This is a genomic window from Pseudomonas salicis, from assembly GCF_057128705.1.
Window position 1 is genome coordinate 115,344 of record NZ_JBSKHU010000007.1, and the last position, 111,650, is coordinate 226,993.

Below are 111,650 nucleotides of genomic sequence, written 5' to 3' on the forward strand. Positions count from 1 at the left end.
GGGCCTGCGGGTAAAGCGTGCGCGCATCGTCGGTGACCTCGACGCCCCGTGGCAGACGTTGAAACAGCGTCGTCCCCAGCGCGTCTTCGAGCTGGCGAATGGTGACCGACAGCGTAGGCTGGCTGGTGAACAGACGCTGCGCCGCCGAGGTAATGTTGCGCTCTTCGAACACGGCGATGAACGCATTGAGTTGACGCATATCCATATCAGAAACCGATGTCAGCGAGAGGAATAAAGCATTTTTCGAGCGTCACGAGGGCTGAATATACTCGCTTTATCGCTTCTGCTATGACGTATCCATCGACACTTCTTATCGCTCCCTGCCATTCAAAAAGAAGAGAGGACTGCATGACTTACATTGCTGCCGAAAATCGCTACGAGCGCGTTCCGTATCGCCGCGTGGGCCGCAGCGGCCTGGTGCTCCCAGCGCTGTCCATGGGCCTCTGGCACAACTTTGGCGACAGCACGCCGATGGAAACCCAGCGCGCCATGCTGCGCACTGCGTTCGATCTGGGCATCAACCACTTTGACCTGGCGAACAACTACGGCCCGCCCTACGGCAGCGCCGAGGTCAACTTCGGTCGTTTGCTGCGCGAAGACTTCAAGCCATACCGCGACGAGCTGATTATCTCCACCAAAGCCGGTTGGGACATGTGGCCAGGCCCTTATGGCCAGGGCGGCGGTTCGCGAAAATACGTGCTGGCCAGCCTCGACCAGAGCCTGCAGCGCATGGGCCTCGATTATGTGGATATCTTTTATTCGCACCGCTTCGACCCTGACACCCCACTGGAAGAGACTGCCGGTGCGCTGGCCACGGCGGTTCAGCAAGGCAAGGCGCTGTACATCGGGATTTCGTCTTACTCGGGCGCCAAGACCCGAGAAATTGCGGGTTTGCTGAAAGAGTGGAAAGTGCCGCTGCTGATTCACCAACCGGCCTACAACCTGCTCAACCGTTGGGTGGAAAAGGACCTGCTGGACACGACAGACGAGCTGGGTTCGGGCGTCATCGCCTTTACAGCACTGGCCCAGGGGCTGCTGTCGGACAAATACCTGAACGGTATTCCGAAGGATGCGCGGGTCAATCGCCCAGGCGGTGGTTCGTTGCAGGCGTCGCACCTGTCCGAGAAGAACATCGAACACGTCCGTGCGTTGAATGAGATCGCCAAACGTCGCGGCCAAAGCCTGGCGCAAATGGCGCTGGCGTGGACCTTGCGCGACCCTCGCGTGACCTCCGCGCTGATTGGCGCGAGCCGTCCGGAGCAGATCATCGAGAACGTCGGCGCGCTGGACAACCTGGTGTTCAGCCAGGAAGAACTCGCCGAAATCGACCGGTTCGCGGTGGAAGGCGGGATCAACCTGTGGGAAAAGCCGTCGTCGGCTGAATAACGCACAGATCCGCTTGATTTGAAATGCGGACCCTGTAGGAGTGAGCTTGCTCGCGATGCGTTGGCTCAGTCACCTCGAAGGCGACTGACAGATCGCGAGCAAGCTCACTCCTACAATGGCAAGGTGTTCCCGATGATGAGGGCAGGGCTTAACCCTCATCCCCCTCATCATCATCCCCACCATCGATCTTCATTCCCAATTCCTTGATCTTGCGGGTCAAGGTATTGCGGCCCCAGCCCAGCAATACAGCAGCGTCGCGACGACGGCCTGCGGTGTGCTTGAGGGCGGTTTCGATCATGATGCGTTCGAACGTCGGCACGGCGCTGTCCAGCAGGCTGGACTGTCCGCGTGCCAGCGCTTGATCGGCCCATTGACGCAGCGCTTGTTCCCAGTTGGTCACAGGGGCGGCGTCTTGCGGCAGGCTCAGCAGCTCCGGCGGCAGATCGCTGATGTGCACTTCACGGCCCGAGGCCATGACTGTGATCCAGCGGCAGGTGTTTTCCAGCTGACGCACATTGCCCGGCCATGGCAGGTGCTTGAGGTATTCCTCGGTCTCGGCCTTCAACAGCTTCGGCTCGACCGCCAGCTCCTGCGCGGCGCGGCTCAGGAAGTGCCTGGCCAGGGTCGGAATGTCCTCGCGACGGTCGGACATGCGCGGAATGTGGATGCGAATCACGTTCAGACGGTGGAACAGGTCCTCACGGAATTTCCCGGCCTGAACCAGCGTTTCCAGATTCTGGTGAGTCGCCGCGATGATGCGCACGTCCACCTTGACCGGCACGTGGCCGCCCACGCGGTAGAACTCGCCATCGGCCAGTACGCGCAACAGGCGGGTCTGGGTGTCGGCGGGCATGTCGCCGATTTCGTCGAGGAACAGCGTGCCGCCGTCAGCCTGTTCGAAACGTCCGCGACGCAGGTTCGCAGCGCCGGTGAAAGCGCCTTTCTCGTGACCGAACAGCTCGGATTCCATCAGGTCTTTCGGGATCGCCGCCATGTTCAGCGCGATGAACGGCGAGGCCGAACGCGGGCTGTGGCGATGCAAGGCGTGAGCTACCAGTTCTTTACCGGTCCCCGATTCGCCGTTGATTAACACCGTGATGTTGGAATGGCTCAAACGCCCGATGGCGCGAAACACTTCCTGCATCGCCGGGGCTTCGCCGATGATTTCCGGGGTGCGGGTCAGGGTTGGCGCAACGTCCATGCCCTGTTGTTCCTGAGCGTGCTGATTGGCGCGCTTGACCAGCGAAACCGCTTCATCGACGTCGAAAGGCTTGGGCAGGTATTCGAAGGCGCCGCCTTGATACGAGGCCACGGCACTGTCCAGGTCCGAATGCGCGGTCATGATGATGACCGGCAGGCGCGGGTGCTGTTCGCGAATCCGCGCCAACAGGTCCAGCCCGCTGGCGCCGGGCATGCGGATGTCGGAAATGATCACGTCCGGCTGTTGGCGCGCAAGACGACTCATCACGCCATCGGCGCTGTCGAAGCTCTGCGTGGTCATGCCTTCTTGCTGCAAGGCCTTTTCCAGTACCCAGCGGATGGAACGGTCGTCGTCGACGATCCAGACAGTTTCACTACGGCTCATGTCGAAGCTGCTCCTTGTTCCAGCGGCAGGAAGATCGAGAAAGTGGTGTGGCCAGGATGGCTGTCACACTCGATCAGCCCCTGGTGCTGACTGATGATGTTCTGGGTGATGGCAAGGCCCAGCCCGGTACCGTCCGGACGGCCACTGACCATGGGGTAGAAAATCGTTTCCTGAAGTTCCGGGGGAATGCCGGGACCGTTATCGATGATTTCAATCTTGCTCACCAGCCGATGGCGCACATGGCCGATGGTGAATTGACGCATCGCACGGGTGCGCAGGCTGATCCGACCCAAGCGCAGTTCGTTCTGCCCGCTGATGGCCTGCATCGCGTTGCGCACAATATTAAGCACCGCCTGGACCATTTGATCCCGGTCGATCAACACGTCAGGGATACTTGGGTCATAGTCGCGCACCAACGTGATGCAACCCTGGCTTTCGGCCTCGACCAGGCTGCACACACGCTCCAGCACTTCGTGGACGTTGGTCATCGCCAGTGACGGCAGCTTGTTCGAGCCCAGCATCCGGTCGACCAGATTACGCAGGCGGTCGGCTTCTTCGATGATGACGTTGGTGTAGTCCTTAAGGCTCTCTTCCGGCAGCTCACGCGCCAACAACTGCGCGGCCCCACGAATTCCACCGAGGGGGTTCTTTATTTCATGCGCCAAGCCACGCACCAGCATTTTGGTGGTTTCCTGCTTGGATAGCTGGGCCTCTTCCTTGGTGATGCGCAACAGGCGATCACGGGGGTGAACCTCAAGCAGCAGCATGGTCTCGCCTTGCGACAAAATCGGCGTCACGGCGTAATCGACGGTCAGCGTTTGGCCGGTCAGCGCAGTCAGCATGGCTTCACGCTTGGTGAACGGGTGCGCCTGTTCCACCGCTTGGCGCAGTGAACTCAGAGCCTCGGCGGACTCGGTGAACAACTCACTGATGAACTGCCCGTGACTACGCTGGCCACTGATCGCCAGCAGCATTTCGGCAGCCGGGTTCATGTACTCCAGACGCAAGTCCGAGTTGAGCAAAATCGTGGCAGTGGTCAGGTTGTCGAGTAACAGTCGGTGCAACGTGTCGCTGATTGTCATGAATCTCGTTGACCTCTTTTGGCTCATTGCACAAGGGAATAGGCCCAGACGTGCAGGCGCTGATTGGTCTTCGCCAGCGGTGGAAGACGGCGGATGGCGCTAAAATTCCTGCTGATTGTGTGGAAAATGCAAAAACCAAACCAAGCTCCGAAAAGAAGCGTCGAATGGAGTGTTTCGGTCGTTTTTTGGACGGCAGGCGCGCAGATTGAGCAGCGGCTTGCGAATCGTGAACCAAAATGGGGTTTTAATCGGAGCGCCTGTTCAGGTTGTGCACCATTATGGAGCTTAGCCGCTTTAGGGAGGCGTTAGAAAAAAGGCAGGATGCTGCTCTCTTCAGGTGGCTTGTCCTTGATCGGACATTCTGGGCGCACGCCGTACTCCTCGTTCTTGCAAGGATTGGCGAGGCGCTTCTGTGCGAGTGAAATCCGCATCATGTGAAACGGCTGGTTGGGCGTGCGTTCGGCCACGCGACCATACTGATCCACGATCTCGATCGACAGCTGGTGCGTTCCGCGATCAATGTTGGTCAACGGAAACACCGGGCTGCGCCCCGCATCGCCATAAACCTTTCCGTCGAGCAGCAGCCGGTAGACGTGGCCGGGTTGCAGTTCAGGATCGTTGGTGACCGTCACGATCAGGTTGCCCTGGATGTCGCGAATCGTGCTGTCCGGCTCCGGCGCGAGAATGCGCAGCAACTGGTAGTGAAATAACGGTCCCGGTTTGGGCTTGGCGCTGGAGGCTTGGCTGGGCTTTTTAGGGGCTGACCTGATCTGGTTGCTCGGGGCAATATCGACCTTTTTCGCATTCTTGTGCGGCTGATCGGTGAAGACCCGATTCCCCTCTGCATCAATGTAGGTATAAACCTCGGCGACGGCAGAGTGGCCGATGAGCATCAGCACACAGATCAGCGCCCAATGCAGCCAGACGTGTTTAGGGTTTGCCGACATGAACTCGCTGCACGGTCAAGTTAATGGTCTGGCTCTGCTGAATGACCTGGGCGCCTTGCAGCACCTGAACGGACAGGCTGTGTTCGCCCCGGTCCAGGTCGGTGACCTGAATCCGCGGCACGTTGGTCGGTGCGCCGTAAGGTCTGCCGTCCACCAGCAATTGCAACTGATGCCCGGCTTGCAGACGTGGCTGAATCATCACACCGACCAGAAACGAGCCGTTATTGGCCCGCAAGGCTTCGTCGTTTGGCAGATCGGTCAGTTGCAGCGTCTGGTAAGACGCGCTGACCGGCTGCGCCTGATTCTGGACGGGTGATGAGCTCGCGGGTGGTGCGGTGGTCCCGACTCTGTTCAACGGAGGCAGGTCCACCGTCTGGACCTTCGCCCCGTCGGGCGGCTGGTTGGTGAAAGCCGTATTGCCGTTGGCGTCGGTGTATTTGTAGATCTGGGCAGCTGCGGGCAGTGCCAACAACAGCAGCACAAGGGCAAGGCTTTGACGCATGAAAACTCCGTTACCACGATCAGGAGAACGACAACTGGCGCAGCGCAGACGAGGCTGCCGGGCACAGGCGCCAGCATAGAGCAAAACCCGAAGGGCAGTGTCACCCGCTGAGTGTGTCGAAACGTTAATCCGTCAGGTTTTCGGCTGTGCCTTGCACAACCCGTCAGTCGCCTGTTCCAGTGCCTTGAGCATGACGGGATCGGTGGTCTGGCGCTGAATCTCGGCGAGCAGCCAGCTTGAGCAGGCGCTGTCGTTTCGACGCGGCACGAATGCAGCCAGGTTTTTCATCATCTGCGGTTGCAGCGCATCCAGTTGCGTCCGGATTCCCGCCATCTGACTGGCCGCCGGTTGCGCCGGTGCCCGCCCGGTTTCCTGCCACTGCGCAATCCGCCCGTACTGCACGACCTTGTTCGCTTCGATTTGCGCTTTCATGAATGCGCGGACATCGCCTGTGTCGAGGCGATAGGTGGCAGCCTGGGACTCGGCATTGGCGATCACCTGGCGCTCACGCTCAGAGTCCTGCACTGGCTTGCCGCTGTAGAACTTGCTCAGGGCTACGTCGTTGGCGATGTTGAGGCGTTGGGTGACGACTTCGATCAAGGACTGCAACTCTCGAGGTGCAGCTGTATCGGATGTCGAACTGGCGCAGCCTGCCATGAGGCCTGCCATTAGGGTGATTGCCAGCGTCTTGATCATTTTTGATTCCTTCCATAGTGGAGCGTCGTCGACGCTTATCGGGTCGAGGATTGTCCGGAATAAATGGAGGGAAACGCGATACCGGGATACCACCGACTGCTGCAATTATTGTGTTACGTGCGGAGCTGTATGGGGCGTGATGCGAGGAAGGCCAATCTGTCTCCCGCGGTTTCAATTGGCGAAACATGAGCTTGCAATCGCAGCGGGAAAAACGCTGCCGCCAAAAATAAGATGGCCCCGCTGAGCGGGGCCATGGATACGTACCTAGCGTCATCACCAGCATGACCAAGTGGTCTTCTGGGAGAGGAACATGCCTAGGGCTGCGTCGACAAATATATGAGCTTCAGCGGGGTTAATCAAATTTGAGTCAGCAACCTTTAGTGGCTGTCCTTGAGGATGCTTTTTCGAAACCGCGCTTTGCGCGGTACTCGCTCAATCCTCTTGGCGCGGAAGCTTCCTCTGCGTACATGCACAATCTGCTGCTTGCTGAGTCGATCATGCCGTGTCTGCATGTCTTGGAGATGGCATTGCGCAACGCCATCCATCGCCAGCTGACATCCAAATACGGACGGCCAGACTGGTGGGAAAGCGTCGGCACATTCAACGTGGATGATCAGAAAGTCATCGGCGCCGCAAAGCGCAAGATCGCATCCAAGTCGCACGTCATCACGCCTGATCGGCTGGTTTCGGAACTGAGTTTCGGGTTTTGGACGTCGCTCTTCAACGCCAGGCATGAGACGGAGCTGTGGAAAGCGCTTCGCCTGGCATTTCCTCGGTGTCCCAAGCATCTCAGGCGGAGAAATGAGGTTTCCAGAGCGTTGACCGTTGCCCGAAATCTTCGCAACCGGGCGGCGCACCATGATGCGCTTCTTTGGCTGCAACCCTCGATGTTGAGCGCTTACCACGTGTGCATCGAGATGGTGGGCTGGTTGGCGCCTCATCTCAAGCTGTGGCTCGCGGCATTCGACCGGTTTCCTCAAGCCTGGCGAGCGTGGATGGCGTGCTCCAATGACAACACTGCGGCCGAATGTACGGTTCCTTCGGCACCCGTCACAGCGTCGTGATTGGCTTGAACATCGGAGATGATCGGTAGCGACGCTAAAAACGCAGGCACAAAAAAGACCTCCCGAAGGAGGCCTCTTTTTTCAAGCCGCTGTCGCGACCCTCCGGGATCAGACGCTGTAGTACAGGTCGTATTCCAGTGGGTGTACGAAAGTGCGTACTTTGATTTCTTCTTCCGATTTCAGGTGGATGTACGCGTCGATGAAGTCATCGCTGAATACGCCGCCTTTGGTCAGGAACGCACGACCTTTGTCCAGCTCTTCCAGGGCTTCTTTCAGGCTGCCGCACACTTGTGGGATCTCTGCAGCCTCTTCAGGTGGCAGGTCATACAGGTTTTTGTCAGCTGCGTCGCCAGGGTGAATCTTGTTCTGGATACCGTCCAGACCGGCCATCAGCAAAGCTGCGAAGGCCAGGTACGGGTTGGCTGCCGGGTCCGGGAAACGTGCTTCGATACGACGGCCACGTGGGCTGGAGACGTAAGGAATACGGATCGAAGCGGAGCGGTTACGGGCCGAGTAGGCCAGCATGACTGGCGCTTCGAAGCCTGGGACCAGACGCTTGTACGAGTTGGTCGCCGGGTTGGTGAAGCCGTTCAGGGCCTTACCGTGCTTGATGATACCGCCGATGAAGAACAGCGCTGTTTCGGACAGGCCGGCATAGCCTTCGCCTGCGAAGGTGTTCTTGCCATCTTTGGCGATGGACATGTGGACGTGCATGCCCGAACCGTTGTCGCCGTACAGAGGCTTCGGCATGAAGGTCGCGGTGCGGCCGTAGGCGTCAGCAACGTTGTGGACAACGTATTTCAGGGTCTGGACTTCGTCAGCCTTTTTAACCAGCGTGTTGAATTTCACGCCGATTTCGTTCTGACCCGCAGTGGCCACTTCGTGGTGGTGCACTTCAACGATCTGGCCCATTTCTTCCAGAGCGTTGCACATTGCGGTACGGATTTCGTGGTCGTGGTCGACCGGTGGCACTGGGAAGTAGCCGCCTTTGACGCCTGGACGGTGGCCTTTGTTGCCGCCTTCTACGTCCTGGTCGGTCATCCACGAACCTTGTTCGGAGAAGATTTTGAACATGGAGCCGGAGATGTCGGACTTGAACTTGACCGAATCAAAGATGAAGAATTCTGGCTCTGGACCGACGAATACAGTGTCACCGATACCGGTGGACTTCAGGTATTCCTCAGCGCGGTGAGCGATGGCGCGCGGGTCGCGATCGTAGCCTTGCATGGTCGAAGGTTCGATGATGTCGCAAACCAGGATCAGGGTCGGCTCTTCGGTGAACGGGTCCAGGACGGCGGTTTCGTCGTCTGGCAGCAGGATCATGTCGGAAGCTTCGATGCCTTTCCAGCCTTCGATGGAGGAACCGTCGAACATCTTGCCGACTTCGAAGAAGTCATCATCCAGTGCGTCACGCGCTGGCATGGTGACGTGCTGCTGCTTGCCTTTGGTGTCAGTGAAGCGCAGATCAATCCATTTAACGTCATGATCTTTGATGAGTTGAACCGACTTCGACATGTTGTCCTCCGGGGTGGATTAGGGCCGGGTAGTTGTTAGCCCCTAAATATGGGTGATGCCGGGCGCGATAGTCGGCCAAGGCAACCTGCCTCACAAGGGAGCAATTTGCATGCCAGTGCCCCGTGTTGGGTTTTCATCGGAAAATGCCGGATTTTGGCGCGTTAAACGTCGCATTTGTGAAAAACAGCGCACCCTTATGGTGCTCTAGGATTGTATACAGTCCTATTTTGGTGCGCTGATGATCGGCTATACGATAACTGGTTAAACCTTGAGCAATTTCCGCTATAATCCGCGCCCCCCTTTTTCGACCGGCTCCTTGCGCGCTGTTTTCATGAAACTAATCGTTAAAGTTTTCCCGGAAATCACCATCAAAAGCCGGCCTGTGCGTAAGCGCTTCATCAAGCAGCTGGCCAAGAACATCCGTACCGTGCTCCGTGATCTGGACCCGGCGCTGGTGGTGGATGGCGTGTGGGACAACCTTGAGGTCGAAACCAAGGTCGAAGATGCGAAAGTCTTGCAGGAAATGACCGAGCGCCTAAGCTGCATGCCGGGCATCGCACATTTCCTGCAGGTCGATCAGTACCCGCTGGGCGACATGGATGACATCTACGAGAAGTGCAAACTGCACTTCGGTGACGCCTTGCCCGGCAAGATTTTTTCGGTGCGCTGCAAGCGCGCCGGTCACCATGACTTCAGTTCGATGGACGTCGAGAAGTACGTCGGCAGCAAGCTGCGTCGTGAATGTAATGCCGCCGGTATCTCGCTCAAGGCGCCCGAGGTCGAGGTCCGGATCGAGATTCGTGATCAGCGCCTGTTCGTGATCCACAGCCAGCACGACAGCATCGGCGGTTATCCGCTGGGCTCGCTTGAACAAACGCTGGTGCTGATGTCCGGTGGTTTCGATTCCACCGTGGCGGCCTACCAGATCATGCGTCGCGGCTTGATGAGCCATTTCTGCTTCTTCAATCTCGGCGGCAGGGCGCACGAGCTGGGCGTGATGGAAGTCGCGCACTTCCTCTGGAAGAAGTACGGCAGCTCGCAGCGGGTGCTGTTCGTCAGCGTACCGTTCGAGGAAGTTCTGGGAGAAATTCTCGGAAAAGTCGATAACAGTCATATGGGCGTAGTATTGAAGCGTATGATGTTGCGCGCTGCGACCAACATTGCCGACAGGCTGGAAATCGACGCGCTGGTGACCGGCGAAGCGATTTCCCAGGTGTCCAGCCAGACGCTGCCCAACCTGTCGGTCATCGATTGCGTGACGGAAAAGCTGGTCTTGCGCCCGCTGATCGCCAGTCACAAGCAGGACATCATCGACCAGGCCGATCAGATCGGCACCGGCGATTTTGCCCGGCACATGCCTGAATACTGCGGTGTGATCTCGGTCAATCCAAAGACTGCGGCCAAACGCCACCGCGTCGAGCATGAAGAAAAAGAGTTCGACATGGCCGTGCTTGAGCGTGCGCTCGAAAACGCCCGTCTGGTGCCCATCGATCGTGTGATCGAGGAATTGGGCCAGGACGTCCAGGTCGAAGAAGTCAGTCAGGCGCTGGCCGGGCAAGTGGTCATCGACATTCGGCATCCGGATGAAGCCGAGGATCGCCCGCTGGACCTGTCAGGCGTCGAAGTACAAACGTTGCCGTTCTTTGCATTGAACAGCCGTTTCAAGGAACTGGATGACACGCGCCAGTACCTGCTTTATTGCGACAAAGGCGTCATGAGTCGCCTGCATGCTCATCATCTGCTCAGTGAGGGGCATGCCAATGTGCGCGTTTATCGACCGAGCTAAGTGCCCGGGGCTGTTTGCCTGTGGCTTGCGTCACCGGCCCCCCGACACCAGTCGTCAGCCGTAACGGCTTTCGCCGGCTCCATTGTTCATAGCTGTCTAAGATTATTCAGCTGACCGAATCCTCTGATCGAGATACACAAGTGATCGAAAATCTACGCAACATCGCCATCATTGCTCACGTTGACCACGGTAAAACTACCCTCGTTGACAAGCTTCTGCGCCAGTCCGGCACCCTTGAGCGCAACGAGCTCAACGACGAACGCGTGATGGACTCCAACGACCAGGAGAAAGAGCGCGGTATTACCATTCTCGCGAAGAACACCGCGATCAACTGGAATGGCTACCACATCAACATCGTGGACACCCCGGGCCACGCCGACTTCGGCGGTGAAGTAGAGCGCGTGATGTCGATGGTTGACTCCGTTCTGCTGCTGGTCGACGCTCAAGACGGCCCTATGCCGCAAACCCGTTTCGTGACCAAGAAGGCGTTCGAAGCCGGCCTGCGTCCAATCGTGGTGATCAACAAGATCGACCGTCCGGGCGCGCGTCCGGATTGGGTTCTGGACCAGATTTTCGACCTGTTCGACAACCTGGGTGCGACCGAAGAACAACTGGACTTCCAGGTTGTTTACGCTTCGGCCATCAACGGCATCGCCGGTCTGGACCACACCGACATGGCCGAAGACATGACCCCGCTGTACCAGGCGGTCGTCGATCACGTGCCTGCTCCGAAAGTTGACCGTGATGGCGCTTTCCAGATGCAAATCTCGGCACTGGACTACAACAGCTTCCTGGGCGTCATCGGTGTTGGCCGTATCGCGCGTGGTCGCGTCAAGCCGAACACCCCGGTTGTGGCGATCAGCGCTGATGGCAAGCGTCGCAACGGTCGTATCCTGAAGCTGATGGGTCACCACGGTCTGCACCGCGTCGACGTCGAAGAAGCAGCGGCCGGCGACATCGTCTGCATCAGCGGCTTCGAAGAGCTGTTCATCTCCGACACCCTGTGCGACCCGACTGCCGTTGAAGCGATGAAGCCGTTGACCGTCGACGAGCCAACCGTTTCCATGACCTTCCAGGTCAACGACTCGCCATTCTGCGGTAAAGAAGGCAAGTTCGTGACGTCCCGTAACATCAAGGACCGTCTGGACAAAGAGCTGCTGTACAACGTTGCACTGCGCGTTGAAGAAGGCGACTCGGCTGACAAGTTCAAGGTTTCCGGCCGTGGTGAGCTGCACCTCTCGGTTCTGATCGAAACCATGCGTCGCGAAGGCTTCGAGCTGGCCCTGGGCCGTCCTGAAGTGATCATCCGTGAAATCGACGGCGTGAAGCAGGAACCGTTCGAAAACGTCACCATCGACATCCCTGAAGAATCCCAGGGCAAGGTCATGGAAGAAATGGGTCTGCGTAAAGGCGACCTGAGCAACATGGTGCCGGATGGCAAGGGCCGTGTTCGTCTGGAATACAACATCCCTGCTCGCGGTCTGATCGGTTTCCGTAACCAGTTCCTGACCCTGACCAACGGTGCTGGCATCCTGACCTCGATCTTCGACCGTTACGCTCCAGTGAAGTCGGGCCACATGTCCGGCCGTCAGAACGGCGTTCTGGTTTCGGTTGAAACCGGCAAGGCGCTGACCTACTCCCTGGAAACGCTGCAGGCTCGTGGCAAGCTGTTCGTAGAACACGGTCAAGAGATCTACAACGGTCAGATCGTCGGCCAGAACAGCCGCGACAACGACCTGGGTGTCAACCCTACCAAGGGCAAGAAGCTCGACAACATGCGTGCTTCGGGTAAAGACGAAACCATCGCTCTGGTCCCACCTGTTCGCTTCACCCTGGAACAGGCTCTGGAATACATCCAGGAAGACGAGCTGTGCGAAGTCACGCCGAAGTCCATCCGTCTTCGCAAGAAGATCCTGGACGAAAGCGAGCGTACCCGCGCTGCCAAGAAAGCCAAGGTGTAACTAGCCCCGGCTGAACGAAAACGCCCCCGGTCGAAAGGCCGGGGGCGTTTTTGTTTATGTACACGTTGAAATTGAAAACTCTAACTGTGGGAGCGAATTCATTCGCGAAGGGCCGCAACAGCCGACACATCTTCATTGGCTGTACGATTTTTCGCGAATGAATTCGCTCCCACAGGGGTTACCGGGCGCCTGTGGATTAGAACTTCAACGGCACCCGACCTGAGTTCGAGCTCAGCGTGCCGCTCTTTTCGCGCACGACTTCTTTCGGCTTGTACGCGCAATAACCAGGGCGCGGGCCGATGCGTGGATGATTGCGGCAAGTATCGGGACGCTTGTCGTAGATGGTGCACAGTCGGCTCTTGCGATCCAGATACAAGCAGTCGTTGTTGCTCATGCGCTGCAACGTGAAGATCCCCGACTTCTGGTTGAAGCGCTCGACAATGCCTTCCTTCTGCAAACGCTTGGCGATGTTCTTCGGGTTATCGCCCTGCTCGAACTCGTCCACGATGCCGATGCGGATCAGGTCCTTGATCTTCGCTTCCACAGGCAGGGTGCAGCAGCTGGACACACAGCCTCCGCACATGTGGCTGGAATATTTCTGCCAGGTTTCGAGACGGTCGATTTCGGCGGCGGCGATCAAAGTGGGCTTCATGAGCGTGGGGTTCCGGGTGTATCGGGCGCGCGATCATACCGGGCCGCGGGCATTTCCCCTATCGCAATTTGATCGGCGCGACTGTCGGCAAATCGCGCCGTTGCCACGACTCGGCAACACAGCGCGGGTAGCGTGGGTGGTCAAGCGAACGAGGCTGAATCGAGGAGGGCTCATGCAACAGGCACAGCACGTGGTCAACGAGGTCTTTGATCTGTACCTGCAACGGGGCAGCGACGATTACATCGGCGAACCGGTGTCGCAGATTGAGCACATGTCCCAATCTGCGCAACTGGCGCTGGGTGAGGGGTACGACGACGAAGTGGTGCTGGCGGCGTTCTTTCACGACATTGGCCACATCTGCGATCACGATCTGGACGCGTCGAGCATGGGCGGCTATGGCGTGGCGAGTCATGAGCGTGTTGGCGCCGATTACCTGCGCAAATGCGGGTTCAGCGAGCGCGTTGCCAAGCTGGTGGAATACCATGTTCAAGCCAAGCGCTACCTGACGTTGCGCCAACCCGGCTATTACGCGCAACTCAGCGAAGCGAGCCGCCGCACGCTGGAATACCAAGGTGGCGTGATGAGCGAGGCCGAGGCGACCGCCTTCGAACAAGACCCGTTGTGTGGTGTGAGCCTACGGATGCGGCAGTGGGACGAGAGGGCGAAAGAGATGAATGTGCCGGTGATCGATCTGAAAATTTTGAAGGAAAAGGCGCTGGCGCTGCTGGTTAATGCTTGAGTGAGTGACGCGGCTTTCTCTAGGAGCGAATTCATTCGCGATTGGCCGGTACATCCGCGAGATATGTATCGGATGTAAGATTTTTCGCGAATGAATTCGCTCCCACAGGGTTTCGGTGACGACAGGACCCCGTGCACCCGTTCTCAACAGGTTGGGTCAGCGAATTACTATTTCGGCTAGGCCTTCAACCTGCTCCTGCCGCTCCGCCTGATTCAGCTTCGCATGCGGATTCAGCGACGACCATTGCGGGTGCGCCCGTGCTTTGCGCAGCGCGTCTGGCAGTTTGCGTTCGCGCCAGGATTTGTCCTGCGGCGCATCCAGTCTGATGCTGTCCATCGCTGCGTGGCCCCGCGCCTCCAGCGCCAGCAGCAGTTGCCGTTGACGCAGGGCCAGCAGTCGCAGCACCGCGTCATCTACCGTCAATTCACGTTGGCCCTTCAGTTTGCCGAGCAAGCGCCCGCCATAACTGCGCGCCGTCTGCAGGGCGCCTCCGGCAATCGCTCCGACCAACGCCGCCGCACCCAGGGTGATGCCCCCGACCAGCAGGTCTACGCCTGCGCCCGCCGCTGCACCGGCCGCGATGCCACTGCCAACCCGCACGCCCAACAGCTTCAGGGTTTCCGGGTTGAACAGGTCATCGCCCCAGCGTCCGTCCAGCAACGGTAGATCGCTGGCCAACGCATCTTCGCGACGAAACGCATAAAGCTTCAGCAGCGCCTCGACACATCGTTGCTCGCGCTGGCGGACTGACTGGCGAAGGTCGTCAATGGCGGCCTGCACGTGATCGGCCTCTGTCGAGACGCTGCGCCGACAGGCCGCGCAGTCGATCAATAACTCGGCGATCAGACGTGCGGCGCTGTGGCGACGAAGCTCGCGTTGAGCCTGCTGATCAGTGATCAGCCGCTCCAGTTGTGGGCGCGAATTTTCCAGCAGCAGAGCCAGGCTTTCATACAGCCGCCGCTCGCCGTCTTCCGGGGGCGCCACGCTGTCGAAACGCACCAAAGCATGAAGGCCCAGCCGAGCAAGAGCTTCGCGCCAATCCAGCTCACGATGCTGCGAACTGCTGACGAAATTCAGCACCGGCAACAGCGGTTTGCCGCAACTGGCCAGGACTGCCAGTTCATCACGATACTTAGCGAGGACCGGTTCGCGAGCGTCGATCACGTAAAGCCCCGCGTCCGACGCCAGCAACTGGCGCAACACCTTGGCTTCCTGTTCGAAGCGCTGTCGGGCTTCGCTCCCTTCGAGAAATCGGGCCAATCGCGCAGGGCCGTCGAGGCGCTCGCCAGGACGATCCAGGCGCTCCAGAAAGTCGAGCAGGGCGATGGCGTCTTCCAGGCCAGGTGTGTCGTACAGTTCCAGCAACGCTTCGCCGTCCACCGACAAGCGCGCCCCTTCCACGTGCCGCGTCGTGCTGGGGCGGTGGGATACCTCGCCAAAGCCGACGTCGCGGGTCAGGGTCCGCAGCAGTGAAGTCTTGCCGACGTTGGTGTGCCCGACGACGGCCAGTTTCAGCGGGCGCGCTTTTGATCCTTCAGTCATGTCCGGTCTCCAGCCAATTCAGTGGCGCGCTGTCGGTCCACGTCAGCTCCAACGGTCCCAGCGCGACGTGCCAGTCGTCCAACCGGTCGGCGTCCAGCGCTTCACCGTCGGGCGGGGGCAGCAGCCAGACCCGCGTGGCTGTCGCGCAGCGTGCCATTTCGGCGATAAGCGCAAGACTGCCGCGATCAGGCGAGCGGCGGGGGTCGCAGGCAATCACGAGGCGTGCGGGCGGGTAGCGGGTCAGTTGGTCAAGCAGATTACGGCGGGATTCGCGGCTGTCGAGGATGCCTGCGTCGGCCACGTTTCCGGGCAGCGTCGGCGGCCAGACGCGTTGATCATCCAGCTCGATGGCGACCAGCAACGCGCCCTCGCTGTCAGTGACCGAAGGGCCGGGTTGCACCGAGTGCAACGAGGCGGGCGCGGCGTCGTTGATCCCCAGCCGCTCGCTGCTCGGCATCAAGCGTTCGCGTAGCTCGACGAAGCCAGGCTCGCTCAGGTCCAGCGCCAATTGCTTGCGGCCTGCACGCCAGCGGCCATAGCAGAACAGGGCCAGCAGTAGACGAGGGGCAATGCCGTACACGACGAGAACGCCCACCAGCCAAGCTGCCCAGGCCTGTCGGGCGTTCTCGATCATCAGCACGTTGTCGCCGCTGGCACGGATCATGTCTTCGGTCGGCACGCTGAAGCCCAGCAGCGACGGCAGCGTACCGAGACTTTGAGTGAGATTGACGAACGTATCGCTGCCGAGAATCGTGGTTTCCCAGACAAACCCGTAGCGCCGGGTGGCCATCAGCAACAGCAGCAAGGTGAGAGCGCTGAGCAGGGCCAGCAGCCAGAGCCCGTTGACACAGGCGCCAAGCAGCCAGCGATTCAGTCGTTTGCGTTGCAATAGCAGGATCAGGGCGGGGGCCAGTTGCGCTGCTTGAGCATCGCGGGCGAGTTTTTCGCTGAGCCACCACCACAGCCTTCCAAGGCTGGCCGCGCTTTCCCCGGCGAACAACAGGCCCAGCAGCCAGCTGATCAACAGAATCAGGTTCACGCCCAACAAACTGCCCAGGGCCCAGAACACGTTGACTGGGGCTTGGCCGTTGCCCAGCGCTGCGAACGCCAGGCCGGCCCCGCTGATCACCGCGAAAATGGCCAACACGATCAGCGACAGCCGCGCGCCCTGTTTCCAGTGGCGCAGCGCTGCGAGCATGCCGTCGCGCTCGGCCAGCCAGCGGGCTCGGTGTTTGATGCGGGTCAACAAGTCGCCCCCTGTCACGCGGGCGCGGCGATTGGCTTCGTCGTCATCAAGCGGGCCTGCGTGTTGCTCGCGCAGGCGCACCGCTTCGGTCAGCCAGAGTTCATCGAGTGGGGTCAGTGCAGTCACACGGCGTCTCGTTGGTGAAATCAGAAGTGAGCATAACCGCTGAGGCTGACTCGCGCAGTCAAGCAGTTGCAACTTAGGACAACCGCTGTCGCGAGCAAGCTCACTCCTACAACCGATCGCATCTTATGCATCCGTGCATACCTGCATGCGTGTGTGCATGGGTACTGCTATCCTCGCCGCCATGAAAAAACATCTCCCCCTCAGCCTGATTGCCGCCCTCGGTGAAAACCGGGTCATCGGCGTCGACAATTCCATGCCCTGGCATTTGCCGGGGGATTTCAAATATTTCAAGGCCACCACGCTGGGCAAGCCGATCATCATGGGGCGCAAGACCTGGGATTCGCTGGGCCGTCCGTTGCCAGGCCGGTTGAACATCGTGGTGACTCGCCAGGCGGACCTTCAATTGGAAGGCGCCGAAGTGTTTACCTCACTGGACGCCGCCGTTGAGCGTGCCGAAGCGTGGGCGACCGAGCAGGGTGTGAGCGAAGTCATGTTGATTGGCGGCGCGCAGCTGTATGAGCAAGGGCTGGCGCAGGCAGATCGTCTGTACCTGACTCGCGTGGCATTGAGCCCTGAAGGGGATGCGTGGTTCCCCGAGTTCGATCAGGCGCAGTGGCAGTTGGTTTCCAACACTGAGAACCCGGCGGTGGATGACATGCCTGCGTACAGCTTTGAGGTGTGGGAGCGAAGGTAGAACAAATCCTGCGCCTGCCCCTCATCCAAACTGTGGGAGCGAATTCATTCGCGAAAAATGGATCAGGCGACAAAGATGTGCCTACCTGCACGCCGATTCGCGAATGAATGAGCTCACAGGTTTACGTCGCCATTGCCACAGGCTTGTAACAAATATGTCGCTTTTGCGTCATCTGTCGTGATCGGCAATGAACATGACGCCATCAGAACGCGCACCGTCGCTGACGCATTAAAACAGTCATTACTTTTTGTTACGGTCCAGCCTCGAATTTATAAAGGGGAGGATACCGTTATGAAGCTCGCACCAAAATTGTTGGCCGTTGCGGTCTGTCTGGGCCTTGCCGGTCAGGCGTTTTCGACGGAATTGAAGCACTGGCCGGAGCCAGCGGCCAAACAGCTGGATGCCATGATCGCGGCGAATGCCAACAAGGGTAATTTCGCGGTGTTCGACATGGACAACACCAGCTACCGCTACGACCTGGAAGAGTCGCTGCTGCCGTATCTGGAAAACAAAGGTCTGCTGACCCGCGAAAAGCTCGACCCTTCCCTCAAGCTGATCCCGTTCAAGGACACCGCTGAACACAAGGAAAGCCTGTTCAGCTACTACTATCGCCTCTGCGAAATCGACGACATGGTCTGCTATCCATGGGTCGCGCAGGTGTTCTCCGGCTTCACGCTCAAAGAGCTCAAAGGCTACGTCGATGAGCTGATGGCCTCGGGCAAGCCGGTACCGAGCACCTATTACGAAGGCGATGTGGTCAAGACCATAGAAGTGCAGCCGCCGAAGGTCTTCACGGGCCAGGCCGAGCTGTACAACAAGCTGATGGAGAACGGCATCGAGGTCTACGTGATGACCGCTGCGTCCGAGGAACTGGTGCGCATGGTCGCGGCCGATCCGAAGTACGGCTATAACGTCAAACCGCAGAACGTCATCGGCGTGACCACGCTGCTGAAAAACCGCGAGACCGGCGAGCTGACCACCGCACGCAAGCAGATCACGGCAGGCAAGTACGACGAAAAGGCCAACCTCAATCTTGAGCTGACGCCTTATCTGTGGACCCCCGCGACCTGGATGGCGGGTAAGCAGGCGGCGATCCTGACCTACATCGATCAGTGGAAAAAACCGGTGCTGGTGGGCGGCGACACCCCGAGCAGCGACGGCTACATGCTGTTTCACAGCGTCGACGTGGCCAAGGGCGGCGTGCACTTGTGGGTCAACCGCAAGGACAAATACATGACCCAGCTCAACGGCATGATGAAGTCCAACGCCGAGGCACAGGCCAAGGAAGGGTTGCCCGTAACGGCGGACAAGAACTGGGTGATCGTCAAGCCGGATGAGATTCAGTAAGGCGATCGGCGTCGGTGACGCTGTAGGAGCGCGCTTGCCCGCGATGGCGTGGTGTCAGTAGGCACATTTGGTAGAGACAGACGGCAATCGCGGGCAAGCGCGCTCCTACGAAGCACCATACCCATAAAGCAAAAAACCCGGCATCGCTGCCGGGTTTTTTCATTCGCAACGTCAGCCGCCGATCACGGCACCAGCTTGTCCAGCAGCGCCTTGTCACGCACGGCGCCTTTGTCGGCACTGGTCGCCAGCAGGGCGTAGGCCTTGAGGGCGGTGGTCACTTTGCGCGGACGCGCTTCGACCGGTTTCCAGCCTTTCTTATCTTGCTCGGCACGACGGGACGCCATTTCTTCGTCGGAGATCAACAGATTGATCCCACGGTTCGGGATGTCGATCAGCACTTTGTCGCCATCACGCACCAGACCAATCGCGCCACCCGCCGCCGCTTCCGGCGAAGCGTGGCCGATGGACAGACCGGAAGTCCCGCCAGAGAAACGGCCGTCGGTCAGCAGTGCACAGGCTTTGCCCAGGCCTTTGGATTTCAGGTACGACGTCGGGTACAGCATTTCCTGCATGCCCGGGCCGCCTTTCGGGCCTTCGTAACGGATGATCACGATGTCGCCAGCCTTCACTTCGTCGGCGAGGATGCCGCGCACGGCGCTGTCCTGGCTTTCGAAAATCTTCGCGTTGCCTTCGAACACGTGGATCGACTCATCCACACCGGCGGTTTTCACCACGCAGCCGTCCAGCGCGATGTTGCCGTACAGCACAGCCAGGCCGCCTTCTTGCGAGTAGGCGTGCTCAACACTGCGGATGCAGCCGTTCTCGCGGTCGTCGTCCAGGGTTTCCCAGCGAGTGGACTGGCTGAACGCGGTTTGCGTCGGGATGCCAGCAGGACCGGCCTTGAAGAAGTGATGGACCGCTTCGTCGTCGGTCTGGGTGATGTCCCACTTGGCGATGGCTTCTTCCATCGACTTGGAGTGCACGGTCGGCAGGTCGGTGTGCAGCAGTCCGCCACGGGCCAGCGAACCCAGGATGCTGAAAATACCGCCAGCGCGATGCACGTCTTCCATGTGGTACTTCTGGATGTTCGGCGCCACTTTGCACAGTTGCGGCACTTTGCGCGACAGGCGATCGATGTCGCGCAGGTCGAAGGCGATTTCGGCTTCTTGAGCGGCGGCCAGCAAGTGCAGGATGGTGTTCGTCGAGCCCCCCATCGCGATGTCCAGCGTCATGGCGTTTTCGAACGCTTTGAAATTGGCGATGTTGCGCGGCAGTACCGAGTCATCGTTGTCGCGGTAGTAGGTTTTGCACAGCTCGACGATGGTGCGGCCAGCCTGCAGGAACAGCTGCTCGCGGTCGCTGTGAGTGGCCAGGGTCGAACCGTTGCCTGGCAGGGCGAGGCCTAGGGCTTCGGTCAGGCAGTTCATCGAGTTGGCGGTGAACATGCCGGAGCACGAACCGCAGGTCGGGCACGCACTGCGCTCGTATTCGGCGACTTTCTCGTCGGAGGCGCTGGAGTCGGCGGCGATGACCATCGCGTCAACCAGGTCCAGACCGTGGCTGGCGAGTTTGGTCTTGCCAGCTTCCATCGGGCCGCCGGACACGAAGATCACCGGGATATTCAGCCGCAGGGCAGCCATCAGCATGCCGGGGGTGATCTTGTCGCAGTTCGAGATGCAGACAATGGCGTCGGCGCAGTGGGCGTTGACCATGTACTCGACCGAGTCGGCGATGATCTCGCGGCTTGGCAGCGAATACAGCATGCCGTCGTGGCCCATGGCAATGCCGTCATCGACCGCGATGGTGTTGAATTCCTTGGCCACGCCGCCGGCTTTCTCGATCTCGCGGGCAACCAGTTGACCCAGGTCTTTCAGGTGCACGTGGCCCGGAACGAACTGGGTGAAGGAGTTGGCGATGGCGATGATCGGTTTCTTGAAGTCTTCGTCTTTCATCCCCGTCGCACGCCACAAGGCACGCGCGCCGGCCATGTTGCGGCCGTGGGTAGACGTTTTCGAGCGGTAATCAGGCATTGGAGCACTCCGGGCGGCTAATCAGGTTCAGTAAGGGAGTGAGCTTCTCTTGGTCCATTGCAACGGCGACAGGTCGCTGCCGTTACGGATGAGGTCGGCGACGTCACAGGATCACTGCGCGCTCGACCGGAGCTCATAAACCCGCCGGGGGATGATTGGCGATGAATAGGGCGATTCTACACCCCTGACCGCGGGATGGAATGGTTGGGATCGAAGCATCGTAAGCGTCCTGTGGTAACCCTGTAGGAGTGAGCTTGCTCGCGATGGCATTTCAACAGACACATTCTGACTTTCTAATATGGGAAGGGGTGACGTGCGCCTCCTAACCTGATTCATACGGTTTTGGATGAGGTAAAGGAATGTCGGATCTCCCACGTTATAAATCTCTACGCAATGGTCGATACTCCGAATCAGGAAGAATCTACCTCATCACCTCGGTCACTCAACACCGTAATCCTGTGTTCAACGATTGGCGTTTAGGACGGTTGGTTGTAAGCGAACTGCGCATGGCTCACGAATCCGGCGCCGCAAACTCATTGGCTTGGGTCGTAATGCCTGACCACATTCACTGGCTGTTTGAATTGAAAGACAGCCAGCTAACGTCGCTCGTTCAACGAATCAAGTCGTGCAGTGCTCGCGCGGTCAATCGCGCGAGGGGGGAGCATCAGCAGCTTTGGCAAAGAGGCTTTCATGACCGTGCCCTTCGACGAGACGACGATATTGTGAAGATGGCGAGGTACGTCGTCGCCAACCCACTGCGTGCCGGGCTGGTGAAAAAACTAGGCGATTATCCGCTTTGGGACGCTGTGTGGCTGTGACACCAGATCGCGAGCAAGCTCACTCCTACAGGTCTTACGCTAACCCGGTAGGAGTGAGCTTGCTCGCGATAGCGTCATGTCAGACGCCGCTTACTCAGCTGTTCGGCAACAACCGGCAGGTGATGCTCTTGATATACCGTGTTTCCGGGATCGCCGGGTGGACCGGGTGATCCGGGCCTTGGCCGCCGCGTTCCAGCAGCTGGATGTTGCGGTCAAGGTGGCGGGCGCTGGTCAGAAGGATGTTCTGCAGGTCGTCTTCCGGCAGGTGCATCGAACAGGAGGCGCTGACGAGGATGCCGTCTTTGCTGAGCAGGCGCATGGCCTGTTCGTTCAGGCGGCGGTAGGCGCCTTCGCCGTTTTTGAGGTCTTTCTTGCGTTTGATAAAGGCGGGCGGGTCGGCCACGATCACGTCGAAGCGCTCTTCAGCGTTTTTCAGCTCTTTAAGGGCTTCGAACACATCGCCTTCGATGCAGGTGACTTTCTCGGCAAAGCCGTTCAAGCCAGCGTTGCGCTCAACGCCATCGAGGGCGAAGCCCGACGCGTCGACGCAAAACACTTCGCTGGCGCCGAACGCACCCGCTTGCACGCCCCAGCCGCCGATGTAACTGAACAAATCCAGCACGCGCTTGCCTTTGACGTACGGCGCCAGGCGCGCGCGGTTCATGCGGTGGTCGTAGAACCAGCCGGTTTTCTGGCCTTCCATCACCGGCGCTTCGAATTTCACGCCGTTTTCTTCCAGCGCGACCCACTCCGGTACCAGCCCGAACGCCGTTTCTACATAGCGGTTCAGGCCTTCGGCGTCACGGGCGGCCGAATCGTTTTTCAGCAGAATGCCGCTCGGCTTGATCACTTGAATCAGCGCAGCCAGCACGTCGTCCTTGTGTTGCTCCATGGTGGCCGATGCCAATTGCACCACCAGAATGTCGCCGAAACGGTCAACCACCAAGCCTGGCAGCAGGTCGGAGTCGCCGTAGACCAAGCGATAGAACGGCTTGTCGAACAGGCGCTCGCGCAGGGACAGGCAGACGTTCAGGCGGTGCACCAGCAGGGATTTATCCAGTGGCAACTTGATATCGCGAGACAGCAGTCGCGCGCAGATCAGGTTGTTCGGGCTCATGGCCACGATGCCGAGCGGCTTGCCGCCTGCCGCCTCAAGAATGGCTTGAGCGCCTGGAGCGAAGCCATTGAGCGGGGTGGCGGCAACGTCGATTTCGTTGCTGTAAATCCACAAATGACCGGCGCGCAGGCGACGGTCGGCGTTGGGCTTGAGGCGCAAGCTAGGCAGGGACATGACGTCGCTCCGGGGAAAAAAGAGCGGGATTATACCGCTGCGCGCTCGCTCGGGTGAATTTACCTGTAGGCGGTCTGTCGGGACCGAAGAGTGTTTCAACGGTTGTCGAAGCATGGGCGGTAAGGGTTAGAATCGCCCCCTGACCTTGAGTGTGTACTTATGTCCCAAGAGCTTACTTCCGAGCAGATTCAGCAGGCGTTGCAAGGCATCAGCGTGCCGCCCCAGCCGCAAATCATGGTCGATTTGCAGATGGAGCAGTACATGCCCGACCCTGATCTGGGTGTGATCGCCCGGTTGATCGCACAGGACCCGGGGCTCTCCGGCGCCTTGCTAAAGATCGTCAACTCGCCTCACTACGGTCTCGCGAACAAAATCGCGTCGATTCAGCGTGCAGTGAACCTGCTGGGGAGCCGCTCGGTGATCAACCTGATCAACGCGCAGTCGATCAAGGGCGAGATGACCGACGAGACGATCGTGGTGCTCAATCGTTTCTGGGACACCGCCCAAGACGTCGCGATGACCAGTCTGACGCTGGCCAAGCGAATCGGCTCGCAAACTGTGGACGAATCCTACGCGCTCGGTCTGTTTCACGACTGCGGTGTGCCACTGATGCTCAAGCGCTTCCCCGAGTACATGAATGTGCTGGAAGAGGCTTACGCCAAGGCGGGGCCGGACCGGCGCGTGGTGGATACGGAAAATCACATTCTCAACACGAACCATGCGGTTGTCGGCTATTTCACGGCCAAATCCTGGCGTTTACCTGAACATGTGAGCAATGCCATCGCTAACCACCACAATGCATTGGCGATTTTCCAGGAAGAGTCGGGCCGTAACGCGCCGCTGAAGAACCTGCTGGCGATCCTGAAAATGGCCGAACACATTTGCTCATCGCATCGGGTGTTGGGTAATCAGGCGGTGGACCATGAGTGGAACAGCATTGGTCACCTGGTTCTGGATTACGTTGGCCTGTCCGACTACGACTTCGAAAACCTCAAAGAAAGTATCCGAGAACTGAGCGCACACTGAGTTTGCGCGCTCGCGTTTCACCCGCCATCGAGCCGCCCCATGCCTGAATTACCTGAAGTCGAAACCACTCGTCGGGGCATCGCGCCCCATCTCGAAGGCCAGCGCGTCAGCCGCGTGATCGTGCGTGATCGCCGCCTGCGCTGGCCGATTCCAGAAGACCTGGACGTACGGTTGTCTGGCCAGAAGATCGTGGTGGTCGAGCGACGCGCCAAATACCTGCTGATCCAGGCCGAAGTCGGCACGTTGATCAGCCATTTGGGCATGTCCGGGAATTTGCGGCTGGTCGAGGCGGGGTTGCCTGCCCTCAAGCATGAGCATGTGGACATCGAGCTGGAGTCGGGGCTGGCGCTGCGTTACACCGACCCGCGGCGTTTCGGCGCGATGCTGTGGAGCCTCGACCCACACAACCATGAGTTGTTGATTCGGCTGGGGCCTGAGCCGTTGACCGATCTGTTCGACGGGCTGCGGTTGTATGAGCTGTCGCGTGGCCGTTCGATGGCGGTCAAGCCGTTCATCATGGACAACGCCGTGGTGGTGGGCGTGGGGAATATCTATGCGACCGAAGCCTTATTTGCGGCGGGCATCGATCCGCGCCGTGAGGCCAAGAGTATTTCAAAGGCCCGCTATATAAAGCTGGCGATTGAGATCAAGCGCATTCTCGCGGCGGCCATCGAACGCGGCGGCACCACGTTGCGGGACTTCATTGGCGGCGATGGGCAGCCGGGGTATTTCCAGCAGGAGTTGTTCGCCTATGGCCGAGGCGAGGAGCCGTGCAAGGTCTGCGGGACGATCATGCGCGAGGTGAAGCTGGGGCAACGGGCGAGCGTGTTTTGCCCGAAATGTCAGAAGTAAAACGAGACGGAAATTGTGGGCAGGGTCTGCATGGCCCCCTTGCTTAACCCCAATCCCTGTTTATAGTGAGCAGCATCACTTTTCCGCTGTGCCTGAAGGATCACGCCATGAGCCCGTTTCGCATTCTCGCTGCCACCCTGGCCTTGTTTTTCGGCTTGCAGATGACCCCGGCGATGGCGCAGGTCGAAGCCTCAGGCAGCGGCGACCCCGTTTATGAAATCCAGAACCCACCGGCGTACGCCATGATCGGCGACCTGTTGATCGCCCGCCCGCTGCTGATCGTCGCCACGGTCGCGGGTGCGGCGCTGTTTGTCGTGGCCTCGCCATTCGCGGCGGCAGGCGGCAATTTGGGTGCCACCGGCAAGGCTCTCGTGGTCGATCCCGGCAAGGCCGCCTTCGTTCGCTGCCTCGGCTGCACCACCAGCGGCTACGGCAAACACGACTGATCCGCGCAGGTCCGCACCAGACTCAGCGGTGCATCGGGCCTGAAAATCGCTGAAATCCCTACGCCGCGAGGATCGCTCGCGGCTTCGACGTTGGCGCTGTTCTTGTGCCACAGCAGCACTTGCTGGTTACCGAAATCGCGCTTCGTTTCCCTGAGCTTGTAGCCTCGTTCGCGCAGGTCACTCAATTCTTCGGCGGTAAACGCCCCCGGCTCGTACTCCATCACATCCGGCATGTACTGATGGTGGTAACGCGGCGCCGACACCCATTGGGCCACTGGCCGGTCGTCCAGGTATTCCAGCATCGACAGCAGCACAATGCTCGGGATCCGGCTTCCTCCCGGAGTGCCGAAAGCGGTGAAGGTATGCGGGCTTTCGATGAAACTGGGGCTCATGCTCGACAGCGGCCGTTTGCCCGGTTCGATGATGTTGGCCTGACTGCCCACCAATCCGTACGTGTTGCTGCCTTTGGGATCGACAGCGAAATCGTCCATTTCGTCGTTGAGGATCACGCCGGTGCCGGGCACCGTAAACGTCGAGCCGAACGGAAGGTTCAGAGACAGCGTTGCCGCAACGGCATTGCCTTCGTCGTCGAGCACTGAGAAATGGCTGGTGTTGTCGCCTTCCCGCCAGCGGGGCGCCGGTGGCAACGCAGTGTTCGGCGTCGCCATGTGAGGGTCAACGCTAGTCGAGAGCTGGAGCAGATAATCAGGCGCCAGCACTTGGGCAATGGGATTGGGTACAAAGTCGGGGTCGCCAAACAACACCCGATCACGGTAAGCGCGGCGCAACACTTCGACGACGTAATGGGCGCGTTGCACCTTTTCGGATTCGCGCCACGGCAGCTGTTGCAGCATGTACAGGCTCTGCGCCAGCGCGATGCCGCCCGCCGATGGGGGCGGGGCGCTGATCAATTCGCGCTGATCCGCCAGTTGAAAGCGTAGCGGCGTGCGGGTGACGACGTCGTACTCTTCGAAGTCGTGGTAATTCCAGATTCCGCCTGCCGCCCGATTGCCATTGACCATCGATTGCGCCGTCAGACCGCTGTAGAAACCAGCGCGGCCTTTATCAGCCAGGCGGTCGAGAGTTTGGGCCAATTCCGGTTGCTTGATGACTTCGCCCAGGTCCGGCACATCGTTGTTGCGCAAGAACAACCGGGCGCTCTCTTTGTTGGCCCGCAACGCGAAGAGTCGCCAACTGGCGCGTTCACGATAGATCTCATCCACCTTGAACCCGCGATAGGCGATGCGAATGGCGGGTGCCATGGAAATGCTGAGGGGCAGTCGCCCATAACGTTCTGCGAGTTCGACCAGCGCGGCGGGCAAACCCGGAATGGCAGCCGCCAGCGGGCCGTTCAGGGACAAGTCCGGCTGCACGATGCCGTTGCGGGTGAACATCTTGAGTCTGGACTTCAAGGGCGCTTTTTCTCGCGCATCGAGAAACTGGTACTGCACCGGCTCTCCGGCCTGGCGGAGCAAAAAGAAACCGCCGCCCCCCAATCCAGAACCGTAAGGCTCAACCACGGCGAGGGTGGCGCTGATGGCAACGGCGGCGTCGAACGCGTTGCCGCCATCGACCAGGATTTCTCGGCCGGCGGCGGTGGCGATGGGGTGTGGGCTGGCAATGGCGGCCTGCCGGGGATGGTCAGGGCTGCCGTGAGCCGAGAGGGCGCACAGAAAAAGTGTGGCGCCAAACGAGGACGGTATCCACGTAAGCTTCAATGTCATGCGTATCTCGCTCGCTCAGGTCAACAGGCATTACAGCCAGTGTCTTCGGCGAAAGCGCGTATGCCGACAGGATATGCCTTCGTTTATGCCTTGCTGGTAATCAACTGGTACTTGGCCATCAGCTCGTCTTTGCTCTCGACGTGGTTTTCATCCAGTGGGATGCAATCCACGGGGCAAACTTGCTGGCACTGCGGCTCGTCATAGTGGCCAACACATTCGGTGCACAGGTTCGGGTTGATCACGTAGATCTCTTCACCCTGGGAAATCGCTTCGTTCGGGCACTCGGGTTCGCAGACGTCGCAATTGATGCAATCGTCGGTGATGATCAGGGACATGGAAACTCCAGCCGCGGCCAATGCCGGGGCATAACTAAACTAATGCGGCGAATTGTGCCGCATTAGCGCTCGGTATGCACCTGAACATAGCTCACGTACCCGGCTGAAACCTCTCCTTGAGCGCCTGGGCGACAGCCGGATGCACGAACTTGGTGATGTCTCCCCCCAATGCAGCAATTTCCCTGACCAGCGTAGATGAAATGAACGAATAGCGTTCGGACGGCGTGAGAAAAAGACTCTCGACGTCCGGCGCAAGTTGTTTGTTCATGTTCGCCAGCTGGAATTCATATTCAAAATCGGAGACAGCACGCAGGCCACGCAGCAGGATGTTGGCGTTCTGTTCCTGGGCGAAATGCGCCAGCAGGGTCGAGAAACCCACCACTTCGACGTTGTGCAGGTGCTTGGTCGCCTCGCGCGCAAGCTCGACGCGTTGCTCCAGCGAAAACAGCGGGTTTTTCTTGGGGCTGGCGGCTATGGCAATGACCACTTGGTCGAACATGCGCGATGCGCGCTCGACCAGATCGCCATGACCCTTGGTGATAGGGTCGAAGGTGCCTGGGTACAACACTCGGTTCATCGCGTCGTCCTGGTCGGAGTCCGAAGGGATTCGGATGGTAGCGCAGCGGGGCGAGGCGGCCAAGTCGCGGGCGTTTCCACAGGAATCGCGGGCGTGCCGACATTCCGCGACGCCACCAACCCCGTGCATGGCTGCGGCCTACCGAATGAACAGCTTGTAGATCAATTTCTGAATCGCTTTCCCGTAAGGCGGATAAATCAGCCGTGCTGCGTTGAAACGCTGTTTGATGAACACACCTTTGGCCTTGCTGAATGTCAGAAAACCTTCGTGGCCGTGGTAATGGCCCATGCCGGAGGGGCCTATACCACCGAAAGGCAAATCGTCCTGCGCAACGTGGAGCAGCGTGTCGTTCAGACAGACTCCGCCGGAATGAGTCTGCTCCAGCACCCGATTCTGCTCGGCCTTGTCGTACCCAAAGTAGTAAAGGGCCAGCGGCCGAGGCCGGCGATTGATGTAGTCGAACGCTTGTTCGATGCGCTCATACGGCACGATGGGCAGCAAAGGGCCGAAGATCTCGTCCTGCATCACCCGCATGTCGTCGTTGACGTCGAGCAGCAGACTGAAAGGCATACGTCGCCCTTGGCCCTGCTCATACAACGAGATGATCTGCGCACCTTTGCTGCTGGCGTCGGCGATGTAACCGTTCAGCCGTGCCATTTGCCGTGGATTGATAATGGCGGTGTAGTCCGGATTGTCCGCCAGTGTCGGATAAAACCGTTTGACGGCCTGACGGTAGGCGCCGACGAACTCATCGATCCGGTTCGCGGGTACCAGCACGTAGTCAGGCGCCACGCAGGTCTGTCCGGCGTTCATGGTCTTGCCAAACGCGATTCGCTCGGCGGCGTCCATGATCGGCACGTCCTGCGAAACGATGGCCGGAGACTTCCCGCCCAGTTCCAGCGTAACGGGCGTCAGGTTTTCAGCGGCGGCGCGCATCACGTGCCGTCCAATGCTAGTGGCCCCGGTGAACAATAAATGATCAAAAGGCAGCTTCGAAAACGCTATCCCCACCTCGGCTTCCCCCAGAACCACGGCCACCAGATCCTCTGGAAAAATCCTGGCGAACAGCGTTTTGAGCAGTTCCCCGGTCGCAGGCGTTGACTCGCTCAGCTTGAGCATCACCCGATTACCTGCCGCCAGCGCGCCGACCAAGGGGCCAATGGCCAGATACAACGGATAGTTCCACGGGACGATGACACCGACGACGCCCAACGGCTGATAGATGACTTTTGCTGACGCGGGCTGAAACGCCATGCCGACGCTGCGTCGAGACGTGCGCATCCATTTCTTCACGTGGCGGCGGGCGTAGCGGATGTTGTGTAGGCTCGGCATCAACTCGGCGAGCAGCGTTTCATCAGCGCTGCGATGGCTGAAATCCGTGCTGATCGCCTCGATCAACGCCTGGCGTTCGTCGCTGAGCAATTGATGCAGGCTGTCGAGCCATTGCAGGCGCTGCCCGGCAATCGGCATGGGATTGGCCGCAAAGGCCTGACGTTGCAGGTCGAACAGGCGTTCGAGCGTATCAGGCGGTGTGGATGCCGCCTTGAGCGTTGGCCTTTGGACGGGTTCGACAGGCATTGCTGCGGTTCCTTTTGAAGTTATAGAGTGTTTCTAGAGTTGTAGCTCTACAAAGTCAAATGCCGCCTGCGAGCTTGAGTTTGGGCAGGATTACAGCGTTTCTGGTCACATACGCGGCCAAATATTTTTCCGGGCGAGATTTCATTTAAATCCCGTTCCGCCGATAAGGCTTTTAGTGCGTTCGCGGACCGTTTAGCGGGTAGATCATGCAAAGCTGCGTAAAGAATCTGATTGAACAAGGCGCCCACCTGTTTGGTGAAATGCTGAATGTCGAGCAAGTCCAGGCGCTCTACCGCGCCATGGTCGCTGCACGTGCGTTCGATGGCAGCCTGTTCATGGACGAAGCGGAGTATCTGGCCCAGGAAAACCATTTCAACGCCAACCCGACCAAGGCGTTTAATTTTCTGAATCAGTTCGATGAGCAGTTGCAGTTCATCGAGCAGGACCCGCGCTTGACGGGCGTACTCAGTGAGCTACTGGGCGACGATTATGAAGTGGTGATCAAAAAGGCGGTTTGTGGCGTCCCGGATTCGTGGCTGCCAGACTGGATTCGCGAGCGGATTCGCGACGTGAACGTGGCCAATCTCGGCCCATACATCAAGAAGCCTTACCGCGACATCACCTATTTTCGCGGCATCGACTTTCATCAGGACATCATTGATTGGCCCCAAGGGCGGGTCGAACTGGACCCCTCTACGTTTCTGACGCTGTATGTCTATTTGCATGACGTGACGGAGTACGATTCGCCACTGCACCTGATTCCTGGCTCCCACCAGTTTGGCGCCACGCTGTTTCCGCACAGCCTTGAGCCGTTGGGGGGTGATCAATGGATGTACGCCGATGACCACGGCAACGCGATCCGCTGCGAGGATCGCACCCTGCTGGGCGGTCCCGGCTATGTCGGGTTGTGGCACAACTGCACCTTGCACGGCACGCGACCCGTTGCGCACGAGTCTGAGCAATTTCGTTTGTCACTGCGTTATCTGGTGGGTAAGTCGAACGGCAATCAAACGAAGACCGCCATTGATGAGATCAACGAGACGCTTCAAGGGGATCTCAAGCCGATGCACACGCGCCGGGACCTGGACGACAGAGGGGCTGCGCGGATGCGCGGCAATATCATCAATGCGAAAGGTTGAAGCGGCCAGATCCGGAGTTCGACTCTCCGGCAGCCAACTTCGGTACATCAACAGGTTGTCGACAGGCTGCAAGGGATTGCGCGAGTTCGCGAGCAAAACGTTATGAAAATCCAATTCCTGCAGTTGCAGACACATGGCGATGAGCGCGGCTCATTGATCGCACTGGAAGAGGGCAAGAACATCCCCTTCTCGGTCAAGCGTGTCTACTATATGTTCGAAACCGGGGAGGGGGTCCGTCGTGGCTTTCACGCCCACAAGTCGCTGAAACAGGTGGCCGTGGCCGTACGAGGCTCGTGCCGTTTCATGCTGGATGACGGGACGGAGAAAATCGATATCCGTCTTGATCACCCGCAACAGGGGCTGCTGATCGAGTCCTTCATCTGGCGGGAAATGTACGATTTCTCCCCAGACTGCGTGCTGATGGTGCTGGCCGACAATCTCTACGATGAGGCCGATTACGTCAGGGACTACGCCACTTTTCAGCAGATGATTTCAGACGAGATGGCCCCGGATGCGTATCGACCTTTTTTGACCGCGGCACGAGGTTAGTGAATGGATATCCCGTTTCTCGATTTGAAAGCGGTCAATCATGAATACGCCGACGAGTTGAAAGCGGCTTGCGCCAGGGTCATCGATTCAGGCTGGTACATCGGTGGCGCCGAGTTGGCCCGGTTCGAAAAAGCATTTGCCGAATACTGTGGTGTCCCCTTCGCTGTCGGCACCGGTAACGGCCTGGACGCGCTGATACTGGTGCTTCGCGCCTGGAAACAACAGGGCAAACTCAAGACCGGGGACGAGGTGCTCGTCCCTGCCAATACGTTCATTGCCACGGTATCTGCGGTGACCGAAACCGGGCTCGTACCCGTGCTGGTCGATATCGACCCCGCCACGCACAACCTCGATTGTGCAGCCGTCGAAGCCGCTATCACTCCTCGAACACGCGTGCTGCTGCCGGTTCATCTCTACGGCCAACTGGCGCCGATGCCACAGCTCATGGCCCTGGCGGAGCGGCACGGGTTGCTGGTGCTTGAAGACTGCGCCCAAGCGCATGGTGCTCAGTTGAACGGTCGCAAGGCCGGTAACTGGGGGCATGCCGCCGCCTTCAGCTTCTATCCAGGAAAAAACCTCGGCGCGCTCGGGGACGGTGGCGCCGTGGTCACGTCGGATGAAGAGCTGGCACGATTGGTCAGGGCATTGGGTAACTACGGCTCCAGCGTCAAATACCGGCACGACTACCCCGGCGTGAACAGCCGGCTGGACGAAATCCAGGCCGCGATGCTGTCGGTCAAACTGGCTTATCTGGACGCCGATGCCGAGCGTCGTCGGAAAGTGGCCGAGCGCTACCTGCGAGGGGTCAACAACCCGCTGATCACGCTGCCTGGCGTTAGCGAGCGCAACGCTCATGTCTGGCATCTCTTCGTGGTCGAATGCGTTGAGCGCGACGCCCTGCAACAGCATTTGGCGCGGCGTGGTGTTCAGGCCGCCATTCACTACCCACTGCCAATTCCTGATCATGCACCGTACAAGACCTTGAAACTGAGCCTTCCCATGGAGAAGGCGCGCTTGCATGAGCGAATTCTGTCGCTGCCGATTTATCCGACACTGACCGAAGGCGAGCAAGAACGGGTCGTGGCGGCGCTCAACGAATTCAAGCGGGAGAACGCGTCCGGACACGTTTGAAGAATGTGCTCTTCACGCCGGGGGCGTGTGATGTGCTGCCAAGACGCACCGAGTCGCGACCGCATGCGTTAAGATCCAGCACATCACTGTGACAACCACACGTTCGAGTCGAACATGGCGCCGCGCATCAAAACCCTACGCATCAAAACCCGTGAACGCATCGTGCAGAGCAGTCTGGAGCTGTTCAATCTGCAGGGCGAGCGTAGTGTCAGCACCAACCACATCGCCGCGCACATGGAAATTTCGCCGGGCAATCTGTACTACCACTTCCCCAATAAGCAGGCGATCATCGCCGAGCTCTTCAGCGAGTACGAAACGCTGGTGGACAGTTTTCTGCACCCGCCGAAAGGGCGTTTGCCGGATGTCGAAGACAAGCGCCATTACCTGATGGCGATCCTCGACGGGATGTGGCGCTACCGTTTCTTGCACCGCGACCTTGAGCACCTGCTCGACGCCGATCCAGAATTGGCGACGCGCTATCGCCGGTTTTCCCAGCATTGTCTGATCAAGGCCATGGCCATTTATGGCGGCTTTGTCGAGGCCGGGATCTTGAAAATGGACACCGTGCAGATCGAATCCTTGACCCTCAACGCCTGGATCATCCTGACGTCCTGGGTACGTTTTCTTTGCACAACGCGGGAAAACGCCGCGCACCTGAACGAAAACGCCATTCGGCGCGGTGTCTATCAAGTCTTGGTGCTGGAACTGGCCTACGTCACGCCGCTGGCGCACGACGCGGTCCACGCGCTGTGCACCGAATTTTACGTGCCGCTGAACAAGGCACTGGAGGAGGCGACCCCATGAGCGTCTCCTTCAATCCAATGGTCTTATCGCTTTAGCCACTTTCACTGTCTGCAGGAGCCCGTCATGTCCATCGCGCAATTGATCAGCCCGCAACAACTGGCCGAACGCCAAAAACAGCCCGGCCTTGTGATTCTGGATTGCCGTTCCTCTCTTGAGGATCTGGACTACGGCCAGCGCAGCTACGCGGAGGGCCATATCGAAGGCTCGTCCTACGCCGACTTGCTCAATGACCTGAGCGGCCCGATCACCAAGGGCGTGACCGGTCGACACCCATTGCCTGACCCCAACACGCTGATCGACCGTTTGCGTTTCTGGGGCGTCAACAATGACAGCGACATCGTGCTGTACGACGACGGCCCAGGCGCCTATGCCGCGCGTGCATGGTGGCTGCTGGCGTGGCTGGGCAAACGCGAAGGCGTGTTCATTCTCGACGGTGGCCTCAAGGCCTGGCACGCGGCGGGCTTGCCGTTGAGCCTCGACCCGCCGCAGCACGTCGAGGGGCGATTCGAAGGCAAGCCTGACGATGCGCTGGTGCTTAGCGCGGCCGATGTGCAGAAGAAGCTCGATAAACCTGAAGTGACCCTGATCGATGCCCGTGCCCCGGCGCGTTTCCGCGGGGAGGTCGAGCCAATCGACCCTATGGCCGGGCACATCCCGGGCGCGCAATGCGCAGCGTTCACTGACAACCTTGGGCCGGATGGCCGGTTTTTGCCTGCCGATCAGCTCAAGCAACGTTTCGCGGAAACCCTGAACGGCCGCCCGCCCGAAAAACTGGTCGCCTACTGCGGTTCGGGCGTGACGGCCTGCCACAACCTGTTTGCGCTGTGCCTGGCCGGCTATCCATTGGGACGTCTGTATGCGGGGTCGTGGAGCGAGTGGATCAACGATCCGCAGCGTGGCGTGGCGAAAGGGGAGTGATGCAAATGGCGCCGTTACGAGCAGCGGCGCCAGATGTCCCGTATCAGCGGACGAGTTTCTGGTCGGGCACTACGAAGCCTTTGTAGTTGGTCTCGATGAACTGCTTCACTTCCGGCCCGGTCAGGTACTTCGCCAATAGGGTCAGTCGAGGATCGTCCAGCATCTCGTTGCGTGCGTAGATGAGGTTGGCGTACGGGTTGTCGGCCGTGTGTTCCCGCACCAGCGCACGTGATGGATCGACGCCGTTCGACAGGGCAACGTCCCCGTTGATGAAGCTGGCATCGGCATCAGGCAAGGCTTTGGCCCGCAACACTGTGTCGGTCGGGATCAATTGCAGATGGCGCGGGTTGTCGATGATCGATTTTTCGCTCACCGAAATCGCCGCTGGCGAGCTGTCGAGCTTTTCCACATTGAGCTTGATCAGCCCCAAGTCCTGAAGAATGAACAGTGAGCGGGGCAGGTTGGTTTGCTCGTTGGGGACCAGGATTTTCGCGCCGTCCGGCAGGTCTTTGGGGCTGGTGTATTTCACCGAGTACAAGCCAAAGGCGTTCAGCAGCACTGTCGCTTTGCCATCGAAGTTGTTGAGCTTGGGGTGCGCCGCTTTCCAGGCGTTGACGTAGGGTTGGTGCCCCGTGAAGTTCACGTCCGTGTCGCCGCTGGCGAGCAATTCGTACGAGTCTAGCGCGCCACTGCCGCCGCTGGTGGTCAGCTTGAGCTTCAGCCCGGAACCGTCAGCGTCCGCGAGTTTCTGTACGAAACGCACAATGTCGCCCTGAGGCGAAGCCGTCGCGTAAATCTTCAGCGGCGTGTCTGGGACGGTCGTGCCCTTGTTGGCGGTGGCCGTCACCTCGCTGGCCGACGCAGTAGCGCCCATGAAGGCCGGAATGACCATCGCAATACTGGCAGCGATCGCGGTAAAGGCGGCGGCCAATGCCACCGTGCGTCTGGATGTGGCGCGTGTGTTTTCCATGATTTCTCTTCGACAAGGTTGAGCGGGGCAGCAGGCCTGGCGACCTGCCGATGAGTGTTTGCGGCTATCGCTTGTGGCTACGGGCACGAATCCACACGTCGCCGGTGATCTGGATGAACTGGACGATGATGACCATCGAAAACACCGAGATGAACATCAGCTCGCCGTAGAAACGCTGGTAGCCAAACTCGATGGCGAAATCCCCGACGCCGCCTGCACCCACGGCGCCCGCCACTGCGGTGCCTTCCACGGTGCCCACCAGAATGATGGTCATGGCGTTGAGCAATCCTGAGAAAGACTCGGGCAGCAGCACCCGGAAAATCAGCTGAAAGCGGGTCACGCCCATGGAACGTGCGGCCTCGATTCGGCCCTGATCAATCTCCCGCAGCACCGACTCCACGAGCCTTGAGAAGAACGGCGTGAAACCCAGTACCAGTGGAATGATGGCCGCCACCGGCCCAAGCGTTGTGCCCACGGTGGCGCGGGTGACGGGGATCAGCAGCACGATCAGAATCAGGAACGGAATGGAGCGACCGACGTTGACGGCGGTGGTCAGCAGGTAATACAGCGCAGGTCTCGGTGAAATGGATTGTGGCGCGATCAGGTACAGCGTGGTGCCAACCGTGAGGCCAGCCACGATGATGCAGGGGCCCGCGATGGCGATCATGTAGAGGGTCTGCGCCAGGGCGGCCCAGAAATCCGGAAGGTAGGTTTGCCAGGTCATGGGGTTCATGGGGCGCTCGAACGGGAATCAGAGGTTGACGGTGATCATCTGGTCGGTCAGCCATTGCTTGACCTGTCCCACATCGAGGTGGGTCTGCGGGTGGCGTGGGCGAAAGCGCACCTGAAACCGGGCGACCGGGGTTTTGCCAAGGTTGTCGACCCGCCCGGACAGGATCGAGAAGTCGAGACTCAGCGCCCCCGCGAGTGTGGACAGCAAGTCGGTCTGGGTTTCGGGATGCTCGAAAATCAGGTCAAGGGTGTCGGGTCCGTTTTGCCAGGCGGCATCTTTGTTCAGGGGCAGAAGGTGGTCCTTGAGGACCGAGTGCTCCCGCTGAATCACGTCCTTGAGCGTTCCCGCTTCGGTGATACGCCCGTGTTCGATCAGCACGGCCGCATCGCAGGCGTAGCGAATGACATCCCATGAGTGAGTGATCAGGATCACGGTGAATCCGTAAAGGCGCTTGAGCTCCCCCAGCAGATCAAGAATGGTCTGAGTGGTTTGTGAGTCCAGCGCGCTGGTGGCCTCATCGCACAGCAAGACTTGGGGGTTGGTGATCAGGGCGCGGGCTATGCCGACGCGCTGTTTCTGCCCACCTGACAGCTGTGAGGGGTAATGCCCTTCGCGATCTTGGAGTCCGACTTTTTCGATCAACGCCCTCGCGCGCGCATACCGCTCAGCGGCCGGTACGCCGCGAATGGCGAGCGGAAACGCGACGTTGTCGAGGACGGTCTTGCCGTGAAACAGATTGAAGTGCTGAAAAATGGTCGAGACTTTCGACAGGTATTCGCGCTGACCCCGAGCATCCAGCGATGCCAGGTCCTGGCCGTCGAACTCAACGGTGCCCGCCGATGGCGCTTCCAACAGATTGAGCAGACGCAGCAGCGTGCTTTTGCCAGCGCCCGATGTGCCGACGATGCCGAGAAACGCGCCGCGCTCGATTGTCAGATCGACATCGTCAAGCGCGGTGGTGGCGGTGTTGTCGCGGTTGAAGGTTTTGCTGACGTGGGTCAGACGGAAAATCGGATCACTCACTGCAGCTGTCCTTGGTGATATTCGCTTGCGCGACAAATCAGACGTCGAAAACCGCCGACATCAGACGTGCCGCCAATCATTCAAGAACTGCATAATCAGTGCTGCTGGTTATAGCTGAAAGGAATTTTTAATTCTTTGCTTATAACCTCGTTCAAATCTGTCCCATCGCCCAGCGCAGCAAAAAGAACACCGCTAGGCCGCCGCCGATTGTTGCCAGCAGGTTGCGGCTGAAGGCAGCGATGGCGATGGCGGCGATCCCCGCCAGCAGATACGCGTTGTGCCATGACACCTGCCAGTGCTGGCCGTCCGGCAGGAGCATGCCCGGCACAACGATCGCAGTGAGCACCGCAGTCGGCACGTAGTGCAGCCCTTGGCGAACCACCGGCGGGAAACGCAGATTCGGCCAGGCGAACAGGCTGTAGCGCATCAGAAATGTGATTGCGGTCATGCCGAGAATCAGCCACCAATAGCTCATGAATGCACCTCATTGCTCGGGGCGTCCTGCGCGTCGGAAGACTGCCGGCGTTCGAGAAGTACGCCCACGGCGATGCCACTGAACGCCGCGGCCATCAGCCCCAATTTATAGGGCCACGACCAGGTCATCAGCGCGACAGCACCGGCCGCCAGCGCAGCCGCGACCTGCGGTCGGTTGCGCAGAAGCGGGACGACGATGCCGATGAACGTCGCCAGCATCGCGAATTCCAGCCCCCAACTCGCCATGTCCGGCACGGCTTGGCCGAATAAAACGCCGACCAGTGAACTGCTGACCCAGCACGCATAGAGCGCGACGGTGACCCCCAGCCAGTACCAATGCGCCAGCGAGGTACGGCCATGAACGAGGTAAAAGCGCTGGACGACCGCGAAGGTTTCATCGGTCAGCCAGAACGCCAGCAGCAACCGCCAGCGCTGGGGTAACCCCTGAACTTGAGGCTGCATCGTGGCGCTGTACAGCACGTGGCGAAGGTTGACGATGAACGTGGTCAGCAAGATCACGACCGCGCTGGCGCCCGCGCCCATCAAGCTGACAACGATGAACTGCGCCGATCCGGCATAGACAAACATCGACATGCCGACCGCCTGCCACAGCGACAAGCCGCCAACGCCTGCGAGGGTTCCAAAGATGATGCCGAACGGTGCAATGCCGACCAGCATGGGCACGCTGTCGCGAAGACCGCGAACGAACAGTTGATTACGGGACATGGTTCTTCTCCTTATGTCCCGCAGGGTAGGCGTTCGGGGTGGGAGTGTCTTGAACGATCTTGCACGATGCCGCACTGCTGTTTGGCCGCGGATCGGTTTGCGAATGGTTTATTCGGGCTACCACACATCCTGTGGGAGACGCCGGAGGAACGACGGCAGCGACGAGGGTTTTTCAGTCAACGCATAGGTCTCAGTCTTACGCCCCATGCACCTCCACCAACCACTCCGGAATCCGCTGTTCCAGGTAATAGGTCGGTGTTCTGATCGTTCCGCCAACGAACCCGACATGGCCACCCTGAGCCTGAAAGTCGAATCGGGTGCTGTCAGACAACTCGCCAGGCTCGGGCAGGCTGTGGCGAAACACGAACGGATCGTCCAATGCCTGCACCAGCAGCGTCGGTGTGCGAATCGCGCCGAGGTAATAGCGGCTCGACGCTTTCCGGTAATAGTCGTAGGCGTCGAGGAAACCGTTGAGCGGCGCGGTGACCTTCCCGTCGAAATCCCAGAACGTGCGCAGGTTGTCCAGCGAACCCAGTGCTGCGAGGACCGCGAGCCCGTCGCTCAACCCTTCGTGTTGAAAACGGCGTTGCTTGTCCCGGATGTAACCGACCATCTCGCGCATGAAGTGGCGCTGATACACCTTGGAAAAACCCAGCCCGATACGGTCCGCGCACTCGTCCAGCCGAAACGGCACCGACACCGCCGCAGCCCCTTGTAACTGGCTTTGGAGGCCGGATTCGCCGAGGTATTTGAGCAAGATATTACCGCCCAGCGAATAACCGACGGCATAGAGCGGCGCCAAGGGGCGGGCGGCTCGCAAGTGATCGATCACGGCGGCGAGGTCTTCCGTGGCGCCGGAGTGGTAGCTGCGAGGCAACAGATTGGGCTCTCCTGAACAGCCACGCCAGTTCACCGCAACGCTGGACCAGCCGCGCTTTTCCATCGCCCGCTGCAAACCTGCAACGTAAGGCGAATTGGAAGACCCGGTCAGGCCATGCAGCACAATGACGACCGGCACTTGGGCGTCATGAGGCCCATGCCAGTCGAGGTCGAGGAAGTCGCCGTCTTCCAGCCAGATGCGCTCGCGACGACGGTCGAGATGAACGGTCTTGCGCCACAGCGGCCCCCACAACGTTTGCAGGTGGGGGTTGCCGAGGCCGGTTGCCGGAACGAAGGCCCGGCTGTCAGCTGGCGACGGCACTTCGTTCCCACAGCGCGTAATACACCTGCCCGGCCTTTTTCTCGCGGTGCAGTCGCCAGTTGCCCGGCATGGCCAAGGTGGAGGGCGCAGTTTCGCTTTCGGTGTAGATCCACGCGTTGTCCGCCAGCCACTGACGTTCTTCGAGCAGCGTGCAGGCCGGTGCCAGCAGGTTTTGGTGGAACGGCGGATCGAGGAAGATCACGTCGAACTGCTCGGCGGGCTGGGTCTCCAGATAACGCAGGGCGTCGCCGGTCGATGTCCGGCCCACTGTGCAGCGCAAAGTGCCGAGATGCTCGCGCAGGTTGGAAATGGCGGCGGAGTTGGTGTCCAGCGCCAGGCCCAGACTCGCGCCACGGGACAGTGCTTCCAGATACAGCGCGCCGCTGCCCGCGAACGGGTCGAGCACGCGGGCGCCTTCGATGTAAGGCGCCAACCAGTTGAACAGGGTCTCGCGCACCCGGTCCGGCGTCGGGCGCAGGCCAGGGGCATCAGGAAAGCTCAGACGCCGACTGCGCCATTCGCCGCCGATGATCCGCAGTTGGCCGAGGCCCGTATGGACTTTGTGCCCTTTGTGTATGCGCGGCGGCTTGGAAGTCGAGGTCATTAGTGCTCCGGAACGCCGAGGGGTTGCTCGGCAGGTCGATCAGTAGGGGGCGGCAGAGGTTTCTGCGGGACAGTAGGACCAGCCGTCACGATGACCAGCTTGTCCACGTCCAGATGCTTGTTCATCACCGTTTTGATCTGCTCGACGGTGACGCTCTGAGACTGCGTCATGAAGTCTTCGATGTAGCTCAGGGGCAGATTATAGAAGCCGATTGCCCCCAATTGGCCAACGATTGCCGAGTTGCTCGCCGTGGACAGCGGGAAGCTGCCCGCGAGTTCGCGCTTGGCGTCGTCGAGCTCTTTCTGGGTGGGGCCGTTCGCGAGGAAGTCACGGGTGACGTCCTTGACCAGCTTCAAGGTGTTTTCGCTGAGTTCGGCACGGGTTTGCAGGCCGATGATGAACGGGCCTTGGGCCTGCATCGGGGTGAAGCCCGACGAAATACCGTACGTCAGGCCACGCTTTTCCCGAACTTCGGTCATCAAGCGACTGCCAAAGCCGCCGCCGCCGAGGATCGAGTTGCCCAGCGAGAGCGCTGCGTAATCCGGATCGGCCCGGTCGATGCCCAGCTCGGCCAGCATCAGGTGAGTCTGCTTGGAAGGAAACTCAATGTGAGTCTCGCCAGATTTCGGCTCGGTCGGCGCAACGGTCTTCGCCAATGCCGGGCCTTTCGGCAGCGACGCCGACACCTGAGCGGCAACCGCTTCGGCATCTGCGCGAGAAAGATCGCCCACCAATGCAATCACCGCGTTCCCCGCCGCGTAGGCCCTGGCGTGAAAGGCTTTCAGCTGCGCGAGCGTGATTGGCGTGATGCTTTTGGCAGTGCCCATGCTTGGATGCCCGTAGGGGTGATTCCCGTACAGACGCGTGAACAGCTCATCGCCCGCCAGTTTGCCGGGGTTTTGCTTTTGATATTCAAAGCTGGCGAGAAGCTGGTTTTTGATCCGGGCCAGCGAGTCACTAGGGAACGTGGGCTTGCCCACCACTTCCGAGAATAGCTTGAGTGCCGGTTCGCGTTTCTCGGGCGCGCTCAGGCTGCGCAGCGAAACCAGCGCCATGTCGCGGTAGGAGCCGTTGCCGAAGTCGGCGCCCAGCCCTTCGAAACCTTCGGCGATGGCGCTGACATTCTTGCCTTTCACGCCTTCATTGAGCATGGCGTTGGTGACCAGCGCGATCCCCGGGGTGGCGCCGTCCTGACTGCTGCCAGCTGCGAACAGCAAGCGCATGTCGAACATCGGCAGCTCATGAGCTTCGACGAACAGCACGCGGGCGCCTTCGGCGGTGTTCCACGACTGAATGTTCAATGAGCGACGGGCCGGGGCCTTGCCGTCGAGCTCCTTCAGGGATTCGAGGGTGTTGGCAGCTTTATCGATGGCCTTGGGCGCTTCGGCGGCCGTGTCGGCCATGACCGGTGCAGCGCTAAACAGCGCGAGGGTCGCTGCCAGCAGCATCGAAGGGGCCCGCGTTCGCCCCAGGCGTGTTTCGTTGCGCGGGGTCATTTGGCTTTCTCCTCAGGCAGAACGTGCGCGACGGCGAGGCGTTCGCGGGTGAAATAGGTGCGAGCGGCTTTCTGGATGTCTTCCGGAGTGACGCTTTGCAGCGCCGCCAGTTCGCCGTCGATCAGGCGCCAGGACAGCCCCACAGTTTCCAGCTCGCCGATGGTGCTGGCCTGACTGGTGATCGAATCACGCTCATACACCAGACCGGCGATGACCTGCGCCCGAACCCGCTCAAGCTCTTCTTTGGTCGGCGGCTTGTTTTTCAGCTCGTCCAGTAGACGCCAGATACCGGCTTCGGTGTCGGCGAGGGTTTTCTTCTTCTGCATGTTGGGCGTGGCGCTGATGGTGAACAGGCTGTCACCACGGGTGTAGGCGTCGTAATCGGAGGAGGCGCCGGTCACGAGTTCTTCACCGCGCTCCAGACGCGTCGGGATGCGCGCGCTGTAGCCGCCGTCCAGCAGCGCCGAGATCAGACGAAGGGCATTGACTGACTGTGGATCGGTCGCGGTAGACAGGCTCGGCACGTTGAAGCCGTACATCAGGCTCGGCATCTGGGTCGCCACATGCACGGTGATCTGGCGCAGGCCCGGCTCAGGCAGCTCCAGCGGCTTTTTCGATGGCGGCACATCACGCCGTGGAATTGGCCCGAAGAAGCGTTCGGCCAGCGCCTTCACTTCGTCGGGTTTCACGTCGCCCACGACGACCAGCGTGGCGTTATTCGGCACGTACCAGGATTCGTACCAGTGGCGCAGCTCTTCGACCTTCATGCGGTCGAGGTCCGCCATCCAGCCGATGGTCGGCGTGTGGTAGCCACTGGCCGGGTAGGCCATGGCCTTGAAGCGTTCGTAAGCCTTGGCGTTCGGCTTGTCATCGGTGCGCAGGCGGCGCTCTTCCTTGATGACTTCAATCTCGCGAGCGAATTCTTCAGGCGGCAGGCGCAGGCTGGCCATGCGATCGGCTTCCAGCTCGAAGGCAACGCTCAGGCGGTCGCGAGCCAGCACCTGGTAGTACGCGGTGTAATCGTCGCTGGTGAAGGCGTTTTCTTCGGCGCCAAGGTCGCGCAGGATCAGCGAAGCCTCACCCGGACCCGCCTTGGAGCTGCCCTTGAACATCATGTGTTCCAGCGCGTGGGACAGGCCGGTCTGGCCGGGCGTCTCGTAACTGGAGCCCACCTTGTACCAGACCTGCGACACCACCACCGGCGCGCGATGATCTTCGCGCACGACGACTTTCAGGCCGTTATCCAGCGTGAATTCGGAAGTGGGTTGAGGGTCGGCGGCGAGAGCAGCAAGGGGCAAACACAATGTGCCGAGCAGAAGGCCTGCGGCACGGCGGGCAATAGCATTCATTCGTCATTTGAACCTTCGAGACGGCCTGCTTGAACTTAGCGTCGGCGGGCGCGGGGGTGTTAGGATAGCGGCCAGTTTGCTTGCCGACCACGACTAAGATGTAGGAGTTTTCGGATAAGCCATGGCCTTAAGGCTGATTGGGGCGACAGTGGCTGAACGCTATGAAGCGGATTCACTGATGCCACGTGCCGGGGCAACTGATGAACAAGCGGACATAAAAGCAGTCTGTTTCGCATACAGAATTTTTCAGAGGCGCCGCTCTGGCGCGTCGCTACCTTGAGATAGCCGTCCTCCATGTTTGGTTCCAACGACGACAAGAAGACCCCAGCCCCGGCTGGCGAGAAAAAAGGCCTGTTCGGATGGCTGCGCAAAAAGCCGCAGGAAGCCGTTGCCGAGCCGCCACAGGATTCAACCGCCGCAGCGCCCGAGCCTGTCGCCGAACCGACGCCGCCTGCTGCCGAGCCGCAAACCCCTCCGGCGATCCCGCCTGCTGCGCCACATGTCGCCACGGCTTTCGAAGCACCGACGCCGATCATTGAACAGCCAGCTGGCGAGCCTTGGCTGAAGCTACCGGTCGCCGAAGAGCCGGTGGCGCTGACGGATGAACACGAGCCGCACGTCACCCCCGAGATTCCGGTGTACACCGCGTCGCACGTGCAATCTGAGATCGCCATTCCGCATCCGCCAGCTCAGCCTGCGGTGGTCGATACCACGTCTTTTGAAGTGCCACCGTCCATCGAGCCGATCCCGGTTGCCCTGCCGGACCCGGTCGCTGGCGATGATTTGCCTGCCTTGTCTCAGCCTTCGCCTGTTCCTGAGCCAGTACCGACTGTGCCGGTTGCACCCGTGATCGAGACCCCGCCAGCGCTAGTCGTCCCTGAAGCTCCGGCTCCCGTCGTGGAAGCCAGGCAACCCGGTTTCTTCGCCCGCCTGAAACAGGGTCTGTCCAAGACCAGCGCCAGCCTTGGTGAAGGCATGGCCAGCCTGTTTCTGGGCAAGAAGGCCATCGACGATGACATGCTCGATGAGCTGGAAACGCGCTTGTTGACCGCCGACGTGGGTGTTGAAGCCACGTCGTTGATCGTGCGCAACCTGACCCAGAAAGTGGCGCGCAAACAGTTGACCGACAGCGACGCGCTGTACAAGTCGCTGCAAAGTGAACTGACGGAAATGCTCAAGCCGGTGGAAGCGCCGCTCGTCATTACCGCAGAACACAAGCCATTTGTGATTCTGGTCGTTGGCGTCAACGGCGCGGGCAAGACCACCACCATCGGCAAGCTGGCCAAGAAGCTTCAGCTTGAAGGCAAGAAAGTCATGCTGGCGGCAGGCGACACCTTCCGCGCTGCGGCGGTCGAGCAGCTTCAGGTCTGGGGTGAGCGCAACAAGATCCCGGTCATCGCCCAGCACACCGGCGCCGACTCGGCTTCGGTCATCTTCGACGCCGTGCAGGCCGCCAAGGCCCGTGGTGTCGATGTGCTGATCGCCGACACCGCCGGTCGTCTGCACACCAAAGACAACCTGATGGAAGAGCTGAAAAAGGTGCGCCGCGTGATCGGCAAGCTGGACGAAGCCGCGCCTCACGAAGTCTTGTTGGTGCTGGATGCCGGTACTGGCCAGAACGCCATCAACCAAGCGAAGCAATTCAATCAGACGGTGAGCCTGACGGGCCTTGCCCTCACCAAGCTCGACGGCACGGCCAAGGGCGGGGTGATCTTCGCGCTGGCCAAGCAGTTCGGACTGCCGATTCGTTACATCGGCGTCGGTGAAGGCATCGACGATTTGCGGACATTCGAGGCCGAACCGTTCGTTCAGGCCCTCTTCGCCGAGCGGGAGCGCACATGATTCGTTTCGAACAGGTCGGTAAACGCTATCCGAACGGACACGTCGGCTTGCATGAGCTGAGCTTTCGAGTGCGTCGCGGCGAGTTTCTGTTTGTAACCGGCCACTCCGGTGCCGGTAAAAGTACACTGTTGCGCCTGCTGCTAGCGATGGAACGTCCCACCACCGGCAAACTGTTGCTGGCCGGGCAAGACCTCGGGCAGATCAGCAATGCGCAGATCCCGTTCCTGCGGCGGCAAATCGGCGTCGTGTTCCAGAACCACCAGTTGCTGTTCGACCGCACGGTGTTCAACAACGTCGCCCTGCCGCTCCAGATTCTGGGGCTTTCCAAGTCGGAAGTGACCAAACGCGTCGATTCGGCGTTGGAGCGTGTGGCCCTGTCTGACAAGGCCGAGCTGTACCCTGGCGACTTGTCCACCGGTCAGCAGCAGCGCGTCGGTATTGCACGCGCCATCGTTCACCGCCCGGCCTTGCTGCTGGCGGACGAACCCACCGGTAACCTCGATCCACGGCTGGCAGCGGAAATCATGGGCGTATTCGAAGACATCAACCGCCTGGGCACCAGCGTGCTGATCGCCAGTCACGACCTGGCCCTGATCGCACGCATGCGCCACCGCATGCTGACCCTGCAACGCGGCCGACTGATCGGTGACGGGGAGGCTGGCGTATGAGTGCCACTCGCAGCCCCAAGGTTTCCGAACGCGTGGCGCCAAAGGCCGCCGAGCCGGGCCCGCAGAAGAAAAAGAAACACGACGATGATGATGGTCCAAGCTTTGGTCAGCTGTTCAACGCATGGATCGAAGCCCATCGCTCCAGCTTGGCCGACAGCTTGCGGCGTCTGGGCAAGCAACCAATTGGCAGCTTCTTTACCTGTCTGGTGATGGCCGTTGCATTGAGCCTGCCGATGGGCTTGTCGTTGCTGCTGAGCAACGTCGAGCGGCTGGGCGGTTCGTGGCAGCGCGCGGCGCAGATCTCTCTTTATTTGCAACTGAATGCTTCGCCGAGTGAAGGCGAAGGGTTGGTCGCTCAGATCAAAGAGATGCCCGGCGTCGCCGAAGCAGAGTACATCTCCCGCGATCAGGCGCTGAACGAGTTCCAGCAGCAATCAGGCCTGGGCGAAGCGCTCAAGGAATTGCCTGAAAACCCGCTGCCCGGCGTCGTGCTGGTGACTCCACAGGAAGTTGACAAGCCGGCGCTGGAGGCATTACGTACGCGTCTCGCTGAATTACCGAAAGTGCAGCAGGCGCAGCTGGATCTGGTCTGGGTCGAACGTCTGGCGGCGATTCTGAAATTGGGTGACCGCTTCGTGTTCGGCCTGACAGTGCTGTTGGTGGTGGCATTGTTATTGGTGATAGGCAATACCATCCGTCTTCATATCGAGAACCGCCGCACCGAGATCGAAGTCATTAAACTAGTGGGCGGTACCGATGCCTACGTGCGCAGGCCCTTCCTTTATATGGGCGCGCTGTATGGCTTCGGTGCCGGGATTCTGTCTTGGGGTGTGCTGGCGTTCGGCCTGGACTGGTTGAACGAGGCGGTGGTGCGATTGGCTGGTCTTTATGGAAGCAATTTCGCACTGGCTGGTGTGCCGGTTGCCGATGGTCTGTCCCTATTGCTTGGGGCGGTGCTGTTGGGGTATATCGGTGCGTGGATTGCCGTTGCACGCCATTTGAGAGAGCTGGCACCTCGTTGAGTTTTAATGTTCGGGTAATCTTTTAAGCGTAAATTTTGTTTCATCTATTGACTTTTCAGCTAAGGGAACTTGTTTAGCGGCTCCCGGTCAATTTCGCAGTGCTGAACTGCACGAGTCATGTGTCGGAGGTTTTTTCGTATGACCAATTCTTTGCAACCTGCTTATGCCTTGGTTCCGGGTGCAAACCTGGAAGCCTATGTGCACACGGTCAACAGCATTCCATTGCTGACGCCCGAGCAGGAGCGTGAACTGGCCGAGAGTCTCTATTACGAGCAGGATCTAGGGGCGGCTCGGCAGATGGTGCTCGCCCACCTGCGTTTTGTCGTGCATATCGCACGCAGTTATTCCGGTTATGGACTGGCTCAGGCTGACCTGATCCAGGAAGGTAACGTCGGTCTGATGAAGGCCGTGAAGCGTTTTAACCCAGAAATGGGCGTGCGTCTGGTATCGTTCGCCGTGCACTGGATCAAGGCTGAGATTCACGAGTTCATTCTGCGCAACTGGCGCATCGTGAAAGTCGCGACCACCAAGGCCCAGCGCAAGCTGTTCTTCAACCTGCGCAGCCAGAAGAAACGTCTGGCGTGGCTGAACAACGAAGAAGTGCACCGTGTGGCTGAAAGCCTCGGTGTAGAGCCGCGTGAAGTGCGCGAGATGGAAAGCCGCTTGACCGGTCACGACATGGCGTTCGACCCGGCTGCTGAAGCCGACGACGACAGCGCGTTCCAGTCTCCGGCCAACTACCTGGAAGACCATCGTTACGATCCGGCGCGTCAGCTGGAAGATTCCGACTGGACTGACAGCTCGACCGCCAACCTGCACGAAGCCTTGAACGTGCTGGACGACCGTAGCCGCGACATCCTTTACCAGCGCTGGCTGGCTGAGGAAAAGGCGACGCTGCACGACCTGGCCGAAAAGTACAACGTCTCAGCCGAGCGTATCCGTCAGCTCGAAAAGAGCGCGATGAACAAGCTCAAGCTGTCGATTGCTGCGTAAGCGGTCAGCTGAAATGAAAAACGCCCCGAGATGATCGGGGCGTTTTTGTTTGTGAGCCTGATGATGACCTGTAGGAGTGAGCTTGCTCGCGATAGCGGCCTTTCAGTCACTGCCTGGGTGTCTGGTATGACGCCATCGCGAGCAAGCTCACTCCTATAGGTTTTGCGTGTGGCTCTAAAAGGTTTGGTTTACCACTCTCGCCGATTGTTTATCCCCACCAGATACTCATCCCCACCCAACTGGCGCATCTGCTGGCGAATCCAGCCGGCCCGTCGCGAGACGTAGCTGCTGGGGTGGCTGGCGCTCCATTCGCGAGGGTTGGGGAGCACCGCGGCAAGGTAGCTCGCTTGCTGGGTCGACAGCTGATTGGCGTTGACGTGGAAGTGATGTTGCGCCGCAGCTTGGGCGCCGAACACGCCGTCGTCCCATTCCACGCTGTTGACGTATACCTCAAGAATCCGTTGCTTGGACCAGAGCACCTCGATCAGGCCGGTGAACCAGGCTTCCAGGCCTTTGCGCAGATAACTGCGGCCGGACCACAGGAAGAGGTTTTTCGAGACCTGCTGGCTCAGCGTGCTGGCGCCGCGAATCGAGCCGCCACGTTCGTTATGAACCAGTGCGGCCTGAATGGCGTCGATATCGAAACCCCAGTGCTCGGCGAATTTCTGGTCTTCACCTGCGATGACGGCAACTTTCAGGTCGTCGGAGATTCTCTCCCACGGTTGCCAGTCCCGTTGCAAATCGATGGGTTGGCCGTCGAACCAGGACTCGACCTTGCGCTCGACCATCAACGCGGTGAACGGCGGAGGCACGAAGCGAAAGATCAAAACCAGCACGACACTGGCCGCTGCGAACCAGAGCAGGCCTTTGGCGACACGATGGAGAAGGAAACGCAGCATAGGGATGGCTTGGCCGAACCGGTTGAGCGGGCCATTATACAGACCACGCGTCATTGAACGACTTTGCCTGGAGTTTCACATGTTACGAACCTTTCTGATGTTGGCGGCTTTCTTCGGATTCACCGGCGTCGCCCTTGGCGCATTCGCGGCCCATGGCCTGAAAAACCGCCTGACGCCTGAGTACCTGGCGATTTTTCACACCGGCGTGCTGTATCAATTGATCCACACCCTGGCAATCTTTGGTGTGGCGATTCTGGCAACGCAGATTCAGGGGCGGCTGGTCAGCTACGCGGGCATCGCCTTTGTGCTGGGTATCTTGCTGTTCTCGGGCAGTCTTTACCTGCTGACCCTCACCGGCATCAGCAAATTGGGCATCATCACGCCGATTGGCGGGCTGTGCTTCCTCATCGGCTGGTTCATTCTGGGCTGGCTCGCCTGGCGTCTGGGGCTCGATACGCTCTAAAGAGAACCTGACCCGGCAGTCCGATGTGAGACGAATGGCACTGCTTTGCCTTGGTCCCATCGGCTGATCGGGCTAGAATGCTCGCCCCTAAAAATGATGGCTGCCTTTCGCATGCGCATTCAGTTGAACGGTGAATCCTACGAACTGCCCGATGGCGAGACCGTCGCGGCGTTGCTGAACCGTCTGGAACTGACGGGGCGTCGAATCGCGGTGGAGCTGAATCTGGATATCGTCCCACGCAGCCAGCACGCTGCCACGGCGCTGAACGAAGGCGATCAGGTCGAAGTGGTCCACGCCATCGGCGGCGGCTGATTCGCAGCGCTGCAGCCGGCCCGATCCAGAAGAACTGCAAGAACCTCAACCGTAAAGAGGATTTCCGATGAGCAATGTTCGTAGCGACAAGCCGTTTACAGTGGCCGGTCGTACTTTCCAGTCGCGCCTGTTGGTCGGCACGGGCAAGTACAAGGATATGGAAGAAACCCGTCTGGCCATCGAAGCCTCCGGCGCCGAAATCGTCACCTTCGCTGTGCGCCGCACCAACCTCGGCCAGACCGAAGGCGAACCGAACCTGCTCCAAGTGCTGTCACCGGATCGCTACACCTTCTTGCCAAACACGGCTGGCTGCTACGACGCCATCGAAGCCGTGCGCACCTGCCGCCTGGCCCGTGAACTGCTCGACGGCCACAACCTGGTCAAGCTGGAAGTCCTGGCTGACCAGAAGACCCTGTTCCCCAACGTGATCGAAACCCTCAAAGCCGCCGAAACGCTGGTCAAGGAAGGCTTTGACGTGATGGTGTACACCAGCGACGACCCGATCATCGCGCGTCAATTGGCCGAAATCGGCTGCTGCGCGATCATGCCGCTGGCCGGTCTCATTGGCAGCGGGCTTGGCATCTGCAACCCCTACAACCTGCAGATCATCCTCGAAGAATCGAACGTCCCGGTGCTGGTCGATGCCGGTGTCGGCACAGCCTCCGACGCCACCATCGCCATGGAGCTGGGCTGCGAAGCGGTGCTGATGAACTCGGCCATCGCCCACGCGCAACAACCGATCCTCATGGCCGAAGCCATGAAACACGCCATCCTGGCAGGCCGCATGGCTTACCTGGCTGGCCGTATGCAGAAGAAACTCTATGCCAGCGCGTCCTCGCCGCTGGATGGTCTGATCAAGTAAGAGCCTGTTGATGATTGATTCGCAAACGCCTGACCCACTTCCGGACGACGAAGTGATGAACGACGAAGACGGTAAAGCCCAAGGCGATGACAGCCACCATCGGCGCATCAAGAGCTTCGTGATGCGCGCCGGTCGCATGACCGAAGGCCAGCAACGCGGTCTGGACCAGGGCAAGCCGCTGTTCGTGCTGCCGCTGGCGGATGCGCCGGTTGATTTCGACAAGGTGTTCGGTCGCTCGGCGCCGCGCACCCTGGAAATCGGTTTCGGCATGGGCCACTCGTTGCTGGAAATGGCCGCAGCCGCGCCGGAGCAGGATTTCATCGGCGTTGAAGTGCATCGCCCAGGTGTTGGCGCGTTGCTCAATGGCGTGCTGACGCAAGGCCTGACCAACGTGCGGGTCTACGATTGCGATGCCATCGAAGTGCTCAACCGTTGCGTGGCCGACAACAGTCTCGACCGCCTGATGCTGTTCTTTCCGGACCCGTGGCACAAGGCGCGTCATCACAAACGCCGCATCGTACAAGCCGAATTCGCTGAACTGGTGCGCACCAAGCTCAAGCCGGGCGGCGTTCTGCACATGGCCACCGACTGGGAACCGTATGCCGAGTACATGCTGGAAGTGATGAACGTCGCGCCGGGTTATCGCAATCTGGCCGAAGACGGCAAATGCGTCCCACGCCCTGCGGAGCGCCCGATCACCAAGTTCGAACGCCGTGGTGAGCGTTTGGGGCACGGGGTGTGGGATTTGAAGTTCGAGAAGCTGGCCTGATTCAACCGCGTCCCACCCAATAGGGTCGGACGCGGATTCAGAGGTTGGCATGAACCTGTGGGAGCGAATGAATTCGCTCCCACAGTCCGTTTAGCGCCGGGGTTCAGGATCACTTCCTGTCCGCAACCACCCCGATCAACACCAGCACCACCAACAGCACGGGCGCCAGGCTGTAGTTGTTGAACTGGCTCAGCCCGCGCACGACCCAAGGTGTGGCGTAAATCAGCGCGGCGCCGCTGCCGATGGTGCACAGGAGGGCCATGACCGGTACGCGCAAGGCACCGGCAAAGCTGCTCAGGCGACCTTCAATCCAGCCTTTGATGTCTGCGCCGAACAGGATCAGCAGGCAGCCTACCAACGCCAGTGCGATTTCCGACAGGTTGCTGCGGCTCCAGCGTGAGACAGTGGCCAGCAGGTCGAGTACGAGGTCCATTCAGTTTCCTTTGCGTTAAGCCTTAAAGAAGAAAGTACTGCAGCAGGTCATTGAGGAACAGTTGACCTCGGGCAGTGGCCGCCAGACGCGTTGGATCGGTTTCCAGCAAGCCCCGTTGTTCGGCCTGCTGACGCGCGCTGGCGAGCGAATCGACGCTTAGACCCGTGCGACACTGAAATAATGCAGCGTCCACACCATTTGTCAGGCGCAGTGCGTTCATCAGGAATTCGAACGGCATTTCGTCCAGTGGCAGCAGCTTTTCCCCCGCCTGAAACGGCTTGGCCGGATTAAGGTAATCCTTGGGCAAGCGGGTCTTCCACGTGCGCAGGATGCGACCATCGGGGTGACTGAGTTTGCCGTGAGCGCCCGCGCCAATGCCGATGAAATCGCCAAAGCTCCAGTAATTCAGGTTATGCCGCGCAGGACGGCCTGGTTGCGCATAGGCCGACACTTCGTACTGCGCGTAGCCGTTTTCCCTGAGCAGCGTCTGCCCCGCCTCCTGAATGTCCCAGAGGATGTCGTCCTCTGGGAGCGTTGGCGGCTGATTCCAGAACACGGTGTTCGGTTCCAGCGTCAGCTGATACCACGACAGATGCGTCGGGGCGAGGGCGATGGCCTGGCGCAAATCGCCCAGCGCGTCGTCCTGCGACTGATCGGGCAAGCCGTGCATCAGGTCCAGGTTGAAGTTATCAAAACCGGCCTGACGCGCCATGTCCGCCGCCCGCACAGCTTCGTCGCCGTTGTGGATGCGGCCAAGCGCCTTGAGTTTGGCTTCTTGAAAACTCTGAATACCAATGGACAGGCGATTGATCCCCAGGCCGCGATAGGCGCTGAACTTGACCTGCTCGAACGTACCGGGGTTGGCTTCCAGCGTGATTTCAATGTCTGGTGCGAAACGGATGCGTTGCTCGACGCCTTTCAGTAATCGCCCCAATGCGTCGGCGCTGAACAGGCTGGGCGTACCGCCGCCAAAGAAGATCGAACTCAGCTCGCGTCCGTAGACGTGGGGCAGGTCCTGATCCAGGTCAGCCAACAGCGCGTCGACGTATTCCTGCTCGGGCAGAACAGGGCTGGCGGTGTGGGAATTGAAGTCGCAGTACGGGCATTTGCGCACGCACCACGGGATATGGATGTACAGCGACAGCGGAGGCAGCACGGGCAAGGGGCTTCGAGGCTGTTCGGAGCTGAAACCGGCCGCGCCAAGGATCAGCGGCCGGGTGGCTGAATCTTGGGTCATTTCCCCGTCACATCCAGGAGCAGGCGCTGACGCAGAATGGCCATGGCGCGGGCGCGGTGGCTGATCTGGTTCTTGTCGGCGGGCGTCAGCTCGGCGCTGGACAGGCCGCGCTCAGGCACCCAGAACAGCGGGTCATAGCCAAACCCATGCTCGCCACTGGCGGCGGTCAAAATGCGGCCATGCCACAGCCCTTCACAGAGGATAGGCAGCGGATCGTCGGCGTGACGGACCAGCGCCAACACGCACACGAACTGCGCGCCACGCTGCTCTTCCGGCACGTCTTTCAAGGCGTCGAGCAGCTTGGCGTTGTTCGCCGCGTCGCCTTTGCCATCGGCGTAACGCGCTGAATAAATGCCCGGCGCTCCGCCGAGGAAGTCCACCGCCAGCCCTGAATCGTCGGCCAGCGCGGGCAGGCCGGAAATGCGCGCGGCATTGCGGGCCTTGAGGATCGCGTTCTCGACGAACGACAAGCCGGTTTCTTCTGGCTCGACGCTGCTGAACTCGCCAATCGAGCGCAGCTGCACGCTGCCGCCGAGCATGGCTTGGAGTTCTTTAAGTTTGCCGGCGTTGTGGCTGGCGAGTACGAGTTGGGAAAACGTCATCATTCGTCCGAGAAAATCTGTTGGTTGAAGCTGAGCGTGTGCGTGTCGTCGTCCCCGGTCTTCACGTTGATGGTGAAGACATAGGTCGCCGAGCTGTCGGGCTCAACCGCAAATTGCGCGAGATAATTCACCGCGCTGTTTTCGTTGAAGGGCTTGAAGGTCAGCGGCTTTTCGCGGCCCGTGAGGTCCTGGATCGTGCCGCTCACAGTGGCCGGAACGGTCTTGCCGTTCTTGACCGCCGTAATGTTGATCACGCCTTGGCCTTTGCTGCGAATCAGCCCGGCTTCCTGCGCGATGGTCGGTTGCAACAGGCCGGAGGCGAAGGCGTTGTAGTGAATGATCAGGTCGCCGAACTGTTCCTGTCGGTTCGGGCTGGCGCTGTTGGCGGCCATCAGCGGCGTCGCCAGCGTCATCAGCATGCCCAGCAGTGCAATCAGACGAGCCATGATCGTTCTCCTGTGAATAGGGATCACACGGCGATCTGGTGGTCCTGCAAGCCGGGGCTGCTGACCCGATAGATGCCGATCTCACCCAACAGATTAGGCCAAAGCTTGCTCGCCCAACCGTGACGATGCTGTTGATCGACAGCCAGCCGATCAATGACCTTCGCCGAGCGGCCCCGGCACAACTCTTCGAAGTCTTCGAAGGTGCAGAAGTGAATGTTCGGCGTGTTGTACCACGTGTACGGCAGGAACTCGGAAACCGGCATCCGGCCCTTGCTTGCCAGGTACCAGCGGCAGCGCCAGTGACCGAAGTTCGGGAAGGTGATGATGCACTGGCGACCGACGCGCAGCATTTCGTCGAGGATGCGGTCGGGGTAGTGCACGGCTTGCAGCGCCTGCGTCATGACCACAATGTCGAAACTGTTGCTGGCAAAGTTGCCCAGCCCCTTGTCCAGGTCCTGCTCGATGACGTTGACGCCACGGGCCACGCAACGCGCGATGTTCTCGGCGTCGTTTTCCAGGCCGTAGCCGGTCACTTGCTTGTTGTCCTTCAGCCAGGCCAGCAATTCGCCGTCGCCACAGCCGAGGTCGAGCACGCGGCTGCCTGCCGGTATCCAGTCTTGGATGATTTCCAGGTCGGCTCTCATGGTGTCCTCAGAGTGCAATTCGGTTCATGTAGCTGGAGAAGGCCTGCAGGTAGCGCGGGATCGGCATCAGGAAGGCGTCGTGGCCCTGCGGTGCGTCGATTTCCAGGTAGCAGACGTCCTTTTTCGCCGCCATCAGCGCATCCACCAGCTCGCGAGAGCGGGCCGGGGAAAAGCGCCAGTCGGTGGTGAACGACATCACGCAGAACTTCGACGTGGCACTGGCGAAGGTCGCCGCCAGGTTATCGTCGAAGTTAGCCGCTGGATCGAAGTAGTCCAGCGCCTTGGTCATCAGCAGGTAGGTGTTGGCGTCGAAACGGCCAGAGAACTCTTCGCCCTGATAACGCAGGTAACTTTCGACCTGAAACTCGACGCTGTGGAAGTCGTAATTGAGGTTTTCGTTCTTCAGGCCACGGCCGAATTTCTCGCCCATGGAGTCGTCGGACAGGTACGTGATGTGCCCCACCATGCGCGCCAGCATCAGGCCGCGCTTGGGGATCACGCCCATTTCCTGGAACGAGCCGCCGTGGAATTCCGGGTCAGTGAGGATCGCTTGTCGCGCCACTTCGTTGAAGGCGATGTTTTGCGCTGACAACTTGGGCGCCGAGGCGATGGCCAGGCAATGACGCACGCGATCCGGGTACGTGATGGTCCATTGCAACGCCTGCATGCCGCCCAGACTGCCGCCAACGATGGCCGCCCATTGCATGATGCCGAGGGTGTCGGCCAGACGGGCCTGACTGTGGACCCAGTCCTCGACCGTCAGCACCGGGAAGTTGGCGCCGAAAGGCTTGCCGGTTTCCGGGTTGATGCTGCTCGGGCCAGTGGAGCCATTGCAGCCGCCGAGGTTGTTCAGGCTGACGACGAAGAATTTGTCCGTGTCGATAGGCTTGCCGGGGCCGATACAGCTGTCCCACCAGCCGGGCTTGCGCTCATCTTCGCTGTGATAACCCGCAGCGTGATGATGGCCGGACAGGGCGTGACAGATCAGCACCGCGTTGCTCTTGGCAGCGTTGAGTTGACCGTAGGTTTCGTAGATGAGGTCGTAATCGGCCAGCGAACGCCCGCAGGCCAGAGCCAGTGGCTCGCTGAAATGCGCCGTCTGCGGCGTGACTAGACCGACAGAATCTTCGGGAAAGACCGTGGACATCGACCCTGCTCTCACTGAAATGAGGCGTAAGTCTAAAGATCGCGGGGGGTAGCGGCAAGCAAACAACGGGGCGGCTGGTAGATGAGTACCTGTAGGAGTGAGCTTACTCGCGATTGCGGTGTATCAGACGCCATCTACGGTTCTGACATACCGCCATCGCGAGCAAGCTCACTCCTACAGGAGGGTGGCGGGTTTAGATCAACCGCCACAACTCCTGCGGCATACCGGCGTAGGCTGCCAGCTCAGGCATGACATACGACTGAAGCACCTGGATCGCCAGGAAGGCGAAGATCGGTGAGATGTCGAGGCCGCCCAGGTTCGGGATGATGCGGCGGAACGGCGCCAGGATCGGTTCGCTGATCTGGTAGGCCAGTTCGGCAGCCGGGTTATGGGTGCCCGGCGCGATCCAGGACACGATCACCATGATGATCATCGCCACCCAGAAGATTTTCAGCAGCAGCGAGGTGATGCCGATGATCGACCACATCAGCAGATGCGGCACGTCGCCGATGGTGCCGTAGGTCATCATCAGCACGAACGCCATCAGCAGCGCCTGAATCACAATGGCCAGCAGCAGGGACGAGGTGTCCAGCCCCAGCACGCTTGGCACGATGCGGCGGATGGGCTTGAGCAACGGCTGGGTCGCGCGCACGGCGAACTGGCAGAGCGGGTTGTAGAAGTTGGCTTTGACCAGTTGCAGCACGAAGCGCAGCAGGACGATGGTCAGGTACAGGCTGATCAGCGTCTGGATGACGAAAATCGTGGCGCCAGTGAGTGCATTCATGAATTGCTCCTTTATTTGCCCAGCAGTTCGGCAAGCTCGGCCGAGCGATGCGCGGCGGCGCCCAGCGCTTTCTCGACAATCGCTTCAAAGCCATCGGCCTGGAACGATTTGATCGCGGCTTCCGTGGTGCCCGCAGGCGAAGTGACGCGACGACGCAGCTCAGCCGCATCGACATCGCTGGTGGTGGCCATGCGGGCGGCGCCGAGCGCGGTTTCCTGGCTCAGCTGCTTGGCAACGTCCGGAGACAAGCCCAGCTTCACGCCTGCGGCGGTCATCGCTTCGATCAGCAGGAAGAAATACGCCGGGCCGCTGCCCGATACGGCGGTCACAGCATCGATTTGGGCTTCGGTGTCCACCCACAGCGCGATGCCGACGGCGGACAGCAGGGTTTCGGCCTGCTGACGCTGGGTCTGGGTCACGTCATCTGTGGCGTACAGCCCGCTCACGCCCTGACGCAGCAGCGCCGGGGTGTTGGGCATGCAGCGCACCAGCGGCTGATCGCCCAGCCAGGCCTTCATGCTGGCGCAGGTGATACCGGCGGCAATCGAGACGATCAATTGGTTCGGCTTCAGGGCCGGTTTGATCGCTTCGCAGACGGCTTTCATCATCTGCGGCTTCACCGCCAGCAGCACCACGTCGGCGCCTTCGATGGCTTCGGCGTTATCGGCCACAACGGTGATGCCGTGCTCTTTGGCCACGCGCTCACGGGTTTCCTGGCCGGGGTCGCTGGCACGGATCAAATCAGCTGCGACGCCCTGCGCGCGCATGCCGCCAATCAAGCTGGCGGCCATGTTTCCGGCGCCGATAAACGCGATACGGGTTGTGCTCATGAACGGCTTCCTGTGAGGCAAGAGTTAAGGCTGCCCATAATTGCGGGCGCCAAAGAGGGCAGTGCCGATCCGCACCCAGGTCGCGCCTTGTGCAATGGCGGCTTCCAGGTCGTGGCTCATGCCCATTGAAAGAGTGTCCAGCGGCAGGTTCAGTTGGTCTTGCAGGTTGCGCACGGTCGCGAACGCGGCGTTCTGTTCGTCGCTGTTTTCGGTCGGTTCGGGAATTGCCATCAAGCCGCGCAATCTCAGATTGGGCAGGGCGCTGATGGCGTGTGCCAGCGCAGGCAGATCTTCAGGGGTGCAGCCGGATTTGCTCGCCTCGCCACTGACGTTGACCTGAATGCAGAGGTTGAGCGGAGGCAGTTCGGTGGGGCGTTGTTCGGACAGGCGTTGTGCGATTTTCAAGCGATCCACGGAATGTACCCAGTCAAAATGCTCGGCGATGGCGCGAGTCTTGTTTGACTGGATGGGGCCGATGAAATGCCAGATCAAGGGCAGGTCGCTCAATTCGGTCTGTTTGCCGAGAGCTTCTTGCAGGTAATTCTCGCCAAAGTCGCGCAGCCCGGCGTCATACGCTTCGCGCAGATCGCTGGCGGGCTTGGTCTTGCTCACGGCCAGCAGCCGGACGGACGACGGGTCGCGTTGGGCCACCTGAGCGGCGTGACGAATTCGCTCTGCGAGCGTTGAAATGTTCTCTGCTATCGTGGACATTGATTTGCGCCAGCAGGGCTAAAGTCTGCGGCATTCTATGTGATGAGGAGCTGTATGGATATTACCGAGCTGCTTGCCTTCAGTGCCAAGCAAGGCGCGTCGGACTTACACCTCTCGGCTGGCCTGCCGCCGATGATCCGGGTCGATGGCGATGTGCGGCGGATCAACCTGCCAGCGCTGGACCAGAAAGAAGTCCAGGCGCTGATCTACGACATCATGAACGACAAGCAACGCAAGGACTTCGAGGAAGATCTGGAGACGGACTTTTCCTTTGAAGTGCCTGGCGTTGCGCGGTTCAGGGTCAACGCGTTTAACCAGAACCGTGGCGCAGGCGCCGTGTTTCGGACCATTCCGTCGAAGGTCCTGAGCATGGAAGACTTGGGCATGGGGGAAGTGTTTCGGAAGATTACAGACGTACCCCGTGGACTGGTGCTGGTCACCGGGCCGACCGGTTCGGGTAAATCGACGACGCTCGCCGCGATGGTCGATTACCTGAACGCCAACAAGCACCACCACATCCTGACCATCGAAGACCCGATCGAATTCGTTCACGAGTCCAAGAAGAGCCTGATCAACCAACGCGAAGTCCACCGCGACACCCACGGTTTTGCCGAAGCTCTGCGTTCGGCACTGCGGGAAGACCCGGACGTGATTCTGGTGGGTGAGCTGCGGGACCTGGAAACCATTCGACTGGCGCTGACCGCTGCGGAAACCGGGCACTTGGTGTTCGGCACCCTGCACACCACGTCGGCGGCGAAAAGTATCGACCGGATTGTGGACGTGTTTCCGGCTCAGGAAAAATCGATGATTCGCTCGATGCTGTCCGAATCGCTGCACGCCATCGTGTCGCAGGCTTTGCTGAAAAAGGTAGGCGGCGGTCGGGTCGCGGCGCACGAAATCATGATCGGCACGTCGGCGATCCGTAACCTCATCCGCGAGGACAAAGTGGCGCAGATGTACTCGTCGATTCAGACCGGGGGCGCGTTGGGGATGCAGACACTGGACATGTGCCTGAAAGACCTGGTGACCAAAGGGCTGATCACGCGGGAAAGCGCTCGCGAGAAGGCGAAGACGCCGGATAACTTTTGATTCAAAAGCCCTAAACGACTGTGGGAGCGAATTCACTCGCGATTGGCCGGTGCATCCGATAAAACTCTATCGGCTGTACCACCGTCTCGCGAATGAATTCGCTCCCACAGGCATTGCATTCAACAGGCTGTTCCGGCGTCAGACAGAACGTCGCAGATCAGCGTTGAGCGATCCGCACGGTGCCTTTCTTGCTCGGTGGCTGCTTCGGCAGTACACGTTTGGCCACGACGTAGTGGCTGTCCCAGTACGGCTTTTTCAGCGTGTCGATCGTCACGGCCTTGCCACGGCGAGGCGCGTGGACGAAGCGGTCATCACCCAGATAAATCGCGACGTGATTCACCTGACGGCTCTTGATGTTGAAAAACAGCAAGTCGCCTGGCTTCAAGTCCTTGCGATCGACCTTTTGCCCGTGTCCTTCGGACATGGCATTGGAGGTGCGCGGCAAATCCACTTCACTCACGTCGTTGAACGCGTATTTCACCAAGCCGCTGCAATCGAACCCTTTTGTTGGGCTAGTACCGCCCCAACGATAAGGTGTACCGATGGCCTTGACGGCCCGGTTGACTACATTGCTGCTTTGCTTGGTGCCCATCTGCCCCGTTGTGGCGAGGGCGACGGTGTGCTGCGAAATCTTGTGAGAACCGGCCTGGGCTTTTTTCCCTTTGGTGGTTCGGCTTTTCTTACCAGAGGTTTCGAGCGGCATTGCCGTTTCTTCGAGGGCCTCTTGGGTGACTTTTTTACTCGCTACCGATGTTGGCGAAGGATGACTGTTCGCTGTAAATCCGGTGAAGCTTGGAGGTAGCGGTTGCTCACGATTGGTGGCGTGGGCGGCCAGTGGCATAAATAGACAGATAGTCAGCCATGTCTTCAAAAATGGACGCATTAGGCAGGGCTCATGTGGGTCAGCGCGCAACTTTATAACAGCTTTTTCAAGGATTCTGATCCCACTTGTCGAACAATTTACTGCCCTTGAAGTCAGAATTGACCGCAAAAATGTCACATCGCTGTAGCCTCCCCCTTGCAGAACAAGGGTTTGCAGGGATGGACAGAGGTTCAAGCCATACGTCGGACGGCATCACTAAAGTCACAAAACTTACGCATATTTTTTTCTATTGCCGCAAAAGAGGTACCCAATGAACACCTATTACCCGGACGGCCAGCGGCCAGACACCCACAGCAAAGTCATGGGATACCTGTTGTGGATTTTCGGTTTTACCGGCTCTCACCGGTTCTATTACGGCAAGCCGGTGACCGGTACGATCTGGTTTTTCACGTTGGGGCTGTTGGGGATTGGCTGGTTGATTGACCTGTTCCTGATCCCCTCGATGGACGAACAGGCGGACACGCGTTTTAGCGACGGACCGACCGATTACAGCGTCGCGTGGATTCTGCTGACGTTTCTAGGCGTGTTCGGGCTGCATCGGATGTATCAGGGCAAATGGATCACCGGGATCATTTACCTGCTCACCGGAGGCCTGTTCTTCGTGGGAATTTTGTATGACTTCTGGACGTTGAATGACCAGATTTCGGAGAAAAATGCCCGACGTCGTTGAAACGAACGTCGCGAAACCCTGTAGCAGTCTGGCTTGCCGACGGTAGCGATTTTGAAGGCGCCACCGTCGGCGAGCCGTGTTGCTACGGGGGTTAACTACGCAATATAGCTCATCCGCCCATCCACGAAGGTGTACCTGACGGCGCCCGGCAAGCAGTGGCCGAGGAACGGGCTGTTTTCGCCCTTCGACAGCCATTTTTCGCCTGCCACAGTGGAAGCCGCAGGATCAAACAACACCAGATCTGCCGCCGCACCCGTTGCCAGCTGGCCCGCAGGCAAACGCAGGGCCGCTGCAGGGCCTGCGCTGAGACGCGACAGGAGCGTCGGCAGGTCCAACAGGCCGTCTTCCACCAATGTCATCGCCAGCGGCAGCAGCAGCTCGACGCTGCTGATCCCCGGTTCGGTCGCGCCGAACGGGGCCAGCTTGGCGTCACGTTCATGAGGCTGGTGATGGCTGGAGATCGCTTGAACCACGCCCGATTTGACCGCCTCACGCAGCGCGTCGCGGTCGGCGCGGGTGCGCAGGGGCGGTTGCACGTGATAGAGGCTGGAGAAGTCGATCAGCGCTTCGTCCGTCAGAATCAGCTGATACAACGCCACGTCGGCCGTCACCGGCAAACCACGGGCTTGCGCCTGAGCGATCAATGCCACGCCCCGCGCGCTGGTCAATTGCGTGAAGTGCGCGCGCACGCTGCTTTGTTCGACCAGCAGCAGGTCGCGGGCCAACGCCACGGTTTCAGCGGTTTCCGGAATGCCCGGCAGGCCGAGGAACGCTGCCGTCGGGCCGTCATGAGCCAGACCGCCTGCTGCCAGATCGTGGTCCTGCGAATTGAAAATCACGGTCAGGTCGAAGGTCGCGGCGTACTCCAGCGCGCGGCACAGCGTGCGGTTGCTCCTGAAATTGGTCAGGCCGTTGGTGAACGCCACGCAACCGGCATCGCGCAGGGCGATCAGTTCGGCCAGTTGCTCGCCTTCCAGACCCTTGCTCAGCGCGCCGATGGGGAATACCTTGCTGTGACCGGCTTCGCGGGCGCGGTCCAGAATCAACTCGGCGACTGCCGAGGTATCGAGGACCGGCTTGGTGCGCGGCGGGCAGCACAGGCTGGTCACGCCACCGGCCGCAGCGGCGCGGGTTTCACTGGCGATACTGCCTTTGCGGCTATAGCCCGGTTCGCGCAGAGACACGTTCAAGTCAACCAGGCCCGGCGCAGCCACAAGGCCTTTGCCGTCGATGGTTTGCGAAGGCGAGAAATCGGCGGGGGCCGCGCCCAGAGCGAGGATTTTGCCTGCCTCAAGGTGAACGTCGATGACTTGATCCAGACCGCTGACAGGGTCGATGACGCGAGCGCCGAGGATGCTGAACTTCACTGGGCGTTCTCCTGCTCGAACTGACGTTGGGCGGTTTGGCCACTCATGGCCATGGACAGAACGGCCATGCGGATTGCGATGCCGTAGGTCACTTGATTGAGGATCACCGAGTGGGCGCCGTCGGCCACCGCCGATTCGATTTCCACGCCCCGATTGATCGGGCCGGGGTGCATGACGATGGCATCAGGCTTGGCGCCGGCCAGGCGAGCGGTGGTCAGGCCGAACAGGCGGTAGAACTCCCCTTCGCTTGGCAGCAGGCCGCCGGACATTCTTTCCCGTTGCAGACGCAGCATGATCACCACGTCCACGTCTTTGAGGCCCTCGGTCAGGTCGGTGTAGACCTTTACGCCATACTGCTCGACGCCAATCGGCAGCAGGGTTTTCGGCGCGACCACGCGGATGTCCGGGCAGCCCAGCGCCTTGAGCGCGATCATGTTCGAACGCGCCACGCGGGAGTGCAGGATGTCGCCGACGATGGCCACCGACAGGTTCTTGAAATCACCCTTGTGGCGGCGGATGGTCAGCATGTCGAGCATGCCTTGCGTCGGGTGTGCATGACGTCCGTCGCCGCCGTTGATGATCGCCACCTGCGGGCAAACGTGCTCCGCGATGAAGTGCGCCGCGCCTGAATCGCCGTGACGTACGACGAACATGTCGGCGGCCATGGCCTCAAGGTTGCGCAGGGTGTCGAACAGCGTCTCGCCCTTGCTGGTGGAGGACGTCGACACGTTCAGAGTGATGACGTCCGCTGACAGCCGCTGTGCCGCCAGTTCAAAGGTAGTGCGGGTGCGCGTCGAGTTCTCGAAGAACACGTTGCACACGGTTTTGCCGCGCAACAGCGGGACTTTTTTCACCGCCCGGGCGCCGACTTCGAGGAACGAATCAGCGGTGTCGAGGATTTCGGTGAGCAGTTCGCGGGGCAAACCGTCGAGCGAGAGGAAATGTTGCAGCTGACCCTGATGGTTCAGTTGCAGCGGGCGCTTGGCGTCGAGAGGCGTCATCGCAAAGGACTCTTAGAGGGCGGCGGAATCGGTGGAAAGGTCTTGCAGCTCCAGCGTGAGCGGCGTCGGGCCGGACAACTTGACGCGTTCGTCTGGAGACAGATTCAGCGTCGCGCCGGTCACATTCGGACGAATCGGCAGCTCGGCAGCGTCCAGGTCCAGCAGCGACACCAGCGTCACGCTGGCGGGGCGGCCATAGTCGAACAGTTCATTGAGGGCCGCGCGAATGGTGCGGCCGCTCATCAGCACGTCATCGATCAGCACCAGATGCTGGCCTTCGATCTCGAACGGCAGCTCCGACGGCCGCACTTGAGGGTGCAGGCCGTTCTGACTGAAATCGTCGCGATAGAAAGAAACGTCCAGCGTGCCCAGCGGCGACTGGCTGCCCAGGGCTTCTAGCAGGGCCTGCGCGACCCACACGCCGCCGGTACGGATGCCGATGAAGCGGGGTTCGCTGATGCCACGTTTGCTGAGGTGCGCGTTCAGATCGATTGCCATCTGGCTGATCAGGGCGGCGGGGTTGGGCAGGGTCATAGTGGCTCCTTCAAGAACCCGGCCGTGGGGCTTCGGACGGCAGGGCTAAAACTCGGATGTCGTGCAGTGTAAACCGCTCAGGTTTCAAACAGCGCGCCGTTGGCGTCCAGCCAGCCCTGCAGCAGCAATGCAGCCGCGATGGCGTCCACTGGGTTGTCACGATAACTGCCACGCTGGCCGCCACGGGCCATGCGCTCGCCTTTGGCTTCGAAGGTCGTCAGACGCTCGTCGTGGGTATAGACGGGCAGGTTGAAGCGGCCATTTAGCTTGCGTGAGAATTTTTCGGCGCGGGCGCTCATCTCGCTGGGCGTACCGTCCATGTTCAGCGGCAAGCCGACGACGATAGCGTCAGGCTTCCACTCAGTGATCAGGGCCTGCACCTTGTCCCAGTCGGGAACACCGTTTTGAGCTTTCAAAGTACAGAGTTCCCGGGCCTGGCCGGTGATCACCTGGCCGACGGCTACGCCGATTTGGCGGGTGCCGTAGTCGAAGCCCAGAAGCAGACGCAATGCAGCCATCAGGCGTGGCCCGCCTGGCTGGTCAGCAGATTCAGGTTGATGCCGAGTTTGGCGGCGGCGGCGTCGAGGCGGAGTTCGCTGTCGACTTCGAACAGAATGGTCGGGTCGAACGCGCAGTTGAGCCAGGCGTTGGCCGCGAATTCAGCTTCCAGTTGGCCCGCATCCCAGCCCGCGTACCCCAGCGTGATCAAATTTTGATCAGGGCCGTAGCCGTCAGCGATGGAGAACAGCACGTCTTGGGAGGTGGACAGCGAGATGCCGCCCAGGTCGACCGTGGCCTGGAACACCTGGCCGGTGGGGTGCAGGACGAAGCCACGGTCGGTTTGCACCGGGCCGCCGACATGAATGGGGATGTGCTGACAACGGGCGGGCGGCGCCAATTCCGGTCGCAGCTGTTCGAGAATATCGGCCAGCGACAGGCTTTGCGGTCGGTTGATCACCAGACCCATGGCGCCATTGGCGTTGTGCTCGACAATGTAGGTCAAGGTCTGAGCGAAGTTCTCATCGTGCATGTGGGGCATGGCGATCAGAAATTGGTGCTTGAGGTACGACGGAGTGACGTTTTTCATGAGCCCTAGTGTGGCGCCGTAGGGCTGCTGTGACAACTGGCAGAACCGACGCAGCGGGGGATAAATCGCGACGTGGGTCAGGTTTCATGTGTTGAGTCACCGAGGCTGAAGCGATTTCACGGCGAATGACGCGCCTGTAGGAGTGAGCTTGCTCGCGATAGCAGTATGTCTGCACCCAAGATGTTGATTGATCAACAGCAATCGCGAGCAAGCTCACTCCTACAGGTGTTGATGTCTGGACTCAATTACTGGAAAGCTTGTCCCCACGGGCGAATTTCCAGGTGCGGATGATTTCCAGTCGGTCGATGTCCGACAGGTCGCCGGTGAATGGGGCGAAGGGCGCGGCCAGTCGGACGATGCGCTGGGCTGCCTGATCCAGCAGCGGCTGCCCGGACGACTCCAGCACCAGCACTTCATATAAAGAGCCATCGCGGTTGATCGACACCATCATCCGCAGGCTGCCGTAGATCTGCTGACGGCGGGCTTCTTCGGGGTAGTTGAGGTTGCCGATGCGCTCGATCTTCTTGCGCCAATCCTCTTTGTACCAGGCGCCCTTGTCGCGCATGGTCGAGGCCGCGCTCAGGCGATGAATCTTCGGACGCTTGGCGTACGCCTGCTGCTCGTCGGCCAGCTCGGCTTCGAGGCTGGCGATTTCGCTGTTCAGCTGCGTGCTGTCGAAGGTCGGCGCGGCTTTCTTCGGCTCTTCGGTTTTGACTTCGTCCCGTTTGGCGACGGTCTTTTCTTTCGCGGGTGCCTTGGTGGCGACGGCGGTCTTGGGCGCTTCCTGCTTCACCACCGGCTTGGCGGCAGGCGGTGGAGTCACCTTGTTGATCTGGGTGTCCTGATACGGGGCGATTTCAGTGGTCTTGGGCACCGCTTTCTTGTCGAGGGTGCCGCTGCCCTGCTGGTTTTCCTGGGCAAGGAAGTCTGCGTCCTTCGGCTTGGTGTCGCTTTTGAAGGGGGCGAGGGTGATTTCCAGGGTCTGGCTGATGGTTTCGGGTTTGACGTAGGTGAATCCCACCCCAAGGATCAGCGCCAGATGCACGAGGGCCGCGATCAGCAGGGTAAAACCCAGACGATCACGCGGGCGCACGTGGGTGCGGATCAGGGCCATCGGGAGATCACTGTCGACCGCCGCGTTCATCGGCGCTCCGGAATCACATGAACCAGCATTGCGAAAACCAACCTAAGGCGAAATTCAGGCCGCGCATGATAACGCAATGTCAGGGACGTCTTGGGGTTTGATGACGGCGGGCCGATTAGTGGGCAGAGCAATCGACGCATAGCACGTGTAGGAGTGAGCTTGCTCGCGATGTCGTTGGGCCGGCAACACATTCATTGACTGACACACCGCTATCGCGAGCAAGCTCACTCCTACAGTGGAGAGGGTTACTTGGCCTTCAGCTTCTTCTCGATCGCATCCATCAGCAGCCCACCAATATCGGTGCCGTACGCATTGTCAATTTCGCGGATGCAGGTCGGGCTGGTGACGTTGATTTCGGTCAGGTGGTCGCCGATCACGTCCAGACCTACGAACAACAGGCCTTTTTCACGCAAGGTCGGGCCGATTTCGGCGGCGATCCAACGGTCGCGGTCGCTCAGTGGGCGGGCTTCGCCACGGCCACCGGCGGCCAGGTTGCCACGGGTTTCGCCAGCCGCCGGAATGCGTGCAAGGCAGTACGGCACCGGCTCGCCATCGACCATCAGAATGCGCTTGTCGCCGTCCTTGATCGCTGGCAGGTAAGCCTGGGCCATGATCTGGTGCGCGCCGTTGACGGTCAGGGTTTCGAGAATCACCGACAGGTTCGGGTCTTCGGCGCGGTGGCGGAAGATCGAGGTGCCGCCCATGCCGTCCAGCGGCTTGTAGATCACGTCGCCATGTTCGGCGGCGAAGGCCTTCAGAATGTCGGCGCGACGGCTCACCAGCGTGGGTGGCGTGCAGTGCGGGAATTGCGTCGCGAACAGCTTCTCGTTGCAGTCGCGCAGGCTTTGCGGCTTGTTCACGATCAGCGTGCCCGCACGTTCGGCCTGTTCCAGCAGGTAGGTGGTGTAGATGAAGTCCATGTCGAACGGCGGGTCCTTGCGCATCAGGATCACGTCGAGATCGTCGAGGCCGTTGTCGATTTCGGCTTCGAATTCGAACCAGTGCTCCGGGTTCGCGAAGACTTTCAGCGGTTTCATGCGGGCGCGGGCCTGACCGGCTACCTGATACAAATCCTGCTGTTCCATGTAGAACAGCGACCAGCCGCGCGCCTGCGCCGCCAGGAGCATGGCCAGCGAGCTGTCCTTTTTATAGGAGATGCGCTCGATAGGGTCCATGACAATGCCAACGCGAACGCTCATGGGGTATATCCTCTGTCCGGTAATGGCCTGTGTGGGCCTGAAAATACGCGTCAGGGTGGCGCTGCGCTGGCTCGCGGTCAAGGGGCAAGCGTGGCGCATTTGCTTTATGGATTGCGCCTTTAGAGTGTGCTAAAAAGGCTCGGCATCTGACGTCAGGTCAGTTGTCATATACCCCTCTAGATGGGGGTTCAGCGATTCAAACAGCACCAGAAGCCAGGCAGAAGGCAAACCCATCTGAATCGCCTTGGCGATGGTAGAGCAGATATGGAACAGCATTCAGCCCCACTGAAAGTCATGATCATCGACGACTCGCGCACGATTCGTCGGACCGCCGAGACGCTGTTGAAGAACGTCGGTTGTGAGGTGATCACCGCTGTCGATGGCTTCGATGCTCTGGCCAAGATCGCCGATAATCATCCAAGAATCATTTTTGTCGACATCATGATGCCCCGGCTGGACGGGTATCAGACCTGTGCGTTGATCAAGAACAACCGGGCATTCAAGTCTACGCCGGTGATCATGTTGTCCTCCAGGGACGGGCTGTTCGATAAGGCCAAGGGGCGTATCGTCGGGTCCGATCAGTTTTTGACCAAGCCGTTTAGCAAGGAAGAGCTGCTCAGCGCGATCAAGGCTCATGTGCCAGGGTTCGTGGCAGTAGAACAACAACTATCTTGATGCCGTGCCTTCCGTGAGGGGCGGCTGTTTCTATGGGGATGCACCATGGCTCGAATTCTGATCGTCGACGACTCGCCGACCGAAATGTACAAGCTGACCGGGATGCTGGAAAAGCACGGTCATCAGGTGCTCAAGGCTGAAAACGGTGCCGATGGCGTCGCCCTGGCGCGTCAGGAAAAACCCGACGCGGTGCTGATGGACATCGTCATGCCCGGCCTGAACGGCTTCCAGGCCACCCGCCAACTGACTAAAGATGCCGACACCAACATGATCCCGGTGATCATGATCACCACCAAGGATCAGGAAACCGACAAGGTTTGGGGCAAGCGCCAGGGTGCGCGGGATTACCTGACCAAGCCGGTGGACGAAGAAACCCTCATGAAAACCCTGAACGCGGTGTTGGCGGGCTGAAGGCCGGCCAGCGTCCATGGCTCAGTCACAAACTGCCTTTCAACTGCTGCTCGACATCGACCAGCGGTGCCGCTCGTTGGCGGCCGGACTTCCGTTGCAGGAAACCCGGCAGCAAGGCTGGAGCGGCATCGGTTTTCGCATGGGCGAGCATTTGTACGTCGCGCCGATGGGCGAAGTCGACGAAATCCTGCATGAGCCTCGCTATGCCGCGTTGCCAGGCGTGAAGCCTTGGGTTCGGGGCATCGCCAACCTGCGCGGGCGGTTGTTGCCGATCATGGATTTGCACGCTTTCTTCGGCCATGAACTGTCGCCCTTGCGCAAGCAGCGCCGGGTGCTGGTGATCGATCATCAGGACGTGTTCGCCGGTCTGCTGGTGGACGAGGTGTTGGGCATGCAGCACTTCAATGAGCGCAGCCTGATGCCGGAATCCCCTGACGACAGCGACCCCGACATTGCGCCCTACCTCCAAGGCCGTTTCCTGCGCGAGCAGGCCTGGCGGGTGTTCAGCCCCAGAGCGTTGGTGCAATCGCCGGGCTTCTTGAATGTCGCCCTTTAATCCGGTTTGGCCACACAACCGAACGTCAGGCGGAGCCCTGAGCAATGAGTAATACCGGCAAGTCACTGGAAGGCGCATTCAGCCGCTCGCAAATCGTCGTGCTGTTCGTCTGCCTGATCATTTTCATCATGTTGCTGTTCGTCAACTTTGCGTACCTGAGCACGCAATCCAACTACGACAAACAGTACATCGGCCACGCGGGCGAGCTGCGCGTGCTGTCCCAGCGCATCGCCAAGAACGCCACCGAAGCGGCGGCGGGCAAGGCTGCGGCCTTCAAACTGCTGGCCGACGCGCGCAACGATTTCGACACGCGCTGGGAATATCTGAAAAAAGGCGACAAAAACACAGGGCTTCCTGCGGCGCCGATCGAAGTCAGCGATGAGCTGAAAGCCGTACAGAACGACTGGGAAAATCTGCGAAAAAGCACCGATGTTATTCTCTCCCGCGAGCAAACGGTGCTGTCCCTGCACCAGGTGGCTGCGACGTTGGCCGAGACCATCCCGCAATTGCAGATCGAGTCGGAAAAGGTCGTTGATATTCTGCTGCAAACCCGTGCCCCGGCCAGCCAGGTCGCGCTTGCCCAGCGTCAGTCACTGCTGGCCGAGCGGATTCTCGGCGCCGTGAACACCGTGCTCTCGGGCGACGAAACCGCGGTTCAGGCCGCTGACGCGTTTGGTCGGGATGCCAGCCAGTTTGGTCGCGTTCTCAACGGCATGCTGGAGGGCAACGCAACGCTGAAAATCACCCAGGTCGAAGACCGCGACGCCCGCGCACGACTGGCCGAAATCGCCGAGCTGTTCCAGTTCGTGTCGGGATCGGTTGACGAAATTCTGGAAACGTCGCCGGAACTGCTCGATGTGCGCGAGTCGGCTGGCAACATTTTTACCCTGTCCCAAACGCTGCTCGACGAAGCGTCGGTGCTGGCGAACAGCTTCGAACACATGGCCGGCGGGCGGAAAGCCAACATCTACGTGGGCTATCTGTTGGGGCTGTTGGCGTTGGGGTCGATCATCTTGATCGGCCTGGTGATGGTGCGGGAAACCAACCGCCAGTTGCGCGAGACCGCCGAGAAAAGCGAGCGCAACCAGACCGCAATCATGCGCTTGCTGGATGAAATCGAAGATTTGGCCGACGGCGACCTGACGGTGGCGGCATCGGTCACCGAGGACTTCACCGGTGCCATCGCTGACTCGATCAATTACTCCATCGACCAATTGCGCGAGCTGGTGGCGACCATCAACCTCACCGCCGAGCAGGTCTTCGGCGCGGTCAAGGACACTCAGACCACCGCGACCCAACTCGCCGCAGCGTCCGAGCATCAGGCGTTGCAGATTGCGGCAGCGTCCAACGCGATCAACGACATGGCGATGTCCATCGATCAGGTCTCGGCCAACGCAGGCGAATCGGTGGCCGTGGCCGAGCGCTCTGTGGAAATTGCCAACAAGGGCAACGAGGTGGTGCACAACACCATCAACGGCATGGACAACATTCGCGAACAGATTCAGGACACGTCCAAGCGCATCAAACGCTTGGGGGAGTCCTCTCAAGAAATTGGCGACATTGTCAGCCTGATCGACGACATTGCCGACCAGACCAACATCCTTGCGCTCAATGCCGCGATTCAGGCGTCCATGGCGGGAGATGCCGGTCGAGGCTTTGCGGTGGTGGCGGACGAGGTTCAGCGTCTGGCCGAGCGTTCATCGTCGGCGACCAAGCAGATTGAAACACTGGTTCGGGCGATTCAGAACGACACCAACGAGGCCGTCATCTCCATGGAGCAGACGACGACTGAGGTGGTGCGGGGCGCACGTTTGGCGCAGGATGCCGGTGTGGCGCTGGAGGAAATCGAAGGGGTCTCCAAAGTGCTGGCGGCGCTCGTCGAAAGCATCACCAACGCCGCGCAGCAGCAGGCCGCGCTGGGCCAGCAGATTTCGGCGACCATGACCGTGATCCAGCAGACCACCACGCAGACCACGTCGGGCACCGCAGCCACTGCGCAGAGCATGGGCAATCTGGCGAAGATGGCCAGCGAGATGCGCCGTTCGGTGTCCGGTTTTACACTGCCGCCCTCGCGGGACTCACATTGATCGTCAGGTCACAGGACTTGGGCAACTGGAGCCACCATGGCTGACCGTCACGACTACGTGGCCCTGGAGTGGGTCAAGGGCGAGATCGCCGACACCCTGAAGCACGCCCGGCAGGCACTCGACATTTTCGTCGCGCGTCCTCATGACCCTGCGGCCATGGACGTCTGCCTGGGCTTCATCCATCAGGTCCACGGCAGCCTGCAAATGATCGAGTTCTATGGCGCCGCGCTGTTCGCCGAAGAGATCGAGCAGCTCGCGGTGGCGCTGCAAAAGGGGCGTGTGGGGCAAGAAGCCGAAGCCGTACAGCTGTTGAACCTGGCGATGAGCCAATTGCCGGTGTACCTGGACCGCGTGTATTCCGCCCGACGCGACTTGCCGCTGGTGGTGCTGCCACTGCTCAACGATCTGCGCAGCGCACGAGGTGAAAGCCTGCTCTCGGAAACCAGCCTCTTTTCGCCGCAACTGCTGTCGATTCCGGCGCTCGACGAACAGGCGCTGGCTGAGCGCGACTTTCCCGAACTTCCCGTCAAATTGCGCAAGTGGCGCCAGAGCCTGCAAACCGCACTGGTCGGCCTGCTGCGCGAACAAGACATGCAGACCCAGCTCGGCTACATGAGCAAGGTCTTCGCCCGCCTCGAAGTGCTGTGTCGGGATGCGCCGCTGGAACCGCTGTGGCGCATCGCGTCCGCGCTGGTCGAGACCATGGCGGGCGGACATTTCACCAACAGCCCGGCCCTGCGCAGCCTGTTCAAGGATGCCGACAAGGAACTCAAGCGGCTGCTGGAGCAGGGCATCGCAGGCATCAATCAGCCCGCTCCGGATGAGCTGCTGAAAAGTCTGCTGTTTTACATCGCCAAATCGGACAGTCAGGCGCAAAGGATGATGGATTTGAAGGATCAATACGGCCTGGCCGAAGCCCTGCCTGAAAGCGCGCTGGTGGATGAAGAGCGCACCCGGCTGGCCGGCCCCGACCGGGACGCCATGCGCTCGGTGATCATCGCCTTGTGCGATGAGCTTGTCGGCACCAAGGAGCGACTGGACGTTTTCGTCCGTGGCGACCGGCAGCATGTGAGTGAGCTCAATGCTCTGCTGCCGCCGCTTCGGCAGATCGCCGACACGCTGGCGGTGCTGGGTTTCGGCCAGCCACGCAAGGTCATCATCGATCAACTGGCGGTCGTGCAAGGCATGGCCCAGGGCCAACGGGAACCCAATGACCCGACCCTCATGGACGTCGCGGGCGCGTTGCTCTACGTCGAAGCAACGCTGGCAGGCATGGCCGGGACCGTCGATCAGAGCAGCCCCGAAGAAAGCCGCTTGCCCACCACCGATCTGAGCCAGATTCATCAGTTGGTGATCAAGGAGGCCCGCGCCGTGCTGCAGCAGGCCAAGGACGCCATCGACGATTACGTGGATGGCGAACGGGATCGCGAGCGGTTGTCTCCACTGTCTGCGCAGCTGACGCAGGTGCGCGGCGCGCTGGCGATGATTCCGCTGGCCCGCGCATCGGGGTTGCTGGCAGCGTGCAATGACTACATCGTCGAGCACCTGTTGAAAGACGGTCAGCGTCCGGCCTGGTCGCAGCTGGACCACTTGGCCGACGTCATCATCGGCATCGAGTATTACCTGGAGCGCATGGCCGAAGACCCGGAAGCGCCGGGCGAGCATGTGCTGGACCTGGCTCAGGAGAGCCTGGCCAAACTCGGTTATTCGCCGGTCGCCGAGGCCGACGTACCGGTCCTCGAAGAGATCGTGCGTCAGGACGAACTGGACGAATCGGCGTCGCCCGATAACGGCCAGAGCATCGCCCAAGTCCTGGCCAGCCCGGTGTCCGCCGTCAACCCGCCTGCGCGCCATGTCCCTGCCAGCCTGTTGCCGCCGCCCAAGGACGAGCCGCCGGTGGACGACGAACTGCGCGACGTGTTCCTCGAAGAAACCGATGAAGTCATTGAAGCGCTGCACGAATACCTGCCGCGCTGGCTGCACGATGCCGAAAACGTCACGGCATTGAGCGAGATGCGTCGCGCGTTTCACACGCTTAAAGGCAGCGGGCGCATGGTCCGGGCGCTCATCATTGGCGAGCTGGCGTGGTCGGTGGAGAACCTGCTCAACCGCGTGTTGGAGCACAGCGTTGAACCCTCACCTCAAGTCCAGCAATTGTTGCGTGACGTGCTGATGCTGCTGCCGGATGTCATCCGGGACTTCGCCGAAGACGTGCAGCGTCAGCGCGACGACGTGGACCTGCTCGCCGCCCGTGCCCACGCGCTGGCCCAAGGCGAAAGCGAAGCGCCTGAGGTGACGGCACCTGTCCCGGTTGCAGAACCGGAAGACGAGGGTTTCGACCCGCAATTGCTGGAGATTTTCCGTCAGGAAGCCCAGACCCATCTGGACGTGCTGAATCGCTACCTCAACGCCGCTCAGGGCGAAGAATCGCCGTCGTTCAGCGACGAACTGCTCCGCGCGTTGCACACCCTCAAGGGCAGCGCCTACATGGCGGGCGTGTTGCCAATGGCCGAACTGGCCAGCCCGCTGGATCAGTTGGTGCGCGAGTTCAAGACCAACCTGATCGCCGTCGGCTCGCCTGAAATCGAGCTGCTGCGCTCAGCCGAACCGCTGTTTCATCAAGGGTTGGCGCAGCTGGATGTCGATCCGCTGATGCCCATCGAAGGCGCTGGCGCATTGATCGCCGCTGCTCACGAACTGCTCGACGACCGAATGGCCGCTGCCTTGAGCGCCGACAACAACGGCCTGCGTATTCGCCGTAATCCGCAACTGATCGCCAGCTTCCTGGCCGAAGGCATGGACATCCTGCTGGACGCCGAAAACCTGCTCAAACGCTGGCGGCAGCATCCGGGTGAGCGTCAGGAGCTCAACGCGCTGCTCGATGAACTGACCATGCTCGGTCACGGCGCGCACATGGCGGATCTGCCGCAGGTCGATGAATTGTGCGAAGCCCTGCTCGACCTGTATGGCGCGGTTGAAGAGAGCAGTCTGGCGGTCAGCGACCGCTTCTTTCATGAAGCCGAAAACGCCCATGAAGCACTGATCAACATGCTCGATCAGGTCGCGGCGGGTCAGCAGGTCCAGCCATGCCCTGAGCGGGTTCGGGCACTGCGCGAGTTGCTGGAAGAAGGTCTCGACCCGTCTGCCATGGGCGTGATCACGAGCGAAGGCGGGCTGGCGACCCGCGTGACGGAACTGAGCGAGGCCACCGGTCATCTGGAGGCTGAGCCGATTGAAGCCAAGTCCGAGCGAGACGACATCGATCAGGAAATCGTCGACATCTTCCTTGAGGAAGCCGTCGACATCCTCGACAGCGCAGGCCATGCACTTCAGCGCTGGCTGGACGACCCCGAAAACCCGATGCCGCTGTCTCCGTTGCAACGGGATTTGCACACCCTAAAGGGCGGCGCACGGATGGCCGAAATCGGCCCAGTCGGCGACCTGGGGCACGAGCTTGAATCGCTTTATGAAAGCCTGATCGACCGACGCTGCAGTCACACCCCGGCGCTGGCGGATTTGCTGATCCGCAGCCACGATCATCTGGCCTTGATGCTCGAACAGCTGCAAAACCGCAGCGAACTGGCCTCTCCCCAAGCCTTGATCGAATCAATCCGGTCGTTTCGACAATCCACAGGGCCGGTGCTGGCACCCGACGCCGAGCCGAGAAACGTCGGCTCGATGATCCAGCCGCTGGACGAGCGCGATCCCGAGTTGCTGGAAATCTTCCTCGAAGAAGCCGACGACATCATTGAGAGTTCCAGCGCCGCGCTGGTGCGTTGGCAGGCCGATCCGCAGAACACGCTCGAAGTAGAAAACCTGCTGCGTGACCTGCACACCCTCAAGGGCGGTGCGCGGATGGTGGAAATCGCCCCGATTGGCGACCTCGCCCATGAAATGGAGTCGCTGTACGAAGGCCTCGCCTCCGGTGCGCTCAAGAACAGCGCGCTGCTCAACGGCCTGCTGCAAAGCGGACACGACATGCTCGCTGACATGGTCGATGCCGTGCGCGGTTACGAGCCGTTGCCCAACCCGGCGCTGCTGATCGAGAGCATTGCGCACTATTCCGCTTCGGGCGGCGTTCAGGAAGTCGTCGCCAAACCGGCGGAGATTTCGCCCGTTGTAGCACCGTCAGTTGCAGAGCCAGCCCCCGCCGCGCCGGATGCCGAAGCCGAGCGCAGCGGCCCGGAAATGGTCAAGGTGCCTGCCGAGCAGTTGGAGGATTTGGTGAATCTGGCGGGTGAAACGTCGATCTTCCGGGGCCGCATTGAACAGCAGGTCAGCGACGCCCAGATCACGCTTGCCGAGATGGAAACCACCATCGAGCGGATGCGCGACCAATTGCGTCGATTGGACATCGAGACCCAGGGCCGAATTCTCAGCCGCGATCATCAGGCCGCGCGTGAGGGCTACGAGGAATTCGATCCGCTGGAAATGGACCGACATTCGCAATTGCAGCAGTTGTCCCGGGCGTTGTTCGAGTCCGCGTCCGACCTGATGGACCTCAAGGAAACCCTGGAAACCCGCACTCATGAGGCCGAAACGCTGCTGTCGCAACAGGCGCGGGTGAACACCGAGCTGCAAGAAAACCTGATGCGCACACGCATGGTGCCTTTCGAACGCATGGTGCCGCGCCTTCGCCGCATCGTGCGGCAGGTCTCGGGCGAGCTGCATAAAAAGGTCAAGTTCGACGTGGTCAACGCCGAAGGCGAAATGGACCGCAACGTCCTGGAACGCATGGTCGCGCCGCTGGAACACATGCTGCGCAACGCCATTGACCACGGCCTGGAAAGCACCGAAAAACGCCTCGCTGCGGGCAAGTCTGAAACCGGCCACATCACCCTGAGCCTCGCCCACGAAGGCGGCGATATCGTCATCGAATTGAGCGACGACGGCGCCGGTGTCGATTTCGAAGCCGTGCGGCGCAAGGCGATCAAGCGCGGCTTGATTGCCCCGGATGCCGAGCTGAGCGAACACGACACCTTGCAGTTCATTCTTCAGGCCGGTTTTTCGACCGCTGAGACCATCACGCAGATCTCCGGGCGTGGCGTCGGGATGGACGTGGTGCATGCTGAAGTGAAAGAGCTGGGCGGCTCTATGGTCATTGACTCGAGGTCGGGGCAGGGCGCACGGTTTCGCATTCGACTGCCCTTCTCGGTGTCGGTGAATCGGGCGTTGATGGTGCAGTGCGGCGACGAGCAATACGCGGTACCGCTGAACAGTGTCGAAGGCATCGTGCGCGTGATGCCCGGTGAGCTGGAAACGTATTACCAGTCAGCGCCCCCGCGTTATCAGTATGGCGAGCGCACGTATGAGCTGCGCTATCTGGGTGAGCTGCTTAACAATGGCCAACCACCGAAATTCTCGGGCCAGACCCAACCGCTGCCGGTGCTGCTGGTGCACGTGCATGACCAGTGGGTGGCCGTGCAGGTGGACGCTTTAATGGGGTCGCGGGAAATTGTCGTGAAAAACCTCGGCCCGCAGTTCGCGGGCGTGCAGGGGATTTCCGGCGCGACCATTCTCGGCGACGGGCGCGTGGTGCTGATCCTCGACCTGTTCGCCCACATCCGCCGCTTGCACGCACAGATGCTGGCGCTGCAGGTGTCGGGGCAGGCGCCGTCCCGTTATGTCGAACCCGAACAGACACGTCCGTTGCTGGTGATGGTGGTCGACGATTCGGTCACCGTGCGCAAGGTCACGGGCCGTTTGCTGGAGCGCAACGGCATGAACGTGTTGACCGCCAAGGACGGGGTGGACGCCATGGCGTTGCTTCAGGAACACACGCCAGACCTGATGCTGCTCGACATCGAAATGCCGCGCATGGACGGCTTCGAGGTGGCCGGCAAAGTGCGCGAAAACGAAGCGTTGAAGCACCTGCCGATCATCATGATCACCTCCCGCTCCGGGCAGAAACACCGGGATCGGGCCATGGCGCTGGGGGTCAACGACTACATGAGTAAGCCGTATCAGGAAGCGGCGCTGCTGGAGAGCATCGCCCACTGGAGCCACGTGCATGTCTGACACCACGACCCAAACCGCACGCCTGACCAGCCTCACCGGCCTGCTCATCCCCTTGAGCGACCGGCACCTCCTGCTGCCCAACGTGGCTGTCGCCGAATTGATCGACTATCAGGACAGCGTCGCCGACCCTGCCGCGCCTCCGTGGTACCTGGGCCCCATCAATTGGCGCCACCGCAGTCTCCCGCTGCTCTGCTTCGAAGCCGCCTGCGGCAACCGCGCCCGCGTTGGTGGCCGAGCACGCATCGTCGTCCTCAACGCATTGGGCGCAAGGCCTGACCTGAAATTCATCGCCCTGCTGACCCAAGGGATTCCTCGGTCCTGCAAACTGGACAGCCAGTTGAGTTACGTCGATGTGCCGCTGGCCGCGCTGGAACTGGCGGCGGTGCAGGTGGGCGAGACGGTCGCGAAAGTGCCGGATCTGGTGGGATTGGAGCAGTGGTTGGTGGATGCGGGGTTGGTGTAGGGAGCCTACTGGCAGGTAGTGGGCAAGACCTCTGTAGCAGTCCGGCTTGCCGGCTGCGACGATTTCCGTGACGCCGCCGTCAAGCCCGACGGCTACAGGGAGCGGTGCGTTCTACTTATCCTCACGCTGGACTATGAGCCGAATAAAACGCATATTCGGCTCAATATATGAGCCATATTTCCCCAATATTCGGCTCACGCACTGTGAGGATTTCTGTGAATCACTCTCCCGAATGGATCTGGCAACACGCCCGATGGCCCAATTTCAATTGGGACGACGGGCTGTTAGCGCCTCTGTTGCGGGCTTGTAATCAGGCCCAGGGAAGGCTACTGGGCATGCTTTGCGTCTCGGATATATCTGCCAATGCGCAGACTGAGCTCGATGCCATGCTGCAAAACATCCTCACCTCATCGGCCATTGAAGGTGAGCAACTGAATGTAGGCTCTGTGCGCTCTTCTCTGGCCAAGCGCCTCGGGCTCGCCAGCGATGAGCGAGTCACGCCGCGCAGTGAAGGCCTTGCGGAATTGATGCTGGACGCCACCCAGCATCACGACGCACCTCTGACGTTCCCCCGACTGATGCACTGGCATCGTTTGCTCTTTCCCGAAGTCGATTCACTGCTGGCCAAAGGTGCAAGCGTAGGAACGTTACGGGGAAGTGAGCCGATGCAGGTGGTGTCCGGGCGGATTGACCGGCCCATCGTTCATTTCGAGGCGCCGGGGCGAGAGGGGCTGGAAGGGCAGTTGAATGATTTCTTCGACTGGTTCAACGCCAGCCGCACGAACGATGCGCTGGACCCCATGCTGCGTGCAGGAGTCGCGCATTTCTGGTTTGTAACGCTCCACCCCTTCGATGACGGCAATGGCCGCCTGACCCGAGCGATTACCGATCTGGCGCTGGCGCAAGCCAATCATCAGGCCATTCGGTTTTATGCCATGTCCGCAAGCATCCTGAGTACGAGGCAGAGTTACTACCACGTTCTGGAGTCGAGCCAGCGCAGCGGTTTGAATATCACACCTTGGCTGACCTGGTTTCTGGAGACTTTACTCAGCGCGCTCGAACAGGCGATGCAACGTATCGACCGCGTGCTGGCGAAGGCGCGTTTCTGGCAAAAGCACCGGGATGCTGGCCTTTCTCCTGAGCAAACCAAAGTCCTCAACCGTTTGCTGAACGGTGACGTGTTGTCCGAAAAAGCCGGTGGGGGATTCGTCGAGGGGATCAGCGCGGCCCAATATCAGGCCGTCGCGAAGGTCAGCAAGGCCACCGCAACTCGCCATCTTTCAGACCTGTTGGAAAAAGGCTGCCTGATGAAACTTCCAGGTGGCGGCCGAAATACCCGTTATCAAATCAACGGGTGACGCACCCATCGTTACTCCAACCGTAACGATCCACGTCTCTGCTTGATTGATGCCCCCAACCCACTCGCCCTAATGTGACCCACGACAGCGAACTCGTGGAGTCAGCATGACGACTACAACAAAACTTGACCCGCGCTGGTCGCGCCGTCGCAGCGAAAAGCAGCGGCGGCTCGAACAAGTGCGTTGCCTCGCCGATGGCGTGGTTCTGCCCACCGACAAGATCGTCGCGGCACTGGAGGCGTTGATTGCGCCCGGTGATCGCGTGGTGCTTGAAGGCAACAACCAGAAACAGGCGGATTTTCTTTCACGCTCTCTGGTCAAGGCCGATCCCGGCAAGCTCCATGACCTGCACATGATCATGCCCAGCGTCGGCCGCGCCGAGCACTTGGACCTCTTCGAACGTGGCATCGCCCGCAAGCTCGATTTCTCTTTTGCCGGTACGCAAAGTCTGCGCATCAGCCAGTTGCTGGAAGACGGCCTGCTGGAAATCGGCGCGATTCACACGTACATCGAGCTGTATTCTCGCCTGCTGGTAGACCTGATTCCCAACGTCGTGCTGTCTGCCGGGTTCATGGCTGACCGCGCAGGCAACATCTACACCGGCGCCAGCACCGAAGACACCCCTGCCCTGATCGAGCCTGCCGCGTTCAGCGACGGCATCGTCATCGTGCAGGTGAATCAACTGGTGGACGACGTCAGCGACCTGCCGCGCGTGGACATTCCCGCCTCTTGGGTCGACTTCGTGGTGGTGGCCGACAAGCCTTTCTACATCGAACCGCTGTTCACCCGTGATCCGCGCCATATCAAGCCTGTTCACGTGCTGATGGCGATGATGGCGATTCGCGGCATCTACGAGAAACACAACGTTCAGTCGCTGAACCACGGCATCGGTTTCAACACGGCTGCCATTGAGCTGATCCTGCCGACCTACGGCGAGTCGCTGGGTCTGAAAGGCAAAATCTGCCGCAACTGGACCCTCAATCCCCATCCGACCCTGATCCCGGCCATCGAAAGCGGCTGGGTCGAAAGTGTGCATTGCTTCGGCACCGAACTGGGCATGGAGAATTACATCGCGGCCCGCCCGGACGTGTTCTTCACCGGTCGCGACGGATCGATGCGTTCCAACCGGATGATGTGCCAGCTGGCAGGCCAGTACGCCGTGGACCTGTTCATCGGTGCCACGCTGCAAGTGGACGGTGATGGGCATTCCTCGACGGTCACGCGGGGTCGGCTTGCGGGTTTCGGGGGGGCGCCCAACATGGGTCACGACCCACGCGGTCGCCGGCACAGCACCCCTGCCTGGCTCGACATGCGTCAGCAAAACCCGGACACCGACGCCTACCTCGAACGCGGCAAAAAGCTCGTGGTGCAGATGGTCGAGACCTTCCAGGAAGGCGGTAAACCGACCTTCGTCGAAACGCTGGACGCCATCGACGTCGCCAAGAAAAGCGGCATGCCGCTGGCCCCGATCATGGTCTACGGCGACGACGTGACCCACTTGCTGACCGAAGAGGGCATCGCCTATCTCTACAAGGCGCGCAGCCTCGAAGAGCGTCAGGCAATGATCGCAGCGGTCGCGGGCGTCACCTCGATTGGCCTGCGCCACAACCCCAAAGACACCGCCCGCATGCGTCGCGAAGGTTTGATCGCGCTGCCTGAGGACTTGGGGATTCGTCGCACCGATGCCAGCCGCGAGCTGCTGGCCGCCAAAAGCATCGCCGAGCTGGTGGAGTGGTCCGGTGGTTTGTACAGCCCGCCTGCGAAATTCAGGAGCTGGTGATGCGTGCACTCAACGTTGCATTCAACGACGCACCGCGTTCGCTGCCTCTGGCCGAGCGTCTGGCAGATCTGGCGGTGGACGCGCTGATCGACGAAGCCGATCTGTCGCCCAAACCGGCGCTGGTCGACCGTCGCAGCAGCGGCGCGCACACGGACCTGCACTTGGGCCTGATGCACGCGTCGGCCTTGTCGCTATGGCCTGCTTTTAAGGAAATGGCGGAAGCGGCCATTGAGATCGGCGAGATTGGCCAGCCTTTGCGTGAAGCGATTGGCCGCATCGGACGTGAAGGCGAAGTCGCGATGATGCGTACCACTGGGGGCGTGAACACCCACCGTGGCGCGATCTGGGCGCTCGGTCTGCTGGTCACGGCCGCTGCACTTGATGCGTCTGATCTGTCGCCTGCGGGGTTGGGACTGCGCGCTGGGTGTCTGGCCTTGATCGAAGATCGTAATCAGCCCGTCAACAACAGCCACGGCGCTCAGGTCGCGCGCAAATTCGGCGCAACGGGCGCACGCGAACAGGCGCAGATGGGCTTTCCGGCAGTCACGCAAACTGGCTTGCCACAACTCAAACGCAGCCGCTCGACAGGTAATGGCGAGCAGAACGCACGGCTCGACGCCCTGCTGGCGATCATGACCACGCTGTCCGACACCTGCGTGCTGTATCGCGCGGGCGAGCAGGGTTTGCAGGCCATGCAGCACGGCGCGCAAAAGGTGCTGGACGCGGGTGGCAGCGCGACCCTCAGCGGACGTCGCTCCCTGCATGAGCTGGATCAGCAGCTGCTAAGCCTGAATGCATCCCCTGGCGGCGCGGCCGATCTGCTCGCTGCCTGCCTGTTCATCGATTGCCTGGAGCCTGCGCTCGGCAATGAAACGAGGAAGAGCTGAAATGGAAACCTTGTCCTTTGAATTCCCCGCCGGTCAGCCGCCACTTGGCCGTGCGCTGGTGGGCTGCGTCGGGTCTGGCGATCTGGAAGTGCTGCTGGAACCCGGTGTGCCCGGCAAATTGACGATTCAGGTGCTGACCTCGGTCAACGGCAGCTCGGCGCGCTGGCAGCACCTGTTCGAGCGCATGTTCGACGGCCAGACCCCGCCTGCGCTGAGCATCGACATCCACGATTTCGGCGCGACCCCTGGCGTGGTGCGTCTGCGTCTGGAGCAAGGCTTCGAGGAGATCGGTCATGACTGACAGCACTCGTTTGTTGAAACAGCACAGCTTCGTCGAACTCGGCGCTCGGCAGCGCGCCCGCGCCTTGCTCGACGAAGGCAGTTTTCGCGAATTGATCGACCCGTTCGCCCGCGTCACGTCGCCCTGGCTGGCGAAGCAGGGCGTGGTGCCTCAAGCCGATGACGGCGTGATCGTCGCCAAGGGTTCGATAGGTGGCCAGCCGGTGGTGATCTGCGCCATCGAAGGCGCCTTCCAAGGCGGCAGCATGGGCGAGGTCGGCGGCGCAAAAATGGCCGGCGCGCTGGAATTGGCGGCAGAAGACAATCGTAAAGGCATCCCCACCGCAGCGGTGTTGCTGCTGGAAACCGGCGGCGTGCGCTTGCAGGAGGCCAATCTGGGTTTGGCCGCGATTGCCGAGATTCACGCGGCCATCGTCGATTTGCGTCGCTATCAGCCGGTGATCGGCGTGGTCGCGGGCAGCGTCGGTTGCTTCGGTGGCATGTCCATCGCTGCCGGGCTGTGCAGCTATCTGGTGGTGACTCAGGAAGCTCGCCTCGGATTGAACGGCCCGCAGGTGATCGAGCAGGAAGCGGGCATCGAAGAGTACGACTCCCGCGACCGGCCTTTCATCTGGAGCCTCACCGGTGGCGAGCAGCGCTTCTCCAGCGGCCTGGTAGACGCCTACGTCCCTGACGATATCGCGGCCATTTCGCAGCAGGTGGAAACGTTGCTGCAAAAAGGCACACCCGAACATGAGCGCAGCAGCCAATACGGCGTGTTCCTGCAACGTCTGTCGGCGCTGGACACCACGTCGCAGATCGACCCAGCCGCTGTGCGCAGCCTGTATCAAGGAGAACAGCCATGAGTGCATCGAGCCGTGGTTTGAACTGGTTCAACGCGCTGAGTGCGGGCGCTGCCGAGGTCGTCGGCCTGCCTACGTCGGTGAAGGCCGCTGACGGTCAACTGGGCGATCAGCCTGCGCGGTTCCTGGCCGTTGTCGCGGATGCGGACAACCGTTTTCCTCGTGCGCAAAACGGTGAAGTCGGACTGCTCGAAGGTTGGGGTTTGGCGAAGGCTGTGGATGCCGCCATCGAGCTAGACCGCCAAAATCCACAGAAACGCGCTCTGATCGCGGTCATCGATGTGCCGAGTCAGGCGTATGGTCGTCGCGAAGAAGCCTTGGGCATTCATCAGGCGCTGGCCGGAGCCGTTGATGCTTACGCTCGCGCTCGTCTGGCCGGGCATCCGGTGATAGGCCTGCTGGTGGGCAAGGCCATGTCCGGCGCGTTTCTCGCCCATGGTTATCAGGCCAATCGCCTGATTGCCCTGCGCGATCCCGGCGTGATGGTGCATGCCATGGGCAAGGCGTCGGCGGCGCGAGTGACATTGCGCAGCGTCGAAGAACTGGAAAAACTCGCCGCGAGCATTCCGCCGATGGCCTATGACATCGACAGTTACGCGGGGTTGGGCCTGCTCTGGGAAACCCTGTCGGTGAGCCAGATTGAACAGCCTTCCGCTGGCGATATCACCGCCGTGCAGGAATGCCTGATCGCCGCAGTGAAAGACGTTCGAGGCAGCGGCAACGACCTGAGTTCGCGACTGGGTGCGCCGAACCGTGCAGCGTCCTCGAAAGTGCGTGAACTGCTGCGGGCGCAGTGGTAATGAACGCTAATCTGCCCGTGCAGCCCCATGACTTGTTGTGGGGGCTGCCCTTGGCCGCTCTGCCTGCTGACGCTCCGGCGTGGGCGGGCGAGGTGATCGGCCTCGGGCATCCCGTCGTGATGCGCCGGGCAAAAGTCGTCGATGGTGGGGTGGCAGTGGGCGTGCGCGGGGGCTCTCGGGATCAGCGTTTTGCCACGGTTATGAAGCTGTCCGATATCACGCGGCAGGTTAAGCCTGAGCAGTTGGTGGAGGTTGTGGAAAAGGTCGAATCCGACTGGCCCGCCTTGCGTGCGCTGAAACAGATTCGGCCTTTCCTCGACGCCGTGGCGTTGCCATGGGGTGTCGCAGGCAGTGCGGGTTTTGAGCTGGCCACGGGCATCAACGTGCTGCATATCGACAGCGACCTCGACCTGATTCTGCGTACGGATCAACGCTTCAGTCGCGAACAGGCCGCTGAATGGGTGACCGCGCTGGACAGCGCGATATGTCGAATCGACCTGCAACTGCAAACCCCCTTCGGTGCCGTTGCCTTGCGTGAGTGGGCCGGGTCGGCGCGTCAGGTGTTGCTCAAGGCCGACGATGGCGCGCGATTGGTCAGCAACCCATGGCAGCCTCAGGAGCGCGCAGCATGAGCAGCTTGTGGGCATTTCCCGGTCAGGGGGCGCAGCAGGCGGGCATGTTGCACGCACTGCCGAGCGATCCGTTGATCGATGACTGCCTGCGCGAAGCCAGCGATGCGTTGAATGAGGACGTGCTCGATCTGGACTCCGCCCAAGCGCTGCAGTCGACCCGCGCTGTTCAGTTGTGTCTGTTGATTGCAGGGGTCGCTTGCTCGCGGTTGTTGATGGCTCAAGACATCAAACCCGATTACGTCGCCGGCCTTTCGATTGGTGCGTATCCGGCGGCGGTGATTGCCGGGGCGCTGAGCTTTGCCGATGCCGTGCGCTTGGTGGCGCTGCGTGGCGAACTGATGCAAAACGCGTATCCACAGGGCTACGGCATGACCGCGTTGATCGGCCTGGATCAGGGCGCGGTCGAGTCCTTGGTGCAGCAAATACACGGCGAAAGCACGCCGGTGTACCTGGCCAATATCAACGCCGACAACCAGTTCGTCATCGCGGGCAGTGATCAAGCGATGGGCAGCGTTGCGGCCTTGGCAAAACGGCAGGGCGCCGCTGCGGCCAAACGGCTGGCCGTGAGCGTGCCGTCCCATTGCGAGCTGCTGAGTGAACCGGCGCAAGTCCTGTCCGACGCATTCGCAGCGGTCTCGATTCAGGCCCCGACCGTGAAATACCTCAGCGGCAGCACCGCCCGCCCGCTGTTTACTGCCGACAAATTACGCGACGACCTGGCCTTCAACATGTGTCGGGTCATCGACTGGCGCAGCACCGTGCAAACCGCCTATGAGCGTGGCGTGCGCCTTCACATTGAAATGCCGCCCGGGACCGTGCTGACGGGGCTGGCGCGAAAAACGTTTGAACAAGGGTCGGTTGTCGCTTTTCAGGGCGCCCGGCTGGACACATTGAGCGCCCTGTCGCGAGAGGAGGACCTTCGCCACCCATAAACCGGCTGCTTTCGAAGAACACAAAAACAACAACTTCGACGATGCACAGTGAGGATAAGAACAATGGTGATTTATGGCGTTGCGTTACTGGCTATCTGCACCCTAGCGGGGGTGATTCTCGGTGATTTGCTCGGCGTGCTGCTGGGCGTCAAATCCAACGTGGGCGGCGTCGGGATCGCGATGATCCTGCTGATCTGCGCCCGTCTCTACATGCAAAAACGCGGTGGCATGAGCGAAGGCTGCGAAATGGGCGTCGGCTTCTGGGGCGCGATGTACATTCCGGTGGTCGTGGCCATGGCTGCCCAGCAAAACGTAGTCACTGCCTTGAAAGGCGGCCCGATTGCAGTGATCGCTGCGATTGGTTCGGTGATCATCTGTGGCTGCACGATTGCGCTCATCAGCCGCATCAACAAGGGCGAGCCCTTGCCCAAAGAAGACGACCCTGTTATTCCGGCGCCGGTAATCGTGCCGACCGTAACGCCAGCGGGAGGCCGTTGATATGTGGGATCTCATTCAGAAAGACCTGATCAGTCAGGGCCTCGTCACGGCTTTCGCGGTGGTCGGCGTGGTGATGTGGATTTCCGTGGTGCTGTCCAAGCGCCTGACCTTCGGGCGTATTCACGGCTCGGCCATTGCCATCGTGATCGGCCTGGTGCTGGCGTGGGTCGGCGGGGTGATGACCGGCGGGCAAAAGGGCCTGGCGGATTTGGCGCTGTTTTCCGGGATCGGCCTGATGGGCGGCGCGATGCTGCGCGATTTCGCTATCGTCGCCACGGCGTTTGAAGTGCAGGCGACCGAGGCGAAAAAGGCCGGTTTGATAGGCGCGTTTTCGTTGTTCCTCGGCACCGTTTTGCCATTCATCGTCGGTTGCTGCGTGGCTTATGCGTTCGGTTATCGCGATGCAGTGAGCATCACCACCATTGGCGCTGGCGCTGTGACGTACATCGTCGGGCCGGTGACCGGTGCGGCATTGGGCGCAAGCTCGGACGTAATGGCGTTGTCGATTGCCACCGGATTGATCAAGGCGATTCTGGTGATGGTCGGCACCCCGATGGCGGCGCGCTGGATGGGCCTGGATAACCCGCGCTCGGCGATGGTGTTTGGTGGGTTGGCCGGGACAGTGAGTGGTGTGACCGCAGGGCTGGCAGCGACGGATCGTCGGTTGGTGCCGTACGGCGCGCTGACGGCGACGTTCCATACCGGGCTGGGCTGCTTGCTCGGGCCTTCGTTGCTGTATTTCATCGTGCGCGGGATTTTGGGTTAGCAGCCCCAAGGATTTGCGGCATACCTGGGATGTTCAGTTGTGCTGGGTCTTCTGTGGGAGCGAATTCATTCTGGGCGGCAATCCGACGAAAGATCGTCCGGGCGATAGAGATGTATCGCCTGAAAGACCATCGCGAATAAATTCGCTCCCACAGGTTGGACCGCGCATGGCGCAGGAGGAGGCTAACCCTGCTCCAACCGATTCGAATACATCCGGCATTCCGCCAGCAACGCCAGCAGATTCGGGTCGCGCTCACGGGCTTTGAGGAACACCAAGCCAATGTGCTGCTGCATGCGGTAACGCGCTTGCAGCGGTATCAGGCGCACGCGGTTTTCATAGACGGCTGCAATTCGCCCCGGCAGCAACGCGTACCCGACTCCTGAACTGACCATGCTCAGCAGCGTGAAGATGTCGTTCACCTGCATCGCCACCTTCGGCTCAAAACCCGCCTGTTCGAACACTCGCGTGCCGTCGCGGTGAGTGGCGAAGCCTTGCGTCAGGGTGATGAAGGTCATTTCCCGCAGGTCAGCGAGGTCCACTTCCGCCTGTTGCGCAAACGGCGAATCAGCAGGGGTGGCGAGGAAAATGTCGTCGGAAAACAGCGGCAATTGCTCGCAATCCGGGTCGCTGACGCTTTCGTTCAGCGACACCAGAATCGCGTCCACTTCCATGTTCTTTAACTTGTAGAACAGGTCGATGTTCGATCCCAGAATCAGGTCGATATTCAGCTCGCTGCGGCGGAGCTTCAGGCCCATGATCAGCTGCGGAACAGTCTTCACCGTTAACGAATACAGCGCGCCCAGCTTGAACCGCGCCGCTGAAAACCCTGCCGCCGCGCGCGTCTGCTCAACCGTGCTCAACACGTCCTGCACCAGCTTCTGCGCCCTTTCTTCCAGCACGTAGGCGCTTTCCAGCGGCGTCAGGTTGCGCCCCTCGTGTTTGAACAGCGGGCAGCGCAAGGCGTTTTCCAGCGAGTGAATCGCCCGGTGAACGCTGACGGTGCTGGTCTGCAATTCCGCGGCGGCGCGGGCCAGATTGCCGGTGCGCATGAACGCCAGAAAAATCTCCAGCTTCTTGAGGGTCAGTTCTTCGTCGATCTGCATCGTGGCGCTTCCAGACCTTTCTTGTTGTTCGAGCCGCTGATTGTGCCCAAGTGACACCCGACTGGCTGCATTAAATTCTCATTAACACTGACACATGCATTGCGCTTTTGAGTCATAAGCTGGAGCCTTGTCGAGTGTCGTACAACTGAGAGAGGTTTTTTGCGGATGTACTACGGAGAGAAATTCAATGCCTGGACCCACCTCGTGGGTGCGGTGCTGGCGTCCATCGGCGCGGTCTGGTTGTTGGTGATCGCGAGCCTTGCCGGTGATGTGTGGAAGATCGTCAGTGTCGCGGTCTATGGCGTGGCGCTGGTGATGTTGTACAGCGCGTCGACCGTTTATCACAGTGTTCGGGGGCGGGCGAAGGTGATCATGCAGAAGGTCGATCACTTTTCGATCTACCTGCTGATCGCGGGGAGTTACACGCCGTTTTGCCTGGTGACGCTGCGCGGGCCGTGGGGCTGGACGCTGTTCGGCATCGTTTGGGCGCTGGCGGTGATCGGCATCCTGCAGGAAATCAAACCCCGCTCAGAGGCGCGGGTCATGTCCATCGTGATTTACGCGGTGATGGGCTGGATTGTGCTGGTGGCGGTGAAACCCCTGATGGCCGCGCTGGGAACGGCGGGGTTTACCTGGCTGGCGCTGGGCGGCGTGCTGTACACCGTGGGGATTATTTTCTTCGCCTACGACAAGCGCTTTCGGCATTGGCACGGCATCTGGCATTTGTTTGTGATTGCCGGGAGTTTGCTGCACTTTGTGGCGATCACTCGCTACGTGCTTTAAGGGTCCGTATCCGCTCTCGCGGGCGGCCGCAAACCTGTAGGAGCGAATTCATTCGCGAATCCATGTTCCAGACGGCACATCACCATCGGATGTACCTCTTTCGCGAAGGAGTTCGCCCCCACAGGTTGGGGTATTGCTGCCGATGTCGGGTTTGACACCCGGCCCTTAAAAATCCCCCCACAACTGCTGCGCCACGCTCAACGCGACGACTGGCGCGGTCTCGGTACGCAGCACGCGCGGTCCGAGGCGAGCGGCGCGGAAACCGGCGTCTTGCGCCTGATCCACCTCGGTATCGTTCAAACCGCCTTCCGGCCCGATCAGAAACGCCAGGGTGCCGGGCTTCTCATGACTTACCAGCGGTTCGGCCACTGGGTGCAAGACCAGCTTCAGGTCGGCTTCGGTGTGCTTGAGCCAGTCGCTCAGGGTGACCGGCGGGTTGACCACTGGCACCACGGAACGCCCGCATTGCTCGCAGGCGCTGATCGCAATTTGTTGCCAGTGCGCCTGACGTTTCTCGGCGCGCTCATCCTTGAGGCGCACTTCACAGCGCTCGCTGACGATGGGGGTGATCTGCGTGACGCCCAATTCAGTGGCTTTCTGAATCGCCCAATCCATGCGCTCGCCGCGAGACAGGCCTTGGCCGAGGTGAATCTGCAAGGTCGGTTCGGCGAGGCCCGCGAAGCTTTCGGTCACCTGAACGCGGACCCGCTTCTTGCCGACTTCCACCAATGTGGCACGAAACTCCTGGCCTGAACCGTCGAACAGTTGCACCGCATCGCCCTCGGCCATGCGCAACACTCGACCGATGTAATGGGCCTGGGCTTCGGGGAGTTCGTGCTCACCAATGCTCAGGGTGGCGTCGATGAAAAAGCGGGAGAGTCTCATGGTTGTTTCTCTGTATTCGTTGAGTGCAGCGCTATCTTCTGTAGGAGTGAGCTTGCTCGCGATAGCGGAGTGTCAGTCAACATCAAGATGTCTGAAACGACGAATCGCGAGCAAGCTCACTCCTACAGAGTTATCCGCAGAAAAGCGTCAACCCGGATCACGAAAATCCGGATGGAAATTTTCTCTCACCGCCACGTTGATGCTGCTGCGGGTCGCGATGTCGATGCCCTCGCTGGCCACTTCGGCGAGGAAGTCGATCTGCTCCGGCGTGATCACGTACGGCGGCAGGAAATACACCACGCTCCCGAGCGGTCGCAGCAGCGCGCCACGGGTCAGGGCGTGTTCGAAGACTTTCAGGCCGCGACGTTCCTGCCACGGATAGGCCGTTTTGGTGGCCTTGTCCTGCACCATCTCGATGGCGAGCGCCATCCCGGTCTGGCGTACTTCGGCGACGTTCGGGTGATCCACCAGATGCGCCGTCGCGGTCTTCATCCGCTGGGCCAGCGCCTTGTTGTTTTCGATGACGTCGTCCTGCTCAAAGATGTCCAGCGTCGCCAGTGCCGCCGCGCAGGCCAGCGGGTTGCCGGTGTAGCTGTGCGAGTGCAGGAAGGCGCGCAGGGTCGGGTAGTCATCGTAGAACGCGCTGTAGACGTCATCGGTGGTCAGGCACGCTGCCAGCGGCAGGTAACCGCCGGTCAGAGCCTTCGACAGGCACAGGAAATCCGGACGAATACCGGCTTGCTCACAGGCAAACATCGTCCCGGTGCGACCGAAACCTACCGCGATCTCGTCATGAATCAGGTGCACGCCGTAGCGATCGCAGGCCTCACGCAGCAGCTTGAGGTAGATCGGGTCGTACATACGCATGCCGCCCGCGCCCTGGATCAGCGGCTCGATGATCACTGCCGCGACGGTGTCATGGTTGTCCGCCAACGTCTGTTCCATCAACGCGAACATCGTGCGCGTGTGTTCTTCCCAGCTCACGCCTTCAGGGCGGTAATAGCAGTCCGGGCTTGGCACCTTGATGGTGTCCAGCAGCAGCGCCTTGTAGGTTTCAGTGAACAGCGGCACATCGCCCACCGACATCGCCGCCACGGTTTCGCCGTGATAACTGTTGGTCAGGGTGACGTAGCGTTTCTTTTCCGGCTTGCCGCGATTGAGCCAGTAGTGAAAGCTCATTTTCAACGCGACTTCGATGCAGGACGAGCCGTTGTCGGCGTAGAAGCAGCGGGTCAGGCCCTCGGGCGTCATGGCGACCAGGCGTTCCGACAGCTCAATTACCGGCTGATGACTGAAACCGGCCAGAATCACGTGTTCCAGCTGGTCGACCTGATCCTTGATGCGCTGATTGATGCGCGGGTTGGCGTGGCCGAACACATTGACCCACCACGAGCTGACGGCGTCGAGGTAACGTTTGCCTTCGAAGTCTTCCAGCCACACCCCTTCACCCCGTTTGATCGGGATCAGCGGCAGGTTTTCATGGTCTTTCATCTGGGTGCAGGGGTGCCACAACACCTTGAGGTCGCGCTGCATCCAGTCGTTATTAAGGCCCATCGGTCATCTCCAGCTGGCGGCTCGCACTCGGCGAGGCAAAACAATCGCGCAAGCCTATGCAATGCACGGCAACGGGACAACCTTTGATGCCTTCTTTTCTCGGATGGCTGGCGCCAGAAATAACGCCGACGGACATTGCTGGCGGGCCTCTTCCGGCTGGCGTATTCTTCGCGCTCTTTGAAGAATCGAGCGATAAAGCCCGACAATTCCTACGTTTTATTCCGGAGTTTGCTGAATGCTTTCTGGTTGGCTGCGCGCCTGTGCGCTGGTGATGGTTGGGCTGGTCAGCGCTTCGGCGCTCGCTGTGGATAAACCCCATACGGCCATTGTGGTCGGTGGCGGTCTTGCTGGTCTGACGGCGGCCTACGAGCTGCAAAACAAGGGTTGGCAAGTCACGCTGCTGGAAGCCAAACCCACGGCCGGTGGTCGATCTGGCTTGGCGGGCAGCGAATGGATCGGCAATGCCAAGGCGCAGCCGGTGCTCAATCAGTACCTGGAGCGCTTCAAGCTCAGCCCGGTGCCTGCGCCAGAGTTCGTGCGCACACCGGGTTATCTGATCGAAGGCGAGTACTTCTCTGCTGCCGATCTGGCCACCAAACAGCCCGCCACGGCCGAAGCGATCAAGCGCTATGAAGCGGCGCTGGACGACATGGCGCGCTCGATCACCGACCCTCTGAACCCGGCCGCCAACAGCACGCTGTTTGCGCTGGACCAGATCAACGTCGCCAACTGGCTCGACCGTCTGGCCCTCCCGCCAACCGCTCGTCAATTGATCAATCAGCAGATTCGTACACGCTATGACGAGCCTTCGCGCCTGTCGTTGCTGTACCTCGCACAGCAGGCCCGGGTGAGTCGCGATATCGATGACCGCGACCGCCGTGCCGCACGTTTGCCAGGCGGCAGCGCGGTGTTGGCGGAGGCGTTCGTCAAACAGCTGAAAGTGATCAAGACCAACTCGCCGGTCTCGGCCATCAACCAGGACAAGGACGGCGTCACCGTTAAAGTCGGTTCGGTGGGTTACGAGGCAGAGTACGTGGTCCTCGCGGTGCCGCTGCGCGCATTGAGCAAAATCACATTGACCCCGGCGCTGGACGCTCAGCATCAGGGCGCGATCAAGAGCACCAACTACGGCTGGCATGACCAGATCATGCTCAAGTTCAAGACTCCGGTCTGGGACAGCAAGGCCCGCATGTCCGGCGAAATCTACAGCAACACCGGGCTGGGCATGCTCTGGATCGAGCCTGCTTTGAAGGGCGGCGCCAATGCCGTGATCAATCTGTCTGGCGACAATGCGCGCATCATGCAGGCCTTCGGCGACAAACAGATGGTGGATCAGGTGCTGATCCGTCTGCACGCTTTCTACCCTCAGGCGCGCGGTGCATTCACCGGTTATGAAATCCGTCGCTCCAGCGTCGATCCTTCCACGGGCGGTGCCTACCTGGCGTTCGGCCCTGGCCAGATCAGCAAGTACTGGCGCCTGTGGGAAAAACCGTTGCAGCGTGTAGCCTTCGCGGGCGAGCACACCGACAGCCTGTACCCGGGCACGTTGGAAGGCGCGCTGCGCACCGGTCAGCGCGCAGCCAGCCAAGTACAGGATCTGGCAGCCGGCAAATCGTTCGAACCTGTGAAAGTCGCCCCACCGAAGGCACCTGAGCCTGCGAAAGAAAGCAGCGGCGGCATCGGCGGCTTCTTCTCCAACCTGTTCGGCGGTTCCAAACAAGAGCCGAAACCGGCCGAAAAAGCGCCAGAGCCTGCTCCTGCGCCACCACCTGCCCCGGCTCCAGCGCCTGTCACGCCGCCGCCTGCGCCGGTGGTCGAGCCCGCCAAACCTGCCGAGCCTGCGAAAAAAGCTCCGGCGAAGAAAGAGCCGACCAAAAAGGAGCCTGCGAAAAAGGCCCCTGCGAAGCCAGCTGCCACCCACAAGGCACCTGCCAAAGCCGATGCCGCGAAGAAGGCCCCGGCCAAACCTGCCACCGACAAAGCGGCAGCCCCGGCAACGGACAGCAAAAACTGATCGTTGAGATGAGGCAATGAGAAAGGCGCGGTCTGATACCGCGCTTTTTTTTGCCCGCGAATAAAAGCGACGTCTAGAGTGTTGTACACCCGGTGGGCGCGAATTTATTCGCGAAGCATTGGGCCAGGCGATACGTCCCTTCACCCGCCAGATGTCTCGCGAATAAATTCGCGCCTACAAGAAACGGAGGCATGCTCTGGATAATGGACACGCCCATAACGTTCCGTTAATCCACCCAAAGGAAAAATACGACGACACATTTCTATCGTATTCCTTGATATTTCAAAGCAGTATTTTGCGCTTTCTTTCGATAGATAAACCGATAATCTTCCACTCAGCTTCTACAGGAAAGAAACCATGCAGTTACGCAACTCTTCTTCTCGATATGGCTGGGTCAGCATCGTTTTGCATTGGGGTGTCGCGCTGACTGTGTTCGGGATGTTTGCCTTGGGTTTGTGGATGGTCGGTCTCGGCTACTACGACACTTGGCGTAAAGCGGGACCTGATCTGCACAAGAGCATCGGCATCACGCTGTTTCTCTTCATGCTGATCCGCGTGGTCTGGCGTCTCATCAGCCCGCCACCGCCGTCACCGCCTAATCACAGCCAGTTCGTGCGTATCGCTGCCAAACTGGGGCACGCGTTCCTTTATCTGGACCTGTTCCTGGTGATGTTTGCCGGTTACCTGATCTCCACCGCCGAAGGCGTCGGGATACCGGTGTTTGGATTGTTTGAAGTGCCCGCGCTGATAAGCGGACTGCCCGACCAGGCGGACGTGGCTGGCGAAGTGCACCTGTATCTGGCCTGGACGCTGGTGATTTTTGCGGTACTCCACGGGCTGGCCGCCTTGAAGCATCACTTCATTGATCGTGATGCCACACTCATTCGCATGCTGGGCCGCAAGGCCTGAATTCGACTCACTAAACAGGAAGACGACGTATGTTGAAAAAGACTTTTGCTGCACTGGCTCTGGGTACCGCTCTGCTGTCGGCCGGTCAGGTCATGGCGGCTGACTACACCATCGACAAAGAAGGCCAGCACGCCTTCATCGATTTCAAGATCAGCCACCTGGGCTACAGCTTCATCCACGGTACGTTCAAGGACTGGAGCGGTAACTTCAGCTTCGACGCTGCCAAGCCTGAAGACAGCAAAATCAGCATCGACATCAAAACGGCCAGCGTTGACACCAACCACGCTGAGCGTAACAAGCACATCAGCAGCAAGGACTTCCTGGACGTCGCGACCTACCCGGACGCCAAGTTCGTGTCCACTAAAGTCAGCAACGTCGCCAAGAACGCCGATGGGAAAACCACGGCTGACGTGACCGGCGACCTGACCCTGCACGGCGTCACCAAGCCTGTCGTCATCGCAGCTGTCTTCAACGGCGAAGGCAAGGATCCATGGGGCGGCTACCGCGCAGGCTTCAGCGGTACCACCACGATCAAGCGTTCTGACTTCGGCAAGATGATGGACCTGGGTCCACAGTCTGACACCGTCACCTTCGACATCTCGTTCGAAGGCGTCAAAGCCAAGTAAAACGGGCTGCAGCACCGAAAACGCCGACCTCAGGGTCGGCGTTTTTGCTGGACCCCTCTCCCACACCGGCGACGTTCACGACAAATGAAAACGCCCCGAACCAGTCGGGGCGTTTTCGTTACAGCCTGTGCTTAACCTTCGCGGTTGCGGGTCAGCAGGGCGGGTTTCTCACCCCGTGGGCGGCTCGGCAACTGGTCGAGCAGCTCGGCGGACGGGAAACGGTCGCTCTTGGACTCTTTGTGCATGATCTTCGGGCCGGGCTGGCCGTCACGAGGACCACGAACGGCCGGCTCCTGACGAGCAGGCTGTTGATCGTCGCGAGCCGGACGACGGTTGCGTGGTTGGTCTTCGCGACGGGCCTGGCCATCACGACCGGAACCGTTGCGCGGGCCACTGCGCTTGGCAGGCGCGCCTGCACCTGCGGCGGCACCTGTGCTGGCGCCGCCACCGGAACCACTGCGAGGGCCGCTACGGCTCGGTGCCTGACCACGCGCTGCCGGAGCTGCGCCAGTGGCCGGAGCACCAGGACGACGGTTACGGCCCTGCTGGTTCTTGCCTTGATAAGGGCTCACGTAGTCAGCGCGGTTGCCGAAGTTATCGACTTCGTCATCCAGAAACTCATCCGGCGCGCGGTCCGCACGAGGGGCTGGTGGCTGTTGTGCCGAACGCGCTTCGTTCGACGGCGTGCCCTGACGAGGCTTTTGCTGACGGGCTGGACGCGCCGGGCGTTCGCCCGAGGCTGCGGCGGCTGCCGGTTTTTCCTTGCCCTTGTCTTTGCCTTTGTCCTTGCGACCGCCGCCACCACCGCCGCCGTTCGGACCGTCGCCACGCGGGCCACGGGCGTTGCGCGGGTTGCGCACGTCCGGACGCTCGCGAACTTCCGGCTTCTCGGCCTCGACGGCGTTGATGTCGAAGCCCATCAGATCACCGTCGGCGATCTTCTGCTTGGTCATGCGCTCGATGCTTTTCAGCAGCTTCTCTTCGTCCGGCGCCACGAGAGAGATCGCCTCACCGGTACGGCCTGCACGACCGGTACGGCCAATGCGGTGCACGTAGTCTTCGTCGACGTTCGGCAGTTCGAAGTTGACCACGTGAGGCAGTTGGTCGATGTCCAGACCCCGTGCCGCGATGTCGGTAGCAACCATGATGCGCACGGTACCAGCCTTGAAGTCGGCCAGCGCTTTGGTGCGGGCGTTCTGGCTCTTGTTGCCGTGGATCGCCACAGCGCTCAGGCCGTGCTTGTCCAGGTACTCGGCCAGACGGTTGGCACCGTGCTTGGTGCGCGTGAAGACCAGCACCTGTTCCCACGCGCCCTGAGTGATCAGGTGCGCCAGCAGCGAACGCTTGTGGTTGGCCGGCAGGCGGAACACGCGTTGTTCGATACGCTCGACCGTGGTGTTCGGCGGCGTGACTTCGATGCGTTCCGGGTTATGCAGCAGCTTGCCAGCCAAGGCGGTGATGTCGGCCGAGAAGGTGGCCGAGAACAGCAGGTTCTGACGCTTGGAAGGCAGGCGGGCAAGGACTTTCTTCACGTCGTGAACGAAGCCCATGTCGAGCATGCGGTCGGCTTCGTCCAGCACGAGGATTTCGACGTGGGACAGATCGACGCTGCCTTGGCCAGCCAGGTCCAGCAGGCGACCCGGGCAGGCGACGAGGACGTCAACGCCACGGGCCATCGCCTGAACCTGTGGGTTCATGCCGACGCCGCCGAAGATGCAGGCGCTGACGAACTTGAGGTTCTTGGCGTAGATCTTGAAGCTGTCGTGAACCTGGGCCGCGAGTTCACGGGTTGGGGTCAGGACCAGTACGCGTGGTTGGCGCGGGCCGTGACGCTGGGATTTGTCCGGGTGGCCGGCGGGGAAGAGGCGCTCCAGAATCGGGAGGGCGAAACCGCCGGTTTTACCAGTACCTGTCTGAGCGGCGACCATCAGATCGCGGCCTTGCAACACGGCGGGAATGGCCCGCTGTTGCACCGGAGTAGGCTGGGTATAGCCAGCAGCCTCGATGGCGCTGACTAAAGCCTCGGAGAGACCGAGGGAAGCAAAGGACATGAGTAATCCTGTCTTAAGTTGGGGCACTGTGGCCCGAATAGGAATGAGCTGCGCGGCGCGAATTGGCATTCAAATGGCGCGATCCCGGGGTCTGTAAGTTCAACTCGTGGCATGAGCGCGAGAAAGAGAATGCGCTGCTGACGTGATCGAGAAGTCTTCTGTGAGACCGAGCATCCGGGCGATAAGCCTAGCGGGAAGGCCGGAGTATAACAGAGCAATCACAACGCGCTGCGTTCATGCTGCTCAACGGTTTTTTCCACGCTGATCGCTGACGAAACTGTCGGCGACTGCTGTGGCGTCTGCAACGTTTCCCCGGTGTAGTGCGACACCAATTGCGCATACGCCGGTTCGCGCTTGAAGCGTTTCAACTCGGCACCGAAACGTTGTACCAGTAAATCCATGCCTGCGTTACGGCGCACTGCAAGAAATTGCTCTCGCGTGCTCAATACAGTGGGCAATTGGCTGACCTGATCCCGGAGCTTGAGTTGGTCGAGCATCTGCTGGCCCAGCCTGCGGTCGGTCACCAGCAGGTCGATGCGTCCCCGAATCAGCTTGCCGAAGTTCGCTTCGTGACTGGGGGCGGGCTCGCGGATGAAGGTCGTCGAGCTGTCGAATTCAGGCGAATACAGGTAGCCCGGCGAAACGCCCACCGTCAGTCCCTTGAGATCGTCGAGGCTGTTAAAAGGGTGCGGGCGGGCGTTGGCTTGAAACAGCACCCAGTTGACGTCGGACATCGGCTCGCTGGGGTACAGCAGCAAATCGTCGCGCTCGCTGACCTTGAAGATATCCAGCGCGCCATCGGCTTCGCCTTGCTGGAGCATCATCAGACAGCGCTTCCAGGGCAGGAACTGCCACTGCACGTCGATCCCCAGTCGTTGAAAGACGATGGCCGTAGTGTCGTAGTCCAGACCAGACGCCTTCCCGTTTTCCACCATCACATAGGGGGCCCACGGCTCGGTGACGATGCGAATCTTCTCACCCATTGCGCTGAAACTCAGGCAGGCGAGGAGGGCAGCGAACAATAGGCGGAAGGCTAGAGGCATGGCAGGAGATTACGACGCTCGACCCGCAAATAGAAGAGGTGGCACGTGCGAGGCGGCAAAACCCGAGCGCTCTACCTCAATACTCAGCGCGTCGATCGGGCTTGAACCAGGTGCCGATAAATCGCGACGCGCCTGCGTCCGAGTAACCGTTTCACCGCCCAGTGCTCCAGCCATTGATTCAGCTGTGATGGGGTAATCGAGCCTTTATGGCGTTTTTCAGCGTTGTGAAACGCCTTCTCCCACCAGACCGCCGAGCAGGCCCGGTCGAATTCGTTAGCGTGTTCGCAGCAGCCATAGAGCAGTTCACGGATGAACTGACGCTGGGTCTTGGGAACGGTCAGTGTCGCGCTTTTGTACAGCAAGCGCTGCCATGTGCTGGGGCGAGGAAGACGGGCAGACACGTTGCGCGTATCGGCCAATGCTTCATGACTCAAGGGCGCGTCTTCGTGTTTGCGCAGCCAGGCGCGAACCTTGGCGCGGAATACTTGCTTGCGACTCCAGTAATGATGAATCACGTCCGTGCACTGATCGATTTTCAGCGTCCGGTACGCGGCCACTCCCAGGCAGAACTCCTCCAGCGTCACGGCGCCCGGCGTGATGGGGTAGAACTCGTCCATCAGCGCGATGGACCGGTCGAGTATCGCGACGTTGGCGTGGGTCAGTCCGATCACACCTGAATTCACCAGGCGCATATGATCGTCAGCCAGATCCCGCTGTGCCAGCGTTTCGGCCAGCGCGGTGTAGAGCACGGTTTCCTTGCAGTCGTCGTAGCGTAACTGGAAGGCATTGCAAAGGAGTGTGTCGGGCTGGACTCTTTCGAACAGCTTCATGGGGCTGTCCTGGAAGAACGTGTCAGTGTCGATCAGCACGACTTTTTCCGACTCCTGCAGCACCTTGCGGGCGACGACATGCTTGCAGCGGAAAGCGTATTGATGAGGACCGCTCCATTCGCGACGTTGATCGGCGTCGAGTGCCCGGACACGGACCGGCAATGGGCGATAGGGCGAAGGATTGTCGGTGAACACCTGGATGTCGAATGAGCGCCCGTCGCCCGCCTGCGCCAAAGCGCTCGCGATGCTGAACACGGCTTCCTGATGGTAGGTGTCGGCGCCGAAAACCAGGTAGACAAGCTGGGGGCGCGCAAGGATGGGTCTGAATGCAGTCACTGGATGTCCGTCTTAATCAAGGCTACAGCAAGCCTCGTCGTGACGAAGCCTGCTGGAAAAACATTGCCTTAATGTGACCGGAGCATCCCGATGGGATTCCGACGATTTAGCGGGGCAGTTGCAGGTTATTCCAGATGGCGAGGCTCGGTTCGGCCTGATTCAGCGTGTAGAAGTGCAAACCCGGGGCTCCGCCTTGCAACAAGCGGTCACACATCTCAGTGATGACCTGTTCGCCGAATGCCTGAATGCTCGCCGAATCGTCGCCGTAGGCTTCGAGTTGCTTGCGAATCCAGCGTGGGATTTCAGCGCCGCATGCGTCGGAAAAACGCGCCAGTTTGCTGTAGTTGGTGATCGGCATGATCCCTGGCACCACCGGAATGCTCACGCCCATCTTCTGCACGCGCTCGACGAAGTAGAAATAGCTGTCGGCGTTGAAGAAGTACTGGGTGATGGCGCTGTCGGCACCGGCATTGGCTTTGCGCACGAAGTTCTTCAAATCGTCTTCGAAGTTGCGCGCTTGCGGGTGCATTTCCGGGTAAGCGGCGACTTCGATGTGGAAGTGGCTGCCAGTTTCTTCGCGGATGAAACTCACCAGATCGTTGGCGTGACGCAGCTCACCGCTGGCCATGCCCATGCCGGACGGCAGGTCGCCGCGCAGGGCAACGATACGGCTGATGCCCGCATCCTTGTATTGAGTCAGCAGGCCACGCAGGTCGGCCTTGCTGTCGCCGACGCACGACAAATGCGGGGCGGCGGGAATGTTCACTTCTTTTTCCAGCTGCAGCACGGTGTTGATCGTGCGGTCACGCGTGGACCCACCTGCACCGTAAGTGCAGGAGAAGAAGTCAGGGTTGTAGCCAGCCAGCGTACGAGCGGTGGCGAGCAGTTTTTCATGACCAGCGTCGGTCTTCGTGGGGAAGAACTCGAAGCTGTAGCGACGGTCTTGGGACATGGTCGTATCCTGGGAAAAGCCTACGCAAAACCCTGTAGGAGTGAGCTTGCTCGCGATAGCGTCGGGTCAGTCAATCATCCTTCTCAGATCTGACGCTATCGCGAGCAAGCTCACTCCTACAGGGGTAATGGTCGTTCTTGCAGGGGTGGCGTGCCCGAATCAACGGGCATGCCGTCCTGCAGGCGTATCAGTAACGATATGCGTGCGGCTTGAACGGGCCTTCGACGGTCACGCCGATGTAGTCGGCCTGAGTCTTGGTCAGTTTGGTCACGACGCCGCCGAAGCCACGTACCATTTCCAGGGCGACTTCTTCGTCCAGCTTCTTCGGCAGCACTTCAACGGTCAGGCGCTCGGCTTTCTGAGCAGGGCTCAGGTCAGCGTATTTCTGGCCGTACAGGAAGATCTGAGCCAGAACCTGGTTGGCGAACGAACCGTCCATGATGCGGCTTGGGTGACCGGTGGCGTTGCCCAGGTTCACCAGACGGCCTTCGGCCAGCAGGATCAGGTAGTCGTCGTTCTGCGCGTCGAATTCGCCAGCGCCGGTGCGATGAATCTTGTGCACTTGCGGCTTCACTTCTTCCCATGCCCAGTTCTTGCGCATGAAAGCGGTGTCGATTTCGTTGTCGAAGTGACCGATGTTGCAGACCACGGCGCGTTTTTTCAGCGCTTTGAGCATGTTCGCGTCACAGACGTTGACGTTGCCAGTGGTGGTCACGATCAGGTCGATCTTGCCCAGCAGCGCTTTGTCGATGCTGGCTTCGGTGCCGTCGTTTTCACCATCGATGAACGGCGAAACCAGTTCGAAACCGTCCATGCAGGCTTGCATGGCGCAGATCGGGTCGACTTCGGTGACCTTGACGATCATGCCTTCCTGACGCAGCGACTGAGCCGAGCCCTTGCCCACGTCACCGTAACCGATGACCAGCGCTTGCTTGCCGGACAACAGGTGGTCGGTGCCGCGCTTGATGGCGTCGTTCAGGCTGTGACGGCAGCCGTATTTGTTGTCGTTCTTGCTCTTGGTGACCGAGTCGTTGACGTTGATCGCAGGGATCTTCAGTTCGCCCTTGGCCAGCATGTCCAGCAGGCGATGAACGCCAGTGGTGGTTTCTTCGGTGACGCCGTGGATTTTTTCCAGCATCGCCGGGTATTTCTTGTGCAGCAGCTCGGTCAGGTCGCCGCCGTCGTCGAGGATCATGTTGGCGTCCCATGGCTGACCGTCCTTGAGGATGGTCTGCTCCAGGCACCACTCGTACTCGGCTTCGGTCTCGCCTTTCCAGGCGAAAACAGGGATGCCGGCAGCGGCGATGGCGGCAGCGGCCTGGTCCTGAGTCGAGAAAATGTTGCAGGACGACCAGCGCACTTCGGCACCCAGGGCAACCAGGGTTTCGATCAGCACGGCAGTCTGAATGGTCATGTGGATGCAGCCGAGGATTTTCGCGCCTTTCAGCGGTTGCTCACCGGCGTATTTGCGACGCAGGCCCATCAGGGCAGGCATTTCGGATTCAGCGATGATGGTTTCGCGACGACCCCAGGCTGCCAGGGAAATGTCGGCGACCTTGTAGTCGTTGAAATCGTTGGGCGTCAGTACAGCGCTCATAAGAGTCTCCATTCGTAGGGTGCGAATGGGCGCCGTTGTGCGTTTAAGGCTTGATCGGCGGAACGCCAGACCAAACAACGCCCTCTCCGAGCCTGACAGGTCTGACCTGCTGCAGCGCCCCTCGGACAGGTGGCGGGAAAACGGTATCAAGCGGTGATGACCGTTTTTTGAAGCGGTGCCGATTATAAGGGTTGAGCGGCAAGTGGCAAGCTGCAAGCGACAAGTGAAAGCGGATCTGCTTTTACTTGCAGCTTGTGGCTCGAAGCTCGAAGCTTGGGGGCACAAACGCCACGATGTCCCAAACGCCTTGGAGCCCCCCATGAACTTCCACACTCGCAAATGGGTAAAACCCGAAGACCTCAACCCGAACGGCACGCTGTTCGGTGGCAGTCTGCTGCGCTGGATCGACGAAGAAGCGGCGATTTACGCCATCGTTCAACTGGGCAACCAGCGTGTGGTGACCAAGTACATTTCCGAAATCAACTTCGTCAGCGCCTCGCGTCAGGGCGACATTATTGAACTGGGCATCACGGCCACCGAGTTTGGCCGGACGTCGATCACCCTGACCTGCCAAGTGCGCAATAAGATCACCCGCAAAAGCATCCTGACGGTCGAGAAGATGGTGTTCGTGAACCTGGGAGAAGACGGCCTGCCAGCGCCGCACGGCAAGACCGAGATCACGTACGTGAAAGACCAGTTCAAGGATGAAGTGATCAACGAGTGATGGATGCTTCCGGATGAAAGCCATGGGAGCCGGGGGTGACAGACACACCGCTCCCACAGGTAGATTTGCTGCGATCTGGCGTGGGGATCACTCCGGATTAGCCGCCTTCCAATCCCGCAACCACTGCAACCCTTCGCTGGTGTCACCACGCGGGCGGTATTCGCAGCCGACCCAGCCGGTGTAACCCAGGCGGTCGATCTCTTCGAACAGCCACGGGTAATTCACTTCGCCCATGTTCGGCTCGTGACGATCCGGCACGCCTGCAATCTGGATGTGGCCGACGCCTGCAAAGTCGCGGCGCAGTTTGCTGGTCACGTCACCTTCGACGATCTGGCAGTGGTAAAAATCGAACTGCACTTTCAGGTTGTCCGCGCCGACTTCCTTGCACACCGCCTGACCCTGATCCTGACGATTGAGGAAGAAACCCGGCATGTCACGGGTGTTGATCGGTTCGATCAGCACCGTAATGCCGACTTTGGCCGCTTCTTCTGCCGCGTGGGCCAGGTTCTCCAGGTACACGGCGTGGTGTTTCTGGCGCAGGTCTTCGCTCGGCAGCAAACCCGCCATCACGTGAATCCGGTCGTTGCCCAGTACCGCTGCGTATTCGAGCGCTTTCTGAAAGCCGCTGCGAAACTCGCTCTGCCGACCTGGCAGCGACGCAATGCCTCGTTCGCCCTTGGCCCAGTCGCCTGGCGGTGCGTTAAACAGCGCTTGGGTCAGGCCGAAGTCTTCCAGACGCAGCTTGATTTCGGCTGCGCTGAAGTCGTACGGGAACAGGTACTCCACGCCTTTGAAGCCGTCAGTCGCCGCAGCGCCAAAACGGGCCAGAAAGTCGTGTTGCGGATACAGCATGCTGAGGTTGGCAGCGAAGCGAGGCATAGCAATCTCCAAAAAATGCCAATCTGTCTGGAAGCGCCGCGAGCGCGGCAGCTTCCAGACAGGCCGGGTTATACGAAGGGCCAGAGCAGCAGTGTCATCAGGAAGCCGAGAGTCCCTAGAACGGTCACCAAAAAGGTCCAGGTGCGCAGGCCGTCACCGACGTTGAGACCAGCCAGTTTAGTGAACATCCAGTAACCGGCGTCGTTGATGTGCGACATGGCCAGACCGCCACCGCCCATGGCCAGACACAGCAGGGCCATGTGGTTGGCGCTCAGGTTCAGGGTCGCGATCAGCGGGCTGAGAATGCCAGCGGTGGTGACCAGTGCCACTGTGGTCGAGCCTTGAACGGCGCGCAACAGCAGGGTCAGGATGAAGCCCAGCGCCAGAACCGGCAGGCCGGTGCTGCGCAATGCTTCGGAAACGACCGCACCGATACCGGTGTCGACCAGTACCTTACCGAACACACCACCAGCACCGGCGATCAGGATCACCATCGCCACGCCCGGCAGCGCCGAACCAATCACGTCAGAGACCTGACTGCGGCTCCAGCCACGGCGCGAACCCAGCACCCAGGCGCACAGCAGGGTGTCGATCAGCAGCGCAACCAACGGTGCACCCAGCACGGTCAGGATGCTGCGCAGGCCGGAGTCGGCAGGCAGCATGGTGGTGGCCAGCGTGCCCAGCAGGATCAGGATGATGGGCAGCAGGATCAGAGCAACGATGAGGCCCGCACCCGGTGCTGGCGCCTTTGGCAAGCGAGCGGCCAGGCTGCTGGCGCTTTCTTCCAGCCCCAGTTCTTTAGTCTGAGTCGCTTCTTTGCTGGTTGAATAGTCGTTGTTCGCCCACGCCACCAGGTCTTCGTTGGTGATGTGCGGGCCGTAGACTTCACTGCGAATGTCGTCGGTCATCGGGTAGGTCTTGCGCGTCATGCGACCGGCAATCACATAGCCGATCAGGCACAGCACCGCGACGATCGGGATGCCGAACATCAGCACACGGCCCAAGTCCGCGCCCAATTGACCGGCAGCCGCGACGGCGCCCGGGTGCGGCGGCAGAAACGCGTGCACCGACAGCAGCGCAGCACACATCGGCAGGGCGAAAATCAGCAGGGGCTTGCGGGCCGCGCGAGCGACGCCATAAGCCAGCGGCATGAGGATAATCACGCCCACTTCGAAGAACACCGGAATGCCTACCATGAAGCCCGCGACCGTCAAGGCCAGCGGCGTGCGCTTGTTGCCGAAACGGTTGATCAGCGACTTGGCCAGTGCTTCCGCGCCGCCCGAGAGTTCGATGATCCGACCGATCATGGCACCCAACGCAATGATGATCGCGATGTGGCCGAGCGTCTTGCCCATGCCGCCTTCGATGGTTGCCACCAGATCTGCCGGTTTTACCCCGGCGACCAGCGCGACGATGATGCTGACCAGCATCAGGGCCACGAACGGCTGGAATTTGTATTTGAGTACCAGAAGCAGCAACAGCGCGATGCCGGCTCCGGCGATGATCATCAGTAATAGTGGGGTCATGTTATGTGTGGTGCCCTGTTGTTATTGTTTCCGGCAAAACCGGGTCGCCGGAGACCGCCGCGACAGTCTCCGATCAAAACGCTGAGTGGATTACCAGGTCACGCCAAAGGTCTGGCGCAGTTCTTCCAGAGCCGTTGCGTCCAGCGGCTCGGGTTTGGGGTTGCTCATCAGCCACAGCCTTGCGGTCTCTTCCAGTTCTTCCAGGGCGTAGGCCGCCTTGGCAACGGAGCTTTCCCAGACCACCGGGCCCAGCCGTTCAAGCATGACGCCGCGCACGCTGTTCGCCAGTTTTGCCACCTGTTCGGCGACTTTTGGCGAGCCGGGGCGCTCGTAGGCAATCAAGGGAATGTGCCCGACCTTCATCACCTGATACGGCGTGATCGGTGGCAGGATGTCGTTCGGCTGCCAGACGCCCGCAAGGGTCAATGCCACCAGATGCGTGGAGTGGGTGTGCACCACGCCGCCAACACCCGGATTGCGGTCGTAGACTTCGCGATGCAGCATCAGCGTCTTGGACGGTTTGTCGCCCGACACCCATTCACCGGCCAGGTTGACCTTGGCAATGGCCGTCGGATCGAGGCGACCGAGGCACGCGTCGGTCGGGGTGATCAGCCAGCCATCTTCCAGACGCGCACTGATGTTGCCCGCGCTGCCCACGGTGTAACCGCGACCGAACAGCAGACGACCGATGTCGCAGATTTCGTCGCGCAGTTTGTTTTCTGCGCTCCCTTGGCTGTTCATTGGGCACCCCCTGCCAACTGCTTCAGGGCTTTGTCAAAGAAGTCACGGCCGCCGAAGTTGCCGGATTTCAATGCCAGTGCCAGCGGTTGATCGCCGCTGCTGATGGTCGCCGGAACGCCCGGATCGATCTGCGCGCCGATTTTCAGCAGGCTCACGCCCAAGGCCTGAACCACCGCGCCTGAGGTTTCGCCACCTGCAACGACGAAGCGCTTCACGCCCGCGTCCAGCAGGCCTTTGGCGATCTTGCCCAGTGCATCCTCAACCATCGCGCCTGCGCGCTCGACACCCAGTTTTTGCTGCACGGCTTTGACTTCTTCCGGGCTGCTGGTGGCGTAGATCAGAACGGTTTGACCGGCATCACGGGCGAAGGCCAAGGCGTCTTCAACCACCGGTTTGCCGTCGGCCAGCGCCAGTGGGTCGATACGCAGGGCAGGGCGTTTGGCGTCCAGCCACGCTGCCACCTGGCCATTGGTCGCGACCGAAGCGCTCCCGGCGAGGACCACTTCGCCACCTTCGACTTGCTCCAACTGGGCCGCGTCGATGTCGCGCAGTTTGCCCGCTTTACGGAAGTTGCCCGGCAAGCCCAGCGCCAGACCCGAGCCACCGGTCAGCAGCGGCAGGTCGGCACAGGCTTCGCCAAGGGTGTACAGGTCGGCATCAGACAGCGCGTCGGCAATCGCCATGGTTACGCCATCGGCACGCAGCTCGGCGATGCGCGCCCGCACGCCTTCCACGCCCTTGGCGATGCTGTCGTAGCGCAGTAGCCCGACTTTTTTCTCGGTCTGCGACTGCAGCACGCGCACCAGGTTGGCGTCGGTCATCGGCGTCAGCGGGTGGTTCTGCATGCCGCATTCGTTGAGCAGTTGGTCCTGCACGAACAGGTGGCCACGGAAAATGGTCCGGCCGTTTTCCGGGAAGGCCGGGCAGGCGAGGGTGAAGTCGCTGTCCAGTGCCTTGAGCAAGGCTTCGCTGACTTGGCCAATGTTGCCTTTGGCGGTCGAATCGAAGGTGGAGCAGTACTTGAAGAAAATCTGCTCGCAACCGCGATCACGCAGCCATTGCAGTGCTTCGAGGGATTCCTCGACCGCTTCGGCAGCGGGTGTGGTGCGGGACTTCAGCGCGATGACGATGGCGTCAGCGTCCAGCTCAGACAGGCTGTCGGCGCTCGGAATCCCGATGCTTTGCACGGTGCGCATACCGCCACGAACCAGCATGTTCGCAAGGTCAGTGGCGCCGGTGAAGTCGTCGGCAATGCAGCCCAGCAGAGGGCGCGGAGTCGTGGTGCTCATGGGCGGTTCCTCAGTCGTTGGCGGCTTTGGCGACAGGCAGGGTGATGCCCGGGAAGATTTTGATCACGGCGGAATCGTCTTCGCGGCCAAAGCCTGCGGTCGAGGCCTGCATGAACATCTGGTGCGCGGTGGACGACAGCGGCAGCGGGAATTTGCTGGCGCGGGCGGTATCCAGCACGAGGCCCAGGTCCTTGACGAAGATGTCCACCGCCGACAGCGGCGTGTAATCGGCCTTGAGGATGTGTGGCACGCGGTTCTCGAACATCCACGAGTTACCGGCGCTGTTAGTGATCACTTCGTACAGCGCATCAGCGTCGACACCTTCGCGCAGGCCAAGCGCCATGGCTTCGGCGCTCGCAGCGATGTGTACGCCGGCCAGCAACTGGTTGATGATTTTGACTTTCGAACCCAGGCCGTGAACGTCGCCCAGGCGATAGACCTTGCCCGCCATGCCGTTGAGGATAGCGTCGGCTTTGGCGTAGGAGTCGGCGGGGCCGCTGGTCATCATGGTCATCTGACCGGCAGCGGCCTTGGCAGCGCCGCCCGAGATCGGCGCATCGAGGTACAGCAGACCTTTTTCGGTCAGGCGCTGGCCCAGCTCGATGGCGAAGGTCGGGGCGACAGTGGCGCAACCGATGACCAGGCTGCCGGGCTTCAGCGCAGCCACGGCGCCGTTCTCACCGAACAGCACGGTTTCAGTCTGCTCGGCGTTGACCACAACGGTCACGATCACATCGCAGAGCGCGGCCATGGCAGCAGGAGAATCACAGGCAACGCCGCCTTCGCTGGCGAATTGCTCCGTCACGGCAGCGCGGACGTCGCAGGCATGAACATTGAAACCGCTGCGCAGCAGGGAGCGGGCGATGCCCAGACCCATCGCACCCAGTCCAACGACGCCGACATTCTTGTTATTCATGAAGCTCTCCTCGGGTTGAGCGCCATCGTTGCGTCAGGCACTCGAACGGTGTTTGTTCTGATCTGTTAAAGATAGTGAACCCGTGAGCGGATAATGTGAAGTGATTTTTTGATTTAACAAATCTTAACATTGCTCGTTTTTTGATCAGACACAAAAAAGCCTCGGGGTTAGCCGAGGCTTTGCTATGTCGAGTGTAGGAGTGAGCTTGCTCGCGATTGCGGCGGATCTGTGACGCCTGCTGTGGCTGCTGCTAAACAATCGCGAGCAAGCTCACTCCTACAGAGTCTATCGTCGCTCAGCGCTTCTCCACCGACGCCAACATCAACTCCACCCCCTGCGCCCGAATGCTGTCAGCCGCTGCCTGCGCCAACCCGTCATCGCTGATGATTGCGTCGAACTGCTCCAGTCCCGCGACCTTGTACGTGCCGAACGTGCCGTATTTCGAGCTGGTGGTGAGCAGCACGCTACGAGAGGCGGCCTGCATCGCCGCCTGTTTGACTTCGACTTTCAACGCCGAGGGGGTGGTGGTGCCCCGTTGCAAATCCCAGGAGCTGGTGGACATGAAGGCGACGTCCGTCGCGAGTTGGCGCAACGTCGCCGCAGCCAGGCCGCCGACGCAGGAGCGGTTTGGGTGATCGAGTTGGCCGCCGGTGTGAATCACTGCCACGTGGGTCGCGTCGGCCAATGCATTCACCACGCCGAAGTCGTTGGTGACGACGGTCATCCCCGACAGCGCGACGATGTACGGCACGATTTCCAGCGTGCTGGTGCCCGCGTCCAGGTAAACCGTCATTTCCGGGTGCAGCAATCCGGACGCAAGTTTCGCCATTGCCTGTTTGTGCGGCAGCTCGACCACGGCTTTCGATTGGTGACTTGGCTCGCTGTGCACCTGGCTGGCGATGCGCACGCCGCCCGTTACAGAATAAGCTCGCCCGCTCTGTTCCAGCAGGGCGATGTCTCGGCGGATGGTCATGTGCGAGCAGTCGAACATCTCCATCAGTTGATGCACGCTCAGCACTTGGTGCTTACGCAACTGACGCAGCATCAACTCCCTGCGCTGGTCGGGAATCATGGGCGCTGCACCACTGACGGTGGTGTCTTCTTCGCTGGACATTCAGGCTCCTGAGGATCGGCTTACCGCGACGGTGGCAGGCATCTTAGCCAATCGTTCGGGTTGTGGCAGCAGCGAGAAACACAGGCACCCCCAAATGAGGCGGATGTCTTCTGTCATGAGAAATCCCTTATCCTCAACCGCCACGGGGCTTTGGCGGCTATCGATGACTGCGTTGCCCGGAAGAAAAATCGCTCGGCGCTTTCGCCAGGGCGGATAAGGAGAACACGTGCTCGCGACAATGCTGGTCCTGCTCGCAGCGGTGCTGCATGCCACTTGGAACACCCTCATCAAATTCAGCGGCGAGCGCCTGCTGGTCATCGCCAGCATGGACGTGGTCGCGTTCGGTCTGTCCCTGATTGCATTGGGTTTCGTGTCGCCGCCTCCGCCGCACATCTGGCCGTGGCTGGTGGCGTCGGCGTTGTTCGAGCTGCTGTATCGCGCGCTGCTGATCAAAGCCTATCGGGTCGGCGACCTTGGACTGGTGTATCCCCTGATGCGCGGATTGTCGCCTTTGGTGGTACTGGCGCTGACGCTGATCTTCGCGGGAGAGCATCTGAGCATTCAGCAGATTCTCGGGATTCTGCTGATCCCGTGCGGCATGGCCTGCTTGTTGTGGCAGGGCGGAGGAGGCGACCGTTTGCCATGGTCGATGCTGCCGGTGGTAGGGCTGATCGGGCTGTGCATCGGTTTCTACACGTGGATCGACGGTCAGGCGCTTAAGCGGGGTGTCGCGCCGCTGGATTATCTGGTGTGGCTGACGTTTATCAGCGCGTGGCCCTTCCCGTTGCTGGCGGTGGTCAACAAGCGTCCGGCCTTCATGCTGTTCTGGCGCGAGCAATGGAAACTCGGCTTGAGCGTCGGTTTTTGCGTGTTGGCCAGCTATGCCCTGGTGTTGTGGGCGATGCAGTTGGGCTCGGTCGCTGAGGCCGCCGCGTTGCGCGAAGTCAGCGTGGTATTGGTGGTGCTGTTCGGCATGCGCTATCTGAAAGAACCTTTTGGCCGGCCACGGCTCTTAGCCTGTGGGTTGGTGCTGCTTGGAATGCTTCTGATGAAGCTCAAATTTTAAAAGGAAGATGTTCATGACCGTTGCCTTCTGGTGCGTGTTGATCGTGATTTTGCTGCCGCTGGTGTGTACGTCCATTGCCAAGTTCAGTGGCGGAAAATTCGGCGCTCGGCAAAACCACAACCCACGGGACTTTCTCGACAATCTCGAAGGCCTGCCGCGCCGTGCCCACGCCGCACAGCAGAACAGCTTCGAAGCGATTCCAGGGTTCGCCGCAGGGGTTCTTATTGCCCACGTCGCGGGTGTCGCGCAGTTGGTGACCATTGATGTACTCGCGGTGCTCTTCGTTACCAGCCGTCTGCTGTACATCATTTTTTACCTCGCTGATCTCGCGGCCCTGCGTTCGCTCGCGTGGTTCATTGGCTTGGCTTTGGTGGTCGCGCTGTTCGGGGTTTCCGTTTGACGGACACCCATCTTGGATTTTTCATGGCGGACGCAGATACTGGCCGCCATTTTTCAGCCCAGAGCCGCCATGAAATCGAAGAGCGTTGCCGTGGAAAAACCGTGTGTACCCCCGACCCTGAAAGCCGTTGGCCTGATGCTGATGGTGGGCGTGATGCTCAGCGCGTGTAGCGGGGAAGATCCGAATTCGCCGCTGTCGCAACGCAAGGCGATTTTCAAGCAGATGCTCAAGACCAGCGAAGACACTGGCGGAATGTTACGTGGCCGCTTGCCGTTCGATGGACCTAAATTCGCCGAAGGCGCGCTGAAGCTCGATGCCCTGGCGCACGAGCCGTGGAAGCATTTTCCGGCAGTGAAAGAGTCCGAGCACACCAGTGCGAAAGATGCGGTCTGGGAACGCCAGGCGCGTTTTCAAGAGCTTGCCCGGGCGCTGGAGGCCCGGACCGGGGAGTTGGTAATTGCCACTCAAACCCTTCAACTGACCCCTGCAAACATGATCCCGCCGATGAACAACGTCGAGGACGCGTGCGACGCTTGTCATAAAGAGTTTCGCAATCACTGATGCTGAGCCTGCTTCTGGCCGCAGGCCGTAGGAGCCAGCTTGCTCGCGATCTGCCGGGAACCGGCAGTAAAACCTGCAAATGCGGTGTACCTGACCCAGCCGAGGTCGTTTGATCTTGCTGGCGCTGCGCACCAGATCGCGAGCAAGCTGGCTCCTACGGCCTGCGGCCAGAATCAAATGCGGTTTTTAGTCGTCTTCATCCGGCTGCAACTGCTCAAGCTTCTGCTGTTCGTCCTGCAATTCTTTGCGCGACTCAGCCAGTTTGTCTTTGCGCTTGTTGATCTTGTCGGGGTCTCCTTTTTTCATGGCCTTGTCGAGATCGGCCTGGCGGGTGCCGACTTCGCGCTTGGCGTCGAGCACTTTCTTTTCCTGTTCCTTGAGCAAGCCTGCGTCGGTGCAGTTGGCGGTCACCTCACTCAAGGCCTTTTCAAGTCCGGCCGTTTGATAACTGTTGCCAGCAGCCTTGGCGTGTTCAATCTGAGTGCTAATGTCTTGGCGTTTGGCCGCGCAGCCGGTCAGTGCGGGTGCCTGTTCTGCGGCGAACACAGGCGCGGCCAACAGACCGCATGCCGCGAACGCAATAAGAGATGACTGAAACTTCATGACGAATCCTCAAAATAAAGACCCGGCCAGTCGACACGGCTGACCGGGACACAATGCCTAAAATCCCTTGATACCTTGCTCCCGCAATTGCGTGCTTAATGCTTGCACCTGCGGGTCTTGGAAAAATGCATACAACTGCTTCGCACGAGCTGGGCCAATGCCCGGCTCGGACTGCCACTGATCGACGCTGCGAATCGCTAGCGTGTCCCACGAATCACCCAAATCCGCCCCTGCGGCGGGGGGTAAACTGATCGCTTTGAGCCAAGTTTCGAAGGATTGTTCGCGCGCGGCGTCAAAACTCTTCAATAGTTTAGCGCTGCTCAGCTCACCAAGGCCGGGAATGTTCGACATTAGTGCACTGTCCAGGTGCATCCAGTCCAGCAAGCCTTTCACCAGGTCGGCTTCGATCAGCTTGTCCCATGTGCCAGGTCCTACGCCCTTGAGCGCCAAACCCTTCTTGCCGCCTAGCCATTTCAGACGTTCGCGGAACTGGCTTTCGCACCCCTCAGTGGGCTGCCAGCAACTCAGCGCGTGAAACGCTTTTGCGTCTGGAACCTCCATGGACGCCCGTTCCGCGCTGCGTGAAACCACCCCGTCCAATCGGGGAATGGTCAATCCGGCCAAGCTGATCGCCACTTGATCACCCGGACGAATGTCCAGAGTTTGCCAGCGTTTAAGGGAGCCAACATTGATCCGGGACACGGTTCGGTCATCCAGTCGCACCGGTTCGATGTCCAGCACTGGCGTGATTTTGCCACTGCGACCGATGTTGAAATGAACCTTGCGCACATCGCCCAGCACCTGCGCGAATGGGTATTTCCACGCTGCGAGCCAGTAAGGCGTCTTGGCCTGCCAGCGATCCGCCGAGGGACGCTCACCCTGGCGCAGCACCACGCCGTCGGTCGCGAACGGCAGTGGGTGGGTGTACCAGTGCTCACGCCATTGCTTCGCCTGCGCGAAGGTTTCCAAGGGCTCGCTGAACCGGGCGCTGTCGTCGAATCCCAGCGTCTTTAGGCCTTCCAGCCGCTCCTTCATGTCGCGGGGCCCCCTCGGCCAGTCCCAGACGAACAGTCCGATCTGCGCACCCTCGACCTCATCAATGCGGTTTCTCGCCAGCAACCCTGCCACCTGGCTTCGCGCGTTCAGGCTTCCGGCTTCAGCCTGCACATGCTCTGAGAGGCGCCAATACAGCTCGCCTTGCAGCACCAGGCTTTCCTTTTCCGCAACGTGAGCGGGAATGCTTGAGATCTTCAAGGCGTGGGCCGTCCAGTCTTGCCCTTTGATTCCGTCGCCTCGGCTGATGGCTTGAACCAGCTTGCCATTCTCATAAACGAGGGTGACTGCGACCCCGTCCACTTTGGGCTGAATCCACAGATCGCTTTTTCCTTTGAGCCATTGCTCCACCGCTCGCTCATCTGCCAGTTTGGCGATGCCGGTGTGGGGCACGGGATGAAGGAGTTCACCTCTTGCTGTCTTGAGGGGATTTTGAGCAGGTCGGGACGAGGGCGCGAAGCAAGCCTTCAGCTGCCAAAGGCGTTGTACGGACTGGTCGTACAGCTCGTCGGCGACTAACGAGATGCCTTGGCGATGATAGCTGTCGTCCCACTGTGTGATTTGATTTTGCAGTGTTGACAGCTCCCGCTCGGCCCGAGCAGGAGGCCAGTCGGGGCAGCTTTGCGCATGGGCGAGGTTGAAACAGAGAACAGCCCATACACCTGCGACAACGCGTTGGGAGAGCAGCATCGAAGCATCCTTGCCGGGAAGTGAGACCCGCAAGGCTAGGGTTTGAAACGTTGCTGTTCTCCTGCGCAGCCGTTACCGGATTTGTCCGCCACCCGTAC

109 protein-coding genes and 1 riboswitch (1 of these 110 only partly in view) are annotated in these 111,650 nt (G+C 60.3%); of the genes, 50 read left to right on the forward strand and 59 right to left on the reverse strand.

The window, feature by feature from the left end:
- Positions 1-205: the start of a LysR family transcriptional regulator gene (locus ACWKWE_RS24435; protein WP_483851960.1), read on the reverse strand. It extends 644 nt beyond the left edge of the window; the window shows 205 of its 849 coding nt (coding positions 1-205); the start codon lies at positions 203-205; its stop codon lies beyond the left edge, outside the window.
- Positions 206-348: 143 nt separating this feature from the next.
- On the opposite strand from ACWKWE_RS24435, the gene mgrA reads away from it, so the two are divergent.
- The gene (mgrA, locus tag ACWKWE_RS24440) at positions 349-1,386 is read left to right on the forward strand and encodes an L-glyceraldehyde 3-phosphate reductase (RefSeq protein ID WP_483851961.1); all 1,038 of its coding nucleotides are present in this window, start codon (positions 349-351) and stop codon (positions 1,384-1,386) included.
- Positions 1,387-1,534: 148 nt separating this feature from the next.
- On the opposite strand, the gene ntrC is transcribed toward mgrA, so the two are convergent.
- The 5 genes from ntrC to ACWKWE_RS24465 all read right to left on the reverse strand — a co-directional run bounded on the left by ntrC (position 1,535) and on the right by ACWKWE_RS24465 (position 6,198).
- A complete protein-coding gene (gene ntrC, locus ACWKWE_RS24445; protein WP_166595803.1) occupies positions 1,535-2,971 on the reverse strand; it encodes a nitrogen regulation protein NR(I) in 1,437 nt (478 codons plus the stop codon).
- Positions 2,968-4,053 carry a nitrogen regulation protein NR(II) gene (glnL, locus tag ACWKWE_RS24450; protein WP_062385603.1) on the reverse strand — a complete coding sequence of 362 codons (1,086 nt, stop codon included), beginning with the start codon at positions 4,051-4,053 and terminating at the stop codon, positions 2,968-2,970. Before glnL ends, ntrC begins: the two co-directional genes overlap by 4 nt.
- A gap of 305 nt (positions 4,054-4,358) precedes the next feature.
- Positions 4,359-4,973, reverse strand: coding sequence for a DUF4124 domain-containing protein (locus ACWKWE_RS24455; RefSeq protein WP_166595897.1), 615 nt, complete (start codon positions 4,971-4,973; stop codon positions 4,359-4,361).
- Positions 4,974-4,983: 10 nt separating this feature from the next.
- The gene (locus ACWKWE_RS24460) at positions 4,984-5,502 is read right to left on the reverse strand and encodes a DUF4124 domain-containing protein (protein ID WP_166595802.1); all 519 of its coding nucleotides are present in this window, start codon (positions 5,500-5,502) and stop codon (positions 4,984-4,986) included.
- Between the two features lie 132 nt (positions 5,503-5,634).
- On the reverse strand, positions 5,635-6,198 hold the full coding sequence (locus tag ACWKWE_RS24465) for a chorismate mutase (RefSeq protein WP_483851962.1): 564 nt from the start codon (positions 6,196-6,198) through the stop codon (positions 5,635-5,637).
- A gap of 362 nt (positions 6,199-6,560) precedes the next feature.
- Between ACWKWE_RS24465 and ACWKWE_RS24470 the strand changes: the two genes are divergently transcribed.
- Complete coding sequence (locus tag ACWKWE_RS24470; RefSeq protein WP_483851963.1) at positions 6,561-7,262, forward strand: hypothetical protein; 702 nt, start codon at positions 6,561-6,563, stop codon at positions 7,260-7,262.
- A gap of 108 nt (positions 7,263-7,370) precedes the next feature.
- Here ACWKWE_RS24470 and glnA read toward each other — a convergent pair whose 3' ends face one another.
- Complete coding sequence (gene glnA / locus ACWKWE_RS24475; RefSeq protein WP_166595800.1) at positions 7,371-8,777, reverse strand: glutamate--ammonia ligase; 1,407 nt, start codon at positions 8,775-8,777, stop codon at positions 7,371-7,373.
- A 331-nt stretch (positions 8,778-9,108) separates the two neighbouring features.
- Between glnA and thiI the strand changes: the two genes are divergently transcribed.
- A complete protein-coding gene (thiI, locus tag ACWKWE_RS24480) occupies positions 9,109-10,563 on the forward strand; it encodes a tRNA uracil 4-sulfurtransferase ThiI (RefSeq protein WP_166595799.1) in 1,455 nt (484 codons plus the stop codon).
- Positions 10,564-10,703: 140 nt separating this feature from the next.
- Positions 10,704-12,524, forward strand: a complete 1,821-nt coding sequence (gene typA, locus ACWKWE_RS24485) for a translational GTPase TypA (protein ID WP_166595798.1) — start codon at positions 10,704-10,706, stop codon at positions 12,522-12,524.
- 196 nt (positions 12,525-12,720) lie between these two features.
- Here the strand turns inward: typA and ACWKWE_RS24490 are convergent, their stop codons facing one another.
- Entirely contained in the window at positions 12,721-13,176 is a 456-nt protein-coding gene (locus ACWKWE_RS24490; protein ID WP_166595797.1) for a YkgJ family cysteine cluster protein, read from the reverse strand.
- A gap of 172 nt (positions 13,177-13,348) precedes the next feature.
- On the opposite strand from ACWKWE_RS24490, the gene ACWKWE_RS24495 reads away from it, so the two are divergent.
- Positions 13,349-13,915 carry a phosphonate degradation HD-domain oxygenase gene (locus ACWKWE_RS24495; protein ID WP_166595796.1) on the forward strand — a complete coding sequence of 189 codons (567 nt, stop codon included), beginning with the start codon at positions 13,349-13,351 and terminating at the stop codon, positions 13,913-13,915.
- A gap of 156 nt (positions 13,916-14,071) precedes the next feature.
- On the opposite strand, the gene ACWKWE_RS24500 is transcribed toward ACWKWE_RS24495, so the two are convergent.
- Together ACWKWE_RS24500 and ACWKWE_RS24505 are read right to left on the reverse strand one after the other, a co-directional pair.
- Entirely contained in the window at positions 14,072-15,457 is a 1,386-nt protein-coding gene (locus ACWKWE_RS24500; protein ID WP_483851964.1) for a DUF3482 domain-containing protein, read from the reverse strand.
- Entirely contained in the window at positions 15,450-16,829 is a 1,380-nt protein-coding gene (locus ACWKWE_RS24505; protein WP_483851965.1) for a DUF2868 domain-containing protein, read from the reverse strand. The genes ACWKWE_RS24500 and ACWKWE_RS24505 overlap by 8 nt, the downstream gene beginning before the upstream one ends.
- Positions 16,830-17,010: 181 nt before the next feature.
- Between ACWKWE_RS24505 and ACWKWE_RS24510 the strand changes: the two genes are divergently transcribed.
- Both ACWKWE_RS24510 and ACWKWE_RS24515 read left to right on the forward strand, forming a co-directional pair.
- Positions 17,011-17,523, forward strand: coding sequence for a dihydrofolate reductase (locus ACWKWE_RS24510; protein WP_483852081.1), 513 nt, complete (start codon positions 17,011-17,013; stop codon positions 17,521-17,523).
- 291 nt (positions 17,524-17,814) lie between these two features.
- Positions 17,815-18,870, forward strand: coding sequence for an HAD family hydrolase (locus ACWKWE_RS24515; protein WP_483851966.1), 1,056 nt, complete (start codon positions 17,815-17,817; stop codon positions 18,868-18,870).
- Positions 18,871-19,052: 182 nt separating this feature from the next.
- Here the strand turns inward: ACWKWE_RS24515 and ilvD are convergent, their stop codons facing one another.
- Complete coding sequence (gene ilvD, locus ACWKWE_RS24520) at positions 19,053-20,900, reverse strand: dihydroxy-acid dehydratase (RefSeq protein ID WP_483851967.1); 1,848 nt, start codon at positions 20,898-20,900, stop codon at positions 19,053-19,055.
- A 359-nt stretch (positions 20,901-21,259) separates the two neighbouring features.
- Here ilvD and ACWKWE_RS24525 point away from each other — a divergent pair, with 359 nt between their 5' ends.
- Positions 21,260-21,718 (forward strand): REP-associated tyrosine transposase, encoded by a 459-nt coding sequence (locus ACWKWE_RS24525; protein WP_483851968.1) that lies wholly within the window; start codon positions 21,260-21,262, stop codon positions 21,716-21,718.
- A 94-nt stretch (positions 21,719-21,812) separates the two neighbouring features.
- Here ACWKWE_RS24525 and ACWKWE_RS24530 read toward each other — a convergent pair whose 3' ends face one another.
- The gene (locus tag ACWKWE_RS24530) at positions 21,813-23,009 is read right to left on the reverse strand and encodes a class I SAM-dependent rRNA methyltransferase (protein WP_166595789.1); all 1,197 of its coding nucleotides are present in this window, start codon (positions 23,007-23,009) and stop codon (positions 21,813-21,815) included.
- Positions 23,010-23,222: 213 nt separating this feature from the next.
- Between ACWKWE_RS24530 and ACWKWE_RS24535 the strand changes: the two genes are divergently transcribed.
- The 3 genes from ACWKWE_RS24535 (at position 23,223) to ACWKWE_RS24545 (ending at position 25,333) form a co-directional block, all read left to right on the forward strand.
- Complete coding sequence (locus tag ACWKWE_RS24535) at positions 23,223-24,035, forward strand: HDOD domain-containing protein (RefSeq protein ID WP_166595895.1); 813 nt, start codon at positions 23,223-23,225, stop codon at positions 24,033-24,035.
- Between the two features lie 39 nt (positions 24,036-24,074).
- Complete coding sequence (mutM, locus tag ACWKWE_RS24540; RefSeq protein WP_166595788.1) at positions 24,075-24,887, forward strand: bifunctional DNA-formamidopyrimidine glycosylase/DNA-(apurinic or apyrimidinic site) lyase; 813 nt, start codon at positions 24,075-24,077, stop codon at positions 24,885-24,887.
- A 107-nt stretch (positions 24,888-24,994) separates the two neighbouring features.
- Positions 24,995-25,333, forward strand: a complete 339-nt coding sequence (locus tag ACWKWE_RS24545; RefSeq protein WP_166595787.1) for a multidrug transporter — start codon at positions 24,995-24,997, stop codon at positions 25,331-25,333.
- Here ACWKWE_RS24545 and ggt read toward each other — a convergent pair.
- From ggt to ACWKWE_RS24565, 4 genes are all read right to left on the reverse strand, one after another.
- Entirely contained in the window at positions 25,315-27,057 is a 1,743-nt protein-coding gene (ggt, locus tag ACWKWE_RS24550) for a gamma-glutamyltransferase (RefSeq protein ID WP_166595786.1), read from the reverse strand. The two genes, ACWKWE_RS24545 and ggt, sit on opposite strands and share 19 nt — an antisense overlap.
- An 83-nt stretch (positions 27,058-27,140) precedes the next feature.
- Complete coding sequence (locus tag ACWKWE_RS24555) at positions 27,141-27,392, reverse strand: YfhL family 4Fe-4S dicluster ferredoxin (protein WP_074752410.1); 252 nt, start codon at positions 27,390-27,392, stop codon at positions 27,141-27,143.
- 91 nt (positions 27,393-27,483) lie between these two features.
- Complete coding sequence (gene coaD / locus ACWKWE_RS24560) at positions 27,484-27,969, reverse strand: pantetheine-phosphate adenylyltransferase (RefSeq protein ID WP_166595785.1); 486 nt, start codon at positions 27,967-27,969, stop codon at positions 27,484-27,486.
- Between the two features lie 138 nt (positions 27,970-28,107).
- Positions 28,108-29,547: a coniferyl aldehyde dehydrogenase gene (locus ACWKWE_RS24565; protein ID WP_483851969.1), complete on the reverse strand. Its 1,440-nt coding sequence runs from the start codon at positions 29,545-29,547 to the stop codon at positions 28,108-28,110.
- 206 nt (positions 29,548-29,753) lie between these two features.
- Here ACWKWE_RS24565 and ACWKWE_RS24570 point away from each other — a divergent pair, with 206 nt between their 5' ends.
- The 5 genes from ACWKWE_RS24570 to ACWKWE_RS24590 all read left to right on the forward strand — a co-directional run bounded on the left by ACWKWE_RS24570 (position 29,754) and on the right by ACWKWE_RS24590 (position 34,088).
- Positions 29,754-30,686 carry a phytanoyl-CoA dioxygenase family protein gene (locus tag ACWKWE_RS24570; protein WP_483851970.1) on the forward strand — a complete coding sequence of 311 codons (933 nt, stop codon included), beginning with the start codon at positions 29,754-29,756 and terminating at the stop codon, positions 30,684-30,686.
- Between the two features lie 102 nt (positions 30,687-30,788).
- Complete coding sequence (locus tag ACWKWE_RS24575; protein WP_483851971.1) at positions 30,789-31,235, forward strand: sugar 3,4-ketoisomerase; 447 nt, start codon at positions 30,789-30,791, stop codon at positions 31,233-31,235.
- A 3-nt stretch (positions 31,236-31,238) separates the two neighbouring features.
- Positions 31,239-32,366 (forward strand): DegT/DnrJ/EryC1/StrS family aminotransferase, encoded by a 1,128-nt coding sequence (locus tag ACWKWE_RS24580; RefSeq protein WP_483851972.1) that lies wholly within the window; start codon positions 31,239-31,241, stop codon positions 32,364-32,366.
- Positions 32,367-32,480: 114 nt separating this feature from the next.
- Entirely contained in the window at positions 32,481-33,170 is a 690-nt protein-coding gene (locus ACWKWE_RS24585; protein ID WP_166595779.1) for a TetR/AcrR family transcriptional regulator, read from the forward strand.
- 63 nt (positions 33,171-33,233) lie between these two features.
- Positions 33,234-34,088 carry a sulfurtransferase gene (locus tag ACWKWE_RS24590; protein ID WP_483851973.1) on the forward strand — a complete coding sequence of 285 codons (855 nt, stop codon included), beginning with the start codon at positions 33,234-33,236 and terminating at the stop codon, positions 34,086-34,088.
- A gap of 43 nt (positions 34,089-34,131) precedes the next feature.
- Here ACWKWE_RS24590 and ACWKWE_RS24595 read toward each other — a convergent pair whose 3' ends face one another.
- The 9 genes from ACWKWE_RS24595 to ACWKWE_RS24635 all read right to left on the reverse strand — a co-directional run bounded on the left by ACWKWE_RS24595 (position 34,132) and on the right by ACWKWE_RS24635 (position 42,664).
- Positions 34,132-35,058: a MetQ/NlpA family ABC transporter substrate-binding protein gene (locus ACWKWE_RS24595; RefSeq protein ID WP_166595777.1), complete on the reverse strand. Its 927-nt coding sequence runs from the start codon at positions 35,056-35,058 to the stop codon at positions 34,132-34,134.
- Between the two features lie 64 nt (positions 35,059-35,122).
- Positions 35,123-35,791 carry a methionine ABC transporter permease gene (locus tag ACWKWE_RS24600; RefSeq protein WP_166595776.1) on the reverse strand — a complete coding sequence of 223 codons (669 nt, stop codon included), beginning with the start codon at positions 35,789-35,791 and terminating at the stop codon, positions 35,123-35,125.
- 18 nt (positions 35,792-35,809) lie between these two features.
- On the reverse strand, positions 35,810-36,814 hold the full coding sequence (locus tag ACWKWE_RS24605; RefSeq protein WP_166595775.1) for a methionine ABC transporter ATP-binding protein: 1,005 nt from the start codon (positions 36,812-36,814) through the stop codon (positions 35,810-35,812).
- 151 nt (positions 36,815-36,965) lie between these two features.
- The gene (locus ACWKWE_RS24610; protein WP_166595774.1) at positions 36,966-37,289 is read right to left on the reverse strand and encodes an AzlD domain-containing protein; all 324 of its coding nucleotides are present in this window, start codon (positions 37,287-37,289) and stop codon (positions 36,966-36,968) included.
- Entirely contained in the window at positions 37,286-38,014 is a 729-nt protein-coding gene (locus ACWKWE_RS24615) for an AzlC family ABC transporter permease (RefSeq protein WP_483851974.1), read from the reverse strand. Before ACWKWE_RS24615 ends, ACWKWE_RS24610 begins: the two co-directional genes overlap by 4 nt.
- A 196-nt stretch (positions 38,015-38,210) precedes the next feature.
- Entirely contained in the window at positions 38,211-39,215 is a 1,005-nt protein-coding gene (locus ACWKWE_RS24620) for a hydrolase (RefSeq protein ID WP_483851975.1), read from the reverse strand.
- On the reverse strand, positions 39,199-39,819 hold the full coding sequence (gene rsmD / locus ACWKWE_RS24625; RefSeq protein WP_341961338.1) for a 16S rRNA (guanine(966)-N(2))-methyltransferase RsmD: 621 nt from the start codon (positions 39,817-39,819) through the stop codon (positions 39,199-39,201). Before rsmD ends, ACWKWE_RS24620 begins: the two co-directional genes overlap by 17 nt.
- The gene (locus ACWKWE_RS24630; RefSeq protein WP_483851976.1) at positions 39,819-41,315 is read right to left on the reverse strand and encodes a M16 family metallopeptidase; all 1,497 of its coding nucleotides are present in this window, start codon (positions 41,313-41,315) and stop codon (positions 39,819-39,821) included. The genes rsmD and ACWKWE_RS24630 overlap by 1 nt, the downstream gene beginning before the upstream one ends.
- Positions 41,312-42,664, reverse strand: a complete 1,353-nt coding sequence (locus tag ACWKWE_RS24635; protein ID WP_483851977.1) for a M16 family metallopeptidase — start codon at positions 42,662-42,664, stop codon at positions 41,312-41,314. The genes ACWKWE_RS24630 and ACWKWE_RS24635 overlap by 4 nt, the downstream gene beginning before the upstream one ends.
- A gap of 294 nt (positions 42,665-42,958) precedes the next feature.
- On the opposite strand from ACWKWE_RS24635, the gene ftsY reads away from it, so the two are divergent.
- The 4 genes from ftsY to rpoH all read left to right on the forward strand — a co-directional run bounded on the left by ftsY (position 42,959) and on the right by rpoH (position 47,189).
- Entirely contained in the window at positions 42,959-44,506 is a 1,548-nt protein-coding gene (ftsY, locus tag ACWKWE_RS24640) for a signal recognition particle-docking protein FtsY (RefSeq protein ID WP_483851978.1), read from the forward strand.
- A complete protein-coding gene (ftsE, locus tag ACWKWE_RS24645; protein WP_483851979.1) occupies positions 44,503-45,174 on the forward strand; it encodes a cell division ATP-binding protein FtsE in 672 nt (223 codons plus the stop codon). Before ftsY ends, ftsE begins: the two co-directional genes overlap by 4 nt.
- Positions 45,171-46,196, forward strand: coding sequence for a permease-like cell division protein FtsX (ftsX, locus tag ACWKWE_RS24650; protein ID WP_483851980.1), 1,026 nt, complete (start codon positions 45,171-45,173; stop codon positions 46,194-46,196). The genes ftsE and ftsX overlap by 4 nt, the downstream gene beginning before the upstream one ends.
- 138 nt (positions 46,197-46,334) lie before the next feature.
- Positions 46,335-47,189: an RNA polymerase sigma factor RpoH gene (gene rpoH, locus ACWKWE_RS24655; protein WP_065991120.1), complete on the forward strand. Its 855-nt coding sequence runs from the start codon at positions 46,335-46,337 to the stop codon at positions 47,187-47,189.
- A gap of 188 nt (positions 47,190-47,377) precedes the next feature.
- On the opposite strand, the gene mtgA is transcribed toward rpoH, so the two are convergent.
- Positions 47,378-48,088, reverse strand: a complete 711-nt coding sequence (mtgA, locus tag ACWKWE_RS24660; protein ID WP_483851981.1) for a monofunctional biosynthetic peptidoglycan transglycosylase — start codon at positions 48,086-48,088, stop codon at positions 47,378-47,380.
- 79 nt (positions 48,089-48,167) lie between these two features.
- Here mtgA and ACWKWE_RS24665 point away from each other — a divergent pair, with 79 nt between their 5' ends.
- The 4 genes from ACWKWE_RS24665 (at position 48,168) to trmB (ending at position 50,494) form a co-directional block, all read left to right on the forward strand.
- On the forward strand, positions 48,168-48,551 hold the full coding sequence (locus tag ACWKWE_RS24665; RefSeq protein ID WP_166595765.1) for a DUF423 domain-containing protein: 384 nt from the start codon (positions 48,168-48,170) through the stop codon (positions 48,549-48,551).
- A 111-nt stretch (positions 48,552-48,662) separates the two neighbouring features.
- The gene (gene thiS / locus ACWKWE_RS24670) at positions 48,663-48,863 is read left to right on the forward strand and encodes a sulfur carrier protein ThiS (protein WP_166595764.1); all 201 of its coding nucleotides are present in this window, start codon (positions 48,663-48,665) and stop codon (positions 48,861-48,863) included.
- A gap of 67 nt (positions 48,864-48,930) precedes the next feature.
- Positions 48,931-49,725 (forward strand): thiazole synthase, encoded by a 795-nt coding sequence (locus tag ACWKWE_RS24675; protein ID WP_483851982.1) that lies wholly within the window; start codon positions 48,931-48,933, stop codon positions 49,723-49,725.
- 55 nt (positions 49,726-49,780) lie between these two features.
- Positions 49,781-50,494 carry a tRNA (guanosine(46)-N7)-methyltransferase TrmB gene (trmB, locus tag ACWKWE_RS24680; RefSeq protein WP_166595892.1) on the forward strand — a complete coding sequence of 238 codons (714 nt, stop codon included), beginning with the start codon at positions 49,781-49,783 and terminating at the stop codon, positions 50,492-50,494.
- A gap of 109 nt (positions 50,495-50,603) precedes the next feature.
- Here trmB and ACWKWE_RS24685 read toward each other — a convergent pair whose 3' ends face one another.
- The 9 genes from ACWKWE_RS24685 to ACWKWE_RS24725 all read right to left on the reverse strand — a co-directional run bounded on the left by ACWKWE_RS24685 (position 50,604) and on the right by ACWKWE_RS24725 (position 57,328).
- Positions 50,604-50,927 (reverse strand): DUF3392 domain-containing protein, encoded by a 324-nt coding sequence (locus ACWKWE_RS24685; protein WP_062385487.1) that lies wholly within the window; start codon positions 50,925-50,927, stop codon positions 50,604-50,606.
- 22 nt (positions 50,928-50,949) lie between these two features.
- Positions 50,950-52,164, reverse strand: coding sequence for a radical SAM family heme chaperone HemW (gene hemW, locus ACWKWE_RS24690; RefSeq protein ID WP_483851983.1), 1,215 nt, complete (start codon positions 52,162-52,164; stop codon positions 50,950-50,952).
- Positions 52,161-52,769, reverse strand: coding sequence for an RdgB/HAM1 family non-canonical purine NTP pyrophosphatase (gene rdgB / locus ACWKWE_RS24695; RefSeq protein ID WP_166595761.1), 609 nt, complete (start codon positions 52,767-52,769; stop codon positions 52,161-52,163). Before rdgB ends, hemW begins: the two co-directional genes overlap by 4 nt.
- A complete protein-coding gene (locus ACWKWE_RS24700) occupies positions 52,766-53,212 on the reverse strand; it encodes a DUF4426 domain-containing protein (protein WP_483851984.1) in 447 nt (148 codons plus the stop codon). The genes rdgB and ACWKWE_RS24700 overlap by 4 nt, the downstream gene beginning before the upstream one ends.
- Positions 53,213-53,235: 23 nt before the next feature.
- On the reverse strand, positions 53,236-53,856 hold the full coding sequence (metW, locus tag ACWKWE_RS24705; protein ID WP_166595759.1) for a methionine biosynthesis protein MetW: 621 nt from the start codon (positions 53,854-53,856) through the stop codon (positions 53,236-53,238).
- Positions 53,857-53,863: 7 nt separating this feature from the next.
- Positions 53,864-55,003 carry a homoserine O-succinyltransferase MetX gene (gene metX, locus ACWKWE_RS24710; RefSeq protein ID WP_401150347.1) on the reverse strand — a complete coding sequence of 380 codons (1,140 nt, stop codon included), beginning with the start codon at positions 55,001-55,003 and terminating at the stop codon, positions 53,864-53,866.
- 193 nt (positions 55,004-55,196) lie between these two features.
- The gene (locus ACWKWE_RS24715) at positions 55,197-55,787 is read right to left on the reverse strand and encodes a YggT family protein (RefSeq protein WP_341961357.1); all 591 of its coding nucleotides are present in this window, start codon (positions 55,785-55,787) and stop codon (positions 55,197-55,199) included.
- A gap of 11 nt (positions 55,788-55,798) precedes the next feature.
- Positions 55,799-56,617, reverse strand: coding sequence for a pyrroline-5-carboxylate reductase (gene proC / locus ACWKWE_RS24720; protein WP_483851985.1), 819 nt, complete (start codon positions 56,615-56,617; stop codon positions 55,799-55,801).
- A gap of 24 nt (positions 56,618-56,641) precedes the next feature.
- Positions 56,642-57,328, reverse strand: coding sequence for a YggS family pyridoxal phosphate-dependent enzyme (locus ACWKWE_RS24725; RefSeq protein WP_166595755.1), 687 nt, complete (start codon positions 57,326-57,328; stop codon positions 56,642-56,644).
- A 54-nt stretch (positions 57,329-57,382) separates the two neighbouring features.
- Here ACWKWE_RS24725 and ACWKWE_RS24730 point away from each other — a divergent pair, with 54 nt between their 5' ends.
- Positions 57,383-58,417 (forward strand): type IV pilus twitching motility protein PilT, encoded by a 1,035-nt coding sequence (locus tag ACWKWE_RS24730; protein WP_166595754.1) that lies wholly within the window; start codon positions 57,383-57,385, stop codon positions 58,415-58,417.
- Positions 58,418-58,574: 157 nt separating this feature from the next.
- On the opposite strand, the gene ACWKWE_RS24735 is transcribed toward ACWKWE_RS24730, so the two are convergent.
- Positions 58,575-59,300, reverse strand: a complete 726-nt coding sequence (locus tag ACWKWE_RS24735; RefSeq protein WP_166595753.1) for a C40 family peptidase — start codon at positions 59,298-59,300, stop codon at positions 58,575-58,577.
- A 250-nt stretch (positions 59,301-59,550) separates the two neighbouring features.
- Between ACWKWE_RS24735 and ACWKWE_RS24740 the strand changes: the two genes are divergently transcribed.
- Positions 59,551-59,970 carry an NINE protein gene (locus tag ACWKWE_RS24740; protein WP_166595752.1) on the forward strand — a complete coding sequence of 140 codons (420 nt, stop codon included), beginning with the start codon at positions 59,551-59,553 and terminating at the stop codon, positions 59,968-59,970.
- A 95-nt stretch (positions 59,971-60,065) separates the two neighbouring features.
- Here ACWKWE_RS24740 and ACWKWE_RS24745 read toward each other — a convergent pair whose 3' ends face one another.
- The 7 genes from ACWKWE_RS24745 to gshB all read right to left on the reverse strand — a co-directional run bounded on the left by ACWKWE_RS24745 (position 60,066) and on the right by gshB (position 66,302).
- Positions 60,066-61,337: a dihydroorotase gene (locus tag ACWKWE_RS24745; RefSeq protein WP_483851986.1), complete on the reverse strand. Its 1,272-nt coding sequence runs from the start codon at positions 61,335-61,337 to the stop codon at positions 60,066-60,068.
- On the reverse strand, positions 61,334-62,338 hold the full coding sequence (locus ACWKWE_RS24750; RefSeq protein ID WP_166595750.1) for an aspartate carbamoyltransferase catalytic subunit: 1,005 nt from the start codon (positions 62,336-62,338) through the stop codon (positions 61,334-61,336). Before ACWKWE_RS24750 ends, ACWKWE_RS24745 begins: the two co-directional genes overlap by 4 nt.
- Positions 62,339-62,350: 12 nt before the next feature.
- Positions 62,351-62,872 (reverse strand): bifunctional pyr operon transcriptional regulator/uracil phosphoribosyltransferase PyrR, encoded by a 522-nt coding sequence (pyrR, locus tag ACWKWE_RS24755; RefSeq protein WP_341961365.1) that lies wholly within the window; start codon positions 62,870-62,872, stop codon positions 62,351-62,353.
- Positions 62,873-62,949: 77 nt separating this feature from the next.
- Positions 62,950-63,390, reverse strand: a complete 441-nt coding sequence (ruvX, locus tag ACWKWE_RS24760; protein WP_166595748.1) for a Holliday junction resolvase RuvX — start codon at positions 63,388-63,390, stop codon at positions 62,950-62,952.
- Entirely contained in the window at positions 63,390-63,959 is a 570-nt protein-coding gene (locus ACWKWE_RS24765; protein WP_483851987.1) for a YqgE/AlgH family protein, read from the reverse strand. The genes ruvX and ACWKWE_RS24765 overlap by 1 nt, the downstream gene beginning before the upstream one ends.
- Before the next feature lie 241 nt (positions 63,960-64,200).
- Positions 64,201-65,103 carry an energy transducer TonB gene (locus tag ACWKWE_RS24770; RefSeq protein WP_166595746.1) on the reverse strand — a complete coding sequence of 301 codons (903 nt, stop codon included), beginning with the start codon at positions 65,101-65,103 and terminating at the stop codon, positions 64,201-64,203.
- A 245-nt stretch (positions 65,104-65,348) separates the two neighbouring features.
- The gene (gshB, locus tag ACWKWE_RS24775) at positions 65,349-66,302 is read right to left on the reverse strand and encodes a glutathione synthase (RefSeq protein WP_166595745.1); all 954 of its coding nucleotides are present in this window, start codon (positions 66,300-66,302) and stop codon (positions 65,349-65,351) included.
- A gap of 264 nt (positions 66,303-66,566) precedes the next feature.
- Here gshB and pilG point away from each other — a divergent pair, with 264 nt between their 5' ends.
- The 16 genes from pilG to madM all read left to right on the forward strand — a co-directional run bounded on the left by pilG (position 66,567) and on the right by madM (position 85,307).
- Positions 66,567-66,977, forward strand: coding sequence for a twitching motility response regulator PilG (pilG, locus tag ACWKWE_RS24780; protein ID WP_341961371.1), 411 nt, complete (start codon positions 66,567-66,569; stop codon positions 66,975-66,977).
- A 45-nt stretch (positions 66,978-67,022) separates the two neighbouring features.
- Complete coding sequence (pilH, locus tag ACWKWE_RS24785; protein ID WP_093468272.1) at positions 67,023-67,388, forward strand: twitching motility response regulator PilH; 366 nt, start codon at positions 67,023-67,025, stop codon at positions 67,386-67,388.
- A 16-nt stretch (positions 67,389-67,404) separates the two neighbouring features.
- Complete coding sequence (locus ACWKWE_RS24790) at positions 67,405-67,944, forward strand: chemotaxis protein CheW (protein ID WP_166595744.1); 540 nt, start codon at positions 67,405-67,407, stop codon at positions 67,942-67,944.
- 44 nt (positions 67,945-67,988) lie between these two features.
- A complete protein-coding gene (locus ACWKWE_RS24795; protein WP_166595743.1) occupies positions 67,989-70,031 on the forward strand; it encodes a methyl-accepting chemotaxis protein in 2,043 nt (680 codons plus the stop codon).
- Between the two features lie 36 nt (positions 70,032-70,067).
- Positions 70,068-76,049, forward strand: a complete 5,982-nt coding sequence (locus tag ACWKWE_RS24800; protein WP_483851988.1) for a hybrid sensor histidine kinase/response regulator — start codon at positions 70,068-70,070, stop codon at positions 76,047-76,049.
- Positions 76,042-76,512 carry a chemotaxis protein CheW gene (locus tag ACWKWE_RS24805; RefSeq protein ID WP_483851989.1) on the forward strand — a complete coding sequence of 157 codons (471 nt, stop codon included), beginning with the start codon at positions 76,042-76,044 and terminating at the stop codon, positions 76,510-76,512. The genes ACWKWE_RS24800 and ACWKWE_RS24805 overlap by 8 nt, the downstream gene beginning before the upstream one ends.
- Before the next feature lie 167 nt (positions 76,513-76,679).
- The gene (locus tag ACWKWE_RS24810; protein WP_483851990.1) at positions 76,680-77,870 is read left to right on the forward strand and encodes a Fic family protein; all 1,191 of its coding nucleotides are present in this window, start codon (positions 76,680-76,682) and stop codon (positions 77,868-77,870) included.
- A 106-nt stretch (positions 77,871-77,976) separates the two neighbouring features.
- Complete coding sequence (gene mdcA, locus ACWKWE_RS24815; protein WP_483851991.1) at positions 77,977-79,650, forward strand: malonate decarboxylase subunit alpha; 1,674 nt, start codon at positions 77,977-77,979, stop codon at positions 79,648-79,650.
- On the forward strand, positions 79,650-80,537 hold the full coding sequence (locus ACWKWE_RS24820) for a triphosphoribosyl-dephospho-CoA synthase (RefSeq protein ID WP_483851992.1): 888 nt from the start codon (positions 79,650-79,652) through the stop codon (positions 80,535-80,537). Before mdcA ends, ACWKWE_RS24820 begins: the two co-directional genes overlap by 1 nt.
- A 1-nt stretch (position 80,538) precedes the next feature.
- Positions 80,539-80,838, forward strand: a complete 300-nt coding sequence (locus ACWKWE_RS24825; RefSeq protein WP_166595737.1) for a malonate decarboxylase subunit delta — start codon at positions 80,539-80,541, stop codon at positions 80,836-80,838.
- The gene (locus ACWKWE_RS24830; protein ID WP_166595736.1) at positions 80,831-81,682 is read left to right on the forward strand and encodes a biotin-independent malonate decarboxylase subunit beta; all 852 of its coding nucleotides are present in this window, start codon (positions 80,831-80,833) and stop codon (positions 81,680-81,682) included. The genes ACWKWE_RS24825 and ACWKWE_RS24830 overlap by 8 nt, the downstream gene beginning before the upstream one ends.
- Positions 81,679-82,479: a biotin-independent malonate decarboxylase subunit gamma gene (gene mdcE, locus ACWKWE_RS24835; RefSeq protein WP_483851993.1), complete on the forward strand. Its 801-nt coding sequence runs from the start codon at positions 81,679-81,681 to the stop codon at positions 82,477-82,479. Before ACWKWE_RS24830 ends, mdcE begins: the two co-directional genes overlap by 4 nt.
- Entirely contained in the window at positions 82,473-83,111 is a 639-nt protein-coding gene (locus tag ACWKWE_RS24840) for a malonate decarboxylase holo-ACP synthase (RefSeq protein ID WP_483851994.1), read from the forward strand. Before mdcE ends, ACWKWE_RS24840 begins: the two co-directional genes overlap by 7 nt.
- Complete coding sequence (gene mdcH, locus ACWKWE_RS24845) at positions 83,108-84,043, forward strand: malonate decarboxylase subunit epsilon (RefSeq protein ID WP_483851995.1); 936 nt, start codon at positions 83,108-83,110, stop codon at positions 84,041-84,043. Before ACWKWE_RS24840 ends, mdcH begins: the two co-directional genes overlap by 4 nt.
- A gap of 63 nt (positions 84,044-84,106) precedes the next feature.
- Positions 84,107-84,541, forward strand: a complete 435-nt coding sequence (gene madL / locus ACWKWE_RS24850) for a malonate transporter subunit MadL (protein WP_483851996.1) — start codon at positions 84,107-84,109, stop codon at positions 84,539-84,541.
- Between the two features lies 1 nt (position 84,542).
- Entirely contained in the window at positions 84,543-85,307 is a 765-nt protein-coding gene (gene madM, locus ACWKWE_RS24855; RefSeq protein WP_166595731.1) for a malonate transporter subunit MadM, read from the forward strand.
- Between the two features lie 182 nt (positions 85,308-85,489).
- Here the strand turns inward: madM and ACWKWE_RS24860 are convergent, their stop codons facing one another.
- On the reverse strand, positions 85,490-86,410 hold the full coding sequence (locus ACWKWE_RS24860) for a LysR family transcriptional regulator (protein WP_166595730.1): 921 nt from the start codon (positions 86,408-86,410) through the stop codon (positions 85,490-85,492).
- 165 nt (positions 86,411-86,575) lie between these two features.
- Here ACWKWE_RS24860 and trhA point away from each other — a divergent pair, with 165 nt between their 5' ends.
- Complete coding sequence (gene trhA / locus ACWKWE_RS24865; RefSeq protein ID WP_483851997.1) at positions 86,576-87,193, forward strand: PAQR family membrane homeostasis protein TrhA; 618 nt, start codon at positions 86,576-86,578, stop codon at positions 87,191-87,193.
- A gap of 165 nt (positions 87,194-87,358) precedes the next feature.
- On the opposite strand, the gene ACWKWE_RS24870 is transcribed toward trhA, so the two are convergent.
- Together ACWKWE_RS24870 and ACWKWE_RS24875 are read right to left on the reverse strand one after the other, a co-directional pair.
- Positions 87,359-88,078 carry a 16S rRNA (uracil(1498)-N(3))-methyltransferase gene (locus ACWKWE_RS24870; protein WP_483851998.1) on the reverse strand — a complete coding sequence of 240 codons (720 nt, stop codon included), beginning with the start codon at positions 88,076-88,078 and terminating at the stop codon, positions 87,359-87,361.
- Between the two features lie 147 nt (positions 88,079-88,225).
- Complete coding sequence (locus ACWKWE_RS24875; protein WP_483851999.1) at positions 88,226-89,632, reverse strand: adenosylmethionine--8-amino-7-oxononanoate transaminase; 1,407 nt, start codon at positions 89,630-89,632, stop codon at positions 88,226-88,228.
- Positions 89,633-89,867: 235 nt separating this feature from the next.
- On the opposite strand from ACWKWE_RS24875, the gene ACWKWE_RS24880 reads away from it, so the two are divergent.
- From ACWKWE_RS24880 to ACWKWE_RS24890, 3 genes are all read left to right on the forward strand, one after another.
- Positions 89,868-91,646, forward strand: a complete 1,779-nt coding sequence (locus ACWKWE_RS24880; protein WP_483852000.1) for a flavin monoamine oxidase family protein — start codon at positions 89,868-89,870, stop codon at positions 91,644-91,646.
- A gap of 357 nt (positions 91,647-92,003) precedes the next feature.
- Entirely contained in the window at positions 92,004-92,555 is a 552-nt protein-coding gene (locus ACWKWE_RS24885) for a cytochrome b (RefSeq protein ID WP_166595725.1), read from the forward strand.
- A 29-nt stretch (positions 92,556-92,584) separates the two neighbouring features.
- Positions 92,585-93,181: a YceI family protein gene (locus ACWKWE_RS24890; RefSeq protein WP_166595724.1), complete on the forward strand. Its 597-nt coding sequence runs from the start codon at positions 92,585-92,587 to the stop codon at positions 93,179-93,181.
- Between the two features lie 131 nt (positions 93,182-93,312).
- Here the strand turns inward: ACWKWE_RS24890 and rhlE2 are convergent, their stop codons facing one another.
- The 5 genes from rhlE2 to ahcY form a co-directional block, all read right to left on the reverse strand.
- Positions 93,313-95,232, reverse strand: a complete 1,920-nt coding sequence (rhlE2, locus tag ACWKWE_RS24895; RefSeq protein WP_166595723.1) for an RNA helicase RhlE2 — start codon at positions 95,230-95,232, stop codon at positions 93,313-93,315.
- A 218-nt stretch (positions 95,233-95,450) separates the two neighbouring features.
- The gene (locus tag ACWKWE_RS24900) at positions 95,451-96,275 is read right to left on the reverse strand and encodes a substrate-binding periplasmic protein (RefSeq protein WP_483852001.1); all 825 of its coding nucleotides are present in this window, start codon (positions 96,273-96,275) and stop codon (positions 95,451-95,453) included.
- Positions 96,276-96,358: 83 nt separating this feature from the next.
- Positions 96,359-97,441, reverse strand: a complete 1,083-nt coding sequence (locus ACWKWE_RS24905; RefSeq protein ID WP_483852002.1) for a hypothetical protein — start codon at positions 97,439-97,441, stop codon at positions 96,359-96,361.
- Positions 97,442-97,547: 106 nt separating this feature from the next.
- Positions 97,548-98,393 carry a methylenetetrahydrofolate reductase [NAD(P)H] gene (metF, locus tag ACWKWE_RS24910; protein ID WP_166595721.1) on the reverse strand — a complete coding sequence of 282 codons (846 nt, stop codon included), beginning with the start codon at positions 98,391-98,393 and terminating at the stop codon, positions 97,548-97,550.
- Positions 98,394-98,580: 187 nt separating this feature from the next.
- Positions 98,581-99,990, reverse strand: coding sequence for an adenosylhomocysteinase (gene ahcY, locus ACWKWE_RS24915; RefSeq protein ID WP_341961407.1), 1,410 nt, complete (start codon positions 99,988-99,990; stop codon positions 98,581-98,583).
- Positions 99,991-100,010: 20 nt separating this feature from the next.
- Positions 100,011-100,119, reverse strand: a riboswitch (S-adenosyl-L-homocysteine riboswitch).
- A 190-nt stretch (positions 100,120-100,309) separates the two neighbouring features.
- Between ahcY and ACWKWE_RS24920 the strand changes: the two genes are divergently transcribed.
- The gene (locus ACWKWE_RS24920; RefSeq protein WP_074752526.1) at positions 100,310-100,714 is read left to right on the forward strand and encodes an acyl-CoA thioesterase; all 405 of its coding nucleotides are present in this window, start codon (positions 100,310-100,312) and stop codon (positions 100,712-100,714) included.
- An 87-nt stretch (positions 100,715-100,801) separates the two neighbouring features.
- Here the strand turns inward: ACWKWE_RS24920 and otnI are convergent, their stop codons facing one another.
- The 6 genes from otnI to ACWKWE_RS24950 all read right to left on the reverse strand — a co-directional run bounded on the left by otnI (position 100,802) and on the right by ACWKWE_RS24950 (position 107,179).
- Positions 100,802-101,593 carry a 2-oxo-tetronate isomerase gene (gene otnI, locus ACWKWE_RS24925; RefSeq protein WP_166595719.1) on the reverse strand — a complete coding sequence of 264 codons (792 nt, stop codon included), beginning with the start codon at positions 101,591-101,593 and terminating at the stop codon, positions 100,802-100,804.
- Positions 101,594-101,661: 68 nt separating this feature from the next.
- Complete coding sequence (locus ACWKWE_RS24930) at positions 101,662-103,119, reverse strand: GntT/GntP/DsdX family permease (RefSeq protein ID WP_341961411.1); 1,458 nt, start codon at positions 103,117-103,119, stop codon at positions 101,662-101,664.
- A gap of 90 nt (positions 103,120-103,209) precedes the next feature.
- The gene (otnC, locus tag ACWKWE_RS24935) at positions 103,210-103,860 is read right to left on the reverse strand and encodes a 3-oxo-tetronate 4-phosphate decarboxylase (protein ID WP_483852003.1); all 651 of its coding nucleotides are present in this window, start codon (positions 103,858-103,860) and stop codon (positions 103,210-103,212) included.
- Complete coding sequence (gene otnK, locus ACWKWE_RS24940; RefSeq protein ID WP_483852004.1) at positions 103,857-105,149, reverse strand: 3-oxo-tetronate kinase; 1,293 nt, start codon at positions 105,147-105,149, stop codon at positions 103,857-103,859. The genes otnC and otnK overlap by 4 nt, the downstream gene beginning before the upstream one ends.
- 10 nt (positions 105,150-105,159) lie before the next feature.
- The gene (gene ltnD / locus ACWKWE_RS24945) at positions 105,160-106,065 is read right to left on the reverse strand and encodes an L-threonate dehydrogenase (RefSeq protein ID WP_401150296.1); all 906 of its coding nucleotides are present in this window, start codon (positions 106,063-106,065) and stop codon (positions 105,160-105,162) included.
- Between the two features lie 295 nt (positions 106,066-106,360).
- Positions 106,361-107,179 (reverse strand): DeoR/GlpR family DNA-binding transcription regulator, encoded by an 819-nt coding sequence (locus ACWKWE_RS24950; protein ID WP_483852005.1) that lies wholly within the window; start codon positions 107,177-107,179, stop codon positions 106,361-106,363.
- Between the two features lie 226 nt (positions 107,180-107,405).
- Here ACWKWE_RS24950 and ACWKWE_RS24955 point away from each other — a divergent pair, with 226 nt between their 5' ends.
- From ACWKWE_RS24955 to ACWKWE_RS24965, 3 genes are all read left to right on the forward strand, one after another.
- Positions 107,406-108,245, forward strand: a complete 840-nt coding sequence (locus ACWKWE_RS24955) for an EamA family transporter (protein ID WP_483852006.1) — start codon at positions 107,406-107,408, stop codon at positions 108,243-108,245.
- Between the two features lie 13 nt (positions 108,246-108,258).
- Complete coding sequence (locus tag ACWKWE_RS24960) at positions 108,259-108,645, forward strand: MAPEG family protein (protein ID WP_166595711.1); 387 nt, start codon at positions 108,259-108,261, stop codon at positions 108,643-108,645.
- A 135-nt stretch (positions 108,646-108,780) separates the two neighbouring features.
- Positions 108,781-109,206 carry a c-type cytochrome gene (locus ACWKWE_RS24965; protein WP_444860669.1) on the forward strand — a complete coding sequence of 142 codons (426 nt, stop codon included), beginning with the start codon at positions 108,781-108,783 and terminating at the stop codon, positions 109,204-109,206.
- Between the two features lie 186 nt (positions 109,207-109,392).
- Here the strand turns inward: ACWKWE_RS24965 and ACWKWE_RS24970 are convergent, their stop codons facing one another.
- Positions 109,393-109,809, reverse strand: coding sequence for a DUF1090 domain-containing protein (locus ACWKWE_RS24970; protein ID WP_166595709.1), 417 nt, complete (start codon positions 109,807-109,809; stop codon positions 109,393-109,395).
- A 57-nt stretch (positions 109,810-109,866) separates the two neighbouring features.
- The gene (gene ligB / locus ACWKWE_RS24975; protein ID WP_483852007.1) at positions 109,867-111,552 is read right to left on the reverse strand and encodes an NAD-dependent DNA ligase LigB; all 1,686 of its coding nucleotides are present in this window, start codon (positions 111,550-111,552) and stop codon (positions 109,867-109,869) included.
- Between the last annotated feature and the right edge of the window lie 98 nt (positions 111,553-111,650).

Excerpts from the sequence above, each read along its gene's own strand:
- mgrA (WP_483851961.1), top strand. The coding sequence starts at position 349 with ATGACTTACATTGCTGCCGAAAATCGCTACGAGCGCGTTCCGTATCGC.
- ntrC (WP_166595803.1), bottom strand. The coding sequence starts at position 2,971 with ATGAGCCGTAGTGAAACTGTCTGGATCGTCGACGACGACCGTTCCATC.
- glnL (WP_062385603.1), bottom strand. The coding sequence starts at position 4,053 with ATGACAATCAGCGACACGTTGCACCGACTGTTACTCGACAACCTGACC.
- ACWKWE_RS24460 (WP_166595802.1), bottom strand. The coding sequence starts at position 5,502 with ATGCGTCAAAGCCTTGCCCTTGTGCTGCTGTTGTTGGCACTGCCCGCA.
- ACWKWE_RS24465 (WP_483851962.1), bottom strand. The coding sequence starts at position 6,198 with ATGATCAAGACGCTGGCAATCACCCTAATGGCAGGCCTCATGGCAGGC.
- glnA (WP_166595800.1), bottom strand. The coding sequence starts at position 8,777 with ATGTCGAAGTCGGTTCAACTCATCAAAGATCATGACGTTAAATGGATT.
- thiI (WP_166595799.1), top strand. The coding sequence starts at position 9,109 with ATGAAACTAATCGTTAAAGTTTTCCCGGAAATCACCATCAAAAGCCGG.
- ACWKWE_RS24490 (WP_166595797.1), bottom strand. The coding sequence starts at position 13,176 with ATGAAGCCCACTTTGATCGCCGCCGCCGAAATCGACCGTCTCGAAACC.
- ACWKWE_RS24495 (WP_166595796.1), top strand. The coding sequence starts at position 13,349 with ATGCAACAGGCACAGCACGTGGTCAACGAGGTCTTTGATCTGTACCTG.
- ACWKWE_RS24500 (WP_483851964.1), bottom strand. The coding sequence starts at position 15,457 with ATGACTGAAGGATCAAAAGCGCGCCCGCTGAAACTGGCCGTCGTCGGG.
- ACWKWE_RS24510 (WP_483852081.1), top strand. The coding sequence starts at position 17,011 with ATGAAAAAACATCTCCCCCTCAGCCTGATTGCCGCCCTCGGTGAAAAC.
- ACWKWE_RS24515 (WP_483851966.1), top strand. The coding sequence starts at position 17,815 with ATGAAGCTCGCACCAAAATTGTTGGCCGTTGCGGTCTGTCTGGGCCTT.
- ilvD (WP_483851967.1), bottom strand. The coding sequence starts at position 20,900 with ATGCCTGATTACCGCTCGAAAACGTCTACCCACGGCCGCAACATGGCC.
- ACWKWE_RS24525 (WP_483851968.1), top strand. The coding sequence starts at position 21,260 with ATGTCGGATCTCCCACGTTATAAATCTCTACGCAATGGTCGATACTCC.
- ACWKWE_RS24530 (WP_166595789.1), bottom strand. The coding sequence starts at position 23,009 with ATGTCCCTGCCTAGCTTGCGCCTCAAGCCCAACGCCGACCGTCGCCTG.
- mutM (WP_166595788.1), top strand. The coding sequence starts at position 24,075 with ATGCCTGAATTACCTGAAGTCGAAACCACTCGTCGGGGCATCGCGCCC.
- ACWKWE_RS24545 (WP_166595787.1), top strand. The coding sequence starts at position 24,995 with ATGAGCCCGTTTCGCATTCTCGCTGCCACCCTGGCCTTGTTTTTCGGC.
- ggt (WP_166595786.1), bottom strand. The coding sequence starts at position 27,057 with ATGACATTGAAGCTTACGTGGATACCGTCCTCGTTTGGCGCCACACTT.
- ACWKWE_RS24555 (WP_074752410.1), bottom strand. The coding sequence starts at position 27,392 with ATGTCCCTGATCATCACCGACGATTGCATCAATTGCGACGTCTGCGAA.
- coaD (WP_166595785.1), bottom strand. The coding sequence starts at position 27,969 with ATGAACCGAGTGTTGTACCCAGGCACCTTCGACCCTATCACCAAGGGT.
- ACWKWE_RS24565 (WP_483851969.1), bottom strand. The coding sequence starts at position 29,547 with ATGCCTGTCGAACCCGTCCAAAGGCCAACGCTCAAGGCGGCATCCACA.
- ACWKWE_RS24570 (WP_483851970.1), top strand. The coding sequence starts at position 29,754 with ATGCAAAGCTGCGTAAAGAATCTGATTGAACAAGGCGCCCACCTGTTT.
- ACWKWE_RS24575 (WP_483851971.1), top strand. The coding sequence starts at position 30,789 with ATGAAAATCCAATTCCTGCAGTTGCAGACACATGGCGATGAGCGCGGC.
- ACWKWE_RS24580 (WP_483851972.1), top strand. The coding sequence starts at position 31,239 with ATGGATATCCCGTTTCTCGATTTGAAAGCGGTCAATCATGAATACGCC.
- ACWKWE_RS24585 (WP_166595779.1), top strand. The coding sequence starts at position 32,481 with ATGGCGCCGCGCATCAAAACCCTACGCATCAAAACCCGTGAACGCATC.
- ACWKWE_RS24590 (WP_483851973.1), top strand. The coding sequence starts at position 33,234 with ATGTCCATCGCGCAATTGATCAGCCCGCAACAACTGGCCGAACGCCAA.
- ACWKWE_RS24595 (WP_166595777.1), bottom strand. The coding sequence starts at position 35,058 with ATGGAAAACACACGCGCCACATCCAGACGCACGGTGGCATTGGCCGCC.
- ACWKWE_RS24600 (WP_166595776.1), bottom strand. The coding sequence starts at position 35,791 with ATGAACCCCATGACCTGGCAAACCTACCTTCCGGATTTCTGGGCCGCC.
- ACWKWE_RS24610 (WP_166595774.1), bottom strand. The coding sequence starts at position 37,289 with ATGAGCTATTGGTGGCTGATTCTCGGCATGACCGCAATCACATTTCTG.
- ACWKWE_RS24615 (WP_483851974.1), bottom strand. The coding sequence starts at position 38,014 with ATGTCCCGTAATCAACTGTTCGTTCGCGGTCTTCGCGACAGCGTGCCC.
- rsmD (WP_341961338.1), bottom strand. The coding sequence starts at position 39,819 with ATGACCTCGACTTCCAAGCCGCCGCGCATACACAAAGGGCACAAAGTC.
- ACWKWE_RS24630 (WP_483851976.1), bottom strand. The coding sequence starts at position 41,315 with ATGACCCCGCGCAACGAAACACGCCTGGGGCGAACGCGGGCCCCTTCG.
- ACWKWE_RS24635 (WP_483851977.1), bottom strand. The coding sequence starts at position 42,664 with ATGAATGCTATTGCCCGCCGTGCCGCAGGCCTTCTGCTCGGCACATTG.
- ftsY (WP_483851978.1), top strand. The coding sequence starts at position 42,959 with ATGTTTGGTTCCAACGACGACAAGAAGACCCCAGCCCCGGCTGGCGAG.
- ftsE (WP_483851979.1), top strand. The coding sequence starts at position 44,503 with ATGATTCGTTTCGAACAGGTCGGTAAACGCTATCCGAACGGACACGTC.
- ftsX (WP_483851980.1), top strand. The coding sequence starts at position 45,171 with ATGAGTGCCACTCGCAGCCCCAAGGTTTCCGAACGCGTGGCGCCAAAG.
- rpoH (WP_065991120.1), top strand. The coding sequence starts at position 46,335 with ATGACCAATTCTTTGCAACCTGCTTATGCCTTGGTTCCGGGTGCAAAC.
- mtgA (WP_483851981.1), bottom strand. The coding sequence starts at position 48,088 with ATGCTGCGTTTCCTTCTCCATCGTGTCGCCAAAGGCCTGCTCTGGTTC.
- ACWKWE_RS24665 (WP_166595765.1), top strand. The coding sequence starts at position 48,168 with ATGTTACGAACCTTTCTGATGTTGGCGGCTTTCTTCGGATTCACCGGC.
- thiS (WP_166595764.1), top strand. The coding sequence starts at position 48,663 with ATGCGCATTCAGTTGAACGGTGAATCCTACGAACTGCCCGATGGCGAG.
- ACWKWE_RS24675 (WP_483851982.1), top strand. The coding sequence starts at position 48,931 with ATGAGCAATGTTCGTAGCGACAAGCCGTTTACAGTGGCCGGTCGTACT.
- trmB (WP_166595892.1), top strand. The coding sequence starts at position 49,781 with ATGAACGACGAAGACGGTAAAGCCCAAGGCGATGACAGCCACCATCGG.
- ACWKWE_RS24685 (WP_062385487.1), bottom strand. The coding sequence starts at position 50,927 with ATGGACCTCGTACTCGACCTGCTGGCCACTGTCTCACGCTGGAGCCGC.
- hemW (WP_483851983.1), bottom strand. The coding sequence starts at position 52,164 with ATGACCCAAGATTCAGCCACCCGGCCGCTGATCCTTGGCGCGGCCGGT.
- rdgB (WP_166595761.1), bottom strand. The coding sequence starts at position 52,769 with ATGATGACGTTTTCCCAACTCGTACTCGCCAGCCACAACGCCGGCAAA.
- ACWKWE_RS24700 (WP_483851984.1), bottom strand. The coding sequence starts at position 53,212 with ATGGCTCGTCTGATTGCACTGCTGGGCATGCTGATGACGCTGGCGACG.
- metW (WP_166595759.1), bottom strand. The coding sequence starts at position 53,856 with ATGAGAGCCGACCTGGAAATCATCCAAGACTGGATACCGGCAGGCAGC.
- metX (WP_401150347.1), bottom strand. The coding sequence starts at position 55,003 with ATGTCCACGGTCTTTCCCGAAGATTCTGTCGGTCTAGTCACGCCGCAG.
- ACWKWE_RS24715 (WP_341961357.1), bottom strand. The coding sequence starts at position 55,787 with ATGAATGCACTCACTGGCGCCACGATTTTCGTCATCCAGACGCTGATC.
- proC (WP_483851985.1), bottom strand. The coding sequence starts at position 56,617 with ATGAGCACAACCCGTATCGCGTTTATCGGCGCCGGAAACATGGCCGCC.
- ACWKWE_RS24725 (WP_166595755.1), bottom strand. The coding sequence starts at position 57,328 with ATGTCCACGATAGCAGAGAACATTTCAACGCTCGCAGAGCGAATTCGT.
- ACWKWE_RS24730 (WP_166595754.1), top strand. The coding sequence starts at position 57,383 with ATGGATATTACCGAGCTGCTTGCCTTCAGTGCCAAGCAAGGCGCGTCG.
- ACWKWE_RS24735 (WP_166595753.1), bottom strand. The coding sequence starts at position 59,300 with ATGCGTCCATTTTTGAAGACATGGCTGACTATCTGTCTATTTATGCCA.
- ACWKWE_RS24740 (WP_166595752.1), top strand. The coding sequence starts at position 59,551 with ATGAACACCTATTACCCGGACGGCCAGCGGCCAGACACCCACAGCAAA.
- ACWKWE_RS24750 (WP_166595750.1), bottom strand. The coding sequence starts at position 62,338 with ATGACGCCTCTCGACGCCAAGCGCCCGCTGCAACTGAACCATCAGGGT.
- pyrR (WP_341961365.1), bottom strand. The coding sequence starts at position 62,872 with ATGACCCTGCCCAACCCCGCCGCCCTGATCAGCCAGATGGCAATCGAT.
- ruvX (WP_166595748.1), bottom strand. The coding sequence starts at position 63,390 with ATGGCTGCATTGCGTCTGCTTCTGGGCTTCGACTACGGCACCCGCCAA.
- ACWKWE_RS24765 (WP_483851987.1), bottom strand. The coding sequence starts at position 63,959 with ATGAAAAACGTCACTCCGTCGTACCTCAAGCACCAATTTCTGATCGCC.
- ACWKWE_RS24770 (WP_166595746.1), bottom strand. The coding sequence starts at position 65,103 with ATGAACGCGGCGGTCGACAGTGATCTCCCGATGGCCCTGATCCGCACC.
- gshB (WP_166595745.1), bottom strand. The coding sequence starts at position 66,302 with ATGAGCGTTCGCGTTGGCATTGTCATGGACCCTATCGAGCGCATCTCC.
- pilG (WP_341961371.1), top strand. The coding sequence starts at position 66,567 with ATGGAACAGCATTCAGCCCCACTGAAAGTCATGATCATCGACGACTCG.
- pilH (WP_093468272.1), top strand. The coding sequence starts at position 67,023 with ATGGCTCGAATTCTGATCGTCGACGACTCGCCGACCGAAATGTACAAG.
- ACWKWE_RS24790 (WP_166595744.1), top strand. The coding sequence starts at position 67,405 with ATGGCTCAGTCACAAACTGCCTTTCAACTGCTGCTCGACATCGACCAG.
- ACWKWE_RS24795 (WP_166595743.1), top strand. The coding sequence starts at position 67,989 with ATGAGTAATACCGGCAAGTCACTGGAAGGCGCATTCAGCCGCTCGCAA.
- ACWKWE_RS24800 (WP_483851988.1), top strand. The coding sequence starts at position 70,068 with ATGGCTGACCGTCACGACTACGTGGCCCTGGAGTGGGTCAAGGGCGAG.
- ACWKWE_RS24805 (WP_483851989.1), top strand. The coding sequence starts at position 76,042 with ATGTCTGACACCACGACCCAAACCGCACGCCTGACCAGCCTCACCGGC.
- ACWKWE_RS24810 (WP_483851990.1), top strand. The coding sequence starts at position 76,680 with ATGAGCCATATTTCCCCAATATTCGGCTCACGCACTGTGAGGATTTCT.
- mdcA (WP_483851991.1), top strand. The coding sequence starts at position 77,977 with ATGACGACTACAACAAAACTTGACCCGCGCTGGTCGCGCCGTCGCAGC.
- ACWKWE_RS24820 (WP_483851992.1), top strand. The coding sequence starts at position 79,650 with ATGCGTGCACTCAACGTTGCATTCAACGACGCACCGCGTTCGCTGCCT.
- ACWKWE_RS24825 (WP_166595737.1), top strand. The coding sequence starts at position 80,539 with ATGGAAACCTTGTCCTTTGAATTCCCCGCCGGTCAGCCGCCACTTGGC.
- ACWKWE_RS24830 (WP_166595736.1), top strand. The coding sequence starts at position 80,831 with ATGACTGACAGCACTCGTTTGTTGAAACAGCACAGCTTCGTCGAACTC.
- mdcE (WP_483851993.1), top strand. The coding sequence starts at position 81,679 with ATGAGTGCATCGAGCCGTGGTTTGAACTGGTTCAACGCGCTGAGTGCG.
- mdcH (WP_483851995.1), top strand. The coding sequence starts at position 83,108 with ATGAGCAGCTTGTGGGCATTTCCCGGTCAGGGGGCGCAGCAGGCGGGC.
- madL (WP_483851996.1), top strand. The coding sequence starts at position 84,107 with ATGGTGATTTATGGCGTTGCGTTACTGGCTATCTGCACCCTAGCGGGG.
- madM (WP_166595731.1), top strand. The coding sequence starts at position 84,543 with ATGTGGGATCTCATTCAGAAAGACCTGATCAGTCAGGGCCTCGTCACG.
- ACWKWE_RS24860 (WP_166595730.1), bottom strand. The coding sequence starts at position 86,410 with ATGCAGATCGACGAAGAACTGACCCTCAAGAAGCTGGAGATTTTTCTG.
- trhA (WP_483851997.1), top strand. The coding sequence starts at position 86,576 with ATGTACTACGGAGAGAAATTCAATGCCTGGACCCACCTCGTGGGTGCG.
- ACWKWE_RS24870 (WP_483851998.1), bottom strand. The coding sequence starts at position 88,078 with ATGAGACTCTCCCGCTTTTTCATCGACGCCACCCTGAGCATTGGTGAG.
- ACWKWE_RS24875 (WP_483851999.1), bottom strand. The coding sequence starts at position 89,632 with ATGGGCCTTAATAACGACTGGATGCAGCGCGACCTCAAGGTGTTGTGG.
- ACWKWE_RS24880 (WP_483852000.1), top strand. The coding sequence starts at position 89,868 with ATGCTTTCTGGTTGGCTGCGCGCCTGTGCGCTGGTGATGGTTGGGCTG.
- ACWKWE_RS24885 (WP_166595725.1), top strand. The coding sequence starts at position 92,004 with ATGCAGTTACGCAACTCTTCTTCTCGATATGGCTGGGTCAGCATCGTT.
- ACWKWE_RS24890 (WP_166595724.1), top strand. The coding sequence starts at position 92,585 with ATGTTGAAAAAGACTTTTGCTGCACTGGCTCTGGGTACCGCTCTGCTG.
- rhlE2 (WP_166595723.1), bottom strand. The coding sequence starts at position 95,232 with ATGTCCTTTGCTTCCCTCGGTCTCTCCGAGGCTTTAGTCAGCGCCATC.
- ACWKWE_RS24900 (WP_483852001.1), bottom strand. The coding sequence starts at position 96,275 with ATGCCTCTAGCCTTCCGCCTATTGTTCGCTGCCCTCCTCGCCTGCCTG.
- metF (WP_166595721.1), bottom strand. The coding sequence starts at position 98,393 with ATGTCCCAAGACCGTCGCTACAGCTTCGAGTTCTTCCCCACGAAGACC.
- ahcY (WP_341961407.1), bottom strand. The coding sequence starts at position 99,990 with ATGAGCGCTGTACTGACGCCCAACGATTTCAACGACTACAAGGTCGCC.
- ACWKWE_RS24920 (WP_074752526.1), top strand. The coding sequence starts at position 100,310 with ATGAACTTCCACACTCGCAAATGGGTAAAACCCGAAGACCTCAACCCG.
- otnI (WP_166595719.1), bottom strand. The coding sequence starts at position 101,593 with ATGCCTCGCTTCGCTGCCAACCTCAGCATGCTGTATCCGCAACACGAC.
- ACWKWE_RS24930 (WP_341961411.1), bottom strand. The coding sequence starts at position 103,119 with ATGACCCCACTATTACTGATGATCATCGCCGGAGCCGGCATCGCGCTG.
- otnC (WP_483852003.1), bottom strand. The coding sequence starts at position 103,860 with ATGAACAGCCAAGGGAGCGCAGAAAACAAACTGCGCGACGAAATCTGC.
- otnK (WP_483852004.1), bottom strand. The coding sequence starts at position 105,149 with ATGAGCACCACGACTCCGCGCCCTCTGCTGGGCTGCATTGCCGACGAC.
- ltnD (WP_401150296.1), bottom strand. The coding sequence starts at position 106,065 with ATGAATAACAAGAATGTCGGCGTCGTTGGACTGGGTGCGATGGGTCTG.
- ACWKWE_RS24950 (WP_483852005.1), bottom strand. The coding sequence starts at position 107,179 with ATGTCCAGCGAAGAAGACACCACCGTCAGTGGTGCAGCGCCCATGATT.
- ACWKWE_RS24960 (WP_166595711.1), top strand. The coding sequence starts at position 108,259 with ATGACCGTTGCCTTCTGGTGCGTGTTGATCGTGATTTTGCTGCCGCTG.
- ACWKWE_RS24965 (WP_444860669.1), top strand. The coding sequence starts at position 108,781 with ATGCTGATGGTGGGCGTGATGCTCAGCGCGTGTAGCGGGGAAGATCCG.
- ACWKWE_RS24970 (WP_166595709.1), bottom strand. The coding sequence starts at position 109,809 with ATGAAGTTTCAGTCATCTCTTATTGCGTTCGCGGCATGCGGTCTGTTG.
- ligB (WP_483852007.1), bottom strand. The coding sequence starts at position 111,552 with ATGCTGCTCTCCCAACGCGTTGTCGCAGGTGTATGGGCTGTTCTCTGT.